102 protein-coding genes (2 of these 102 only partly in view) are annotated in these 115,343 nt (G+C 45.1%); 33 read left to right on the top strand and 69 right to left on the bottom strand.

Annotated elements, in window-relative coordinates:
- The 10 genes from L3V32_RS06925 to L3V32_RS06880 all read right to left on the bottom strand — a co-directional run.
- Nucleotides 1-165 carry the beginning of a hypothetical protein gene (locus tag L3V32_RS06925; protein WP_136976915.1) on the bottom strand. It extends 954 nt beyond the left edge of the window, so the window shows 165 of its 1,119 coding nt (coding positions 1-165); its start codon is at nt 163-165; its stop codon lies beyond the left edge, outside the window.
- 71 nt (nt 166-236) lie between these two features.
- On the bottom strand, nt 237-1,496 hold the full coding sequence (locus L3V32_RS06920; RefSeq protein WP_140203103.1) for a hypothetical protein: 1,260 nt from the start codon (nt 1,494-1,496) through the stop codon (nt 237-239).
- Nucleotides 1,496-1,957, bottom strand: a complete 462-nt coding sequence (locus L3V32_RS06915; RefSeq protein ID WP_033905433.1) for a hypothetical protein — start codon at nt 1,955-1,957, stop codon at nt 1,496-1,498. The genes L3V32_RS06920 and L3V32_RS06915 overlap by 1 nt, the downstream gene beginning before the upstream one ends.
- Before the next feature lie 56 nt (nt 1,958-2,013).
- On the bottom strand, nt 2,014-2,853 hold the full coding sequence (locus L3V32_RS06910; protein WP_054579128.1) for a hypothetical protein: 840 nt from the start codon (nt 2,851-2,853) through the stop codon (nt 2,014-2,016).
- Between the two features lie 115 nt (nt 2,854-2,968).
- On the bottom strand, nt 2,969-4,366 hold the full coding sequence (locus L3V32_RS06905; protein ID WP_213868166.1) for a hypothetical protein: 1,398 nt from the start codon (nt 4,364-4,366) through the stop codon (nt 2,969-2,971).
- A complete protein-coding gene (locus tag L3V32_RS06900; protein WP_213868167.1) occupies nt 4,363-4,710 on the bottom strand; it encodes a hypothetical protein in 348 nt (115 codons plus the stop codon). Before L3V32_RS06900 ends, L3V32_RS06905 begins: the two co-directional genes overlap by 4 nt.
- A gap of 3 nt (nt 4,711-4,713) precedes the next feature.
- The gene (locus tag L3V32_RS06895) at nt 4,714-7,401 is read right to left on the bottom strand and encodes a hypothetical protein (protein WP_213868168.1); all 2,688 of its coding nucleotides are present in this window, start codon (nt 7,399-7,401) and stop codon (nt 4,714-4,716) included.
- Nucleotides 7,402-7,529: 128 nt separating this feature from the next.
- Nucleotides 7,530-8,342, bottom strand: coding sequence for a hypothetical protein (locus L3V32_RS06890; RefSeq protein ID WP_104968940.1), 813 nt, complete (start codon nt 8,340-8,342; stop codon nt 7,530-7,532).
- On the bottom strand, nt 8,342-8,857 hold the full coding sequence (locus tag L3V32_RS06885; RefSeq protein WP_054866402.1) for a hypothetical protein: 516 nt from the start codon (nt 8,855-8,857) through the stop codon (nt 8,342-8,344). Before L3V32_RS06885 ends, L3V32_RS06890 begins: the two co-directional genes overlap by 1 nt.
- A gap of 11 nt (nt 8,858-8,868) precedes the next feature.
- Nucleotides 8,869-9,429, bottom strand: coding sequence for a hypothetical protein (locus L3V32_RS06880; protein ID WP_213868169.1), 561 nt, complete (start codon nt 9,427-9,429; stop codon nt 8,869-8,871).
- A gap of 391 nt (nt 9,430-9,820) precedes the next feature.
- Between L3V32_RS06880 and L3V32_RS06875 the strand changes: the two genes are divergently transcribed.
- Both L3V32_RS06875 and L3V32_RS06870 read left to right on the top strand, forming a co-directional pair.
- Nucleotides 9,821-11,527, top strand: coding sequence for an ATP-dependent endonuclease (locus L3V32_RS06875; protein ID WP_139059583.1), 1,707 nt, complete (start codon nt 9,821-9,823; stop codon nt 11,525-11,527).
- Nucleotides 11,528-11,535: 8 nt separating this feature from the next.
- Entirely contained in the window at nt 11,536-13,164 is a 1,629-nt protein-coding gene (locus L3V32_RS06870; RefSeq protein WP_213868170.1) for a UvrD-helicase domain-containing protein, read from the top strand.
- A 315-nt stretch (nt 13,165-13,479) separates the two neighbouring features.
- On the opposite strand, the gene L3V32_RS06865 is transcribed toward L3V32_RS06870, so the two are convergent.
- The 16 genes from L3V32_RS06865 to bolA all read right to left on the bottom strand — a co-directional run bounded on the left by L3V32_RS06865 (nt 13,480) and on the right by bolA (nt 30,674).
- A complete protein-coding gene (locus tag L3V32_RS06865) occupies nt 13,480-13,902 on the bottom strand; it encodes a hypothetical protein (protein WP_025816239.1) in 423 nt (140 codons plus the stop codon).
- Nucleotides 13,903-13,904: 2 nt separating this feature from the next.
- On the bottom strand, nt 13,905-14,816 hold the full coding sequence (locus L3V32_RS06860) for a hypothetical protein (protein WP_025816241.1): 912 nt from the start codon (nt 14,814-14,816) through the stop codon (nt 13,905-13,907).
- Nucleotides 14,817-15,126: 310 nt separating this feature from the next.
- Nucleotides 15,127-15,678 (bottom strand): hypothetical protein, encoded by a 552-nt coding sequence (locus L3V32_RS06855; protein WP_054390486.1) that lies wholly within the window; start codon nt 15,676-15,678, stop codon nt 15,127-15,129.
- Nucleotides 15,671-18,448, bottom strand: a complete 2,778-nt coding sequence (locus L3V32_RS06850; protein ID WP_237284021.1) for a hypothetical protein — start codon at nt 18,446-18,448, stop codon at nt 15,671-15,673. The genes L3V32_RS06855 and L3V32_RS06850 overlap by 8 nt, the downstream gene beginning before the upstream one ends.
- Nucleotides 18,449-18,457: 9 nt before the next feature.
- Nucleotides 18,458-20,725, bottom strand: coding sequence for a hypothetical protein (locus L3V32_RS06845; protein WP_237284020.1), 2,268 nt, complete (start codon nt 20,723-20,725; stop codon nt 18,458-18,460).
- Entirely contained in the window at nt 20,718-21,950 is a 1,233-nt protein-coding gene (locus L3V32_RS06840; RefSeq protein WP_237284019.1) for a site-specific integrase, read from the bottom strand. The genes L3V32_RS06845 and L3V32_RS06840 overlap by 8 nt, the downstream gene beginning before the upstream one ends.
- 217 nt (nt 21,951-22,167) lie before the next feature.
- Nucleotides 22,168-22,401 carry a DUF2789 domain-containing protein gene (locus L3V32_RS06835; RefSeq protein WP_012841486.1) on the bottom strand — a complete coding sequence of 78 codons (234 nt, stop codon included), beginning with the start codon at nt 22,399-22,401 and terminating at the stop codon, nt 22,168-22,170.
- A 231-nt stretch (nt 22,402-22,632) separates the two neighbouring features.
- Nucleotides 22,633-22,866, bottom strand: a complete 234-nt coding sequence (gene nqrM, locus L3V32_RS06830; RefSeq protein ID WP_005436655.1) for a (Na+)-NQR maturation NqrM — start codon at nt 22,864-22,866, stop codon at nt 22,633-22,635.
- Nucleotides 22,867-22,888: 22 nt separating this feature from the next.
- A complete protein-coding gene (locus L3V32_RS06825) occupies nt 22,889-23,893 on the bottom strand; it encodes an FAD:protein FMN transferase (RefSeq protein ID WP_047008896.1) in 1,005 nt (334 codons plus the stop codon).
- Nucleotides 23,894-24,048: 155 nt separating this feature from the next.
- Nucleotides 24,049-25,272 (bottom strand): NADH:ubiquinone reductase (Na(+)-transporting) subunit F, encoded by a 1,224-nt coding sequence (gene nqrF, locus L3V32_RS06820; protein WP_005380271.1) that lies wholly within the window; start codon nt 25,270-25,272, stop codon nt 24,049-24,051.
- A gap of 33 nt (nt 25,273-25,305) precedes the next feature.
- Complete coding sequence (nqrE, locus tag L3V32_RS06815; protein ID WP_005380270.1) at nt 25,306-25,902, bottom strand: NADH:ubiquinone reductase (Na(+)-transporting) subunit E; 597 nt, start codon at nt 25,900-25,902, stop codon at nt 25,306-25,308.
- A 7-nt stretch (nt 25,903-25,909) separates the two neighbouring features.
- Nucleotides 25,910-26,542 (bottom strand): NADH:ubiquinone reductase (Na(+)-transporting) subunit D, encoded by a 633-nt coding sequence (locus L3V32_RS06810; protein ID WP_005380269.1) that lies wholly within the window; start codon nt 26,540-26,542, stop codon nt 25,910-25,912.
- Nucleotides 26,542-27,312 (bottom strand): Na(+)-translocating NADH-quinone reductase subunit C, encoded by a 771-nt coding sequence (locus L3V32_RS06805; protein ID WP_006742550.1) that lies wholly within the window; start codon nt 27,310-27,312, stop codon nt 26,542-26,544. The genes L3V32_RS06810 and L3V32_RS06805 overlap by 1 nt, the downstream gene beginning before the upstream one ends.
- Nucleotides 27,302-28,546, bottom strand: coding sequence for an NADH:ubiquinone reductase (Na(+)-transporting) subunit B (locus tag L3V32_RS06800; protein WP_237284018.1), 1,245 nt, complete (start codon nt 28,544-28,546; stop codon nt 27,302-27,304). Before L3V32_RS06800 ends, L3V32_RS06805 begins: the two co-directional genes overlap by 11 nt.
- Before the next feature lie 5 nt (nt 28,547-28,551).
- Complete coding sequence (locus L3V32_RS06795; protein ID WP_041853022.1) at nt 28,552-29,892, bottom strand: Na(+)-translocating NADH-quinone reductase subunit A; 1,341 nt, start codon at nt 29,890-29,892, stop codon at nt 28,552-28,554.
- A 473-nt stretch (nt 29,893-30,365) separates the two neighbouring features.
- The gene (bolA, locus tag L3V32_RS06790; RefSeq protein ID WP_237284017.1) at nt 30,366-30,674 is read right to left on the bottom strand and encodes a transcriptional regulator BolA; all 309 of its coding nucleotides are present in this window, start codon (nt 30,672-30,674) and stop codon (nt 30,366-30,368) included.
- 243 nt (nt 30,675-30,917) lie between these two features.
- Between bolA and L3V32_RS06785 the strand changes: the two genes are divergently transcribed.
- The 4 genes from L3V32_RS06785 to L3V32_RS06770 all read left to right on the top strand — a co-directional run bounded on the left by L3V32_RS06785 (nt 30,918) and on the right by L3V32_RS06770 (nt 34,643).
- Nucleotides 30,918-32,072: a methyltransferase gene (locus tag L3V32_RS06785; protein ID WP_109169588.1), complete on the top strand. Its 1,155-nt coding sequence runs from the start codon at nt 30,918-30,920 to the stop codon at nt 32,070-32,072.
- 32 nt (nt 32,073-32,104) lie between these two features.
- Entirely contained in the window at nt 32,105-32,674 is a 570-nt protein-coding gene (locus tag L3V32_RS06780; protein ID WP_012841484.1) for a YajG family lipoprotein, read from the top strand.
- Nucleotides 32,674-33,219 carry a peptidylprolyl isomerase gene (locus L3V32_RS06775; protein WP_053809811.1) on the top strand — a complete coding sequence of 182 codons (546 nt, stop codon included), beginning with the start codon at nt 32,674-32,676 and terminating at the stop codon, nt 33,217-33,219. Before L3V32_RS06780 ends, L3V32_RS06775 begins: the two co-directional genes overlap by 1 nt.
- Nucleotides 33,220-33,290: 71 nt before the next feature.
- Entirely contained in the window at nt 33,291-34,643 is a 1,353-nt protein-coding gene (locus L3V32_RS06770) for an MFS transporter (RefSeq protein WP_006742554.1), read from the top strand.
- Between the two features lie 63 nt (nt 34,644-34,706).
- Here the strand turns inward: L3V32_RS06770 and L3V32_RS06765 are convergent, their stop codons facing one another.
- Genes L3V32_RS06765 through L3V32_RS06750 form a run of 4 tightly spaced genes read right to left on the bottom strand, consistent with a single transcriptional unit; the run spans nt 34,707 to nt 37,943 of the window.
- Nucleotides 34,707-35,366, bottom strand: coding sequence for a ChrR family anti-sigma-E factor (locus tag L3V32_RS06765; RefSeq protein ID WP_114323558.1), 660 nt, complete (start codon nt 35,364-35,366; stop codon nt 34,707-34,709).
- Entirely contained in the window at nt 35,363-35,947 is a 585-nt protein-coding gene (locus tag L3V32_RS06760) for an RNA polymerase sigma factor (RefSeq protein WP_005380255.1), read from the bottom strand. The genes L3V32_RS06765 and L3V32_RS06760 overlap by 4 nt, the downstream gene beginning before the upstream one ends.
- Before the next feature lie 44 nt (nt 35,948-35,991).
- Nucleotides 35,992-37,350 carry a DUF4397 domain-containing protein gene (locus tag L3V32_RS06755; protein ID WP_237284016.1) on the bottom strand — a complete coding sequence of 453 codons (1,359 nt, stop codon included), beginning with the start codon at nt 37,348-37,350 and terminating at the stop codon, nt 35,992-35,994.
- Nucleotides 37,347-37,943 carry an LON peptidase substrate-binding domain-containing protein gene (locus tag L3V32_RS06750; RefSeq protein ID WP_005380253.1) on the bottom strand — a complete coding sequence of 199 codons (597 nt, stop codon included), beginning with the start codon at nt 37,941-37,943 and terminating at the stop codon, nt 37,347-37,349. Before L3V32_RS06750 ends, L3V32_RS06755 begins: the two co-directional genes overlap by 4 nt.
- Nucleotides 37,944-38,266: 323 nt before the next feature.
- Between L3V32_RS06750 and L3V32_RS06745 the strand changes: the two genes are divergently transcribed.
- The 4 genes from L3V32_RS06745 to csdA all read left to right on the top strand — a co-directional run bounded on the left by L3V32_RS06745 (nt 38,267) and on the right by csdA (nt 41,908).
- A complete protein-coding gene (locus L3V32_RS06745; protein WP_065645495.1) occupies nt 38,267-39,103 on the top strand; it encodes an outer membrane protein OmpK in 837 nt (278 codons plus the stop codon).
- 107 nt (nt 39,104-39,210) lie between these two features.
- On the top strand, nt 39,211-40,101 hold the full coding sequence (panE, locus tag L3V32_RS06740) for a 2-dehydropantoate 2-reductase (RefSeq protein ID WP_237284015.1): 891 nt from the start codon (nt 39,211-39,213) through the stop codon (nt 40,099-40,101).
- Nucleotides 40,098-40,697, top strand: coding sequence for a DJ-1 family glyoxalase III (locus L3V32_RS06735; protein ID WP_006742560.1), 600 nt, complete (start codon nt 40,098-40,100; stop codon nt 40,695-40,697). Before panE ends, L3V32_RS06735 begins: the two co-directional genes overlap by 4 nt.
- Nucleotides 40,697-41,908, top strand: a complete 1,212-nt coding sequence (gene csdA / locus L3V32_RS06730; protein WP_203343356.1) for a cysteine desulfurase CsdA — start codon at nt 40,697-40,699, stop codon at nt 41,906-41,908. Before L3V32_RS06735 ends, csdA begins: the two co-directional genes overlap by 1 nt.
- Nucleotides 41,909-41,941: 33 nt before the next feature.
- Here the strand turns inward: csdA and L3V32_RS06725 are convergent, their stop codons facing one another.
- The 5 genes from L3V32_RS06725 to L3V32_RS06705 form a co-directional block, all read right to left on the bottom strand.
- Complete coding sequence (locus tag L3V32_RS06725; protein ID WP_046874992.1) at nt 41,942-42,862, bottom strand: GGDEF domain-containing protein; 921 nt, start codon at nt 42,860-42,862, stop codon at nt 41,942-41,944.
- Between the two features lie 309 nt (nt 42,863-43,171).
- Nucleotides 43,172-43,600: a cysteine desulfurase sulfur acceptor subunit CsdE gene (gene csdE / locus L3V32_RS06720; RefSeq protein ID WP_053809816.1), complete on the bottom strand. Its 429-nt coding sequence runs from the start codon at nt 43,598-43,600 to the stop codon at nt 43,172-43,174.
- Between the two features lie 19 nt (nt 43,601-43,619).
- On the bottom strand, nt 43,620-44,429 hold the full coding sequence (tcdA, locus tag L3V32_RS06715; protein WP_005380241.1) for a tRNA cyclic N6-threonylcarbamoyladenosine(37) synthase TcdA: 810 nt from the start codon (nt 44,427-44,429) through the stop codon (nt 43,620-43,622).
- A gap of 99 nt (nt 44,430-44,528) precedes the next feature.
- Nucleotides 44,529-45,632, bottom strand: a complete 1,104-nt coding sequence (gene mltA, locus L3V32_RS06710) for a murein transglycosylase A (RefSeq protein WP_237284014.1) — start codon at nt 45,630-45,632, stop codon at nt 44,529-44,531.
- Between the two features lie 273 nt (nt 45,633-45,905).
- The gene (locus L3V32_RS06705) at nt 45,906-46,361 is read right to left on the bottom strand and encodes a DUF2850 domain-containing protein (protein WP_005380234.1); all 456 of its coding nucleotides are present in this window, start codon (nt 46,359-46,361) and stop codon (nt 45,906-45,908) included.
- A 162-nt stretch (nt 46,362-46,523) separates the two neighbouring features.
- Here L3V32_RS06705 and argA point away from each other — a divergent pair, with 162 nt between their 5' ends.
- Both argA and L3V32_RS06695 read left to right on the top strand, forming a co-directional pair.
- Complete coding sequence (gene argA / locus L3V32_RS06700; protein WP_012841478.1) at nt 46,524-47,861, top strand: amino-acid N-acetyltransferase; 1,338 nt, start codon at nt 46,524-46,526, stop codon at nt 47,859-47,861.
- A 400-nt stretch (nt 47,862-48,261) separates the two neighbouring features.
- Complete coding sequence (locus L3V32_RS06695; protein ID WP_005380230.1) at nt 48,262-48,450, top strand: hypothetical protein; 189 nt, start codon at nt 48,262-48,264, stop codon at nt 48,448-48,450.
- 48 nt (nt 48,451-48,498) lie between these two features.
- On the opposite strand, the gene L3V32_RS06690 is transcribed toward L3V32_RS06695, so the two are convergent.
- The 6 genes from L3V32_RS06690 to recC all read right to left on the bottom strand — a co-directional run bounded on the left by L3V32_RS06690 (nt 48,499) and on the right by recC (nt 60,075).
- On the bottom strand, nt 48,499-48,870 hold the full coding sequence (locus L3V32_RS06690; RefSeq protein ID WP_046874995.1) for a hypothetical protein: 372 nt from the start codon (nt 48,868-48,870) through the stop codon (nt 48,499-48,501).
- A gap of 26 nt (nt 48,871-48,896) precedes the next feature.
- On the bottom strand, nt 48,897-49,271 hold the full coding sequence (locus tag L3V32_RS06685; RefSeq protein ID WP_033905548.1) for a hypothetical protein: 375 nt from the start codon (nt 49,269-49,271) through the stop codon (nt 48,897-48,899).
- Nucleotides 49,259-50,269 (bottom strand): LysM domain-containing protein, encoded by a 1,011-nt coding sequence (locus tag L3V32_RS06680; protein WP_164666293.1) that lies wholly within the window; start codon nt 50,267-50,269, stop codon nt 49,259-49,261. Before L3V32_RS06680 ends, L3V32_RS06685 begins: the two co-directional genes overlap by 13 nt.
- 165 nt (nt 50,270-50,434) lie before the next feature.
- On the bottom strand, nt 50,435-52,582 hold the full coding sequence (gene recD, locus L3V32_RS06675) for an exodeoxyribonuclease V subunit alpha (protein WP_237284013.1): 2,148 nt from the start codon (nt 52,580-52,582) through the stop codon (nt 50,435-50,437).
- Nucleotides 52,582-56,256: an exodeoxyribonuclease V subunit beta gene (gene recB, locus L3V32_RS06670; RefSeq protein ID WP_237284223.1), complete on the bottom strand. Its 3,675-nt coding sequence runs from the start codon at nt 56,254-56,256 to the stop codon at nt 52,582-52,584. Before recB ends, recD begins: the two co-directional genes overlap by 1 nt.
- A gap of 327 nt (nt 56,257-56,583) precedes the next feature.
- Nucleotides 56,584-60,075 carry an exodeoxyribonuclease V subunit gamma gene (gene recC, locus L3V32_RS06665; RefSeq protein WP_237284012.1) on the bottom strand — a complete coding sequence of 1,164 codons (3,492 nt, stop codon included), beginning with the start codon at nt 60,073-60,075 and terminating at the stop codon, nt 56,584-56,586.
- Between the two features lie 252 nt (nt 60,076-60,327).
- Here recC and L3V32_RS06660 point away from each other — a divergent pair, with 252 nt between their 5' ends.
- Nucleotides 60,328-62,151 (top strand): DUF3413 domain-containing protein, encoded by a 1,824-nt coding sequence (locus L3V32_RS06660; RefSeq protein ID WP_237284011.1) that lies wholly within the window; start codon nt 60,328-60,330, stop codon nt 62,149-62,151.
- Nucleotides 62,152-62,226: 75 nt separating this feature from the next.
- On the opposite strand, the gene L3V32_RS06655 is transcribed toward L3V32_RS06660, so the two are convergent.
- Entirely contained in the window at nt 62,227-63,201 is a 975-nt protein-coding gene (locus L3V32_RS06655; protein WP_031853663.1) for a TDT family transporter, read from the bottom strand.
- Nucleotides 63,202-63,310: 109 nt separating this feature from the next.
- Here L3V32_RS06655 and L3V32_RS06650 point away from each other — a divergent pair, with 109 nt between their 5' ends.
- The 3 genes from L3V32_RS06650 to dapD all read left to right on the top strand — a co-directional run bounded on the left by L3V32_RS06650 (nt 63,311) and on the right by dapD (nt 66,023).
- Nucleotides 63,311-64,237, top strand: a complete 927-nt coding sequence (locus L3V32_RS06650; protein WP_237284010.1) for a LysR family transcriptional regulator — start codon at nt 63,311-63,313, stop codon at nt 64,235-64,237.
- Between the two features lie 128 nt (nt 64,238-64,365).
- Nucleotides 64,366-64,662, top strand: coding sequence for a YebG family protein (locus L3V32_RS06645; protein ID WP_041852896.1), 297 nt, complete (start codon nt 64,366-64,368; stop codon nt 64,660-64,662).
- Between the two features lie 329 nt (nt 64,663-64,991).
- Complete coding sequence (gene dapD / locus L3V32_RS06640) at nt 64,992-66,023, top strand: 2,3,4,5-tetrahydropyridine-2,6-dicarboxylate N-succinyltransferase (RefSeq protein WP_237284009.1); 1,032 nt, start codon at nt 64,992-64,994, stop codon at nt 66,021-66,023.
- Between the two features lie 70 nt (nt 66,024-66,093).
- Here the strand turns inward: dapD and glpQ are convergent, their stop codons facing one another.
- Nucleotides 66,094-67,149 carry a glycerophosphodiester phosphodiesterase gene (gene glpQ / locus L3V32_RS06635; RefSeq protein ID WP_085342700.1) on the bottom strand — a complete coding sequence of 352 codons (1,056 nt, stop codon included), beginning with the start codon at nt 67,147-67,149 and terminating at the stop codon, nt 66,094-66,096.
- A gap of 56 nt (nt 67,150-67,205) precedes the next feature.
- A complete protein-coding gene (gene glpT / locus L3V32_RS06630; protein ID WP_006742417.1) occupies nt 67,206-68,570 on the bottom strand; it encodes a glycerol-3-phosphate transporter in 1,365 nt (454 codons plus the stop codon).
- 896 nt (nt 68,571-69,466) lie between these two features.
- On the opposite strand from glpT, the gene L3V32_RS06625 reads away from it, so the two are divergent.
- From L3V32_RS06625 to L3V32_RS06605, 5 genes are all read left to right on the top strand, one after another.
- Nucleotides 69,467-70,321, top strand: a complete 855-nt coding sequence (locus tag L3V32_RS06625; RefSeq protein ID WP_046875005.1) for an MIP/aquaporin family protein — start codon at nt 69,467-69,469, stop codon at nt 70,319-70,321.
- Between the two features lie 59 nt (nt 70,322-70,380).
- Nucleotides 70,381-71,898, top strand: a complete 1,518-nt coding sequence (gene glpK, locus L3V32_RS06620) for a glycerol kinase GlpK (protein WP_006742415.1) — start codon at nt 70,381-70,383, stop codon at nt 71,896-71,898.
- Nucleotides 71,899-72,057: 159 nt separating this feature from the next.
- A complete protein-coding gene (locus L3V32_RS06615) occupies nt 72,058-72,849 on the top strand; it encodes a DeoR/GlpR family transcriptional regulator (RefSeq protein ID WP_006742414.1) in 792 nt (263 codons plus the stop codon).
- Between the two features lie 177 nt (nt 72,850-73,026).
- Nucleotides 73,027-74,586: a glycerol-3-phosphate dehydrogenase gene (glpD, locus tag L3V32_RS06610; protein ID WP_006742413.1), complete on the top strand. Its 1,560-nt coding sequence runs from the start codon at nt 73,027-73,029 to the stop codon at nt 74,584-74,586.
- 282 nt (nt 74,587-74,868) lie between these two features.
- Nucleotides 74,869-75,822 (top strand): CorA family divalent cation transporter, encoded by a 954-nt coding sequence (locus L3V32_RS06605; protein ID WP_237284008.1) that lies wholly within the window; start codon nt 74,869-74,871, stop codon nt 75,820-75,822.
- Between the two features lie 72 nt (nt 75,823-75,894).
- Here L3V32_RS06605 and L3V32_RS06600 read toward each other — a convergent pair whose 3' ends face one another.
- The gene (locus L3V32_RS06600; RefSeq protein ID WP_237284007.1) at nt 75,895-77,079 is read right to left on the bottom strand and encodes an NnrS family protein; all 1,185 of its coding nucleotides are present in this window, start codon (nt 77,077-77,079) and stop codon (nt 75,895-75,897) included.
- A gap of 186 nt (nt 77,080-77,265) precedes the next feature.
- On the opposite strand from L3V32_RS06600, the gene L3V32_RS06595 reads away from it, so the two are divergent.
- Nucleotides 77,266-77,817: a gamma-glutamylcyclotransferase family protein gene (locus L3V32_RS06595; protein WP_237284006.1), complete on the top strand. Its 552-nt coding sequence runs from the start codon at nt 77,266-77,268 to the stop codon at nt 77,815-77,817.
- 38 nt (nt 77,818-77,855) lie between these two features.
- Here L3V32_RS06595 and L3V32_RS06590 read toward each other — a convergent pair whose 3' ends face one another.
- On the bottom strand, nt 77,856-78,452 hold the full coding sequence (locus L3V32_RS06590) for an outer membrane beta-barrel protein (protein ID WP_012841470.1): 597 nt from the start codon (nt 78,450-78,452) through the stop codon (nt 77,856-77,858).
- A 141-nt stretch (nt 78,453-78,593) separates the two neighbouring features.
- Complete coding sequence (locus L3V32_RS06585; RefSeq protein ID WP_005494151.1) at nt 78,594-78,926, bottom strand: tRNA-binding protein; 333 nt, start codon at nt 78,924-78,926, stop codon at nt 78,594-78,596.
- A 176-nt stretch (nt 78,927-79,102) separates the two neighbouring features.
- Here L3V32_RS06585 and L3V32_RS06580 point away from each other — a divergent pair, with 176 nt between their 5' ends.
- Nucleotides 79,103-80,101 (top strand): substrate-binding domain-containing protein, encoded by a 999-nt coding sequence (locus L3V32_RS06580; protein WP_020835443.1) that lies wholly within the window; start codon nt 79,103-79,105, stop codon nt 80,099-80,101.
- Between the two features lie 90 nt (nt 80,102-80,191).
- Here L3V32_RS06580 and L3V32_RS06575 read toward each other — a convergent pair whose 3' ends face one another.
- On the bottom strand, nt 80,192-81,580 hold the full coding sequence (locus L3V32_RS06575; RefSeq protein ID WP_237284005.1) for an MFS transporter: 1,389 nt from the start codon (nt 81,578-81,580) through the stop codon (nt 80,192-80,194).
- 70 nt (nt 81,581-81,650) lie between these two features.
- The gene (locus tag L3V32_RS06570) at nt 81,651-82,721 is read right to left on the bottom strand and encodes a cellulase family glycosylhydrolase (protein ID WP_053312902.1); all 1,071 of its coding nucleotides are present in this window, start codon (nt 82,719-82,721) and stop codon (nt 81,651-81,653) included.
- 212 nt (nt 82,722-82,933) lie between these two features.
- Here L3V32_RS06570 and L3V32_RS06565 point away from each other — a divergent pair, with 212 nt between their 5' ends.
- The gene (locus L3V32_RS06565; RefSeq protein WP_237284004.1) at nt 82,934-83,959 is read left to right on the top strand and encodes a LacI family DNA-binding transcriptional regulator; all 1,026 of its coding nucleotides are present in this window, start codon (nt 82,934-82,936) and stop codon (nt 83,957-83,959) included.
- 73 nt (nt 83,960-84,032) lie between these two features.
- Here the strand turns inward: L3V32_RS06565 and galM are convergent, their stop codons facing one another.
- The 4 genes from galM to galE all read right to left on the bottom strand — a co-directional run bounded on the left by galM (nt 84,033) and on the right by galE (nt 88,532).
- Nucleotides 84,033-85,097, bottom strand: coding sequence for a galactose-1-epimerase (galM, locus tag L3V32_RS06560; RefSeq protein WP_237284003.1), 1,065 nt, complete (start codon nt 85,095-85,097; stop codon nt 84,033-84,035).
- Nucleotides 85,098-85,106: 9 nt separating this feature from the next.
- A complete protein-coding gene (gene galK, locus L3V32_RS06555) occupies nt 85,107-86,267 on the bottom strand; it encodes a galactokinase (protein WP_237284002.1) in 1,161 nt (386 codons plus the stop codon).
- 109 nt (nt 86,268-86,376) lie between these two features.
- Complete coding sequence (locus tag L3V32_RS06550; protein ID WP_237284001.1) at nt 86,377-87,429, bottom strand: UDP-glucose--hexose-1-phosphate uridylyltransferase; 1,053 nt, start codon at nt 87,427-87,429, stop codon at nt 86,377-86,379.
- A gap of 83 nt (nt 87,430-87,512) precedes the next feature.
- The gene (gene galE / locus L3V32_RS06545; RefSeq protein ID WP_237284222.1) at nt 87,513-88,532 is read right to left on the bottom strand and encodes a UDP-glucose 4-epimerase GalE; all 1,020 of its coding nucleotides are present in this window, start codon (nt 88,530-88,532) and stop codon (nt 87,513-87,515) included.
- A 380-nt stretch (nt 88,533-88,912) separates the two neighbouring features.
- Between galE and ebgR the strand changes: the two genes are divergently transcribed.
- From ebgR to L3V32_RS06525, 4 genes are all read left to right on the top strand, one after another.
- Nucleotides 88,913-89,899, top strand: coding sequence for a transcriptional regulator EbgR (gene ebgR, locus L3V32_RS06540; RefSeq protein WP_140375218.1), 987 nt, complete (start codon nt 88,913-88,915; stop codon nt 89,897-89,899).
- A gap of 347 nt (nt 89,900-90,246) precedes the next feature.
- A complete protein-coding gene (ebgA, locus tag L3V32_RS06535; protein WP_237284000.1) occupies nt 90,247-93,345 on the top strand; it encodes a beta-galactosidase subunit alpha in 3,099 nt (1,032 codons plus the stop codon).
- Nucleotides 93,346-93,348: 3 nt separating this feature from the next.
- A complete protein-coding gene (locus tag L3V32_RS06530; RefSeq protein WP_005484991.1) occupies nt 93,349-93,801 on the top strand; it encodes a beta-galactosidase subunit beta in 453 nt (150 codons plus the stop codon).
- Between the two features lie 78 nt (nt 93,802-93,879).
- A complete protein-coding gene (locus L3V32_RS06525; protein WP_047008923.1) occupies nt 93,880-95,313 on the top strand; it encodes an amino acid permease in 1,434 nt (477 codons plus the stop codon).
- Nucleotides 95,314-95,361: 48 nt separating this feature from the next.
- On the opposite strand, the gene L3V32_RS06520 is transcribed toward L3V32_RS06525, so the two are convergent.
- Nucleotides 95,362-96,282, bottom strand: a complete 921-nt coding sequence (locus L3V32_RS06520) for a LysR family transcriptional regulator (protein ID WP_374268956.1) — start codon at nt 96,280-96,282, stop codon at nt 95,362-95,364.
- A 112-nt stretch (nt 96,283-96,394) separates the two neighbouring features.
- On the opposite strand from L3V32_RS06520, the gene chrA reads away from it, so the two are divergent.
- Together chrA and L3V32_RS06510 are read left to right on the top strand one after the other, a co-directional pair.
- The gene (gene chrA / locus L3V32_RS06515) at nt 96,395-97,534 is read left to right on the top strand and encodes a chromate efflux transporter (RefSeq protein WP_237283998.1); all 1,140 of its coding nucleotides are present in this window, start codon (nt 96,395-96,397) and stop codon (nt 97,532-97,534) included.
- A gap of 100 nt (nt 97,535-97,634) precedes the next feature.
- Nucleotides 97,635-98,750 (top strand): phosphatase PAP2 family protein, encoded by a 1,116-nt coding sequence (locus L3V32_RS06510; RefSeq protein ID WP_237283997.1) that lies wholly within the window; start codon nt 97,635-97,637, stop codon nt 98,748-98,750.
- 117 nt (nt 98,751-98,867) lie between these two features.
- Here L3V32_RS06510 and L3V32_RS06505 read toward each other — a convergent pair whose 3' ends face one another.
- The 14 genes from L3V32_RS06505 to L3V32_RS06440 form a co-directional block, all read right to left on the bottom strand.
- A complete protein-coding gene (locus tag L3V32_RS06505; protein ID WP_006742396.1) occupies nt 98,868-99,881 on the bottom strand; it encodes a lipopolysaccharide assembly protein LapB in 1,014 nt (337 codons plus the stop codon).
- A 20-nt stretch (nt 99,882-99,901) separates the two neighbouring features.
- Nucleotides 99,902-100,843: a type II secretion system F family protein gene (locus L3V32_RS06500; RefSeq protein ID WP_047008928.1), complete on the bottom strand. Its 942-nt coding sequence runs from the start codon at nt 100,841-100,843 to the stop codon at nt 99,902-99,904.
- A 2-nt stretch (nt 100,844-100,845) separates the two neighbouring features.
- A complete protein-coding gene (locus L3V32_RS06495) occupies nt 100,846-101,814 on the bottom strand; it encodes a type II secretion system F family protein (protein ID WP_006742394.1) in 969 nt (322 codons plus the stop codon).
- A 9-nt stretch (nt 101,815-101,823) separates the two neighbouring features.
- A complete protein-coding gene (locus L3V32_RS06490; RefSeq protein ID WP_006742393.1) occupies nt 101,824-103,269 on the bottom strand; it encodes a CpaF family protein in 1,446 nt (481 codons plus the stop codon).
- Nucleotides 103,270-103,281: 12 nt separating this feature from the next.
- The gene (locus L3V32_RS06485) at nt 103,282-104,490 is read right to left on the bottom strand and encodes an AAA family ATPase (RefSeq protein WP_006742392.1); all 1,209 of its coding nucleotides are present in this window, start codon (nt 104,488-104,490) and stop codon (nt 103,282-103,284) included.
- 12 nt (nt 104,491-104,502) lie between these two features.
- Nucleotides 104,503-105,021: a TadE/TadG family type IV pilus assembly protein gene (locus L3V32_RS06480; RefSeq protein ID WP_041852895.1), complete on the bottom strand. Its 519-nt coding sequence runs from the start codon at nt 105,019-105,021 to the stop codon at nt 104,503-104,505.
- Complete coding sequence (locus L3V32_RS06475; RefSeq protein WP_012841464.1) at nt 105,018-105,482, bottom strand: TadE/TadG family type IV pilus assembly protein; 465 nt, start codon at nt 105,480-105,482, stop codon at nt 105,018-105,020. Before L3V32_RS06475 ends, L3V32_RS06480 begins: the two co-directional genes overlap by 4 nt.
- Nucleotide 105,483: 1 nt before the next feature.
- Complete coding sequence (locus tag L3V32_RS06470; RefSeq protein WP_109169524.1) at nt 105,484-106,752, bottom strand: pilus assembly protein TadG-related protein; 1,269 nt, start codon at nt 106,750-106,752, stop codon at nt 105,484-105,486.
- 25 nt (nt 106,753-106,777) lie between these two features.
- Entirely contained in the window at nt 106,778-107,002 is a 225-nt protein-coding gene (locus L3V32_RS06465) for a hypothetical protein (protein ID WP_012841463.1), read from the bottom strand.
- Nucleotides 107,003-107,015: 13 nt separating this feature from the next.
- Entirely contained in the window at nt 107,016-108,479 is a 1,464-nt protein-coding gene (locus L3V32_RS06460; protein WP_006742390.1) for a type II and III secretion system protein family protein, read from the bottom strand.
- 7 nt (nt 108,480-108,486) lie between these two features.
- Nucleotides 108,487-109,242, bottom strand: coding sequence for a Flp pilus assembly protein CpaB (gene cpaB, locus L3V32_RS06455; protein WP_006742389.1), 756 nt, complete (start codon nt 109,240-109,242; stop codon nt 108,487-108,489).
- Nucleotides 109,243-109,255: 13 nt separating this feature from the next.
- Nucleotides 109,256-110,569 (bottom strand): hypothetical protein, encoded by a 1,314-nt coding sequence (locus L3V32_RS06450; RefSeq protein WP_006742388.1) that lies wholly within the window; start codon nt 110,567-110,569, stop codon nt 109,256-109,258.
- 61 nt (nt 110,570-110,630) lie between these two features.
- Nucleotides 110,631-111,119 carry a prepilin peptidase gene (locus L3V32_RS06445; protein ID WP_041852894.1) on the bottom strand — a complete coding sequence of 163 codons (489 nt, stop codon included), beginning with the start codon at nt 111,117-111,119 and terminating at the stop codon, nt 110,631-110,633.
- Nucleotides 111,119-111,292 (bottom strand): Flp family type IVb pilin, encoded by a 174-nt coding sequence (locus L3V32_RS06440; RefSeq protein WP_031781043.1) that lies wholly within the window; start codon nt 111,290-111,292, stop codon nt 111,119-111,121. The genes L3V32_RS06445 and L3V32_RS06440 overlap by 1 nt, the downstream gene beginning before the upstream one ends.
- Before the next feature lie 330 nt (nt 111,293-111,622).
- Here L3V32_RS06440 and L3V32_RS06435 point away from each other — a divergent pair, with 330 nt between their 5' ends.
- Both L3V32_RS06435 and L3V32_RS06430 read left to right on the top strand, forming a co-directional pair.
- Nucleotides 111,623-112,348, top strand: coding sequence for an AraC family transcriptional regulator (locus L3V32_RS06435; protein ID WP_237283996.1), 726 nt, complete (start codon nt 111,623-111,625; stop codon nt 112,346-112,348).
- A 148-nt stretch (nt 112,349-112,496) separates the two neighbouring features.
- On the top strand, nt 112,497-114,188 hold the full coding sequence (locus L3V32_RS06430; protein WP_237283995.1) for an AMP-binding protein: 1,692 nt from the start codon (nt 112,497-112,499) through the stop codon (nt 114,186-114,188).
- 68 nt (nt 114,189-114,256) lie between these two features.
- Here the strand turns inward: L3V32_RS06430 and L3V32_RS06425 are convergent, their stop codons facing one another.
- Entirely contained in the window at nt 114,257-114,466 is a 210-nt protein-coding gene (locus L3V32_RS06425; RefSeq protein WP_041852893.1) for a DUF1127 domain-containing protein, read from the bottom strand.
- A 98-nt stretch (nt 114,467-114,564) separates the two neighbouring features.
- Here L3V32_RS06425 and L3V32_RS06420 point away from each other — a divergent pair, with 98 nt between their 5' ends.
- Nucleotides 114,565-115,343, top strand: the 5' portion of a protein-coding gene (locus L3V32_RS06420) for a LysR substrate-binding domain-containing protein (protein ID WP_237283994.1). The gene runs 172 nt beyond the window's last position; the window shows 779 of its 951 coding nt (coding positions 1-779); the start codon lies at nt 114,565-114,567; the stop codon falls past the right edge of the window.

Here is a 115,343-nt window from a genome sequence, read left to right as displayed (position 1 = left end):
TGGGACAAGATTGGAGCGCGCTTCACTGACAACTTGTGCCTTGGTTTTCCCCTCTAGTTTTGATGAGTCTGTTGCGCGAGCGCCCGCTGGTAATGCACCAACGTCTTGCGCTGAAAGATCAGAAACAAGACGGTTGATGCGAGTTAATTTGTTTTGTGTAGCCATAAAAAATCCAATTTCGTTGTTAGTAAAAAGGGCATTTATGGGGAATAGGGCTAGGGGAATTTGAAAACTGATTAGCCGACCAAGGTGATCTCCGTTCCTGCTGCAATTTCGTCAACAAACTGGATAACATCACCGTCCGGTGAGATGGTGTAAGCAATATCTCTTGATTGCTGCACACCCTGTAGGAACACCAGCTTAATCGCGCGTTCTTCAAAGACTGGTGGAACAGTGAAAGTATTCGACGTACTAGCGAAGTGGCTATGGAATACTTCCATAGGCGCGCCAGCGATACCGCTGTTTATGATGGCTTCAAGGTTATCGATATGCTCTTGAAGCTCGGCAATGATAGAGCTTGAGCTTAGTGATGGGACACCTAGAGTAATCACCACTTCATCACCCGTTTCAAGTGGTTCGGCTACTTCAACCTCATTAGTGTCTTTCAAGAATTGCCAAGCACTGTCTTTGGTCTGCACGATACCTTGGATAGACAATGAATCTACTTCCGGCACTTCGTAAGGCAATGCGATTTTTGTTTCGCCACCAGACGCAATGTACGGCCAATGTTCAACCGACTTGTTGTATGCAGCAGCAGCTTTGTCGTGAACCAACTTGATGGCTCTCGCAGTGGCATAAAGCTGATCGTTATCTACGTTTATCTGACTGGTTGCGTCCCAGTTGTTTACCAAGCTAAGGCCAACTTGCGCTTTGGTTACATGGTGCGGGTTTTCACGGTCTGCGTAGTGCGCATTGGCTTCGGCGCGCATCGCATATTGCTTATGTGGATCGGGATGTGAAACGTGACCTTGTAGGTCATAACCGCCTTGTTCACGATCATCAAAGTTAAGGTGTTCACTTTTGAGTTGGGTAACGCCATCTGGCACGGTAGCGCGACACAATATCAAATGATGTTCTTCAACCGCTTCCTGCGGAAGCACCTTAATTTCGGACGCTTCAATGTCTGACGCTAAATCGACTTGTTTTGTCTTTACGCCAAACTTATAGAACGCTTCGAGCACCACATAAGAAGTGGCACCAGCCGGAATCTCCACATCAACATCGTGTTGTTGTCGAACGGTTAACACATAGTCGTCGCGCTCAACTAACGCCACGCCAAATTGTTCACCACTGCTCACACGCAGTTTCATTCCACCAGCCGGAGCACATTCAAAACCACGGAAAATACCAGCGCGAACGATGCCGTAAAACTTACGGTTTAGGCTGTTACTGGCCAGTGGTTCTAGGTACTGCGTATCGGTGATAAGCGGTAGCGCTTGCCAGTCCGTTAGCAGTGGCGGGATGATGATCGTTTCTTCGAAGTTTGGGCGACTCATTAGGCACCTACCTGCGCCAATTGAGCGCTATCCGTGCGAGCCGTGTTAATCACGATTTCTATCGATAGACCACGGTCAGAGTAGATCCAAACTGGTTGAGTGACAGCCACTAGAATTAGACCGCCGCTCGCATCTTTCACGCCGACGCAAGAGAACTGGTATTGTTCATCTTCTGCTAGCGTACCCGCTGGCAAGTTTGCCGTGATGACGATATTGCCGTTCACATAGGCGTAGTTCGCCTTAGAACGGTAAAACACGTTTTCAACGGTTGTCTTATCCAGTGGGATAGGCATGCAGCTAGGCTTGCCCTCAATTTCTTGGATAAGGTCAAAACCCCATTCAAGATCGCCAAATTGGAAATAAGGCTCAGTACCATTGGTAGGCAACGACGACAAGGCGCGTTCGTCGTAATAACGGTTAAGCAGTTCACACTGCGATAGGACTACTTTTTGTGTAAGCACCTTTACGACCTCGTATAAGTCGTGGCGCTTTAATGGGACGGGGAATAGGAATAGGGTTAATAGTACCGTCTATCAATGGAGATCGCATCTAAGGGGATCGCATCCATTCTAGGTGTACCATACATAGGGCTAACAGGGCGTTCTTCCTGTGTCGTCGTTCCAGTCTGAACGAAATCCTGTTTATAGCTCGGTGTTGATTCTATATCGGTCGTGGTCTGTTTTCCAACCGTAACATGGTCAGAATAGTTAGGTATTTCCACCATATCCATGACTTCAAATTCAATAGAATACAATTGGCCATCTAAAACAATTCGTAATGGGATAAGAGGATGCACCACTCGCTTAATCTTCGCTTCGAATGCTCGAATGGCTTCCTCGGTAATGCCGTCCTCACCTGCAATATCGTTCAAAGGGATGCGAATAGCACCGCGACTGGTCAGGAAAAAGTCGCTCGGATTTAGTCCGTTTTGCAGCTCCAACTCTGACTCGGGAACTAAGAACGTGCCGTATGGAAATCGCTCTTGGTCTACTGGCGCGTAGATTCGTTCCCACTTAACACGTAACCCTTTAAATTCACGCGCGAGCGTTGAGATAAGTGGATAAATGGTCTTTTTAAAGTGAATTTCGTCCTTACGCTGCATCACAACGTGTGGCAAGTCCTCATCGGCCACTTCGCCTAGTGGGAAGATTTTTCGCAGCTCTTTAATGTCTTCTAGCAGCGATTCTTTGTCCATTTCGTACAGTGAAGAACGCGCTTTAAGCTTTTCAATGTATGACTCTACGTGAGTTTCAATTGACTCTGCGATCGCGCTTGCTAAATCTACCCAAGCGGTTTCCTTTTGACGCGCCTTGGTTAGCTGGCCAGATAGCCATTTTCTGAAGTCTCCAAATGCCATGTTTTTCGCCTTGTTGGTGTAAAAGTTTTCGCATGCGAAAACTATACGGGATGATGTTTCTTAAAGTTCTCGCATGCGAAAACATCCGTGTCTTTCTTGCTCCGTGCGAAAACTTCTATGAGTAATCGAAGTTCAGTTGAATGGTTGACGCATTCACATCTAAATAGTGGTAAGTATCAATCGGGATGCGGTCAAGAATCCCAATAACTTCGACCTCAAACTCTTTAATGCCCAAAGTCACGTTGAGCTCTTGGATGACATCCCAAATTTGGTTTTTGGTAATGCGCTCATTGCGACTTGTCTGTTTGCCAAATTTCTCATCTAACGCATCGGCCAGTACCTTTGTCGCCCATTCTGGATTTGAACTTGGGTAAAGCTTACCTTTGACCGTCACGGTAAATGGCACGTCCTTACGCTCCACCAGCTTATAGCGCTCGTTATAGCCCTCTCGGCCAGCGAATAGAACTTGGACTTCCTGATTCAAAATCTCGTCGGTTTTATCGGCAGAGTAAGCACAAATAAAGATCGTATTGATGTTGCGAACGTCCGGCGTTCCTGTGAGTTTTTCCTGCTCCGCTTCACCCCAAATCGACAACCAAGTAACACCCGAAATATTGCGCTTAACAAAGGTCATGTAATCCGAGTCCCACGCTATCTGCTCGTCATAGATTGGCGAGTAAAGGGCGTTGTTTCGGATTGATTCAATGTCTTCCGGCTCTGCACCGCCGATGATGCTGGTGGACGTTTTGATTGAGAGTTGGTCTTTATAGGCGCTTTGAATCCCCATATCGATAAGCTCTAAAGGCTGCGCATCGAGTAGGGTAGTCACACCATTAGTCAGCCATAGCTCAAACTCAATTACATCACCTGTCGCTGGCGCGCGACCGTTATTGTTGTTACCAAAACGAACGCCTAGCTGGTCGGTTGGCTTGTAATACTCCATGTAGGCTTTGGATTTGCCGTCCGTATTACGAAACTTAAAGACGTGCGTCCATTCTTCTCCGTTCACGCGCACGATGATGTTATGAATACGCTTAGTCAGCTCTTGAGGGAACGCCACGGCCAACCAGTTTTTTCCTTCATCGACCGTGTAGGTCATCTTGGACACTTCGAACTGTTGCACCTCTACTGCGGCGCTTTCTTGCGGCATAAGATCAATGGCTTCCATTAGCGTATAGCGCAATTGATTGTCAGCCACGCATTGGCTGTATTTCGGCAAGGTAACGCGCTTTGTTCCGGTATTGGTCACTAGCGCACGGCCTTTCGATGGCGCTGCTTTTCGCCCTACATAGCCCTCAGTTTCAGCACCCGCCAAAATGGAGGTGCGTTTAGTGGCTAGCGTTAGGTAGGATTCTTGCAATGCACGGCTACTGATTGCTGCCATGCGTTCAACAATCTTGGCCACAAATAAGCAAAGGTAGTCAACGAACTGCGAACCAATATGACGCGACCACCAGCTTGAACCAGCAATCGCCTCGTTAAAGGTCTTTTTGACTTCTTCTAACTTGCTCAAAACGTAATACCTCTCTCCAACGTTTGACCGTTCACAACGATCGTCAATTTGTAGGCATCGATACCGTTCACGCTTGGCTCTACGGCAATGCCTTGAACCACCGCGTCTTTCACGTCAATTGGGAGGGTTAATAGGATTGAGTTTTCGATAGCTGCTGCTGTGGTTTCGTTTATTGGTTCATGCTTGTATGCCCCTAATCTGTTGCCCCATTTTGGAGCGCCCCAAACTTGGCCTTGAGGTGTATCGAGCCATTCAGAGACGCGCGCAACGTTCGCGTGTTTCTCATCGGCAACCTTTACACCGTCAATATCGACCCGTAGTAAGTAATCAATTTCTTGGCTCATCTATTACTCCATATCAGCGCTTTGACGCTGTAACGAACGGTCATCAAAGTTGAGAGGAATAGAGCCGCTAGCCTTAGTGGCTGACGCTGGCTTGTCTTTGCTTGAGCTGCCGCTAGGCGCTGCAAAGATAGTGGTCGGTTTGTTGTTATCACTGCCGCTAACCGCGCGCCCAATGGCATCCAGTGAATGTTTGCTAAGTTCCACGGTTTGAGGCTTGCCGCTCTCTTTGAGGTCTTTCATTGCTGCCTGTGCTTGCAGCTCGCTAACTCGCTCATTGCGTTGAATGGATGATTGAGTCGCAACCGTCTTATTCGAGGTGTTTTCGGTGTCCACTTTCACCACGGATTGAGTGTCCGTTTTCTGGTTACTTAGCTCGGTATTGATGGATGATTCATGGCTGGCTGTGGTCACGCTGTTGGTTTGCGTGTTGTTTGCAGCCTTGGTTAGTGCGGCTACGGCCTCAGCCTCTTTACGGCGTTTGATCTCCGCATCGACGGCGGCCACTTGTTCAGCTTTCTTATCTGGCGAGTAAACTTGGCCAAGCTCGGGATGCTCGACCATGCCGGACATATCCATGCCTGTTTCATTAGCCACTTGCACACGTTTGTCCTGGCTAATACGTTTTTCTCTTTCTACAGCTAAGTAAGCTTCTTTGTAGCTAATCCCTTGCTCGCTGGCCTTTTGCGATGCCTCTTGAGAGGTCACTTGAATTGAGTTTTTCGCATCAAGTTCGCGCATGGCTTGGCTATCATTGGATGTTTTAGCCGTGTGGTAGGCTTCGGCGTTCTTAAGGTGTTCTTCTTTCTCCGGTTGAGCTTTCTCAGCCTTAGAATCCTTAGCCTCTTTGTCGTCCTCAATCTCACCGCCAAATAGCTTGTAAATGCCTTTGGCCATATCGCCAGAATCAAAGGTCAACGCTTCCTTAGCGCCATCAAAACCGAACGCCCCAAGCGCCGAACCAAGCAAACCAGCACCGCCACTGACTAGGCCACCCAAATCGAGCGCGTTTGCCAATGCCATTGAGCTTTTCTGGCCAGTTGTCGCTTCTTGGCCATCTTTGAGATTGAACGTCTCTTTTTGTTTGTCTTGGTCAGTGAATCCGCTAAACGCATCGTAGGCCATTAAGGCCGGAGCAAGGAAAGGGATCGCCTTGCCAGCAACAGAGCCGATTTTAGACATACCTTTAAAGGCGGCACCCGCCATCGATACGCCCTTGTTGGCCACGTTTGAGGCTTTGCTGCCAATGCCTGACATTACCGATTTGATTCGGCCACGTTTGCCACCCGCTTTACGGCCAGCACGTCCACCAGCACGGCGGCGTTCAAACATATCGCCAGCTAGGTCTAATAGGCCACCTTGGCCATCGTTCGCCACTGCTTTGGTTGCCGAAATCAGATCATCGAGCTTATCTAGTACATCATCGAATTGGCGTTCACGATCAGCACTCGATTCATGGAGCACTTCAAGCATGTTTGCTCGGTAGCTCTGTTCTTTGGTGCTTTTGATCTCACTAGCTGTGCTTATCCGGCTAGAATCACTCCCAACAAGATTGACAGGCACGTTACCCCTAGCATCATCACGGCTAGGTCGATCACTAGGCGCAACTTGAGTTGATTGGTTCGTCTCGAACGAATCTTTTGTCGCTGATAGTTGTTCATGGCTCACTGTCCCTATGGCTGTTACGGCCTGACTGTCTGCCTCTGGCGCTTGCTTGCCTCGGGTAAAGAGTCGACCTAGTTTCGATTCTTTTAGCTTGTCCTTGGTTGAGGTGGCTTTTTCAGTCACATCATCCAATGCTTCTTTAGCGTCTTGCCCCAAGTGATAAAGCTCTTTAGCGGAGTAGAAGAACGAACCACCAGCCGCAGCGCCAGCCGCATCGGTCGCGTCGTTTTCTTCCTGTAGGAACTCTTTCACGTTATTGATGGCCAGTTGCTTAAGGCTGGTGGCCACCTTGGCAAAAACGTTCTGGCTTTCCTTTTCCGTGTCGGTTTGCTTTTCAATTTGGCGCTCTAATGCGGTTTGCTGTGCGTTCTTGTAAGCCGATTGCTCTTGCTTACTCGCATAGCGACCATCGGAGCGTCGAAGCTTGCCGTTAGCGTCTTCCCAATAGCCCTCAAACTCTGCCAGTGCGTCAGAGACAGCCTTTTCTAACTTCTCTGGCACATCATCAAGGATTGAGGTATCCAAATGTTCAGAATTGGATTCTGGCGCTTCTACATTCACGACAACAGGCGCTTGTTTTACTGGCTCGCGCGCGTCCTCGCTTTTCAGCGTGTCAGCAATCGACTTTACGCCACTTACAGAGCTGCTTTGCTCGATCGCTTTGGCGTCCGGCTTGGCTTGTGTTTCTGCTGACTGACTAGGCGCAAATGACAACTCAATTTCACCTGTACGCTTGGTCTTGGTTGCACTTGGTTTAGGTGTGCCGCTTGATTGTTGTTTTAATCCTTTTTGTGGATTAACGCTCGGAATGGTAGAGACATTAAGAGAGGCATTGGAAACGCTCTTAGTTACCGCCTTTTCGATGCCCTTTGTATCCACTGCAAGGACGGCCTTTTGTTGGCTCGTTGGTAGAGTCTTGCCATCGAGTTTGCGACTAATCTCAGATAGCACGGTCAGCTCTTTGTCACTGGCTCGCTTCACTGCATCAACAACCAGTGAAAGATCAACCTCTTGTTGGTTTCTGTCCATTTTTCACCTTGTCTTGGAGCGCTTTATCTAGGCTTATGGCCATCGTTTGAGGTGTTTTGAATACCGCATCGATAGGCTGGCCACCGTAGATCGTTAAGTTCTCAATCAGTACGTTCCAACCAACGTAATCAAAACGTTGTAATGAAGTCGTTATGCCGAAAGGGTAAGAGCAACGTTCGAGTTGCTTCACCTCCTTGCTCGATAACTTTCTGGCACTGCGGAATGGTGGCGACTAGGTAGTAACGCCCCTCGTCGTACTTGGTGAGCAATCCGTGACGCGCATTGCGTAGGCACTTTTCAACCTTGGCAAAGGCCACACGAAATTCCGTGTTGAGGTACATCGATTTCAATAGGTCGATTTTCCACACTAGGGCATCGTCTTGGTCTTTGGGTTGATCTTCGAACGTTAGGCAGTAGGCCAGCTCAGTGAGCGCCATGTGATTCGCTTGCTGCTTCCATTCAGCGCTGTCCGGTTCGTACTGGTCGCGCTCATTGCGAATGTTCTCAAGTTGCTCCGCTTCGTAACCGGTTAGTGGTTTCACGTTCGCTAGGTATGACTTGCCTTTCACGCTTAAGGTGATCTCTTGTTTTGGCAATCCATTGAGAGCTTTGGCCGATTCCATTAGCTCGCCCATATTGAGATCGAGATAGTGAGTTTTTTTGCAGTGCTCGCACTCATAGCTAAAGGGAATAGTGCCTAGCTCGCTGGTGGACATAAAAATCCACCACAATGCTGCGCGGCGATCTTCACCAGTCCATAGGCCGCTATCACTCATAGGGCGCTTACTGGTGTCTTGCATGTGGTTCAGATAGCGAGTTGTGTTGGCTTCCTCTTGGTACTCGTTGAGGTCGCAGAACAATAGAGCGTCTTCCACGGTTGGGACTCGAAACTCAATCACTTCTGAAATGTTACTTGGTAGTGGAAATGATGGAATGTGCATTACAGTACCTTGTTACCTACAGACATAAATTTTTGGAGAATGAGCGGGAATGACTGGATCTGGTTGCCGTTTTCGCGTGAAAACATCACGTTGCCAATCTTGGTAGGAAAGACTTGATAGCTCTTATAGAGTGACTTTTTCCCGTCCTCATTGAGCGTGAATATGTTGATTTTGAACACGTACTCTTTGGGGATGTTGAGTGTGCCGTCTTGATTTCTGACTTTCTTGATTCGGCTTTCAAACCATTTAGAAACAGTCAGGTTTTGGTCATCACGAACCGTTAGCGTGATTTCGCCAACGCTGCTGTATGTAGGCAGCGCAATCGAGCCAGAACCGACTTGGAATGAATCCGCATCGATAGAGCCAGCACCAAAATCAATATCCTTTACGTAAATATCAAAGTCCGTTGGCGCGTCCGGCGAGTCGATTTCTACCGCCCATTGCCAGCCTTGCAGCCACGGCTTATTCATAAAGTTATTGGTCGCGCGTTTGGCGAGCTGCATGTATGGATTCATGGCCGCCTCGCTTAGAGCAACGATACTGGTGGAACAATGGCACGGTTCGCGCGCATTGAGTTTTCGATCTCGGCTTTACGTGCGGCTAAGTCAGGTTCGGCAGCAATATCGGTCACATCCAACTTGCCAGCTATGGCAATACGGCGTTGACGCTCTGCGTTCGGGATAGTGATCAGCAATTCCAGATAGTCGCCAAGCAAGCTAATGCACGGCGTTGGAAGTTGGAACGAATCAAACGGCTCATTGAGTACGTTTTGCATGTACATCAATGTCAGTGGGAATGTTTCTGCGCCCGTTAATTTCAGTTCAAGAACGTTGCCCCAAACCTCGCTACGCACATAACGGCCACGGTCATCTTTGACCACCAGCCTTGCAGCAAAGTCGGACGGTAATTCAAACTGATTGCTATCGGCTAAGTCGCTTTGTTGGATGCGGGTTTTAGTGGTAAACCCGGCAACCTCTTGGTACTTGGCCAGCGCTTTACGCAGTAGGCTTAACAGCGCCTTTTCGTCGTCGTGCAGCAAGATAGGGAATCTCGCTTTCACGTCTTCGAGTAGTTCAATCGGTGTCATGGCCGCTCCGGTAGTGGCGGCGCATTTTGAGATAGGGGATAGGCTTGGTGAATCTTAACTCAAACTAATAGGGCACGCGATTTAAACTTTGTTATTGTCGATGGACAAAAAAGACCGAAACTCACTTTTGGACAGAAACGTGCCAGGGACTTTGCTAATTTAGTAATGTACGAATAACTCTAGTTATTGCAAACGTCCAATCAAGTGGTCAAATTAACTCGCCCACTACAGCCGACGTTTGGCGCGAACTGCCACAGAAGAGGGTAAAGCTCTGACACATTGCAAGTTATGTGGCTTGCCTCCCCGTTTATCGCTCTGAAAACTAGTAGCATTCCATTATTAAACAGAATGTATATTATCACTGTTGATAGATGTGAGGTTAAGTCGCTAGATGAAAATAGAACAAGTCCATGTTGTGAACTATCGAAATTTCTCTGACGCGGTAGTCAATTTTTCCGCAAGTACACTGATTATTGGAGCGAATGATGTAGGTAAAACAAATCTAGTTCATGGTATCAGACTTCTTTTAGACAAATCATTTTCAGAGCGAGACATAGAGCCGTCGGAGACTGACTTCCATATTCGCGATGACGGTACACAAGCTGATGATTTTAGTATCTCTATACGTTTCGATGAAGTGAAAGAAGACGCTGTTCTTTCAATTTTAAAAGGTCATGTTAGTGATGACGCAAAAACCGTTTTCAAGATTGTCGGATTCCGGAAAAGTCTAGATTACAAGATATTCGTCGGCGAAAGTGAATCAGAATTAGAAGAAGTTACAGGCAGATATTATCTGAAGTACATAAACTTAAGATACGTTAATGCGCAACGCAACTTACATAAGTTCATTGAGACAGAAAAGAAACACCTACTAAAAATCTCCCAAAATGAAATAGCAGGAGCTGAGCGTGAAGCGGACTTGAAACAGCTATCAAAGATAGGAAGAAGCTTAAATATCGTTAATGATAGAGTAAGAAAACTAAACTATGTGAAAGATTCTACAAGTCTAGTAAATAGTGAGTTGAAGAAACTTGCTCATACCTATCATGACTATGAGGTTCATCTAGATTCTGGCTCTATACAAGTACAGCAGTTTATCGATGGTTTGAAGTTGAACGCCTCAACTAATGGTTCGAAAATGCTTTTGGGGGGTGATGGCCGAAATAACCAGATTCTTTTAGCTCTATGGAAAGCTAAGAGCCAAAGAGAGTTCGACCCAGACCATGAGGTGGTTATATATTGCATTGAGGAGCCAGAGGCACACTTGCACCCTCATCAACAGAGAAAGCTTGCAAACTATTTGATTAATGAGTTGCAAGGCCAGACGATTCTTACTTCACACTCTCCTCAAATTACTGAACAGTACACGCCGGATTCAATCATTAACATCATTAAACGTGGTAACTCTAGTTATGCCGCTAGCAATGGCTGCTCTGATTGTATTAGTGAATCTTGGGATAGTCTCGGTTACCGAATGAGTATCCTTCCTGCCGAAGCATTCTTCGCAAAGGCAGTCTTATTGGTGGAAGGTCCATCTGAAAAGCTGTTCTACACTGAGTTAGCTAAGTCATTGAATATCAACTTGGATTACTACAACATTTCGATTCTGTCTGTTGATGGTGTTCAATTTGAAGTATATGTGAATGTCTTAAAAGCATTAGAAGTTCCTTGGGTAATCAGAACAGACAATGACGTATTCAAAATCACAGAGAAAAAAGAAGAAAAAAGGAACTTAGCAGGCATAAATCGCTGCTTGAGCTTAACTGGTTTTAAGAAGCTTGAGCATCGAGACATAACAACGACATCTGTTTCTTTGGTGGAAGATGATACTTGGGCCACTATTTCTAAGCATATAAACCCTCGCGGAGCATACTTAGCCAAAGTTGATTTGGAAACTGACCTATCCTATGAATTACCAAATGAGTTACTAGCATACACAGGTAAAGAAGAACTGGCTGAAGCGATATCCTACCTAGCAGAGAAAAAAGCTATAAGAATGCGAGAGTTCTTAGTCTCTTCTAAAGACAGCTTGAAACAAATAGCTGAGGGTGAGCTCGCCCGCCCGCTATTTGATTGTGTAAAAAAAGCTAAGTTATAGAGGGTGATATGAACAATTCATTTAGCCCAACCAAAGAGCAAGCTGATGCCATTTCAGCTGACGGCAACATGGTAATTACAGCATGTCCAGGAAGCGGAAAAACAACTGTAATTGTAGAGAAAATACGCAATGAAATAGATGGATTGAACGAATTTCAAGGCGTCATTGGCATAACGTTTACTGTGAAAGCAAGCAAGGAACTGCGTAAGCGTTGTAAAGCGGGTGCATTTAATACTAAATCTAGCTTTTTTGGCACTATTGATCATTTCTGCTTGAGTGAAATAATCTTTCCATTCGCGAACAGAATTTTTGAGAAAACTGACCTCGAAGTCGAATGCATATCATACAAAGATTTAGATGCTGCGTACAAACAGAGTTTGCCAGATCTTTCCGAACCAAAGGTTGTCTTACGTACAACAGACTATCATGTTCTAGAACTTGAGTTTCAACGACATTACAGCGAAGGCTTTGTTTTGTTGGAAGCCATAGGTGTGATTGCAAATATGATATTGCAAAACTCAGAGGCATGTAGACGATACATTCGCTCGAAATACACATCTATTTACATTGACGAATATCAAGACTCATCTGAACCACAACACAAATTGTTTCTTAACATGTTAGGCCTGGGGTTGAAAGCAATCGCGGTAGGAGACGTAAATCAATCTATATATGAATGGAGAGGAAGTGACTCTAAATACATCAATGAATTGATCGAAAAAACAGATACATTTCAGCACCTCAGAATTGATGTAAATCACAGGTGTCATCCTTCTATTACGAACTACGCAAATAGGTTATTTGATCAAAACGCGACACTGTTACCTACCAATCAAATCCGAGTGTTTCAGCGTCAATTCAACGGGATCCAAACGGATTTAGCGCAACAGTTAAATGATTATATTCCCCAGACTGCACAATCTTTTGGGGTCGAACTTTCTGAAGTTGCTGTTTTGGTAAGAAGAAATTCTGGTCTAGAAGGCTTGATTGAGCATTTAACCATTCCTTTCAGGGTGTACACAGATGACTCTCTGTCATCTGTGAACTCAAAGATCACCAAACTGTATCAAGATCTTTTGAAGTATCGTTTCAATCTAGATTTCTTAGTTAGCGATGTTTCTGAATTTGAAGCAAAAGCGAATAGCTTAACTTTGGTTTCTAGGGCTGAAGTTATTAACTCTATAAAGCGAGTTAGAAGCGTGACCCACGATGAGTTAGAGTCAGCGCTACATCATACCTGTAGAATGCTTTTTGGTCACACTGGGAAAGACGTTGAACATTTGGCGCTACAAAGTGTTTTGGAAAACCCAAACCATCTAAAGCAGTATAAGCCTAATGAAAACGAAGTTCAGGTGATGACTTTACACAAGTCAAAAGGACTTGAGTTTGAAATTGTATTTCATTTGGATTTATATGAATGGGTGTTTCCATTCAGACAATACACAGGAGATTTCAATGAGTACATTTTCCCTGACTGGGAGCAAGACTTGAATTTGCATTATGTTGGTATAACTCGGGCTAAACAAGCGTGTATATTAGCGTATAGCACTCGAAGGCTTAACGGAAATGGTGAGAACAGGCAAGGTCAGCCATCCCAATTTTTGAATATGCCCGGCTTGAACGGATTATACGCGTAGTTAGAAGTAGGTACTTAAATGGCTGATTTTTAAATCACTTCCTTAAAGGGTAGCTATTAACTCTTTAATCATTATTAGCCTTTTTAATACATAAATGAGTATCAATACGCTGTTGTTTTTTCGAGTTACATTTTGGGGCACTTTTGCGTTAGAAAGTGCCCAATGTGACGTTTCTGGACAAAAGCTTGCTAGTGACTTTGTTAGATTAGCAAACTATCAATAACTACAGGTATGGTAAGTTTACTTATGAAGTCCTGATGCGATGAATAACATCGCACCAGAAAAAGTATTGGCTGGGTTCGCAGTAAAAAGTCTTTAAGTTAAATCATCGCACTTTGCAGGTGGAAGAACATAAATACGGCTTGAGTGCTTCAATGTAAGTTCTCGCTTAGATGTACATTCGATGTAGTTTGACGTTTCTATACCTTTTCTTAACGAGGTATCGAAATAGTGTCCGATTAAAGCAAAGATTAATGCTCCGAATAGCATTAATCTCAGAGTTAACTTTGGTAGTTGAATGCCATTGGCAATGTTGAGTAATGCCATTGGGATAGAAGGAAGAAAAAAACCAAACAATACAAATGACGACGTATTGTTAAGGTATCCCGATACTCTGATTACGGGGTTAATTCCTACATTTTCTACAGTATGAATTAAATTATAAGCTCCCAACCCGCACCATAACGCAAATCCTGTAAAAAATATTAAAAATGTAAGTTTCTTTAAAAAATCTAACATGATCAGTCAATTAATGCCTCTACAGTTTCTTTCATTGGCTTAGTGAATTTGTACTTATTATCTAATTCCGATACATATCCACCGATCTTAAATGCTGAATAAACAAACAAACCTAACCCAACTGCGGCAGGTAAAGAAAACCCAAACAAAATCCCAGCACCAGCACGAGCAACCAAAAGCACTCCCTGAGCGGCCACGCCAGCAACTACACCTTTAGCAACATCCGCCGTAAGTTGGCCTACGACTTCGCTTAGCGTCTTCTCATCGTGCAGCATGTAATCAACCGCATTAACCGCACTACTAAACACAAACTCTAAATAGATGTTGCCTCTCAAAAAACGGACATTACCTTGGACAGTATTCAATGCGTGACCAATCTTAAGCATTTTAGGCGTTGCTTGTTGCCAACGGATACCGAGATCTAAATATCGAGGCTTGTAGTTCTCAACCACAATATTCATTACACCATTGATATTGACGGCTTTGGCGGTTGCTCCCCATCCACCAAGCTCTTTAGCGACTTCATAAGCCCCTTTGAGTCCTACGCCAACGCCAGTGTAGTCCTTACCTGTAGAAAGCTGACCGTGTGTGTCTTTGATGAGCAAATCTAAATACTCGTTGGCTTCTTCAACTGTTAGTACGGCAATACTGACGTTCTCTTGCTGTGAGGTGTCCCACTGGTATTCTTTCGCTTGATCCTGTAAGTCCTTATTCCATTCTTCTTTCGTAAGGTCATACGCTTGTTGAGCAGGTTTTCGTTCAGCAAGAACGCGCTCTCTATTTTCAGCCCATCGTTTTTCATCGCTCGCGGTATATCTCAGCTCTTCCTGACGCTCTCGGCGTTGGTGAGCGGCTCTTTCTCTAGTGGTTTTTGGCCTTTCTACAGGGGTTACAGGAGCGGATTCATATCTCATAGAAGTCGTTTTACTGATGAATAAGAAGGATAATAACAATATTTTCAGTAATTTATTATCCTCAACAAGATAACCTGACGATTTAACCAATTAAATAGGAAGTTTGACAGATTAAACAAACACAATGAAGGCTCAATAGTGTTGGGTTACATTCTATCGGATAACTTTTCGTAGGGTAAAACGCAAGCACCAAATTTTGTAGAGTATTTATTCCAGCTTATTTTGGGGCACAAACGTTTTAGCGCTTTTCCTGAATTAGCATTTACAGGATTACCTTTAGTATCACTAAACGGATAGCTTTTTGGACGTTTTATATAAGCCCTAGCTTTCTCTTTAAGTCGATAGGTAGGCTAGCTGAGGCTAAATCCAATGTTTCTTTAGTGCTGCGGCTTTTGAGTTCATTGTACTTCTTTTCTAAAGATTGGTGACTTTGAACAATGACTTCTTTTTTCTTAACTCTGATTCCCGTTTTCTTTCTACTTAATTGCTTCTTTTGCTCAAGCTCATGCATCTCTAAGAGTTCTTGATTAACATCATCAAAGAAGGCTTCAATGTCTTTACTGAATGAGGACGCATTAAAAATACTTTGTGCTGACCGACCAACGACTTTGGCGACGTTAGACTTTTTAATTTGGTAGAACTTCTTAGTCTTATTTGTTACTACCTCGCCAAAGCTTGAAATCGCTTCTTCAGCTTCCTTCTTCAAATCAAGAATGGCATGGTAAGCTTTATGGGTTGTATGCTCTGGATCATCAATAAGCCATGCTGGTTGTTCATTCGGAACTGATTCGGTAGAGGTATCATCTAACGAGTCCAGAAACTCATCCGACATAAGTTCATCTAAATCAACATCATTATGCATAGAGTGCTTCCTCTTCCTTAACCTTACTTTCTATCGCATTCATTGCTTTGCTAATTGCAGCTAAAATCTTGTCAACACTGTCAGCATTCTTTTCATTTCTAAGCTCTCTAATGCGCTTCCAACTTGATTTGAGTGTTGGTAGGTGAGCCTCTAACAAGAAACCCAAAGCGTGCTCCTGGAACGCCTCTTTCACCATTGGTTGAATCACTTGCCATATCCCTTTGATGTTGCCCTCAGTGATGAGTGCATTGGTACAGTTCAAGCAAAACTCAGGCTTGGCATCTTGTGGGTTTAACGACCCCATTTTCCAACATTTTGCTCTACAGTCCGCACCATCACGAGGAATGCAAGTCGCGAAAGGATTCACCTGAACATCAATGATACGACCACTTACCGCCTCTCTTAGCGCAAGCATTCCATTATCATCTGTCACTTGCGTTAATGATGTCGCTTTTTTCACGAACTGTGCCAGGCCGCCTACGTATTTTTCACCAACCTGCTCTGACTCTATAATCAGCAACTCGACCAATGAGTTTAGGTAACGTTGCTTCGCTGATTGCATTATCCCTCTAGCATCTTTATCCCTTAGATACGCCATGAAGAACGAATTATCTAGGTGAGCAAACTGGTGGCGTATGACCGCCCCCACATCACCCTGATAGCGTGTGAGAACTGACTCAGCCCATATATGACGAAAAGCGTGAGGAGAAGGATAGCGCACACCGTCTAATAACTCAGAGCTAATATCCAACATGGTTTTCGTATCATTTAAATCCACGGTGCCACTGGTTAGCAGTGCTTTCGTTTCATCGGAAAGATAAGTTTCGATGACTTCTTGATGCTTTGTATTTTCAAGAGCCTCACCGTTAGAAAATAAAATAAGAGAGACTTTCAGTGCATAATTGGAGTTAAACGTTGTGCAGGACAGTCGCAACCAATCTTTTTTCACCTTTTGAGCGCAAGAAAGCAAGTTCTTATAACGAGCACTGCCAATACTGTATTTGGCTGACAGCAATTCTAATTCTTTTTGCTCATCAATCGTCAATTGCGTAGTGTGCTTACTATTTAAGGCATCGAGCTTAATCACATCATTAAAAGGCTGGTACGCTCTGACAAAGCCTTCCCAGTTCGCTTTCACTCTATGCTGAATGTATTTTCCAGATTGATTGATATTTTCTTTTTTAGTGGCATTTCCTTCGTAAGGATACAGGCACGGCTCATCCCCTTCATGCCCAAACACCGCATTTAATTGCGCAGCAACTTGATAGCACTGAGAGGTGATTTCTCGATTAATTTTGGTCGAGCCGCCCGTTTTAGGGACAAACCAATTAAGCTTGAAGCGAAATGGAACGTGAGCATTGTCGAGAATATCCAAATTCGGCTCAGACTGTATCGCACTCAATGGAAAACCAAATTCAGATTGTCGGTAGCCTGTCCAGGCCACAATAAGGTTAGTCATCGCATAAAGCGGAGTATCTAAAGCTCCCTTAAAGTTTCGATACGTTTTAACCTCGTGATTAGACAGTTGTTTATTTGCCCAAGCGCCAATATCAGCAAGAAACGACTCTCTCCCCAGTCTTTGTTTAGAGACAATGGTTAGCATTTTTTCGTACACATCATCTGCGGATAATTGGCTTAACGATTCCGCCTCTAAAAAGGTTTTGTCTAAGGAAAGCAAGTAGCCTTGCCATACCTCATGCGATGTCTTATGCCCCTCCAAACCTAAGTACTTTTGCAGCATCAATACTCGGATTAATTCCACTGCATCACTTCGAGCGGATAAGCCTAACTCAATGACTAACGCTTCAATGGATTGGTCTTTTAAAGACGTTACCAACTCAAATCGCTTCGAGTATTCCTCAAAAAGCGCACCTTTCACTTCCACTGCAAGCGCATTAAAATTAATCCCCTTCCTGTGGGCAGCAGGCTTGTACTCTACATTCTCCAATATTGCTGTAAGCATGACTTCTCGAAGGGGATTAGCTGAACCACTACCTAAACTCTTCATCCCATATTTCGTGTCGATACTCTCAAATACCAATCGACATACGGAGGCATACAGAAAGTCGCTTTGATAAACCTGATTAAGATAGTCAACGTAATACTGCCCCAACTCAAGCCCAAGAAAGTTAAAGCTACCGCCTTTTTTAAACTCAGCAAGTGTGGTGCTGTATTGTGATTGGCAGACGTCATCTAAACTCTTTTCAATTTTCTTTTTTGTTAGAGAGGGGTCAATAACACCAACCACACCAAGCGCTTTGAGTTTGTTTCTTATTGTATGAAACCGAACTGACTCAATTGCCCCTCTGTAAGCAGGCGTTGATATACGGTTTACAAATCCATACTGGTTAACCGTTCTTCCCATGAACGAGGTCCAAAAAGACTCCAATAACGATACAGCAAGACTTGCGGCACTGCTTTCTTTAAAGAAAGCAAAAAGGTGCAACATCATTTGATAAGCAAAAAGAGCGTTTACAACACTCGTAGGGCTGATAACACTCAGACAAACTACCTTTGCATATTCCTTCGCATTTAAAGGGAAGTCATACCCATCCTTTAAGTAAGTCGCTATGGCTTCATGGTTAAACACAGGCAAATCAAACCATGAAAAATCCAATGGTCTGACGCTGCCATCTCTTTTATCTCTAAAGCGCCAAATATCAGAATAAACATCACCTTGCTCACTCATGAAATAGGGGTTAGCGGTCAGCTTTAAATTCTGCTCATGCCAAAAACTATCAATTGGACTTTTTAATACGGTTAGCGCCATGGCTCCCCCTTACATTGAATGAAAGACGCTCATTACCACGCCATTTTTTATCATTAAGTCAAACTGCTCCCGACCTTTACGTTGTGACGCTTTGCTCAACTTAGGTAGGGTATCTTCTAGCCATTCCACTGTCGGTATCACGGTTTTAAACAAGTGTTCAGGATTATGAGAAAGGAGCTTCTTATAATTCTTTTTGAATTCATGGAGGTAATTGTGCATTTTTAAAACCGTGATAGGGCTATCTGAAACATAGATTGGCGATAACGCTTCATTTTCTTTTTGGTTACTCAACGCCATCACGCCCACCTCATTAACACGTCCCTTTTCTTGCCCTGTGACGACTCTAAGCCTCGCATTCATTTCCTCATGTTTGTAGGCAATCGAATCTGTGACTGCCATGAATTCACTGTTAAATGCGGCGACTTGTTCTTCATTGTCTTGTTCTTCATTGTCTTGGTCAAAATTCAAGTTAAAAACATTCTGAATTAAATCCAGCATCACCTCACGAGTGATTCGACCAGAGCTATTCATCCACTCTTCATTCTCTTCGGTTAAGTAGCTGACTTTCTCGGTTTGGTTTGAGTGAGAGTTTCGATTGATCAGGTAATGCAATGTGTATGGGTCACTAAATGCATGAACCGCACTATTTTTAATAGCCTGAAGACCAAAAATGTATCTCTGACAAGGCGATGGCGATTGAACGACTAATTTACGCCTCTCTTCTGTCGCTATTCTTTTAGGGTACTTATTAACCACATTTTCAGGATGGATACCGTGAGAAATCAGGGCGCACATTGCTTGAGGCATTAAATTGGGTAGCTGCTGTTTTTCGTGTGCAACTTTAATTTTTTCAGACAAATCGCTTGTTTGAAGTAGCGCATTAAAAGCACCAAAAAATGAGCGAATTTGGTTACTCATCACCAACTCTTGCTTAGTAAAGAAAGGCAAGCCTTCATCTTGCTGCTCTAGTAGTATTAAAAGCGCCTTACCTTCTGGTGTTCGAGCGGATAAAGAGCGGGTTGTATGAAACACTTTGGCCCGACCTTTAAAATACTCACACTCAATATTGGTGACTCTCCCGCCAACTTTCATCAATCTAAAATCAGAGTGCCTTAGTTTAGGTATGTCAGTTGGTTGTACTGTTAAGCTTGCCATTAACCAAGCAAACATCAGCCCTTCGACATCAGTCAGTGCTTTTGATGAATCACCCTTTAACACACCCTTAATCCACTCGATAGAGAAAAGAGTACCATTTAATAATGTGGTACAATGGTAGTGAGTGAACACCACATTAACTTTCGTTTTGTCACGCTCTTTATTCAGAAAAAGGCTATCGCACTCATCCTGACTCTTTAATGCAGAAGAAATGATGCTGTAGGCAGCTAAACTCCTTGAATTAGAAAGAATCAACGCTTCTAGCGCTGCTTTAAGGGTATTCGATGGATTATCTTGCTTATGGTAAGCAGACAACATCAAATAAATGAGATTACCGACTGCTTTACACTTCTCATTCCTAATGCCCTTTGACTCAATAACTAACCAAGGACTTAGCTGAGGCTCCATACTCTTAATCAGCGTATGCAGTTCATCTTTATAGGTTTTCAATTCAAGAATAATAGTGGCTGCGGTTAGGCTTAATGAATTCACCGCCAGCTTTGGGGAAGCGAGAGCAGAGTAAAGCTCACTTCCAATACCAATATCGTCTCTTCTCAACCAATCTACCGCACCGAAATAACTGGCTATGGATTTTTGGGTTTTATTCAGGTTAGGGGTGGGTTTTGTTTCACGCAGTTCAATAAGATACGCATACTCATCACTACTTAACTCTTTCCCTAATGATTCAGACTCAATGGCATAACCCAACACAGGCTTTAATCTGTTTAATGGACTATCCCCACCATGATTCTCTAACTCATCCATACGGTCGGTTTCGTAAAGCTTTAGTATTTCGTAGCGATTTTCAATTTTGTGGGCATTAAGCCATGAAATGAATGGTTTGGCTGCCGACGAAAATAGATTTTTTGCAGAAAGCGCAGCGCTTTTATCAAAAAAGGTGTAGTTATAAGCCGCAATCATTGCCTTGTAGATGATTGTCTTATCGGAGTCCTTGGTGTCGGTCATGGATAGAGTATAAGCAGCATTCTGTGCAGTCCTAGGGATAGATATAGACCGAACAGAGAAAGGCAACTCTAGTGATGTAATAGGTTGCTTTTTCTTAAATTCACTGGATAGCGCCTTTTCTATCTCAGCGCTTGAAAATTCCGCTAAATTATCCATGAACCACCTCCTTTAGTAACTGCTCTCTCTGACCACAAGCATGAATGTACACTTTGGTGGTTTGGTTTGAATACTTGCTATCTACTTTGTGTCCTAAGCGTCTTGCGGTTTCAATATACACCGCAGATTCCGTGGTAATCGATTCGTATGATTTCTTTGCTTTTTGGCAACCTTCATAAAAAATATCAGTGCCAAATGAGTGTCTTAAGTGGTGGTAACTCAGCGTTTTATCCAACTCTTGGTAGCCTGAGTAAGCTTCTGGATTCTCTTGCATTAATTTGCGAACTTTCTTTAATACATCGGCAAAAACATCGCTTCCAAATCGCTCAGATACAACTTTACCTCGACTAGCATTGACTGAATTTGATACCAAAAGCTGATTACACTCAGTTTTTGGTCGCTCCAAATTATAATATCTCTTCATTAATGCAAGGTGATTGCGCTTAATATAAAGCTTTCTCTTTGAGCCATATTTTGCATGAAAAGAAGCTAGATGATACTCAAATTCCTCTTTATCAGGGTTATCCGCCATATCTTTAAAAAGACTCAATAAGCCTTTTTGAGTAGAACCATCAGCCCTAAAGTCCTTCAAGTAAAATCCTTGGTTTTCACGAGTTCGACAGCCAAGTTCCCCACCATTTCGGAGTGTAATTTCACTTAATAAGGTGCTGCAATTTCTATAAAGCAGTTCTCTTGTCGCTGGAAGGAGGTACTTTATAATGAGTTTCGACTTGTTATTTGAACGAACAATTTCTCTATTTTCTGAATAAATAAAGATTTTCTTATATGGTGCATCAAAAAAGTAAGAGAGCCAGTTGTAATAACTACTTAGTGACATCACCGCTCGATTAACTACAACTTCACTAGCTTCCATCGTCTGAATTAGATGGTCATTAATGAATGTATTCATATATTCAGCAGGAAGAGTAGTATGGTTATCGAGTATAAGTAGGGGGTGAGCTGATCCTTTGGCGTAATCTTCTAACCACTCAAGGAAAACGCCCAATTTCTCACCCCTGACATATTGAGCATCTTCACCAATTTCAACCTCCTTGAATTGGAAGTCATATTGTTCGGTATCAGGGTTCTTTACTTTCTCATGGACAACAGAAAGCCCATTCAAGGTGGTGTAACGATTATAAAGGCAAGGCAACAGAAGTGGCACATCGTTATCATCAAGATAAATCCAGTGCTTGTTATAGGTTTTATCATTTATTCTTTGCATACATTTTTTCCATTGCATTGCTACCTTTAAGTAAAAGGTAGCAAGCAATAAAAATACTTACAAATTTTTTCTTAAGTTAATACCCTCAAGTTTAAAAACAATCCATATCGACGTGAATGATTTTTCTGATTCGGTCTGACATAGCCATTAAACACTGTTCAAAAACACAGTATAAATTAAATCTGCCTTGATAGAAATGAGAGTTTGTAAACGTGCTTTAATCTCGTAACATCACATCAAGCTGATCGACCAACTCTGCCCAGTCTGCGTCTTCTTCAATGGCTTGTTTGAGAAATGTGGCCTGCGAACTTGTCCAAAAGCTGGCTTCATGCAAAGGGGCTGAAGCTCTTTTGTGTCGATGTTCGTTAATAAAGTCCTTTATCTCTTGAGGAGAGCTGCCGAGGCCTAATTGTTGAAACAATTCAGCCATACCGTGTTGATGCATTTCCATATTTCCTCCTAAGTTAACGCGCTTTAGTTTGAGTATATAACCAAATAACAGTTAAGTACGGTGATTAAAGGGAAATGACGTGGCTGTGAAGTCTGCACCGACTTAAGCCTCCGGTCATCCTAGATTAAACGTAGCAAGCAAAGTATAAACTCTCAGAGAAGTAGAGCGAGAAATATAAAAAAACCCAGCTTTAGCTGGGTTATTTTGTATTACTCTTTGGACGATCGATACTTAAGCAATTCGATCTTTTTCCCATGCAGCCAATTTCTCAGCTCGCGCCGCTTCACGTGCTTCACGTTTCTTACGCGCGTCACATGGTTCTGGACAGTTACATACCTTCTCAATACCTACTGCACCAAGACCGCCACAGCTACCCTTCACTACTTTCTTCTGGAAGATGTAGCCAACAGCCATCGCTGCGATTACCGCAACAAAAACTGCAAACGTAATTAGAAATGTACTCATAAGAACATGCTCACTTCTGTTGTTATTTCTTCATGAACGGCTTGTATGCTTCCGAAGCCAGTTCTTTAAAACCATTTTCCGTCTTCACAATCATGAAAACAGGAATATTATTTTCGTTCGCAATTGCCATGCCTTTGTCTTCACCTAGCACCATAAGACCAGTTGCAAGACCATCAGCAGTCATCGACGATTTATCTAATACCGTTACAGACACCACTTTATGATGAATAGGTTTGCCTGTTCTTGGATTAATAATATGAGAGTATCTCACACCATTACTCTCAAAGTAATTACGATAGTCACCACTTGTTGCAATTGCCATGTCCCCTGGCTCAATAATTTCTTGAATTGAGCGCTCATCAATAGTCGGCTTTTCAATCGCAATGCGCCACGGCACGCCTTCACGATTCACGCCTTTGAGACGCATTTCGCCGCCCACTTCTACCATGAAGTTATGAACCCCTTCAGATTGAAGGTAGTCAGCAACCACGTCAACCCCCCAACCTTTAGCAATAGTTGATAAATCGACATACAAGTTAGGAATATCTTTGGACAATTTATTGCCATCAACAGATAGATGATGAATGCCAGTATTGGCTTTGCGTGCCGCTAGCTCTTCATCTGTAGGAACGACATCAGGGCGAGCTTCTGGGCCAAAGCCCCAAAGGTTAACTAAAGGACCGACTGTCACATCCAATGCGCCTAAAGTAAGACCGTTGAGACGAATCGCTTCTTTGACTACGGTTGCTGTTTGTGTCGATACAGTAAATGGCTCACTCGTTTGATGCTGGTTAAAGCGACTTAATTCTGAATCATCACGGTAAGTCGACATTTGGTCATTAACCTCTTCCAGTAAGCGATCAATTTCCGTCTGCATCGCTTTTGGCGTAGGAATACCATCTTGCTCGATATATTTGATGTTATAAGAAGTCCCCATGGTAGGGCCACTTAGATGAATTTGATCTGCTGGCTGCTCACAGCCAGCCAAAATCAATAGAGAAGCGAATGCAACAAGCCACGTTTTCACTTGTTAACTCCCAATGTTGTTGAATTGATATGGGGAATGGGACCGATTACTTAAATCCAATTACCTATATCAACTGTTGAATATTATTTTTACTTCTACAAAAAATAATGGCTAGCTCTTAGAGAGCTAGCCATAGATTCAATCACTTGAAGGGATTAACCACCGAAGTCATCTAGTAGGATGTTTTCATCCTCTACACCTAGATCTTTTAGCATGCCGATAACAGCCGCATTCATCATAGGTGGACCACACATGTAGTATTCACAGTCTTCTGGCGCTTCGTGATCACGTAGGTAGTTCTCGTAAAGAACGTTGTGAATAAAGCCAGTGTAACCATCCCAGTTATCTTCTGGAAGTGGATCAGACAGTGCACAGTGCCATACGAAGTTGTCATTCTCAGCTTGTAGCATATCGAAGTCTTCTACGTAGAACATTTCACGCTTAGAACGTGCGCCGTACCAGAAAGACATCTTACGCTTAGAGTGTAGACGCTTAAGTTGGTCGAAGATGTGTGAGCGCATCGGAGCCATACCAGCACCACCACCAACGAATACCATTTCTGCATCTGTATCTTTCGCAAAGAACTCACCAAATGGACCAGAAATAGTACACTTGTCGCCTTCTTTTAGAGACCAGATGTACGAAGACATGATACCTGGTGGTACGTCTGGGTTGTTCGGCGGCGGAGTTGCGATACGAACGTTAAGCATGATGATACCGTGCTCTTCTGGGTAGTTAGCCATTGAGTATGCACGGATTGTCTCTTCGTTAACTTTAGACTCGTAACGGAAAAGGTTGAACTTCTCCCAGTCTTCACGGTATTCCTCAGGAATATCGTAGTCTGCGTATTTCACGTGGTGAGCAGGTGCTTCAATCTGGATGTAACCACCAGCACGGAAAGGTACTGATTCGCCATCTGGAATTTGTAGCTTAAGCTCTTTGATGAATGTCGCTTTGTTATCGTTAGAGATAACGGTACATTCCCACTTCTTAACGCCAAAGATTTCTTCAGGAAGCTCGATGTCCATGTCAGTTTTCATTGCAACCTGACACGCTAGACGCTCACCTTCACGAGCTTCACCTTTAGTAATATGGTCAAGCTCGGTTGGTAGGATGTCGCCACCACCTGATTTAACTTTTACGCGACACTGACCACATGAGCCACCGCCACCACAAGCAGAAGATACGAATACGCCAGCACCGGCTAGAGCACTCAGTAGCTTACCACCTGGTTGTGTAACGATCGCCAGAGAAGGGTCATCGTTCACAGAAATTGTAATGTCACCTGTTGGTACAAGCTTAGACTTAGCGAAAAGAATCACTAGTACTAGTGCAAGTACGATCAGAGTAAACATCACTACACCAAGAATAATGTCCATTGACTATTCCTTAATTGTTGCGGTTTACCCGACTTACAGTTGAACACCAGAGAAAGACATAAAGCCTAACGCCATAAGACCTACAGTGATAAATGTGATACCAAGACCACGTAGACCTGGAGGTACGTCAGAGTACTTCATCTTCTCACGGATACCTGCAAGAGCAACGATTGCCAGCATCCAGCCCACACCAGAGCCGAAACCGTAAACGATAGATTCAGCAAAGTTGTAGTCACGTTGTACCATGAAAGATACACCACCGAAGATTGCACAGTTTACTGTGATCAGCGGTAGGAAGATGCCTAGCGCGTTGTACAAAGGTGGGAAGAAACGGTCTAGAACCATCTCTAGAATCTGTACAAGTGCTGCAATTACACCGATAAAGGTGATGAAGTTTAGGAAGCTAAGGTCCACGCCCTCAACTAACGCGTTCTCTCTCAGAACTAGGTTGTATACTAGGTTGTTCACAGGAACAGCGATAGTCAGTACTACCACAACTGCAACACCTAGGCCGAAAGAGGTCTTAACCTTCTTCGATACGGCAAGGAAAGTACACATACCTAGGAAGAAAGACAGAGCCATGTTTTCGATGAAAATCGATTTAACTAACAGACTAATGTAATGTTCCATGACGTCCTTACTCCTTCGCTTCTACTTGTTCTGGTTTCAGAATACGGATTACCCAGATAAGGAAGCCGATTAGGAAGAATGCTGATGGTGCTAGTAGCATTAGGCCGTTAGGCTGGTACCAACCACCGTTGCTCACTAGAGGTAGAACTTCTAGGCCAAATAGTTTGCCTGAGCCAAATAGCTCACGGAAGAAACCTACAGTGATAAGAACGAAACCGTAACCTAGACCGTTACCAATACCGTCAATAAGAGATGGTACTGGCGCAGACTTCATTGCGAATGCTTCAGCACGACCCATTACGATACAGTTAGTGATAATCAGACCAACGAATACAGATAGCTGTTTAGAGATATCGTATAGGTAAGCTTTTAGCACCTGGTCTACCACGATTACTAGCGATGCGATAATTGCCATCTGAACGATGATACGCACACTGTTAGGAATGTGGTTACGGATCAATGAAACAGAGAAGTTAGACAACGCAGTTACAAATGTTACCGCTAGCGTCATTACAAAAGCTGTTTCTAGTTTAGTTGTTACTGCAAGAGCAGAACATACACCAAGAACTTGTAGCGCGATTGGGTTGTTATCCAATACTGGCGCTAGAATGCTCTTTTTAACGTTTTGTGCACTAGACATTAGTTAAGTTCTCCGTCACGAACTTTTGCTAGGAAAGGACCAAAGCCCTTGTCACCTAACCAGAAGTCAAATGTGTGTTGAACACCATTACTAGTGAGCGTTGCTCCTGATAGGCCATCAACACCGTGCTCAGAACCTTGCGGTGCGCCGCCTTTCACGACCTTAATCGCTGGCTGATGATCTTCATTGTACAATTTCTTGCCAATGAATTGATCGCGCCATGAAGGGTTCTCTACTTCACCACCAAGTCCAGGAGTTTCACCTTGCTCGTAGTAAGTAATAGCAGACACAGTGTTACCATCAGTTTCAACGGCTACAAAGGCATACATCATCGACCATAGTCCTTTACCGTGCATAGGCAAGATAACTTTTTGGACTTCATCTTGGTCTTTTACTAAGTACACCACTGCTGTATTCGCACGACGACGGATATCAGCGACGTCTTCTTCTGGTGTCAATGCGATTGAACGTTCTGCATCTTTTGATGCTTCACGCTGATCGTACGTAGATGCATTACCCTCAGTAAAGTTACCTGTTTCAAGGTCTACCAGACGAGGTTCGATGTACTCAGCAAATAGCTCTGGTACTTTCTTACCGTTCGCGTCAATGCCTGCAACTTCAACGATCTTTGATTGCTTATCTAGGACAGCGTTAGCTTTTTGCTTATCACGCAGACCTACTGCTGCTGTTGATACGATGATTGAACAAACAAGGCTCAACCCGATAACAACACCCAGCGTCTTTTTAATGCTGTCGTTATTACTTGCCATAGCGTGCTAGTCTCCGCTTGATGTTCTTCTCAATCACTACATGGTCGAACAGAGGTGCGAATAGGTTCGCGAATAGAATCGCCAGCATCATACCTTCTGGGTACGCCGGGTTAACTACACGGATCATCACACACATTGCACCAATCAGGATGCCGTACCACCATTTACCTTTGTTAGTAAATGACGCTGATACTGGGTCCGTTGCCATGAAGAACATACCGAATGCAAAACCACCTAGAACTAGGTGCCAGTGCCATGGCATGTTGAACATTGGGTTAGTGTCAGAACCGATCACGTTAAACAGAGTCGATACTGCAATCATACCGATCATTACGCCCGCAATGATGCGCCATGAAGCGATTCGCATGTAAACGATCATCGCTGCACCGATCATTAGAGCTAGAGTCGATACTTCACCAATAGAGCCAGGGATGTTACCGATGAAAGCGTCCATCCAAGTGATAGGAGAACCAGTTACAGTGTTAACTAGAGCACCGTTACCACCTTGAGCCCATTGGCTAAGAGCAGTTGCACCAGAGAAGCCGTCAGCTGCAGTCCATACTACGTCACCCGAGATTTGCGCTGGGTAAGCGAAGAATAGGAATGCACGACCTGCAAGTGCAGGGTTAAGGAAGTTACGACCTGTACCACCGAAGATCTCTTTCGCAACAACAACACCAAATGTGATACCTAGTGCCGCTTGCCATAGAGGTAGCGTTGGTGGAACGATAAGTGCGAACAAGATAGAAGTAACAAAGAAGCCTTCGTTTACTTCGTGCTTACGCACCATACAGAAAAGCACTTCCCAGAAACCACCAACAAGGAATACTGTTGCGTAGATAGGTAGGAAGTAGGTCGCACCTAGTAGCATCTTACTGCCAACGCCCGCATCAGCAGAAATCGTTCCGCCTAGCATTTCCGTTAGCCAGTAGTGCCAGTTACCCGCAACTACAGACGCTAAGTCAGCACCAGCGTGCATGTGAGTAAGTGCAGCGATAGCTTGGCCACCCGCGTTGTACATACCCCAGAACATTGCTGGGAATACCGCGAACCAAACCATGATCATGATACGTTTTAGGTCAACGCTATCACGAACGTGCGAGCTTTTATTTGTTACGATACCTGGCGTGTAAAAAACTGTTGCTACAGCTTCGTACAGGGCAAACCATTTTTCGTGTTTACCACCAGGCTCAAAATGATGCTCGATGTCTTCAAGAAACTTTTTAAGAGCCATGAAAATTACCCTTCCTTCTCGATAGTATCTAGGCATTCACGAAGTAACGTACCGTACTCGTACTTACCTGGACATACAAAGGTACACAATGCTAGATCTTCTTCATCCAGTTCAAGCGCACCCAGTGCTTGAGCACTGTCTGTATCACCTGCACATAGATCACGAAGCAGCAGAGTAGGCTCCATATCTAGAGGCATTACGCGTTCGTAGTTGCCAATTGGAACCATTGAACGATCACTACCATTGGTCGTCGTTGTCATATTGAACAACTGACCTTTGAATACGTGACCAAGGAAAGAGCGAGTTACCGAGAACTTATTCTTACCAGGCATTGCCCAGCCAAATAGTTCTTTTTCACGGCCTTCACGTAATACAGAAACCTGTTGATGGTAACGGCCAAGGTATGCGTGTGGACCAGTTGCATGTGTACCTGTCAGTACAGAACCAGAAATCACACGAACTTCGCCAGGCATCAGCTCGTTATCTGTTAGGTCATCCAAGCTTGCACCGATTACGGTACGAACTAGACGAGGGTTATTCACAACTGGACCAGCTAGAGACACAACACGATCTGTGTATAGCTCACCAGTTAGGAACAGCTTACCGAACGCGATAACGTCTTGGTAGTTGATACTCCATGCCACATTTTCTGCATTCACTGGGTATAGGAAATGCATGTGGGTGCCAGCAAGACCTGCTGGGTGAGGGCCATCGAAGACGTGTTCTTCTACGTTAGACTGTGAAGAGCGTGGCAAACTAGTGCCAGATTTACATACGTAAACCTTGCCTTCTGTCAGGGCTGAAAGAATGTCTAGACCAGCAATGAATGCTTCTTGTTGCTCATTAATGATCAACTCAGGCTTAGCTGCTAATGGATTAGTATCCATTGCAGTTACGAAAATAGCCTTAGTAGAAGACTCGATTGCAGGAACCTTGCTAAACGGACGAGTACGTAAAGCGGTCCATAGGCCAGAGTCAACCAACTGAGTCTTGATCACTTCACGATCTAGACCTGAAAGTTGAGCGGCTTCGAACTTATCAAATGTCACCTGCTCTTCACCTGCCACTTCAATCACTACAGATTGAAGGACACGTTTAGCGCCACGGTTAACTTCGATCACTTTACCGGCTGCTGGTGCAGTAAATTTCACGCCAGGGTTCTTTTTATCTTCAAAAAGAACTTGCGCTTTTTTCACTTCATCACCAACGCGGACATGCATTGTAGGACGCATGCCAACGTACTCTTCGCCAAGCAAGGCGACTTTTTTGATGGTCTTACCATCATTAATCACCTGGGATGGAGTTCCTGCGATAGGAAGATCCAAGCCCTTCTTTATTGTAATCATACGCACTTGCACTACTTTTATCGGGAAAAAGATTCTTTTGATTGCGTAACTTTTAGACACGACATCAGTGTCCGGTTTTGATGTTGTTTTAAACATCAAAATCGCAACATCCTATTAAAAATCTCGTCACAAGGAATACGCGAGATTTATCAGGTGCCGTAGTCTAGCATTTTTTAGGAACTTGATGCCATGACCAATCATTAGAATAGAGGGGTTATTTCGGTAGAATCAGGTCTAAAAGGTCAAAGAATAGTCATAACTTTGACCGATCGCACAAATGCCATATTCCATACATATCTTATGGAAAAGTCATATTCATCGCCTGAAATATCCTGCAATTTCCATTCATTTGTTGAAACACTGTTAACACATTTTTTAACCAGAATTTGTGCCACATCAATGCCCCTAAAGAATGTAAAACGAAAAAAGATGGCCTTAGCCACCTTTTCTCTGCACCTTTATATTTTGCGTCTTTAGTGACCGCCACCCATACACATAGGGCTATCAGGAGCGCCATCTTGTTCACGCTTCCACTCTTCATCAGTGTATGTATGAATAGCTAGTGCATGAATGTGGTTATCTAACTCATCTGACAAAATTTGATGAACTTGGCGATGGCGTCCAATCAAACGCTGTCCCGCGAACGAATCACTCACAACAATCACTTTGAAGTGACTCTCCGAGCCTGGTGGCACATTATGCATGTAGCTCTCATTAATCACTTTGAGATAGCTTGGTTGCAGCTCACTGTGTAGTTTCTTCTCTATGATTTCTTGGATCATATTCGTTCCTCATTGATGCGAATTCCATAAGTATATACCTAAGTAAAGCAGACGTGTATCACTCAAACATCACTCTCATTATTGATGCATTTTACGTTCAACTGATTTCAAAGCGCTTGACGCCATGAACATGCCTAGAGAGCGACCACCACTGAACACGTAAAATTTGACAGCTTTTTGTATCTCGACACGTCATCATTTGCGACAATAACACTTAATTTCTAAATCAACTTACATTTAGCTATGAAAACCGAACTGAATCTTCACGAGCGAAGCTTAACACTTCATCGTTTCCCAAAACGCAGCAATGAAACTCTACAAGCGTGGGATGCCGGTGATGAGTATCTTATTAATCATGTTGAAGAACTTGCTTTGCCAAACAATCAAAACATCCTCGTGATTAATGACAGCTTTGGTGCCCTCTCCTGCTGGTTTTCAGAAAAGCACCATGTAACGCTAATGAGTGATTCATTCATTTCTCATAAAGGTGTGCAGCAGAACCTTGAGCAAAACCAGTGCAATAAGGTAGCGTTTGCAACCACGATGGACCCCGTACCTTCCAATACTGAACTCGTATTGCTGCAACTGCCAAAAAGTAACCGTCACCTCGTTTGGATACTCAGTCAGTTAAGAAAAGCATTGCCTGCATCCTGCCCCGTCATTGCAGTTAATAAAGCGAAAGACATTCATACTTCAACGCTAAAACTGTTTGAAAAATATTTGGGTGAGACAAAAACATCTCTGGCCTGGAAAAAGCACCGATTGGTATTTGCTCAAGCAACGGTTGAACCAACAATTGAAGTAAGTCCTTTCACGACTTGGCGCGTTGATGGCGAAGATATCGAACTCAAGAACATGCCAAATGTCTATTCAGGAGAAAGCTTAGATTTAGGTGCGCGTTTTATGCTGCAGCACCTACCTCAAGACCCATTGATAGATAATGTTATCGATCTCGGTTGCGGTAATGGCGTTCTGTCTGTGAAGTTTGGTCAGCTGAATCCGAATGCTCGATTAACATGTGTTGATGAAAGCTTTATGGCGCTTGAGTCCGCGAAGCAGAACCTGCTAGATAACCTTGGTGAAAATAGAGACATACAGTGTGTTGCAAACAATTGTTTGGACGGTTTTAAACACAACAGCTGCTCTATGATTATGTGTAACCCACCCTTTCATCAACAGCAGGCCATCACCGATCATATTGCTTGGCAAATGTTCTGTGATGCAAAGCAAGTATTAAGTGAAGGTGGTAAGTTACTGGTGATTGGAAATCGTCATCTTGGTTACGACGCAAAACTAAAACGGCTGTTTGGCGATAAGAATGTGAAACTTATCGCTTCCAACAATAAGTTTGTGATTTTACAGGCCACAAAAAATCCTGCTAAATTAAGCGCAAAATAAGCTTTAGCAAAATAGTTAAAAGGAATAATAAAATGAGAAAATTGGTACTTGCGGCTTCGGTTGCGTTGCTTGCTGCGTGTTCAGCGCCTCAACAGCCTCAGCTGAATTTGATGCCAGAAAGCACACTGAGCACCAATCCAATTGTTCAAGGCAAGACTTACAGTTTGACCAGCAAAGATGTACGTGCAGCGCAGTACGTGGCGTTGGTGGATAACGGCCGTTCGAACATTCTTCCTCTTCATGCTAAACAGAATTTACGTATTGCGTTAGAAGAAGCATTAGAGAAGCAGTTTTCATCTCAAGGCTTCCATGCCGATCTAAACAGCAACAATGCAATTGAATTAAACGTTCAAGAAGCATTAGTTAACGTAAAACATTCGGTGATGGAAAATGAGATGGATGCGAAAGTCGTGCTTGAAATCACCGCAGAAACACCAGAAGGTAAACTGGTCAAAACTTACACAGGCACTGCGAAGCGTTCTGGCACATTGAGTGCGTCTGATGCCGACATTGAGCAAACACTGAATGATGTAGTGACATTAACACTTAAAGAAATTGCCAATGATCCTGAGCTTCGTCAATACATGCAGGAGCGTTTCTAATGTTACGCAAGGCAATTCTTTCTCTCGCGCTACTCAGCTGCAGCGTTTGGGCTGGACCAAAAGTGGCGTTTGAAACAACGTTAGGTTCATTTACTGTCGAACTGAATGAAGATAAAGCGCCGATTACGGTAGCGAACTTCCTGAAATATGTAGAAGACGGTAGCTATGAAGGCACTATTTTTCACCGCGTTATTCCAGGCTTTATGGCGCAAGGTGGTGGCTTTAACCAAGATATGCAAATGGTGAAGACTTACGCTCCAATCAAAAACGAGGGTAATAACGGTTTAAATAACGACCGTGCGACGATTGCAATGGCACGCACCAACGCGCCTGACTCTGCTACTCGTCAGTTTTTTATCAATTTAGTCGACAATGATTTTCTAAACTACGGCGCTCGTCCACCGGGTTATGCGGTATTTGGCGAGGTCACGGAAGGATTCGACATTATCCAAAAAATGGCAAAACAGCCAACTACGACGACTCGCGGTATGCGTGATGTTCCCGAGACTCAAATCGTCATCACTAAAGCAACACTACTTAAATAGCCAAAACGATAAGCCCTTTGAATAATCGAAGGGCTTTCTCTTTCAACGGCTTCATTTTATTGGATTGATTTATGTCTTCATTACCTTCCATCACTTGGTTGGAAACGGTAAAAAGTTACCTCGATAAACGACTCATGTGGGTTTTCATGTTGGGCTGCTCTAGCGGCTTTCCGTGGGTACTTATCGGTTCAAATATGTCTGGCTGGCTAAAAGACGCTGGTTTGACCCTATCCGCAATAGGCTACTTTGGTAGTGTCTTTGCGGTTTATGCAATTAACTTTCTCTGGGCGCCACTCGTAGACCGGGTGAAGCTACCAGTGCTCTATCGACTACTTGGACAAAGGCGTAGCTGGATTTTCTTCTGTCAAAGTATAGTACTCGTCGCGACGGTATTTATTGCGGGCGTGAATCCAGCAGAGAACTTGGTGTTTGCGTCTCTACTCGCCTTGTGTATTGCAACAGCATCAGCCACACAAGACATCGCGATAGATGCTTTTCGTATTGATACTTTCCCAAAATCAGAAGAATCTAAGCTGCCACAAGCTTCTGCAATGGCGGTCATTGGCTGGTGGACAGGTTATTCACTACCGGGTTATTTAGCGTTTGTTAATGCTGATAGCGTCGGTTGGAATGGCGTGTATTACGGGATGGCGGTGATAGTCGGCATTCTAATGGTCTTTACGATTTTAGTCGGTGAACCGAAGACTCAACGCGAACAACTTCAGTCTGCCGCTGAACAACGCCACAAAGAAGTGGTTGGTTCAAAAGTCGTGGCTTGGTTTACTGTGACTGTTGTAGAACCTTTCCTTGACTTCTTTAATCGCAATGGCGTCCGTGTCGCGATTACTCTTTTGCTGTTCGTTTTCCTATTCAAAATTGGCGAAGCGTTTTTGGGCAGGATGTCGATCGCGTTCTATAAAGATATTGGTTTTAGTAACGAACAAATTGGTTATTACTCCAAACTGATCGGATGGGGAGCCACTATCTTCTTTACCTTTGTCGGAAGCATGTTCAACGTCAGGTTTGGTATTGTACGTGGATTAATGATCGGCGGTATTGCTATGTCTGCCAGCAACTTGATGTTTGCTTGGATTGCATCGGTAGGCCCAAATGAGCACCTGTATTTAGCAACCATTATTGTCGATAACTTTACAACTGCTTTCTCAACCGTCGCTTTTGTTTCATTTTTGACGATTCTAACCGGACAAGCATTCTCGGCAACTCAGTATGCGTTGCTTGCCTCTTTGGGGAACTTCGGACGAACGACTCTTGCTTCTTTCAGTGGAGAACTGGTTGACTACCTCAATGACTGGAGCACGTTCTTTGTGCTTACCGCTGTTATGGTCGTGCCAAGCTTGATTATGTTGTACTCGCTACGACATTACTTTGATGCTTTATTAGAAAAAGCACGTCACAAGCACTAAGAAGCGCATCAAAAAACCACCGAATTCGGTGGTTTTTGTTTTGCGAGATATGAGATAAGAGGTCTATGGGTATAGCCCTTTGCCAAACATATTAAATATACGTGCCACACCTTGAGTAAAGATCATCGGCTCAGTCAGTACAGTTAAACACAAGCAATCTTCTCCGGCCTTGGTGTAAGGGCTGTGCTTCACTGACGCGTCTCTAATCATCAAATCGCCCTCTTCATATTGGCCATCCTCGTCACTAAACCCACCATGTAGGATCAATGTAGATTCTAAGCCTTTGTGCGTATGTTGAGGAATTTGCACATCTTCTCCGATGTACATTAAGCTAACACGAGCATCTTCCCCTAGATCAATCTGAGCACTGAAAACCTTGCCTCCGTAACTTCTCCATGACCCTACAAGGTCAGAGAAACGCGCTAAGGTTTTGGGAAGCTCAAAGCTCTTTCCTGCAACATTCACTGCGGCAGGATCTCGGATAACGATGCTATCTGTCGCTGGCTCCGCATTGATAATATCATTGAACATATCGTCGAATTCAGGGACATATTCAGAGGGGATGTCGCTCACGATATTCGCTTGGCTGGCTTCGACATGGTTCACATAAGCTCGGCACTTGGTGCATGTTTCTAAATGGGTTGCGACCACAAGACCAGAAACTGCATCAATGCTTCCCGAAGCGTATGCTTCTAACAAGCTGTTATCTGGGTGTTTGTTCATAGTTGCTCCGTATGCATTGAATGCCTTAGCTTTTCTACTGCAAGCCTCAGCCTGGATTTTACGGTACCGAGGGGTATATCAAATAATTCAGCGACCTGCTGATGAGGTAGCTCTTCAAGATACACCGCTTGTAAAACGTCTCTCTGATTTTTCGGTAAAATATCTAAAAATTTAACCACCTGTTCTTTCAACATGTCTTGCTCTGGTGAATAGTGATCAACAAGATCTGGTGGATAATATTCTGACGGCCAAATGTCATCAGAATGAATGTGTAACTCCTTACCTTTCTGCTTTCTCAACAGATCAAAGCATAGGTTTCGGATTATGGTGTATATCCAAGTCGATAACGCGCTCTTTTCCCCATCATAGAGGTGCGCTTTCTGCCAAACTGTCGCCATGGTCTCTTGCACCATCTCCATAGCAACTTGCTCATTACCAACATGTTTGTAAGCGAATTGCTTCAGCTTGGGTGCGTAAAAACGGAATACAAAAGCGAACGCGTCTTTATCTCGAGCTTTCACTTTGTCCATGTAATCGTTCCAATCACTGCGCCCCAGTTTTTTTGGGCTATCACTCATCATAATCGGCCTTAATTTTAGGGAGGAGTCATCTCCTCCCATTCGTCCTAATCGGTAACGTCATCAACCAACAAGTTGAAGCCACCGTTGTTCCCATCATCAATGGCAACCACTTGATACACAACACCATTCATCACATTGACTGGTGCTGAATCAATAGCAACCGTACTTGGATCGCCTGCCACTGTCACGGTTACATAATAGGTACCTTCAGCGACATATAATCCCTGAACGCTATCTTTGTACGCAAAATTAGCAATAGTTGGATCACTTCCATCTATTCCAGCACTTGTAGTGAGATAAATATCCACCATTTCCGCTACGGGATTCGCCGCCGCATGTGTCACATTCAGCGTCGCGCTAGTTGCCACTGCACGTCTCATGTCTTTAACAACTAGAGGTTCGATATCAATCGCTGGGCTAACAACACCGACTGCGTAAACACTGTAATCCATTCCGCCCGCAACCATTAATCCGTCAACATCGATAATAGGATTGGTTGTTGTGCCATCCACGTAAACGTCAATATCGTAAGCGCCAGCATCGAGATCCAAATAACCACGAATCTCTTTGAACGCTAAGTCGGCAAGAGGACCGAAGGCCGCCCCGTTAACGTTGACATCGACGATTGGCGCTCCATCAACAAGATGTCCAACTCTTACTTCAGCTTGGCTGCCCATATCCTCGATTATAGAAGATCCTGAACCATCCAATACCAACAGCTTAACCGGTGACGTGCTATTTGAATCTCCGGTACTGATAGCGGCAATCGTCAAGTTTGAATTAGCAGCAAGAGATACTGTGCCCGAGTCAAAAGCAACGCTATCCCCAACAGCAAGTCGAACTTGGTACTCACCAGCGGGGATGTTCAATACGTCTGTAGATGCTTTGTATGCAAGATTCATAAGCGGTGTCGCGCTAGCAAGATCAGCCCCGGGCTCGGTGACGTAGAGATCAACGGCAGGAACGCCAGACGCTGCATGAACAACTTGAACATCTAAACTATTGGCATCAGCCATTGAATCGGCGCTGCGAGTCACAACTAAAGGTTCTACTGGGTTTGGCGAACCATCGGCATCACCAACAACGAACACGTTGTAATTGAGGTCTGAATCGAGATCTAATTCTGTTTTAGGTATTACAGTCGCGGTTTCATCGCCTGGAAGTTGAACATCAACTTGAATTGAGTTCATACCCTCACGTAACTTCATGTAACCAGAACCCATACCATAATCAACACCTGTCAATGATGATTTATCGTTTATCCACACATTTGCAAGCGGCGCATCAGAAGACGCATGTACTGCTTGCAAATTGGAATACTCAATGGTGTCGCTGTCGGAGCCACACGCCGCCAGTCCTAATGCCGCCACCATAGTTAGCGCAGCTCTGCTAAATCCTTTCATATCCTTGCCTCTTTGTTAGTCGGGGCTTCTATGGCTTCTGTCAGAAATTGCAACGCAGGAATGCAGTTCTCTGCGCCAACGAGCTGTTCGAACAGATTGCAGTCTAAAGGAAGTAATTCAAGCCAGCGCTGGGTCACCCAAGCTGAGTCATCGTAAAAACGATGCTGGTAGAGGTTTCCAAGTTGAGGAAACTCTTCATAAACATGGGATAACTGCTGACTTAAATAGAAGAAATCTGGTGAGTTGTCTGGATGTTGCCAATTGTCTAACCATTCGACCTCTGCATGGCGTAAGCCGTCCGCATCTGCACGAACTCGTTTGACAACAAAGCGTTTCTCACCAGCGACTGTAATACCAAGAAGACCATCACTGAGTGTTTCAAAATCAACGATCCTGACCAAAGTTCCGATAGATGAAACATTTCCCACGTCTTTAGGGTCACCTTCACTACCTACTAGGCAAACTCCAAAACCCACATTTTGTAGGCTGCATTCCTTTACCATTCGCTTATATCGTGGCTCAAAAATGCGCAGATTCATTTTACCTTCAGGGAGTACAACTGAAGTGAGTGGGAATAACATGACTTCTTTCATTCAAACGTCCTCTTTGATTCACCGATACATACGAATCCCTTATCACTCCGATCACTAACGATTTATGTTGGTTAATCGACTGGCTTAAAAAGTCATAAAATAGCTTACGCAAACGATCCAAATCACATATTTATTGCAATCAAATGCAACAAACAAAAAGTTCCGTAAATAAAGATAATTTCGTGACGCAACTCACCAAAAACGTTCAATTTTGCACCCTTTATCACTTTCATTTGGGATTTTTATCGCTATTATTCCCGCCAATTGGAAAGCGCAGCACAGATTGCGTGTTCTGAATCATTACAAACATAGAGAGTCCCCTTATGCGTAAATCACTTTTAGCTCTTAGCCTTCTAGCGGCTACTTCAGCTCCAGTTATGGCGGCAGATTACTCTGACGGCGATATCCACAAAAACGATTACAAGTGGATGCAATTTAACCTAATGGGTGCATTTGACGAACTTCCAGGTGAGTCTTCACACGACTACCTAGAAATGGAATTCGGCGGCCGCTCTGGTATCTTCGACCTTTACGGCTACGTTGATGTATTCAACCTAACTTCTGATCCAGGTAGCGACAAAGCTGGCGCAGAGAAGATCTTTATGAAATTCGCTCCACGTATGTCTCTAGATGCTGTAACTGGTAAAGACTTGTCTTTCGGCCCAGTTCAAGAGCTTTACGTAGCGTCTCTTATGGAATGGGGCGGCGGCGGTGCTACTAACTGTAGTGATGATGGCTCTATCTGTATTGAAAGCGACACTGTAAACACACAGAAAATCGGTCTTGGTTCTGATGTAATGGTTCCTTGGTTCGGCAAAATTGGCCTAAACCTTTATGGTACATACGACTCAAACATGAAAGATTGGAACGGCTTCCAAATCTCGACAAACTGGTTTAAGCCATTCTACTTCTTCGAGAACGGCTCATTCATTTCTTACCAAGGTTACATCGATTACCAGTTTGGTATGAAAGATGATATCAAACAGCTGCAGACATCCAACGGTGGTGCAATGTTTAACGGTATCTACTGGCACTCTGACCGCTTCGCTGTAGGTTACGGCCTAAAAGGTTACAAAGACGTATACGGTCTTAAAGATGGCGGTTGGGCAGGTAAAACAACTGGCTTCGGTCACTACGTAGCTGTAACTTACAAGTTCTAATAGAACCGATAAGTTCCCCAAAAATGGCGCCTCTTGGCGCCATTTTTATTTGCTTTCCTTTTTTCCCTCATTATCCTTGCAGCAAACCTTTTTAATGAGAGCGTTTGGTGAATATCCTTATCCTCGGTCCAGGTGCGGTGGGCTCACTCTGGGCAACAAAATTTAAGCTTGCCGGGCACAATGTTTCATTGTGGGGAAGAAGCTCTGAAAGCCAACAATCACTTCAGTTGGATGACACACCCGCAATCGTATTCAGTAATCAAGATATTTCCTCCGTAAATCAAGCGGATCTCATTTTGATCACGGTAAAAGTTTGGCAAGTGGAAGACGCCATTCAGCCTTTACTGCCTCATATCAACGCTGACACGATTATCATGCTGATGCACAATGGTATGGGTACCGCCTCTGGCGTGGAGAAGGCTCTGCCAAACAATCCGATAGTGCTCGCCACAACGACGCACGGTGCATACAAACCAGATAACCAACACGTACTGCATACCGGTCACGGAACAACGCAAGTGGGTGGTTATAATGACAAAGGAATGCAGTGCGCTTTTCTGCAAGATGTTATGCATCATGCCCTTCCAGAGGCCATTTGGAATCCACACATCCAATCTGCGTTATGGACTAAGTTAGCAATTAACTGCGCGATTAACCCACTGACTGCGATTCACCAGTGTAAGAATGGTGAGCTTGCGCAGCCCGAGTTTAAGATACAACTCGAAAGCATCACTCAAGAACTGGTTGAAGTAATGAGTAAAGAAGGTATTGCTATCGAGTATCGCTCTCTTTTCGATACGGTAATGCAAGTGGTGAACGCCACAGCTGAGAACTATTCTTCAATGAGACAAGACGTATTCCATCAGCGTCGAACGGAAATTGATTTTATAACCGGATACTTGTTGAAGGCTGCCGAGAAACATCGCATCAATACGCCTGAGAATTTAAAACTTTACCAACGCATCAAACAAATAGAACAAAGCTGGACAGAACAATGAGTAAGAAAATCTTAGTGCCAATCGCTCCGGGCACCGAAGAAATGGAAGCCGTCACCGTTATCGACATGATGGTTCGCGCGGGTTATGACGTTACGGTAGCGAGTGCTGCTTTTGATGGCTCATTGACGATGAAAGCTTCTCGCGGAGTCACATTAACAGCCGATTGTAAGCTGGTCGATATCGCTGATGATGAGTTTGACGCCATAGCACTTTCTGGTGGTGTTGGTGGTGCAGAAATTTTTCGTGATAGCACGGTGATGATAGAAATCCTTAAGCAGCACATCTACGAGGGAAAGTTGGTCGCTGCTATCTGCGCAGCACCGGCGTTGGTATTGCAACACCATGATCTTTTCCCACAATCACTGATGACCTGTCACCCGAGCTTTCAGTCACATATCCCGGAAGAGAAGTGGCGCAGCAAACGCGTGACCTTTGATATCAACCACAACCTGATCACCAGTCAAGGTCCGGGCACTGCTTTAGAGTTCGCAATGGAAGTAATCATTCAACTCTCAGGTAAAAAACACGCATGGTCAGTTGCTGAACCAATGATCCCTCTGCCTACTCTGCATTACCATAAGCTTGGTGAAGAATAATGTTTGACGTAAATGCTGTACGTGAGCAATTTCCCGCTCTAAATCAATCCGTCAACGATACGCCCTTAGTGTATCTAGATAGCGCAGCGACAACGCAAAAACCGCAATGTGTGATTGATGTCATCAGTCATTACTACAGTGCGCAAAATGCCAATGTTCACCGTGGTAGTCATAGTTTAACGGCTAATGCCACCAGCCAATTTGAAGCGGCACGAGAACGAGTGGCAAACTTTATTGGTGCAAACAGCTCTAAAGAGATCATTTGGACACGGGGCGCAACCGAAGCACTGAACTTAATTGCTCAGACTTACGCCCGCAGCACGTTACAACCGGGTGATGAGATCTTGATTAGCGAGATGGAGCACCACGCTAACATCGTGCCTTGGCAAATCGTGGCAGAGCAAACGGGCGCCAAAGTCATAAAAGTTCCAATGACATCAGATTGCCAGTTCGACATCAGTGCATTTGAGGCGCTTCTGTCTGACCGCTGTAAAATTGTTGCTTGTGCGCAAATCACCAACGTCACGGGCACACGCCAACCTATCGAAAAAATCACTGAACTAGCGCACAGCGTTGGCGCGGTTGTTGTGATTGATGGCGCGCAAGGCATCGTCCATGAGCAGCTTGATTTATCGGTATCAGATATCGATTTTTACGTTTTCTCAGGTCACAAACTTTATGCGCCAGCAGGTATTGGCGTTTTATACGGCAAGCTTGAACTTTTGGAAGCCATGCCACCATGGCACGGCGGTGGTAAAATGGTTGAACGCGTTTCGTTCGAGAAAACGACGTTTTCTGCACTTCCTGGTAAATTTGAAGCGGGCACACCAAACGTTGCGGGCGCGATTGCTCTAGCGAAAGCCATTGAGTGGTACCAAGGTTTTGACCATCACGAAGTAGAGGATCATCTCCATGCGCTTCAGGATAAGGCCTACCAAGCACTAAGCGCGTTGGATGACATCCATATTCTAGGCTATCAACCGAATGCCTCTGTACTGACGTTCGTCATGGACGGCGTTCATCACCAAGATATTGCGACGCTGCTCGATCAACAAGGCATTGCGGTACGAGCAGGACACCACTGCGCTCACCCATTGATGGATGCGCTAAACGTTAAAGGCACGGTACGCGTTTCTTTTGGTATTTATAACACGGCTGAAGATGTGGATAGACTCATCGCCGCCGTAGAAAAAGCCGTCGACATGCTATAACGCCAACGGTTTGATTTGGAGTAACCAACAAGGTTACTCCATCTGCCTATCCAGAGTCGCCACGCAATTTCTGCCATTTCTTTTCGCAGCATAAAGCGCTTTATCTGCATGCGCATACAAACGTTTGGTGGTTTCATTTCTGCCTATTTCCACCACGCCTACACTCACCGTGACCGGAATTTCAATCTTTTCAAATTCGAACTGACAATTTTGAATATGGGAACGTACTTCCTCTCCTACCTCTTTCGCCGCCGACAGAGAAGTTTCTGGCAAAATAATCGCAAACTCCTCCCCTCCGACTCTTGCAAAAATTTCGTCTTTGACGAGTAAGTGAGAAACCAAATCAGCTAACGTCTCTAAGACATAATCCCCCGCATCATGACCACGTTTATCATTGATGACTTTAAAAAAATCCAAATCAAATAATAACAACGCGGAGTGATAATCCGGAGCTTGGGATTTAATAACTTCTTCTGTGAGCTTTTCGAAAAAGACACGTCGATTGTAGATGTTGGTAAGAGCATCAATTTGGCTTTGATGGCGAAGAAGAGTTTCAACTCGGTGGCGATTGGAGATGTTACGTGTAAGAATAAGGACAACGCGACGACCTCGGTATTTTATAGCGAGTGGGCAGATCTTGCCTTCGTAGTATAGGTCGCCTCTTGGCCCACTGTTAGCATCTATTCCCTGAATGCTGTCGGCGCACATCTTGTACTCGATCGTCACAATACTGTCTTGTTTCAGTGACCGATTTATCTGTTCGATAAACCAGTCAGCTTTATCTTTCTCAAGTACGCTGTGCAGCGTCTCACCTATCAAATTACTTCCATCGTGATAGGCTTTTTTGTCTGTTCCTCCAAAAACATCAATATAGATACCATCTTCACTCAGAATAAAAGTGGGGTCTGGCATTCCGGATAATACGTCTTGCGCATGTTCCAAGGTGAATTGCATATAGGGAGGTTCCTAGCATTTGTATCTAAGTAACCCAATCGCTTCCAAGTGTGTTTCCACATTGGGGAATAGGAGTGAATGGGGCATATGTCTATTATCTAATATAGACAAATTTTAAATACAATTGAGTTTATAAAAACCAAGTGGGCAATATAATGAACCAGGATCAATAGAATGGTTAATTAACGCTAAAATAGTCGACCATTTGCATACTTTTTATCCACATACAAAAAATATCTCAACTCAGATACAAAAAACGCCAAACAGCTAGGCTATTCGGCGTTTTTTAAGAATTGGGAAAATGACTCGTTACACGGCGGTTTGCTTAATCTGCTCTACAATAGCTTTCAAGCCATTACCACGTGACGGGCTTAAATGGGAGACAAGCCCCAGTTGATCAAAATAAGCATCAATATCAAATGCTTGAATTTGATCGGCCGTTTTTCCGTCATAAGCCGCCATCACCAAGGCAATCAATCCACGGACGATACGCGCATCGGAGTCCGCACAAAAATGCCAAACGCCATCTTGCTCTTGGCTCACTAACCACACCAAGCTTTCACAACCCGAAACGGTAACTTGTTCTGATTTCAGCTCTTCTGGCATTTGTGGCAGCTTTTTACCCCACTGAATAACCTGACGGTAACGATCTTCCCAGCCTTTAAATTGCTGCATAGTCGCTACAATGTCTTCGCTGGTGATATCTGTACCAAATGGAGAAACGGGAAAATCTGTCATGATGCGCTCTTCTTCTAGTTTACTTCTTATATTTTGAAATCAACTTCTCAACGATTCGCGATACCGCGACAAAGCCAAACGTTGCAGTTACGACAGTCGCCGCACCAAAACCGCTAGCGCAATCCATACGTTTTGGACCTTCCGCTGTCGACTTCACACCACACACTGAACCGTCTGCTTGAGGGTACTTCAGCTGCTCGGTTGAAAACACGCAATCAATACCAAACTTACGAGCCGGATTCTTAGGGAAGTTATGATGACGACGCAAGGTGTCTTTGATTTTCTTCGCTAGAGGATCTTGGATCGTTTTCGTTAAATCAGCGACCATGATCTGCGTTGGGTCAACCTGACCACCAGCACCACCCGTGGTGATCACTTTGATCTTGTTGCTGCGGCAATACGCCAACAAAGACGCTTTCGCTTTTACGCTGTCAATGGCATCCAACACGTAATCAAACTCTTTGCTTAAGTACTCATGTTGATTGTCTGGCGTGATGAAATCATCAATCAGATTGACTTTGCACTCTGGGTTGATCAATTTGACACGCTCGGCCATCACTTCAATTTTGCTTTGGCCAACGGTGCCCGTCATCGCATGAATTTGGCGGTTAATGTTCGTGACACAAACATCGTCCATATCAATCAGAGTCAACTCACCGATCCCAGTACGAGCCAGCGCTTCCACCGCCCATGAACCTACGCCACCAATACCAATCACACAAACGTGTGCAGCGCGAAGAATGTCCACTTCGCTGTTACCATAAAGACGACGAGTGCCGCCAAAGCGTTGATTGTAGCTGTCAGATGCTGGGGTATCGAGTTCACGCATATTGAAGTCCAGATGATCGATAGAAAAACAAAGAGTGCGATTTATACGCACTCTTTGATGAAATGTCTAGATAAGAGAGTGTTCCTCTCTCTTGGGTCGCTATTGTAGCTTTTCTGGCGGTAAAGCCCAAGGCGCTTGAGTTGGTGAGTTTTCTAACCCAAGTTTCCACACTCGACCAAAATGCTTGTAGTGCCCTGCTTCCGTTCCTGCTCTCGCACCAATGCCATGATACAGATCCAAATGGTTCTGTTTTACCGCACCACCAGTGTCTAAAACGATCAGCATTCGCAGTTGATGCGCACCACTCCACGTACCATCAGCATTCAACAGTGGCACTTCCGCCAAGATTGGCGTACCCATTGGTAAGATAGAACGGTCACCCGCGACAGCGGCCATTGGCAACAACGGAATACCAGCCGAGCCTGTTACTGGCGCTTCTGCTTTTGGCGCAAAGAAAACGTAAGAAGGATTTTGCTCCAACAACTCGCGTACTGTTGCATCATCGTTGTCCATCACCCACTCTTTAATCGCTTTGAGAGACATTTTTTCACGCGGCACTTCACCACGTTCAATCAAAATGCGGCCAATACTGACATAAGCTTTATTGTTTTTACCCGCGTACGCAAAGTACTCCAACGTATCATCATCTTCAAAATGCACATAGCCACTGCCCTGCACTTCCATCATAAATGGGTCGATACGATTAGGCGCGTAACCTAGCACCAAACCTTGTCCATCTAGTGCTCCATTATAGATCTCCGCGCGAGTCGGACAATCTGATGAGCATTTTGGCTTGCCATAAACTGGGTACTTAAAAATGTCGTTTGGTGTATGACGCAGTTCCATCACGGGAGAAAAGTATCCGGTAAACAGCACATTACCTTTTTTATCACCACCACCCAATTGCGCGGCTTGAATGCCAAACGCACTCAACGCACTGGTATCTCCGCTCTGTTGCGCCCACTCACTTAATCGTTGATATAGCGGTTGGTACATCTTCGCCATGGATGGTGACTTTATCACCACTTGCTCTGCTTGCTTGTTAAATTCAGTAAAATCGCGTGGTTTGTTAGACTCAACCACATCCACTTGATTGAGGATCTGAGGAAACTCACCATCAAGATATTGCTGAGCACGATCATTTTGTTGAGCACAGCCAAAGAGTAGGCTCAAAGAGATAATAGGAAGGAGTTTTTTTAACACGTGTCTTTTCCGTAAAAGAGAATAGCAAAAGGATGGCAAACAAATGCATACGGTGCAATTGAAAAGCAACGACAAAATGTTTCAACGCTAAGCCAATCCGTTTACTCGTTGTGAATTCATTCAGTTAATGCAACATGATAGCAGCGGAAGAATTACGGAATTGTCCGGATTATGTTTGAAAGTAAGATTTACTGATTGAGAGATGAAATTGTGATCATCCATGTGACTCACAGACGCAAGAGATCTCTGCTTAACAGACAATGATAAAAACGACTATCTTACCGCAATCCTTGCACGCCCCTCTAGACGGAATACAGGTAGATAATGCGCATTGGCATCCAGCTTCATTTCTGCATGCTGCTTACCCACAAAATTGAAGTGCCGCTCATTTGAACCCACTCGATACGAAAACGAATCCCCATCGAATTCAAAACTGGTCGCCACTGTAGAACCATTTACGGTAACACCGCGCTCACTCAACACAAATTCTTCACGAGCATAAGGCGCAACATCTTGCTCAACCCAGCGACCATAAATTGTCGATTTAGGAATGGGCGGATTAATGGTTCGAGTAATCAAATCACTATACAGCATGCACACGACAACGGTTCCAACTATCGCTATAAGCATGAGAGAACGCTCTAGCCACTTACGAAGCATTGATTTAGATGACGTTTTTGACAGATTTGAAGCAGTGATCGCAGCATTCTTATTAACAGCAGAAGACATGAGGTTCACGTATTGAGAAAAGACGCGCTCATTGTAACTCTCCCCTTCAACGGGACCAAGAACCTACCTCAATATGTTTGTGCTTTATTCCAAAATTTCACCTTGCCACCAAGTGAATAAAAAGGCATTATTTTGACATAATTAAACAAAGGAATGGCTGTAGTGAAAATTCGTAGTACTGCTCTCGTAAAAGGATTCCGTCAATCAACACCTTATGTCAATGCTCACCGCGGAAAAACCATGGTGATCATGCTGGGCGGAGAAGCCGTCGCACACAAAAATTTTGGCAATATTATTAATGATATCGCACTCATGCACAGCCTCGGAATCAAAGTCGTGGTGGTGTATGGTGCACGTCCTCAAATTAATCAGCTGCTAGAAAAACAAGACCTCACTACGCCTTACCACAAAAATATCCGCATTACGGATGAATCGGCTTTATCTGTTGTTATGCAAGCTGCCGGACAACTTCAACTTGCGATTACTGCGCGCCTATCAATGAGCCTCAACAACACTCCGATGGCAGGCACCCAGCTCAATGTCGTAAGCGGAAACTACATCATTGCTCAGCCACTCGGCGTTGATGACGGGGTGGATTATTGCCATAGTGGACGTATTCGCCGCATTGACACCGATGCTATCAACCGCACTCTTGATCAAGGCTCTATTGTGCTACTTGGCCCCATTGCGAGCTCTGTGACTGGCGAGTGTTTTAACTTACTTTCTGAAGAAGTCGCGACACAACTGGCGATCAAATTAGGCGCAGACAAACTGATTGGTTTCTGTTCAGAACAAGGTGTCATTGATGACAACGGTAATGCTGTCGCCGAGTTGCTGCCAATTGAGGCGGAGCATGTCATCAAAACGCTCTCTGAAAATACGTCTCCTGACCTAGATTACAACACTGGGACACTGCGCTTTCTTAAAGGGTCTATTGCCGCTTGCCGTGCCGGAGTACCTCGTAGCCACTTGATCAGTTATAAAGTAGATGGAGCCCTAATTCAGGAGTTGTTCTCTTTCGACGGCATCGGAACCCAAGTTGTTATGGCGAGCGCTGAACAAGTGAGGCAAGCTAATATTGATGATATTGGCGGTATCTTAGACCTCATTCGTCCTCTAGAAGAACAAGGCGTACTCGTTCGTCGCTCTCGAGAGCAGCTAGAGCAAGAGATTGGAAAATTTACCATCATCGAGAAAGACGGCTTGATTATTGGCTGTGCTGCCCTTTATCCATACCCAGAAGAGCGCAAAGCAGAGATGGCTTGCGTAGCGATTCACCCTGACTATCGTGATGGGAACCGAGGTTTGTTACTGCTCAACTACATGAAACATCGTTCTAAATCCGAGACCATTGATCAAATCTTTGTCCTCACGACACACAGTCTGCATTGGTTCAGAGAGCAAGGTTTTTACGAAGTCAGTGTCGACTATTTGCCCGGAGCCAAACAAGGGCTATATAACTTCCAGCGTAAGTCAAAAATCTTAGCGCTAGATTTGTAGCTTAACCTTAAATCACGAAGCAAAATTTAACGTTCTGCTATACCAACACCTCAAGGTGCGGGATTCTGCTCATTGACGCTCAATCCTGCACATCAAGTTTGTTTTGGAGTAAGGCCTCACATAAATCCTGCTTCGAGCTAGCGAGTCATCATGTAAACACCAACTTAGAAATGCGCAAACCATTGCTTAATTTTCGTTCCAATTTTATCTTTTAAATATACATTTGGTTGGCTATACTCTGCTCGATAGTGATTGGTTTTTAACCAACACGAATGGATCTAGGTGATGTAATGTAGCCTTCACCCTAAAATACTGGGCAATTGAAAAACTAGTTAGCTCCGTATTGCGTACCAAGGACAGTTGTTAATCTGACTTTAAATAAGCCGAGACGAGCACTGTTATGAGAACAATCATTTGTAATTCGCTTCAAAGCTTCTGGGATATGGCTGACAATCAGTTTTTAGAAGGCCTAGACGTCCACTGTGTTTTCCCCGTAAATGACGCTATCCGAGATTTTATTCTTGCTTATCAACAGCAATACAAAATACGCAGCGTGTCTTTTACCAATGCGTTTGCAAAACATGCGTAAAAGAAGACCGAGCCATAAGCTCGGTCTTCTTTTACGTACGTAATCAATTCAAAACAAAATCATAGCCAACAAAGATGCAAAAATAGTGACTACAATAAAGATTAAAATAGTCCAGTACACTACCCCAATACTTATGAACCACTTTGGGCAAACTCTACGAATATCTGTTAGCTTTCTTTTTTTGGCCAACTTAGGAAATGCAACTGCGGCAACAAGGGCTAATCCATGTATTAAGGCCCCAAAGTGACATCCAGAAACTAAAGCAAGCTCAATATCTGTATAATGCTCACTAGTGTACGCATAGCGCTTTACTTTTTGCGGCGTGATAACAATAAGCAAAATACCTACTATCAGGTACCAAAAAACTAACAAAGCACCTGCAACAAAAAATGTAATAAAAGAAACTTCTAATAACTGCAAACTTCACCGACCTTCTATTCCAGCTCTCAAGTAATAGACATCCAAACCACCATTGAGCCTAAAGTGATCATAGCTAGAAGCAATAAAACGCTTATATAAATACGGCAAATTCCGATGAATAGACCGGAGCAAACTTGATGAATATCAGCAAAGCCCCTTCTCCTCGCTAAAGTTGGTAAAGCGACCGCCGCAACTAAGCCTACACCATGTACTAAAGCACCAAAGTGAAAACCCGAGACTAAGGCTAACTCTACTTCTGAATAATGTTTCGGATTAAAAGCAAACCGCTTCACCTTTGGCGGTATAAAAAATATAAAAATTGCTCCGATAATAACGAACCATAAAAACGCGACTCCTCCGGCGATAAAGAAGGTTAGAAAGGACCAATCTAATAACTGCATATATTACCTACACCTGTCGATTTAACTACGTCTAAGTGAGAATAGTGCTCTTTATATACCGCTGCAGCTTGTTTTCCTGAATAATAACTTCCGACAGATGAAGCAACTCCCAATACCAGAGCTCCCACCCAACCAACGGGTGTAGCAACAACAAATAATGATATTGCAATACCAGACATAGTACCTACAACTGTACTTGCTGCAGTTTCCACCAATATTTCGTTTTTCTTTGCCTTAGAGTCTGCTCTAGCTATCTGATCGCAGGCAATACCAATATTAACTGCAGTCAATACAGTGCCACCTTTAGCTGCTACTTTTGATAACTTTGCTAACCTATCAGTATTCTTCTGAAGCGCCGCGGTAGTCATAACCCCGCCGTTTCGAGATATCCTCATAGCCTCTCGAGCTTTCTTACCATTAAAGAGAAGCTTCTCAGTTGGTCCAAGGTTTTTTGCTACATTCTCTAATAGTTTTTTCCTGCGGTAATCATACTGCCCTTTCGAAAACTTTCCTGATTTATAATCTCTATATAAACCATCAAGCTTTTTTAGCTCTGCGACATTTCCTTTTTCACTATCTCCTAATAAAGCCCCCATGGACGCAAAAGTAGCACCGATACCTGCGCTCGCAGGCCCCCAATTGTCATCAAGCCAAGAAAGAGCCCAAAATGCTTCCTTTTCGTTTTGCGACATAGATTTCATCGTTGATTCAAATTGCGCTTGATCATGATCTGAAATGGCAATTTTAGAAGAAAACTCAGATTGCTTGGTGTTTGAAACGTTCAACTTTCTCAAGTAAATAGATTGACCAGATTTAATCGAATTAGGGTCTGAAATTTTTGGGTTGTCTTTTTTTATTTGAGCAACAGCAAAATTATAGCCATCTGTTCCAAACTTAAAATGATAAAACTTCCATATAATTCTCGTAAGAGTATCACCAGGCTTAACACTATATATGTAGCTATACCTATTAACGCTGTTAAAATAAGTTGTATTCATTCCATTCAAATCCTTATGCTCACAATTGCGCATAATGTTAACGTTTCAGATTCAAAAACATCAATTGAAATGACTTTTCTTTCAGAAAGATAATTGTTAAAACACAACTCATCACCAAGTTTGACATGTAACAAAGGTAAAACTGACTGTAAACTAAGTCCATAATCAGTTAGTAAGCCGCTGTACTAACCCACTCGCGCGAGTCGTTTTCACCTTAATACCTCGCTTCAGAACGTTGAGTTCGGCGTAAAGAGCTAAACGCTTTTTCGCGCGGGTAATGCCTGTGTAAATCAACTCACGAGTTAATATCGGGCTAAAGTCTGGTGGCAAAATCATCAGGGTGTAATCAAATTCACTGCCTTGCGATTTATGGATGGTCATGGCGTAAGCCGTTTCATGTTCAGGCACTCGGCTTGGCAAGACCGATTTCACACTGCCGTCAGGTAACTCGAAAAAGACTTTCAAACGCGGTTCATCTTCACTGTCATCGAGCATGCAAATACCGATATCACCGTTATACAAACCTAGACCATGATCATTACGCGTAACCATGACAGGTCTGCCGTGATACCAAATTTCATCCTGAACCTGAATTAACTTGCGCGCCGCGAGCGCTTTCTCGATGCGCTGGTTTAGCCCAGCAACACCAAAGTCACCTTCACGGATCGCGCACAGCAGTCGGCATTGGTTGAAGGTATCTAACACCGCTTTGGCTTTGTGCGTTAGCGACTCTGGCTCTCCGGTTTTAGGATCGGTTTCCTGTTGTCCAATGCGTTTGAGGTAACGACCGTATTCCTGCACCAACGTCTGCATCATTTGGTTGTAATGTTGGCTACTTAGCGCGAAATGTTCGATGTCAGAAAAATCTTTCGCCCAGACATTATCTACGCTCGCAGCAGAACCTGAGTTAACCGCTTTTGCCAACTGACCAATGCCTGAGCGAGCATCAAATCGGTAGCTCTTTTGCAGCATACATAAACTATCGGCAATGCTAGATGCACTGTTACCCGTATGGGCTAAAGTATCGAAACCCGTCAGTTTTGCGATGGCTGATGCCTGCTCTTTGCCATAGCCCAATGCATGGAACGAACAGATATCACCCAACACAGCCCCAGCTTCAACTGAAGCAAGTTGGTCTTTATCACCTAGCAAAATCAGCCGCGCATGTTTCGGTAAGGCATCGACCACTTTGTACATCATTGGCAAATCGACCATCGACGCTTCGTCGATAACTAAAATATCCAAATGAAGTGGATTTTGCTTGTTGTGACGGAATTCTGCGCTATTAGGAATCGCGCCCAGCAACCGATGTAAGGTGCTTGATTCAGTCGGAATTTTGGCTTTTAGCTCCGGAGAAACTGGCAGCTCTTGCACCGCTTTACCAATGGACTCGGTTAATCGCGCCGCCGCTTTCCCCGTCGGGGCCACCAGCTTGATGGTTGGGTTTTTCTCGTGCGTCGCCTGTTCAATCAAAGCGGCAAGCAATTTGGTTACTGTCGTCGTTTTACCCGTGCCTGGACCACCAGAAATCACAGCAAATCGACGGGTTAACGCAACTGCCGCCGCGACTTTTTGCCAGTTCACGCAAGCCGAGAGTGGTACGAGTTCATCCAGTATTTGCAAATCTTGAACCTTGCGCGCATTGCTAAGCACGGAATCAATGGCGTGCCAATCCAACGATTCGCTTGCGACCACATCAAGGTGGTCACACACCAATTGCTGACGCAACACTTGGTTGCTGCTTCCCGCTTCTACTGCTTTGCCTAACGCGTTAAACAGAAAATGGTATTGGCGTGCAAACAGATGGTTGAGCAAGTCCGATAATCGCGCTAACTCTTGCGACTGCAAGTTCACTACAGCGCCCAACTGATTGAGCTTTTCCGCCAGTGTCATTTCATAATGCCAATAGCGGTGCAGATACAGACGCTCACCATCGAACATCAGCGGCAAGGCTTCTCCTTGCGCGCCAACCACGGTGGAATTTTTTAATACTTCAATCCAGTCTATGCCTTGCAACTGTGTGTTGAGCGCCAATGCCGACTCACCAAACAGCCCTAGCTTACTGGCTAAATCCGTAGATTGCCCTTGTGCATCGAACAGAGACAGACAGATATGTCCTTTGCCAAGCTCACTACTGACAACACCAGCGATAAACGCCAGTGCTTGGCTATCCGACTGTTCATCATGCGTTTGAGAATCAATAAAACAGGCAAATTGATAGTCGAGCTGACGAATAGCACCTTTGTGCGCCAAGCGTTCTAGCACTACCAATAGGCTATCTTGGTCAGAATGAAGATTGTGATTTGTCGTCATTAAAGTAGCTCCATCTGCCCGGCTTGAGTTGAGCGTGTTTCAAGTGCTTGACCATCAATCAAACGATCCATCTCTTGTAAGAACTCTAAGGTTGGTTTCGCGGCAAAAATGCCGTGGTCACTCTGCCCATCCATGCCGCGCAAGAACAAGTAATACACGCCACCGAAGTGATGATCATATTGATAATTCGCCAATCGGCTGCGTAGGAAACGATGCAGTGCTAACGCATAAATCTGATACTGCAAATCGTAGCGGTGATCTGCCATCGCCGATTTCAGAGCTTCACCATGGTAGTGCATCACATCGTCGCCAAGATGATTCGATTTCCAGTCAAGCACGTAGTATTTACCTTGATGTTCAAACACCAAGTCGATAAAACCTTTGAGCATGCCTTGCACGGTTTGGAAACCTAAATCCCCCGCTTTCGCCGACAACGGATCGTGACGTTGAATGACTCGGTTTAACGCCGGTGCAGACAAAACTTCAATCGGCAACAAAAATTCCATCTCCACCAAACGTTGCGACGGTGCTTTTTGATTCAGCAGCAAAGATTTACCATCCAAGGGCGTAGCGAGTACGGTATCAATCAATTGCTGTAAAATGGGCAACCACTCTTCATCGAGCTGTTCGCTTTCCATCAAGCCAAGGATGATTTGTGTATTCTCTTCCGTCGTGGCTGGCTGAGTAAATTCAATTTCCTCAAACAGGCTGTGCAGGAACGTACCCGGACGCGCACCACGAGGGAAGGTAAAAATAGAACGCTCTGGCTCCACCAAATCCGCTTCGTCTTGCTCTTCAGATGAGTCGATATCAAAACCCGTAATCTCAATCGTGGCATCATGCTCAGCGTGATGAGAGCCCTGTTTGACCAAACCAGAATAACTGGTGATGCGCCAGTTTCTGTCGATAGGATTTTGCAGCTCTTTCGCGCTAAGATCGTGTATTTCTTCTTGTGGCGCTATGTACTTCTCTTCGAGTTTCTGCGGCGGATCGGCCACAACGACACAATCAAGCTCGTCTTGTTGCTTTGTTAAACCTTGGTGCAAATCGTTAATGCCACCTTCTTGACCATTCTGAATCAAATAGCCAATCGCACTGCGGTGTACGCCAGTTGGCTCTTTGGTCGAACGACCATTACGCAAAGGCGAGGCTCCAATAAAACACGCATACACAGCACGCGTTAGTGCCACGTATATCAAGCGTAAGTCTTCCGCCAAACGCTCTTTATCCGCTTGCTTCATAGACGCATCGTTGCCGGTGATATCCAGTACCGTGCGGTCATTGGCTGCATCGTAATATTTGGCTTCACTGGCTTCTCGATAGTTGAACACAAACGGCAGAAATACGAGGTCATACTCCAAGCCTTTTGATTTGTGAATAGTTACGATCTGCACTAAGTTACGTTCCGATTCTAAACGTTGGATTTGGTCATCACTGCCACCCAAACCGTTTTCCGCATCACTGATAGACTGAGCGAGCCAACGCAGCAGACCGTGGTCGCTATCCAGTTCATTACTGGCTTGTTGCAGCAGTTCACCGATGTGCATTAAATCGGTAAGCACTCGCTCACCATTTTCACCCTGTGAACTCGCGCCTTCTTCTAGTAATCGCTCAGCAATATGGCGTTTACTGATCACCGCGCGCAACATCGGCAGCACACCACGTTGAACCCAAAGTTTGCGATATTCTTTGAATTCGTTTACGGCGTTTTCCCACACAATTTCATCGTTATTAAGTGCATCCAAACTTGCTGCGTCGAGGGCAAACAGCTCAGAAGCAAGACTTGCACGCAGCGCACGGTCATTTTCTGGAGTCAGCACCGCTTGCAGCAGACGCTGTAAATCCTGCGCCACTGAACTGGTAAACACACTGTCTCGGTTAGACAGGTACACGCTGGCAATACCTTGGTCTGCTAGCGCTTGTTTGATCATTCGACCTTCGCTACCTGTTCGAACCAACACCGCAATATCGCCCGCTTGAACCGCTTTCTGTTTTTCGCCATTCACCAGACACGCTTGCCCCTGTAGAGCCTGCGTCAAAATGGTTTGGATTTGGCTTGCGGTCGCCTCCGCCATTCGAGTCAAATACTCGCCTTTGGGTAGCGGTTTATCGTCCGCTTCTTGCAACCAATAAGTCAGCGCGGGTTGCTTTTGGCCACCCATAGTCCAAATGCGTTTTTCGGCATTGGGACTGTACTTTACGGGTAAGAACGGGATGTCCGAGTCATAGATAAATGGACTATCAGGCAAGGCAAACACTTGGTTTACCGCCTGCACCATATCGGCACTAGAACGCCAGTTGGTTCCTAACGTGTAGTGGGCACTTACTTGGTTACGTGCTTTGATATAAGTGAAAATGTCTGCGCCACGAAAGCCATAAATCGCCTGCTTCGGGTCACCGATCATAAACAAACCACATTCCGGATTATTCAGATAAATACGGCTGAAAATACTGTATTGAAGCGGGTCGGTATCTTGGAACTCGTCAATCATTGCGACAGGATACAAAGTACGAATACGCGCAGCTAAAATCTCGCTTTCATCCGTATCGATAGAAGCAGAAAGTTGCGTCAGCAAATCATCGAAAGAGAGCCACTGTTTTTGATTTTTCGCGTTAGCCAGCATCACACGACAATGTTCAATCGCATGAGCAAGCAGTGGCGCTTTTAAGCTGATTGGGTTGGCAAGAAATGTTTCAATGGCTTCAAATACCGCATGCTGCGGCGCACTGCCTTTCGGTGTTTTTTCCAACAAGACGTTTTGCGCGAATTTCTCCAACTTGTCTGGATAATCGTAACCAGTGGTTTCCGTTGCCGCCCAAGCATTCACCGCCTCCAACCACGTCGGCAGAGACTTTTTGGTGTAGCTGCGTTTGTTAATATCTGAATCTGAAATCAGCGTTAAGAAGTCATCTTGGCTTTCTCGCCACTGTGCTTTTAACTCATCAATTTTTTTCAAATTTTCAGTATGAAGATCAGCCAAACTGCCTTTCATTGCAGGAACAGAAAGGCTTAACGGCGCGCCGGTTAAGTAATTGCTGATGTCAGACAACAACGCAGATGGAGAGCTCCATAGCTGGCGAATTTCCCCAGCCAAGGTAAATGGCAACGGGTAGAAATTGCGACGCCAGTAATCGGCTACAACTTGCGCTTTTAGGTGGCTTTCATCGGTCACAAACTCGTTATTAAATCGACTGCCAGATTCAAACGCATTTTGCGTTAGCATGCGTTGGCAAAAACCGTGAATGGTGTAGACCGCCGCCTCGTCCATCTGACGTTCTGCCTGCAATAAAATTTCTGCGGCTTGCTTGTGATCGTCAAACTCATTAAGCAAAGGTTGGATCACCGGATCGGAACTCTGTCCACGCGCAAACGCGATTCGCGCATCGTGTATTCTTGCCCTGATACGATCGCGCAATTCCGCAGTTGCCGCTTCGGTAAAGGTTACGACCAGAATTTGGTCGACCGTAAGCGGTACGCGATGTCGAGTTTCCGCACTACCATGACCAAGCAAAAGGCGCAGATATAAACCTGCAATAGTGAAGGTTTTACCTGTACCTGCTGATGCCTCGATTAACCTCGCACCATGCAGAGGAAACGTCATCGGTTCTAGTGGCGTTGGTTGAGGTTGCTCTGTGCGGTCTAACGTATGTAGAGGACACTCTGCACCTGACATTTGATCCATAACGCTGAATCTCTCCGGATTATTTACTAGGACGTATCACCTAATAAATGTGATCTATAGTTAAAAATTCTATTAATATGTTTAACAAGTTGGATAATTTAGAGCTTTGTGAGATCTTTCTCACGGTTATCCATAAGACGTACCGTTAGTATGCGCCCCACGAGATAAGCCAAACCCTTTTGGCGGCACAACTCAAATGAATTAAACAAAAGTATCATGGTCCCTCTGACCTTGTGGCCGTACAGCGAACGCCCTACAAAAAATAATGATTTTCTGGCGGCCACCCTACTCTTCCTTATCTTTATCCAACTATCTTTATTACGCTTTTACGTCATCGGCGTCTTGAACCGCTAAGCGCGCACCTTGCAGAACTAATGCTGTCAGCAAGCGAACCTCTGAGGCCAACTCATCATTCCAAGCAGGCCAAATTCGAGAGATGTACGCGTTATTGCCTTCGCCCGGGCTCATGAAGCCATCATTGAATGCGTCAGCCATTTTCTTCAAAGATTTCTCTTCGTCATCGACCCACTGACCGCGGCTAAAGCCCGCTTCAACACAAGCCAACGCCGTTTTCGGGAAATAAGGCAAAGGCTTAGTCATACCCTCGAAGAACAAGCGAACTAATTCAGTCAGTAGCTGTTTGGCATACTGCGCATCGGCAATTTCTGGGTAGATCAAATGCAGCGCGCCTTCTTTACGATCGTAGCCAATCAGATGAGTTTTCTTGGCATGACCCGACGCCGACATGGCAAGGTGATCGATCCACGCTGCAAGGTAATCCTGCGCTCGAATCTTACCGCTTCGATAGCGAATCAACCCAGATTGGTAACACTGGGTTAGCCAACCTGTTAGGCGAACGTTTTTCTCTTCGCCTTCATTTCGCTCAAACAAGGAATCAAACGTCAGGTCGATTTCCAAATCGTCTTGAGGCGCACCAGATAAAAACGCCAGTTTATCCACTAGCTCTTCCGCCTGAACTCGGTTGGTTTCAAATTCGATATCACCAAACGCTCCCACCGGAAGTTTGCCTTGAGCGCGCTGTTGACTCATAAAGTGTTTAAGCACTTCTGCTTTTTTCTCTGGCTGTATCAATGTCGTTTCAAGCAAGGTTTCTAGCAGCTCATCACGCATTTGATAGCTTTCCAAACCACCTAAAACAAAGGGTTCGTCGTCTTCCATCACCGGCAGTGGCGGTTCAAAGATTACTTTTAAACGACGATTGAAAAAATACTGCACAGGTAAGCGCCAGAAACGTTGCAACTCGACTAAGTCGAGCTCAAGTGGGAACGTCGCTCCTAACAGATAGTCGTCTAATGCCCGATTAAAATCACGACGAACATAGCCTTGCGATTGACTACTTTGAGTTAATGCCGCTGGAATCCACTCTTTCGCGTAGCTGGCGTGCGTGCCTTGGAACGCACTTGGGCTAAACGGCACCATGGCGTGGGTATTCACCAACGCATTTAATAAGTTGTCGCCAGACTCATCAACGGGCAACGATTCATCACCACTTAAACAATAGTTTTGGTGGCAGTATTCCATCAGCTCAGAAACCAGAACCGAAGGCACTCGCTCGGTGTTGTCTTGGATTGAACGGCCAACATAACTGATGTAGAGCGTTTGCTGTGCAGACAACATCGCTTCGAGGAATAGGTAACGGTCATCATCTCGGCGCGAACGATCGCCCGGTTTGGTTCTTCCGGTCATCAAGTCAAAGCCTTCCGGCGGCATGGAGCGTGGGTACACGCCGTCATTCATCCCCAGTAGACAAACGGTTCTAAACGGAATAGAGCGCATCGGCATCAGAGTACAAAAGTTCACTTGACCAGCCAGGAAGCGCTGGCTGACTCGTGTGCCAGATAATTTGTTTTGAAGGTATTGGCTGATGATCGACGGCGATAACGCATCATCAAATGCGGCATCAGCTAATTGCTCTTTGAGTTGGCTGAGCGTATCGCGAATGGATTTGAGCGCCATTTCGCCTTCTAACTCAACTGAGAAGAAGTCATCCAGCAGTAAAACTAAAGTCTCTCGCCAACCATCAATAGTCTGAACATGAGAAAGTTTGCTGCGATAAGTGCTAATTTGTTGGATAAAGTGTGCCAACTTGCCCGCAAGCTCTGCGCCCATGCCTTGCACTTCGTTGTACGGAGACAAACTGCCTTGCTCGGTTTCAAACAAACCTGCGGATTCTGGCATCGCGTAGCCAAGCAACATGCGTTGAATACCAAATTGCCATGTGTTTTGACGGGTTTCCGGCAGTTCAAATTCGCGTCCGGTATTGGCATCCAACCCCCAGCGAATTCCCGATTCTTCAACCCATTGTTTGGCTTGTAAGAAATCATCTTCGCTGAGTTCAAAACGCTTTAATATCGCCGGAGTTTCCAGAAGTTCGAGTAGTTCTGATGCCAAACAGCGCGTATTGGGTAAGTTCACCAACTGCATAAATGCGGCCAGAATTGGGCTCTCTTGATCGGCGGTTCGGTCAGAAATCGAATAGGGAATAAAACGCTCACCCGGTGCGTTACCAAAGACCGCCTGAATCGCAGGGCTGTAAGCGTTGATGTCCGCGACCATCACGATAATATCGCGCGGTTTTAACGTTGGGTCAGCATCGAACATCGCCAATAGTTGATCATGCAGCACTTCCACTTCACGCATCGGGCTGTGGCAAGCGTGCAGGCTGAGTGATTTATCACCCAAGCGAACCACTTGTTTGTGATGACTGTTTTCAATCTGTTGGTCATCTTGATGTTCTTCAAGATTGAGAATATCCGCTTGCAATTGATGGAGCAGACTGTCGCGCTCAACATCAACAAACGCTTCAATTTCATGAGACTCCAGCTGAGACAACAGATACATATTGTCACGCCCGAGTTTACCCATGGACGCCAACAGACTGTTTCCGACCACATCGGTGTGCAGCTCATCGATCACATTATCTTCCAGTGATCCTTTCAGTTGCTCAGTTTCACCTTGCACTTCCGAGTGATCGTCATGCCACACAACGTGCTGACGATGTTTCGCCGCCAAACGAGCCAGATATTTGCGATCTCGAACTTCACCCCAGTAATAACGACACGGGTTGGTGAACATCAGATGCACGTCGATGTGTTCACCAATTGCTTTTAGCGCATCCATATAGCGAGGCGGCAACGAAGAAATGCCAAAAACAAACAAACGCTTGGGTAAATGGTCAAAATTGCCGTTAAAACTCTCTAACGTGTCGATAAAGTGCTCATAAAGGTTGGCACGGTGATATGGAGACTGTCCTAATGACACAGTGTGATCATACAACGCTTGCCATAAGATCGGCTGCCACGGATGCTCATCTTCCAGCTCTGGCACACTATGCCCAGCTTCCCAACTTGCGATCCACTCCGGACGATACACCAAGTAACCATCGAAAATATCGGCAATTTTCTCAGCCAGCTGATACAGCTTAGAGTGATCACTGTCATCTTTGAGGTACTGCGCTAACGGCGAAAACACGTCTTGGTTGAGAAGCCCCGGCAGCAGATGCATCAACTTCCACGTCATCGCTTCTTTGTTAAACGCACTGCGTTTTGGCACGTCTGGCAACACCTGCGTAAACATTTCCCAAATGAAGGTAGCAGGAAGCGGAAAATCAATGTTCGCGGCAACACCAAACTCTTTGGCCAATTCCATTTTTAGCCACTGGGACATGCCCGGACTTTGAACCAGAATTTGTTCTTTTTCGAACGGGTTTTCCAGCGGACTGATTCGAATCAGTTCGACAAGGAGTGATTTGAGAACGTCAACTTGGTTGGAATGATAAACAGTAAACAAATTGGGAATACCGAGCGCCGATTGAAACTGTTAGCTAGCTTAGCACAGCCCCATTTAAACCCGCAGTGATCTCGCGTTCGGAAAAAACAAAAGGTTATATATCACTCAAATAGAGTATGAATCTTCTTAATTTTCACATGTCAATCAAGTCTGACACTCCCATACAAAATGTGACATTCGTCGCAACCATTCCATAATAAAAAACACTGTTTTATACTCCCACTACCCATAATTTATAAACAAACAAAAAGTATGTTTCGCAAACTGTCTTCCAACAGCGCTTGGCTGATTGCTTTTTTTGCTTGCTTTGCAGTGTATCTGTCGATCGCTTGTTATCCTTTTGTGTTGTCTAACAATCAGAACGAACCACTAACCTTGTTGCAAGGTTACTATTTAGTTTCGACTCAATATGGCTGGCTGGGCTTGATCGCTCTTCCATTTATGTTGTTGAGTTTATTGCTCTCTTTTCTACCGAATCGAGCATTCAAAGGCATCGTGATCGCTATCGCGATCTGTCTATTGGTCATGTTTAAAGTCGATATCCTCGTTTTTCAGCAATACAAACTTCACATCAACGCCCTATTAATCCGTATGTTTTTCGAAGGTGGCGGTGATGTCTTCGATATTTCTTGGATGAGTTGGCTTATCTTCGTCAGTGAAGTTGCCGTTCTGGTGATCGGGCTCGCCTGTACCGTTTGGGTAAGTAATAAACTGGCACAAAGCCGAGCTAAGTTCGTTTTGATCGGCGTCTGGTTTGTTGTATTGCTCAGTACACAGATGATTCATGCGTACAAAAATGCGCTTTACGACGATAAAGTCAGTCAGTTTTCGAATAACTGGCCACTTTACTACCCGCTGACGGCCCGTAAATTTATTTACAAACACGACCTAGTGGATGAGAACATTGCATCGAAGAACCGCGTAGAGTTAACCAACATTGAACGTAGCTCACTCAACTATCCGCTTGCGCCCATTCAAGTGCAAAGCAAAGAGAAGCAGCCCAATGTTTTGTTTATCTTGGTTGATGCGTGGCGCTACAGTGATGCGACGCCGGAAGTCATGCCAAATGTCATTAAGTTCGCTGAAAAGACAGTGAATTTCACACAACATATGAGCGGCGGCAACTCAACTCAAGCGGGTATTTTCAGCCTGTTTTACAGCTTGCCCGCAACCTACTGGGAAAGCTTTTACGCAAGCCAACGCTCTCCTGTTTTTATGGATACGCTGCAAGCAGAAGGCTACCGCATGGGCATTTTTGGCTCGGCACCGCTCACCAGCCCGCCACTTTCTCGCACAGTATTCAAAAAAGTGTCGGACTTGACCTTGAAACAAACAGGGGAAACAGCAGTCGAGCGCGATCAGCAGATCACAGACAAGTTCATCGAATTCCAAAAGCAAGACAGCGACAAACCGTACTTTGGGTTTCTGTTCTACGATGCCGCCCACGGCACGGTGTTTCCTGAACCTGAATTTGCGAAATTCAAACCATACTGGGAACGCGTTGACCACATTTTGCTCAACAACGACTTTGACGCTTCGCTTTACCACAATCGATACAAGAACTCGTTGTACTACATCGACAGCTTGATTGGCGATGTGCTGAAAAACGTCGACTTAGACAACACCATTGTGGTGATTTCATCTGATCATGGTGAAGAGTTTAATGACCATAAGATGAACTATTGGGGCCACACGGGTAACTACAGTGACGTTCAAGTACATGTGCCTCTTTACGTGTACATGCCAAATCGTCAGCCAGAGCAAGTTGATTACCGCACGACCCATTTTGACGTCGTGCCAACCATGATGAATACGCTGTTTGACGTTCAAGGCACAACGAGTTCATACAGCGTTGGTCATAACTTGTTTGATAGCTCTGCCCCTCGCGATTGGTATATTGCTGGCAGCTACTACAACTATGCATTGGTCGGCAAAGAACTGATGCTTGTGGTCAATCCTGGCGGGCACTCTCAGCAACTGAATAGCCAGTTAAAAGTAGAGAAAGAACAAAAAGTTCCTGTCGATATCATTCGTCATTCTCTGGATGAGATGTCGCGATTTTACAAAAAAGGCTAGCGTCCAACATCGACGGCTATTGAGATAAAAAAGCCTCTTGGCTGTAAGACCAAGAGGCTTTTCCCTATCTGCTATTTAAGCGTGATGAGCGTGCATCAAGCGTGGCTGAATCAATAAGTTGTTGATGTATTGTAAAGCCACATAAGAGACAACAAATGTTGCCACAATCAACTCAAGACCAGCTAAGCCTCGCACTTGTTGAACATAGTGCGCAGCCAATCCTTGCAACTCCATCCAATTCGCCATTTTAAACAGCGCCGTCGCACCGATCACCATCGGGAAAGTGAACGCCGCATAGCCTGGGCTAAATGGCAGTCTAAGCAATTTAAAGAATGCGAGGTAAATGATGGCTGTCATCAATACCGCGATACCAAATAGCATAGCGATGATCACTGGTGATGGTGTCGCAGTGACCGTTAAGTACCCTGCCAATGATAGACTTGCTGGCGCTGCCATGATTGCCATTGTTGGTTTCGCTGCATCCGGAATTTCATGGGTAAACATGAAACGGTAAATCATCATCGGCAACATGATCGCGTACGCCACCATACCAAACATTAATGCACCTTGTGCCACTGGCGCTAACATCGGGTTGCCAGAGAAAGACACATCCGCAACGATGATACCCACCGGCGGTACAAACCAACTAGGAACCATGTGGTGCAATTCAAAATCTTTGGCGCGATGGTAAACAAAGCTCACCAAGAACACGATGTGCAGAACCACCGCAATCAGCCAAAGCACATCACCAGCCAATGGGTAAAAATGGCCGAGAGAGTTCGATACCACCATAGTGCCCATCGCAAATGTCGGAACCACGCTACCCACAACCGGATGAGCAAGATCTTCTCTCAATAGATGGTTATGTAGCAAAAACTTGGTTGCCAATATAGCCAACAATACGCTCGCAATACCCGCACTAATCCACTGTCCGTAGCCATGTAATTCGGCGAAGTTCTCCCAACTCCAGCCCAAGCTTGCAATACCAAGAGCCAAACCCGCCATTGGAGTTGGGGCTCCCATTACTTTTGCTTTTGTTCTTTGAATCATGATGACCTCAACCAGACTCACTCTTGATGGAGCGTATAATACGCTTGCACTTCGTTCTGATATATCTAATTATTTAAAACAAACGTTCAAAATTATTTAACGGTGGGGTATGGCAAGTCACATTTCTCTTAAACAACTGAAAGTGTTTACGACGATCACGCAGCACAAAACGCTCACAGCAGCTTCTGATAGTCTCTTTTTATCGAAAGCGGCAGTGAGCATGGCACTCTCAGAATTAGAAAAGCAGATCGGCCATCACTTGTTTGATCGTGTTAATAACCGACTAATTTTGAACCAAGAAGGTCAAAAACTGCTGCCACTGGCGGATGAATTACTCAACCGAGCCAAAGACATCGAGAGCATTTTCGATGGTGACCAAGCGCTATCGGGCCAACTTCGCATTGGTGCCAGCGACACCATTGGCAACCAAGTCGCGCCCTATTTGCTTAGCGAATTTCGTCAGCAAACGAACCATCGTTCTCAAAGTCTGTTCATTTCTAACTCCGCACAAATCTGCGACATGCTGACCGATTACGAGTTAGATATAGCCCTCATTGAGGGCAAAACACTTCACCCTGAATTGCAGTCCACCCAGTTTAGCGAAGATGAAATGTGCGTGATTTGCGCGCCCGATTACCCAGCCGCGAACAAAGGGCCAGTAAACTTAACCGAGCTAGAAAACAGCGAATGGATATTACGAGAGGCGGGGTCTGGTTCACGCGAATTTTTTATGCGCGTTGTCGCGCCGCGCTTGGAACATTGGCATGAAGCTTTTCAGCTCAATACCACCGAAGCGTTGATCAACTCAGTATCTGCTGGGCTAGGCTTAGGTTGCTTGTCACGTTTGTCTGCTGAACCTGCTATTCGTGACGGTCGCGTGCAACTGCTCGACATGCCTTTAGATATGAAACGTCGCTTCTGGCTACTGGTTCACAAAGAGAAATACCAAAGCCCACTACTCAGAACGTTTATCGAATTTTGCCAAGATTGGGAACGACCAAATAACCTTTATCTAGAGAATACGCCCTCCAAGTAAAACGGAGATAGTTTAAATGCTGGTCAGTTAGTTGTACGTGTCTCTCATTCTTAGGCTTGTCGCTAGACTTAACTGGTCAAAAACTGTATAAAAAGCCAGTATCAATACACCAAGTTAGGGGACCAACCATGGCTGTAATCGTCAAGTACGTGGTAGAACGCAATGGAGAAGAGAAAATGACTTTTACCTCTAAAGCGGAAGCTGACGCATACGATAAAATGCTAGACATGGCAGACGAACTATTCACGCTGCTAGGTAAAAGTGAACTTCTAGAAGACGAAGGTAAGCAAGAAGATCTTGCGATGTACCTCGCTCAAAACAAAGAAGAAGTGCTTTACGCACTGGGTGCAAAACGCAAACCGGCACCAAAGAAAGCAAAAAAGCTTGAATCTGTAGAAGAAGACAAGCAAGAAGACGCTGCATAAGCCTCTCATTTGTTAAAGAAACGCCGCATCATGTGGCGTTTTTTGTATCTGAAGGCACACATCATCATGGAAAGATCGCCCTTTCTTTCGAGCACAGATACGACAAATCGCCTTCTTTCATTTCAACAAACACCCGCTAATTGACCACCTCACAACCACATTTCTCATCAGACAGACATATCTCCCAAAAGACAAAAGGTATCCATCTACGGACTTTCTCCATTTCCCCTCTTTAAACTCCCTAGCACTCTCATTATGATGACTGACAACTTAATTATTTCTTGTCAGTGAACAGACGAGACACAAGACTCAACACATGGAGATCAACTATGGCTTTCTTTTCTCTAGCCTTTGGTACAGCGACTAAAAACCGCGATGGCAAAATCATTGAAGCGTTTTTTCCAAACCCAGTTCTTAACCCAAGCGACGCACTTGTTAACGCACTAGCAGCAGTAGCAGGTTACGAACAAGGCAACCAAGCTATCGAGATCTCTGCTGCACAAAGCGCAGAACTTGCGGCGGCTTTCGAAGCAAACGGCGATGCAGCAAACGCATCTTTCGCAACCAAAGCAGCAGAATCAGCACAGCCGCTTGTACTGGTTATTCTAGCTACGGATGAACAGCCACAATCTGTTGCTGAAGGCTTCCTAAAACTTCAACTTATCTCTAACCGTCTAGTTAAGCCACACGGCACAGTACTGGATGGCATCTTCGGTCTACTACACAACATCGCATGGACTAACGAAGGCCCAATCGACCTACCTGAGCTGGCTGAGCGTCAAATCGAAGCTCGCCTAGCTGGCCGTACGCTAAGCGTAGATTGCGTAGACAAGTTCCCTAAAATGGTGGACTACGTGGTACCAACTGGTGTTCGTATCGCAGACACTTCTCGCGTACGTCTTGGCGCACACGTTGGCGAAGGCACAACTGTTATGCACGAAGGCTTCATCAACTTCAACGCGGGTACTACTGGCGTGAGCATGGTTGAAGGCCGTATCTCTGCGGGTGTGGTTGTTGGTAACGGTTCAGACATCGGTGGCGGTGCATCTATCATGGGTACACTATCTGGCGGCGGTAAAGTGGTGGTTTCCATCGGTGAAAACTCTCTACTAGGCGCAAACGCAGGTCTTGGGTTCCCAATGGGTGACCGTTGTACTATCGAATCAGGTCTGTACGTAACCGCTGGCTCTAAAGTACTCATGCTAGATTCTGAAGGTCAAGAAGTCGAAGTGGTTAAGGCTCGCGATCTTGCTGGTGTTTCTGACCTACTGTTCCGTCGTAACTCTGTAACAGGTCAAATCGAGTGTCTTGCAAACAAGAGCGCAGTTGAACTGAACAGCGAATTGCATAAAAACAACTAATAAATAGTTAAGAAAAATCCCCCAGCAGGAAACTGTTGGGGGATTTTTTAGCTTACAGCAAAATGCGTGATTACTGATTTAAAAAGCTGACTGCTTTATCTGGGAAATCAGTAAACAAACCATCCACTTTCACTTGGTTGTAGTACACATCCATCATGCCTTCAAAGCTGTCAGTGTACGCTGGAATGCGTCCTGGATCGGCACGGAACGTGTATGGATGCACTTGCAAGCCAGCGTCTTTTGCAGCCTTCATCAACGGCTTAATGATGATGTTGTCTTTGGTTGACTTATCATCCACCAGCATCGGCTTCCAAGGTCCAATACCTTCGGCGTAACTCGCCACTTTCTTCATGCCGTCGGCTTCGAACATCCAGTCATAACTGTATGGTGTTGCTGTATCGCCTTTGTACACCATAGTTTCGTTCCAGTCCGTGTAAGCCATAAGCTGAACGAGCTTTAAGTCCATGTCCATTGCAGGCATGAGCTCACTGTTGATGCGTTGAAGTTCATTCGCATCGAAACACTGCAGGTAGACTTTGTCGTCTTGCGAGCCGTAACCGTAATGCTTTAATACTTTAAGTACCGCTTTAGAGATGTCCTTACCTTCATGACGATGGAACCAAGGCGCTTTAATTTCTGGGTAAATACCGATGTCGTAACCCAACGTCTTGTTAAGTCCTTGGATCAGCTCAATCTCTTCAGCAAACGTCGGCACGGTAAAATCCGATTTCCACATTGGGAATCGTGTCGGATAACCAGCGACCTTATTACCTTTGTCATCGATATTAAAGCCTTCAGTTACTCGCAAGGATTTGATTTCCGCCAGTGTGAAATCAATTGCGTAGTAGCGACCGTCTTTACGTGCACGATCAGGAAAACGCTCCGCAACATCCGTTACACGATCGAGATAATGGTCATGCAACACGACCAACTGGTCGTCTTTCGTCATTACTACATCTTGCTCTATGTAGTCAGGTTTCATTGCGTAAGCAAGCGCTTTTGCCTCTAGCGTGTGCTCAGGCAAGTAACCCGATGCGCCACGGTGTGCAATTACAAGCGGTTTCGCAATCGCACCAGCGGAGAGGCTAAGTGCTAAAAAAGTAAGACATACTGACTTTGTTTTCATTGTTATTTCCTTGATAAAGCGAAGAGGCAGTATTCCACTGCCTCTTTAAATAAATATTACGCTAGCGCTTCCTTTTCGCGCTCTTTTTGCTCGTGGTGCGCACGCTCACCTAAGAAGGCGTACATCAAACACACAATAGAAGTAATACAAGAACCCACTAAGATGATAAAGCCACCATCCCAGCCAAAGTGGTCTACCGTGTAGCCCAGAATCGCGTTTGCGGCAACTGCCCCACCTAAGTATCCAAATAAACCAGTAAGACCAGCAGCAGTACCAGCGGCTTTCTTCGGAGCGAGTTCAAGTGCGTACAAGCCAATCAGCATAACCGGACCATAGATTAGGAAGCCAATTGCAATCAGTGCCATCATGTCCACCATTGGGTTACCAGCAGGGTTAAACCAGTAAACCATCACTGCAACGGTCACTAGCACCATAAATAAGATGCCAGCAGGTGCACGACGACCTTTGAACAATTTGTCTGAAATCCAACCACACAATAATGTGCCTGGAATGCCGGCCCATTCGTATAAGAAGTAAGCCCATGACGATTTATCTACCGAGAAATCCTTCGCTTCTTTTAGGTAAACAGGTGCCCAGTCCAGTACGCCGTAGCGAATTAGGTAAACAAATGCGTTTGCAATTGCAATCGACCAAAGCAGCTTGTTGTTGAATACATACTTAAAGAAGATTTCCTTGGCTGTCATTTCTTGTTCGTGCGACTTGTCATAGTCATCAGGATAATCGTCTTTATACTCTTCGATCGGTGGCAAACCACAAGATTGAGGCGTATCGCGAACCGTCATCCAAACAAACACAGCAACCAACGTGGCGAAAAATGCAGGAACATAAAATGCAGTGCGCCAATCATCGTTAAATGCCCACAGGCCAAGAATGAATAGTGGACCAATCAAACCGCCACCCACGTTGTGTGCCACGTTCCAAACCGAAACGATCTCACCACGCTCTTTACGTGACCACCAGTGCACCATGGTTCGTCCACATGCGGGCCACCCCATGCCTTGGAACCAACCGTTCAAGAAAAGCAAAATGAACATCGCAGTGACGCTGCCAGTCGCCCATGGCATAAAGCCAAAGCAAAACATCACTAATGCAGACATCAACAGGCCGCCACTTAGGAAGTAGCGAGGGTTGGAACGGTCAGATACGCTGCCCATTAGAAATTTAGAGAGACCATATGCAATGGAAACAGCTGCCAGCGCGACACCTAAGTCACCGCGGCTAAAGCCTTGCTCGATAAGATAAGGCATCGCCAAACTGAAGTTTTTACGAACCAAATAGTAACCGGCGTAGCCAACAAATATACCGATAAAGAGTTGCCAACGGAGGCGAGAGTAGGTGCTATCGATACTGCCTGGGGACAGACGATCAATGTGCGCCTTAGGTTTGAATATTCCAAACATAGGAACCTCATTATTTTGTATGCGATGGTAAAAAACACAAAAGGAGCGAACGAAACAAAAAAATCTTCGTTCGAAAGTTCATGAATTGTATTGAGTTAGGATTTTATTTCTGTGACAAATGTTGCACATGAATTAAATATAAGTAAATACAGTAAATTAGAGCGCATTAATTAGACCATCGTTCAACTTTACTCATAATTAGTTAATATGAAACTGATGTTTCAACCTCTCATTTGAGCATTCCAATTCGAAACCAATGAAAAAAAGGCTCGAATAAGAACACAAATTAACCGTAAAAAGGGTGTTTCACATCCATCCTTGTTACGCGACACCACTAAATAACTAAAAAGATGAAAAATGTTCGCGCTTAGTATCAAACGAAATAACAAAACTAATGTTATCTGAACTCAAACCTAGACAGTGATTCACGAACACAAGACATAAACCGCGTTTATTTTCCTCTCCATTTTCATAATTAACACTAATTTGGATAACAAGTTCCTCTCGAGATATAAACATAGCAACGCATTTTCTTATATCACCGCTAGTCCTTGATGTACTTGACCTCACCTTACCTCTTTAGGGTTAATTACTACGCAAAATCTGAGTAATAAATCCCCAAGCACGTAGCAGCTTCACAAAACTCCTCTTACCAGTTGTGCATTCTTTTTCACATCGGTAATTTGAGCGCTTCCAAAACACACTTCGTAGTAAAGAAATTCTTTTCGTTGTTTTCTTTTTCGATTAAAAGATGCGCCATTTAACAAAAACGAAGACTTTGATTAACAATTTTATGCTCAAACGCTCATTTTTAACGCGCGTTTGTTTTCGCAAACGTTTATATGTGCACAATAGTATCGTGCTAGACAGGCAAAAATGATCAAAGGACTTTTAACATGACAACGAACAAACACCCCTCTCTGCTCGGAGAATGTTTGGCCGAGTTTATCGGTACAGGACTACTTATCTTCTTCGGCGTAGGCTGTGTCGCAGCCTTAGTTCTAACAGGCGCATCATTTGGACAATGGGAAATCAGTATTGTATGGGGCCTAGGTGTCGCCATCGCTATTTACTGTACTGCCGGCGTTTCAGGCGCGCACATCAACCCAGCGGTAACCATCGCACTCGCTATGTTCCATGGTTTTGATAAGGCGAAAGTGGTGCCATACATCATCGCCCAAATGCTTGGCGCATTCTGCTCTGCTGCGTTGGTTTACAGCTTATACAGCAACCTTTTCACCGACTACGAAATCGCACATAACTTCGTCCGCAGTAGCCAAGATGCACTAGCAACCGCTGGTATCTTCTCAACCTATCCACATGCTTCCCTCTCTTTCTTTGGCGCTTTTGCTGTGGAATTCGTTATCACTGCCGTGCTGATGTTTGCGATTTTGGCTTTGGGCGATGAAAATAACGGCGCTGCACGAGGTGCAATGAACCCGCTGTTAATCGGTATTTTGATTGCCGTGATCGGTGGTTCTCTTGGTCCACTAACTGGCTTCGCGATGAACCCTGCGCGCGACTTTGGACCGAAACTGTTCGCTTACTTCGCAGGCTGGGATTACGCTCTGACAGGTGCTAAAGACATTCCTTACTTTATCGTGCCTTTACTTGCTCCGATTGCAGGTGCGTGTTTTGGTGGTTGGTTGTATCCAAAAGCGATTGCGGCTTACCTTCCACAACAAGGCCACGGCTGTACAATTCCAAACCAATGTGAGACGGAAGAAGAAACAGAAGAAGCTAGAGCTTAAAACTGACGCAACTCGAACATTTACTAAAATATAAATAACGAAACAAAAGGATTCTTACCATGACTGAGCAAAAATACATTGTTGCCCTAGACCAAGGTACGACAAGCTCTCGCGCAGTAATTCTTGATCATGACGCGAACATCGTAAGCGTCGCACAGCGCGAATTTACTCAGATTTATCCAGAGGCAGGTTGGGTAGAACATGACCCAATGGAAATCTGGGCAACACAAAGCTCTACGTTGGTAGAAGCTCTAGCTAAGTCTGGCATCCGTAGCGACCAATTGGCGGCTATCGGTATTACTAACCAGCGTGAAACCACCATCGTCTGGAATAAAGAAACAGGCAAACCCGTTTACAATGCGATCGTATGGCAATGTCGCCGTACTGCTGACATCTGTGAAGATTTAAAAGCGCGTGGTCTAGAAAACTACGTACGTGACAACACAGGTTTGGTGCTTGACCCTTACTTCTCAGGTACCAAAGTGAAATGGATTCTGGACAACGTTGAAGGCGCGCGCGAAGACGCAGAAGCAGGCAAGCTGTTGTTCGGTACCGTCGATACTTGGTTAGTTTGGAAGATGACTCAAGGCCGCGTTCACGTGACCGACTACACTAACGCATCGCGTACAATGCTATTTAACATCAACGATCTATGTTGGGATCAGAAAATGTTAGATGAGCTTGGTATCCCAGCATCTATGATGCCAGAAGTAAAACGTTCATCGGAAGTTTACGGTAAGACCAACATTGGTGGTAAAGGCGGTACTCGTATTCCTATTTCTGGTATTGCTGGTGACCAACAAGCTGCGCTTTACGGCCAAATGTGTGTTGAAGCGGGTCAGGCGAAAAACACTTACGGCACGGGTTGTTTCTTGCTAATGAATACGGGCCAAGAAAAAGTCACTTCGACGCACGGCCTACTGACAACTTTGGCTTGTGGTCCTAAAGGCGAGCCTGCTTATGCACTTGAAGGTGCCGTATTCATGGGTGGTGCTTCTATCCAATGGCTACGCGATGAATTAAAAATCCTAAACGGTGCAGAAGACTCTGAATACTTCGCAACCAAAGTGGATACCTCAAACGGCGTTTATGTCGTGCCTGCCTTTACTGGTTTAGGCGCACCATACTGGGATGCCTACGCACGTGGCACGATTGTCGGCCTTACTCGCGGCGTGAACTCAAACCACATTATCCGTGCGACTTTGGAAGGCATCGCTTACCAAACTCGTGACGTACTGGATGCGATGCAAGCCGACTCAGGTATTAAACTTGCGAATCTTCGCGTCGATGGCGGTGCGGTAGCGAACAACTTCCTAATGCAGTTCCAATCCGATGTATTGAATACAGAAGTACACCGCCCTCAAGTAACAGAGGTTACCGCTCTTGGTGCAGCCTACCTTGCAGGTCTTGCCGTGGGTTACTGGGACAGCATTGACGAGTTGCAGAATAAAGCGGTGCTTGATCGCACGTTTGAGCCGCACGATGATGAAGAAAAGCGCAATCGTCGTTACAAGGGTTGGAAACGCGCAGTGAAATGTGCGCAAACCTGGTCTGAGCTTCACGACGAAGAAGATTAATCTCACCTCCATACGAAAAAAGAGCGCCATTTGTGCGCTCTTTTTTGCGCTTTGCCCCTGATTCCTGAACTCGCTTACTTCTCACAACGCGCAAATTCGAGCACAATAGAGCTTCGAATTTGAAGCATTGGCCGTTACCAATGCACAAGGGAGTGGTAAGTGAAGCAAATACCTCGACACCAACAGATTGTTGAGTTGGTGAAAAAACAAGGCTATGTCAGCACGGATGAGTTGGTAGAAAGATTCAATGTCAGCCCACAAACCATCCGACGCGATCTCAATGAACTCGCCGACGACAACAAAATTCGTCGTTATCACGGTGGTGCAACCATCCCTCTCAGTTCTGAAAACACATCTTACAACACGCGTAAAGCGCTCAACTTCAATGAAAAAGATGTCATTGCAGACGAGGTGGTCAAGCACATTCCTGATGGCGCGACTCTATTTATTGATATCGGCACCACACCAGAAGCGGTTGCGCGAGCGCTCAATAAAAACCATAAACAGCTACGCGTGGTTACCAACAATATCAACGTGGCAACCATTCTCTTCCCCAACCCAGAGATCAAAGTCATCTTAGCTGGCGGTGAAGTTCGAAGTCGCGATGGCGGCATTGTTGGAGAAGCCACTCTCGACTTCGTTAAACAGTTCCGTCTCGACTTTGGCATTCTTGGCATCAGTGGTATCGACTTTGATGGTTCACTGCTGGATTTTGATTATCACGAAGTAAGAGTCAAACAAGCGATCATCGACAACAGCCGCAGTGTATTTCTTGCCGTCGACCATACCAAGTTCGGGCGCAATGCCATGGTGAAGCTAGGCAATATCGCTCAGCTCAACATGATCTTTACCAACAAGCAGCCACCAGAAGAAATCTTGTCGATTTTAAAAGAAGCTTCAATTCCACTTGAAGTCGTTGAAGCGAACGAGACAAACTTCGAAAACGAGTAGTTTCAATCATTAATTTGCCTCTCAAATGACCTCTGTCTTAATTAGGCAGAGGTTTTTTTTGTGCCTAAATCACACAAAACGCTCACAAACGAAAATAATAGATGATCAAAAACGAAACCTAAGCTAGGATTAGATTATGTTCTAAAATGCTCGTTCGCTCACCAAGAGGTCAAATTTATGAGTATACAAAAAAATGCTTCCACTACTAGCTCATCCACTACCTTAGACTTGATCGTAATTGGTGGCGGCATTAACGGGGCTGGTATTGCGGCAGACGCAGCTGGCCGCGGTTTGAGTGTTGGCTTATACGAAGCAAGTGACTTCGCGTCCGCTACTTCTTCGGCAAGTTCTAAACTGATCCACGGCGGTTTACGCTACCTTGAACACTACGAGTTTCGTTTGGTTTCGGAAGCGCTCGCAGAACGTGAAGTTATTCTTCGCAAAGCGCCTCACGTTGCCCTACCAATGCGTTTCCGTTTGCCTCATCGCCCATTCCTACGCCCAGCTTGGATGATTCGCTGTGGTCTGTTCCTTTACGATAACTTGGGTAAACGTACGACTCTGCCAGGCAGCAAAACCGTCAACTTAGCGAAATCGGGCTTGCTAAAACCAGAAATGAAAACCGGTTTCGAATACTCTGACTGTTGGGTTGATGACGCGCGTTTAGTATTACTTAACGTTCTGGCTGCTCGTGAAAACCATGCAGAAGTACGTAACTACTGCCGCGTAGAAAAAGCACACCGTGAAGGTGGTATCTGGCATGTCACAATTCATGACGTGATGACAGACCAACGTTTCGAACGCAAAGCAAAAGCACTAGTAAACGCAGCTGGCCCTTGGGTAAAACAGTTCTTTGATGATGGATTAGAGCAAGCCTCTCCTCGTAACATTCGCTTAATCAAAGGCTCGCACATCGTTGTTCCTCGTATCCACAACGAACCGCAAGCCTACATTCTTCAAAACAAAGACAACCGCATCGTATTTATGATTCCTTACTTAGATAAGTTCTCAATCATTGGTACAACAGATGTGGAATACAAAGGTGACCCACGCGAAGTGGCAATCTCAGATGACGAAGTCGATTACCTCATCGACATCGTAAACCAACACTTTGTCCACCAGCTGACTCGCGAAGATGTGGTTTGGACATACAGCGGTGTTCGTCCTTTATGTGACGATGAATCTGACTCTCCGCAAGCGATCACACGAGACTACACGCTAGAACTCGATGCGGAATACGACCATGCACCTCTGCTTTCTGTCTTTGGTGGTAAGCTGACGACCTACCGTAAGCTGGGTGAAGCGGCAATGAAAAAGCTGGCTCCTTTCCTACCAGAGATGGGAAGCGACTGGACGGCAAATCAAACCCTACCTGGTGGTAACTTCAGCTGTAGTCGTGAACAATTAGCTAAACAAATTCATGCTAAATACGCTTGGGCGCCAGAAGCATTGATTCTTCGTTACGTGACACAATTTGGTACCCAAACGTGGAACTTAATGGAAGGCACAGCAAGCGAAGCTGACCTTGGACACGCGTTCTCATCGCAAGCTGGCGGTGTTTACCAACGTGAGATCGACTACTTAATGAACCATGAAATGGCAATGACCGATGAAGACATTTTGTGGCGTCGTACCAAGCTTGGTCTGTACATGAACGACGAAGAAAAGCTGGCTTTATCGGACTATTTAAAAGAAAAGCTACAGCAGAAAGTGGTTAATCTTTCTCAAGTTGGCTAGCTGCTCCTCCCCTCCCCACTAGAAAGCCTGCCTCGCTGCAGGCTTTTTTATTTTGCTGTTTTTACACCACACTTTGGCTTGCTTCACTTGATTACAAATAAGAGCAACTATTCATAGACATTTAGCGTTAAATGCAATCATACTCATTTAAATAATTATCCCTGAATAACTTCATGGCGCTGGGTTCAGAACGTTATCACTGATGCACTTCCCGGAAAAATGCAGTGGAAGAACAGGCTCTTTCCGAGTTATTTGGGGAAAGGCTCAGACAAGGAAAAGAAAATGGGTTTTATGATTGAACATTGGGATTTTTCAACCCCAGAAGCAACTCAGCAATCCACAACGGCGGAGCAGATTCAAGCCAAACATTGGTACCATTGTGAACGGCTGCATCCCGATATTCGTGGCTGGCTAGAGCAAAACCAAGTACCACGTGCCACTGTTGATCACCTGTTAGCCGACGAGAGCCGACCGTCTTTCCACCCTTTGGATGACGAGAACTTCATGTTGATTTTACGAGGCGTCAATATGAATGGCGATGCTTCACCAGAAGACATGCTCAGTATTCGAATTCTCTATTTTCAAGGGGCACTGATTTCAACACGTAAGATCCCATCGCGTGCCATCATGGAAATTCGTCAAGCATTGGCGGAACATAAAGGTCCGAAAAGCCTTGCTGGTTTACTTCATCAGGTTATTGAAGGATTGAATAGCAAAATAGACGTTTACCTCGATACGATTGAAGAGACGTTAAACCAGTTTGATGTGAATGATGAATCGACGTACAAGCATATGGCGACTCAAAAAGCGCTTATCTCCATCAAACGTTTTATTCGCCCTCAGCAATATGCTATTCGTGATCTCGTTGAATCAGAGTCCGAGTTGGTGGCTTTAAGGCCCCATCAATATCGCTTCGCCCACAATAATATTACGCGCATAAATGAAACACTTGAGTTTTATCTTGGAGAAGTCGCACTCTTTCAAGAAGAAATCAAACATCATCGTGACGAGAAAACTAATAAAAACAGTTATCTATTTACCTTGGTGGCGACTATTTTCTTGCCAACCAGCTTCCTTACAGGTTTGCTTGGCATCAACATTGGCGGTATGCCAGGCGTGGAATCTGCCATGGCGTTCACCTGGTTCTGTATCGCTTTAATTGTCATCTTTGCTCTAGAGTGGTGGCTATTCAAACGTTTGGGGTTTACGAATAAAACGGACGACGAAGACGAATAAGCACTAATCCTATAAAGAACAAAAATCAAAAGAGGAGCGCGCGGCTCCTCTTTCTCTACTCACATTAGAGCCCTATCCGGGATGACCATCAACGCGAGGTGTAATAAGCATCACGCCAAAGCGCCACACAAACAGGCCAAATGCGACAATCCACAATCCGCCACTGATATCAATCCACAGCATCATATTGGCAGGATCAAATATCACGGCAAAACTGCGAACCAAAGCTGCCGCGGTAATCGCCGCAAACGCAAGGCTCATGTTCGGACCTTTGTAGATCATGCGACCAGTGTGCCCCATCGTCACGCGCGCGATCATCGCCAAAATCAAGCCGCCTAATGCACCTATCGCAAACAGGTGAATCAGGTTATGGCTGGCAAATGCATCTCCCCAAGTGCCTCGCAAAATTAAGCTTAGTGGCAAACACAAATACGCAGCATGCAGCGACCACACTAAAGGCTCGCTCAGGGTTAACCAAGGTTTCCAGCGAACAAAACGCACCAGCTGAGCAACTCCTGCAAACAGCATCAACGGATTGCCTAATTCTGCAAACGTCACAGGGAAAAAGCTCAGCACAAATAGCATTACCAACGGCAAGTTCGCGAACCATTCTAACCAAGCCAGTGGTTGCGCTTTTTCGAAATTAAATCGACGCGCAGTAAAGAATGGAATCACACGTCCGCCCATGACCGACAATAACAGCGTAAACCACCACAACATCGCCTGCCATACAGCAGAAGAGCTAAACGGCGGCATGCCTTTTATTGTTGCGTAGCTTGCAAAGTTCGCAAAAATGGCCAAAAGAAACAGCGGTACAAAAAACAGATTACGCCAACCTTTGGCTCGATAAACACGAATGCCTACCTCATAGGCAACAAACAACAAAAATACCGCTTCAATGCTGCTGGTTAACCATAACGGCGCTGACGTCCAAAGCAATATTCGGGGCGCGAGCCATAAGCCAAATAAGACCAAAAGCGTGTAATGCTTGGTGCCATTAATGCCAGTCCAGTTTTGTACCGCGGTCAGTACAAAACCAACCACAATCGCCATCGAAAAGCCGAACAACATTTCATGTACGTGCCACCATAATGCCGGTACAGCTAATGCGTTTGGCTGTCCGCTCTGGAATATCCACACCCACAACGCGATCGCAACAATGGCGTAAATCGACCCAAACAGAAAAAACGGCCGAAAGCCTAGTCGCAGCCATGCAGGGATTTTTTCTTCCACTTTTTTATCGGTGATATTCAGCATTATCTTGCCCTCAAGCGTCTCTCGATGCTGGTTAACTCAACTACGATGTTGATGCTATCATAAACATGCATAGAAAATACATGTTAAAAAATAAGATTATACTTAAGGGGTAAAGTTTGTGCTTCATGGGCTGGTTAGGTATAAACAGTCCAAGACACAAAAAATGAGTTAAGGGATGCAACGAAGATGTACATATTTGGCTATGGCAGTTTGATTAATTCTGCGTCACGTAAGTTAACCGGACAAACGGGAGAAGCCATTCCCGTCATTGCTCATGGACTGGTGCGCTACTGGGGAAAGATTGATGACAGCTATACTCTGTCTCCTCTGGTTGTGAACCAAGGCGATGGGCAGGTCAACGGCGTTTTACTCGAAGTGAATGAAGAAGCTCTCGCAGAATTCGATCGCCGTGAGCGTGGTTATCATCGTATTCAAATTCAGCCAGATCAAATCGAATCGGACGCGAACTTTAACCAAGAACATAGCATCTGGGTTTACGTAAAAGACGAGCCATTACCACCGTGCGTAAAAAGCCCAATCATGCAAAGCTATGTCGATACCGTGCTAGCAGGTTGCTTAGAAGTATCTCATGCGTTTGCAGAGCATTTTGTGCGTCACACCATTGGCTGGCAACACGCAAGAGAAAATGACCGCCACCAACCTAAATATGGCAACCTTGCAGGCGTGCAAAAGCATCATTACGAGTTGATTGACAATCTAATCAAAAAAGGAGCCTAACGGCTCCTTTTTAGTATCTATGTTTTGCTTATGCGAGCTTAAAACTTGTAATCAACGCCAACGTACAGGCTGTCAAAATCAAATTCAAGATCGCCACCACCTTCAACATCGATGGTTACTGTAGAAGCACGGTAGCCACCAGAAACAACCAGACCTGAAGCAAATTCATAACCCACTTCAGCACCATAGTTAAAGCCAGCATCGCTACCATCAGTCTTACCAGTGAAACCAGAAAGGTTTGATTTTGCCTCTAAATCAACCCCAGTTACACCTAGACCAACAACAGCACCAACATAAAAACCAGTGCCAGAGAATTGGTACTTAGGTTTAGCATTAAGGTTGAATGAATAACCTTCAACAGTAGCTTCTAACCAATTACCCGCGCCCGATGCTTTTTCTTCGAAGCTACCGTAGTAAATGTACTCACCTTCTAAAGCCAATTTGAAGTTTTCTGAATATTGCAGCTCTTTACCTACCGCAATACCCAAACCTGTAGCTGAAGAGCTGTAAGAGTGACCTTCAACTTCAAGATCAGAGTTAAGAATATCTGCGCCAACATACCAGTTACCTTTTGCTTGAACTGACGCTGAAGCAACCACTGCACCTAAAGCCAATAATGGCAATACTTTTTTTATTATAATTTCCTATGTTTTTCATACTGTTAAACAGTTTTTAAAAGCACGGAGATTATAAATAGAGTTGAATATATTCCTATTGATTTATTTATGAGACACAAAACATAAACACGAACAATAAAACGTTTGCTTGATTAAACTCTAAACAATTCTCACCCCAGTCGGCATCGCTCTTTCTGGCGTAAGCAACACACTTTCGGACTCATCATCCGTTTCTGCGCACAACAACATACATTCGGAGGTTTCGCCGCGCATTTTGGCTTTGGCAAGATTACACAACACGACCACTTGTTTGCCCATCAACTCTTCCTCGGTGTAATAAGGTACTAAGCTGGTTACGGTTTGCAGTGTTTTTTCACCAATATCAATTTGCACAATGTACAGCTTGTCTGCATTTTGATGACGAGCCACTTCAATGATTTTTCCGGTACGAATTTCCAGTTTGGCAAAATCAGAGTAAGCAATAGTTTCCATAATTAAAACCTCAGTAAAGTTTTACTAAAAAGATAACGTTTACACTATCAGTAAGCTTAATAAATACAAGTGGTAAAGATCTCATTTCCGAAAGCAAATTCCCTATCAAATTGCACTTATTACACAATGGGTGTTTAATACTTCCAGTCAAAATTTTTAGCCACTAAAGGTTCTATATGGCAACGATCAAGGATGTCGCGAAAGAAGCCGGTGTTTCGGTCGCAACGGTTTCTCGCGTGATCAACAAGTCCCCAAAAGCCAGTCAATCATCGGTAGAGTCGGTCACCAAAGCAATGAGCAAATTGGGTTACAGACCCAATGCCGCAGCTCGCGCACTGGTGAGTCAAAGCACAAATACCATGGGTGTGTTGGTGAGTGATGTGTCCGATCCTTTCTTCGGCACGCTGGTCAAATCCGTCGATAATGTCGCGCGCGAAAATGGCAAACATATCTTGATTGGCAACGGTTACCATAATCCAGAAGATGAGCGTCAAGCCCTAGAATTGCTGATCAACAGCCGTTGCGATGCAATAGTCATCCACTCGAAAGGCTTATCTGATGAGGAGCTAATTGGCTATGCCCAAGAAGTGAAAGGTATGGTGCTTATCAATCGTCATATCCCAGAACTGGCCGAACGTTGTATTTCCCTTGATAACCGCAAAGGAGCATTCCTCGCGACAGAATATTTAATTCGTCACGGGCATCGCAAAATCGCTTGTATTGCCTCATCCCACGATATCGAAGATACCGATGAGCGATTGCAAGGTTACCAAGCCGCATTGAAAGAACATGGTATTGAGCTCTCCAAAAGCTACATCGAATACGGTGAGCCCAACAGTGATGGTGGCGAAGTTGCGATGACCAACCTGTTAACCAAATCTTTGGAGATTACTGGAGTGGTGGCCTACAACGACTACATGGCCGCTGGCGCACTCGCAGCGTTAGATCAAAATGGCATTGACGTACCAAGTAAGGTTTCTATGGTCGGGTTCGATGATGGCTTGATCGCCCGCTTTGTTCACCCTAGCTTGACTACTATTCGCTACCCAATCGAGATGATGGCAGAACGCGCCGCCCGTTTGGCTTTGGCGCTGTCTCGTGACGAAAAAGTTGAAGATGAAACCATTATTTTTAGCCCAACGTTAGTACGAAGAAATTCTGTCGAGCGTTGTTGATGGTGGATAATCTGTAATTTGAAAACGAAAAACCCGCTCAGGTTATTGAGCGGGCTTTTTATTTGAGCACTTGTCGAGACGATATGGATTCTAGCTCAAGGCTTCGTGCGGTTTTACAGACTTAACGTCAACGCCTTGCGCAAACTCACCACGCTGTAATTTTTCTCGTAAAATCGCATGTTGGTCTTCGGTAAATGTGTAGCGAGACATAATGAAGATGCGCACTAGAGCTCCCAATGCGGGTAGCAACGCAATACAGAAGAACATGCCATTGAGCGCGGTTTCCGTTTGCGCCGCATTTGGTACATAGCCAATCATCGTCAAGATTACCCCCGTTAAGCCGCCCGCTACCGCAACAGAAAGTTTGCCTGTAAAGGTTTGTCCTGAGAACGTGATCGCCGCGGTACGTTTGCCACTGTGGTAGTACGAGTACTCTACTGTGTCTGCAATCATGGCCGAGATAAGAGGGTTGGTCATCATAAAGATGCCAGTAATCACCGCTAACCACGCCATCACGACCGTTGGATTATCATAGCCAGTAAAATAGAACCCAATGCGAGCGATGATCTCTAAAACACACAGCGCAATAAAGATGTCACGTTTTTTGAAACGCTTTGTCAGCACAGGCGTAGCCAAACACGCAATCGCACTTACCAAAGTGATGGTACCAATCAGAGAGACTAACCCTGCGTCCCCCATGTTGTATGTGAAGAAGAAAATGTACAGGCCATTCACTAGATTGAAAAACACATTCATGAAAAACGCTGCCAGAATAAAAAATAACGGCTTGTTTCTACGAACGGCTTGAAAGGTTTGTTTTAGCGTGACTTTTTCGCAGCTCTTCGTCGAGATACGTTCTTTGGTGTTGTAAAAACCGTTCAGCATGAAGAACAAACCCGCAATCATCAACACAATCACAGCTGGTAAGTAACCCTGATCTGCGCGGCCATCAGCGAAGTAAGCGCTCAGTTTCGGGAACACAACCAAAGTCGCACCAATACCCGCATTCACCCCTAACATGGCACAAGTTGCCGCTTTTGCTCGCTCTTGTGGTTCATCCGTCATAACAGAAGACATAGACCAAAACGGCACATCAGAAATGGTGTAAAGCGTACCCCAAAGAATGTAAGTGATACCGGCATACATCACTTTTGTCGATGTATCAGCATCGATGTTATAGAAAGCGGCCACCGTGACCAGAACAATCAGAACCGGCGTAAACAGCATGTAAGGGCGGAATTTACCAAAGCGAGAATCTAACGTGTCCATGTATCCGGCAATGAGCGGATCGTTCACCGCATCCCACACACGAGCAATCAAAAAAATCGTACTCGCCGCAATTGGAGAAATGCCCAAAATATCGGTATAGAAATAAAGAATAAAAGAGCCGACTAGACCAAAGCTAAAGCACTGGCCTACCCCATAGCCGAAGTAAGACATCAGCTCCTTATTAGTGAGTTTGTTTTGTAGAGTAGTCATTGTTCACGTCTCAATTGATTTTATTGTAAAAAAGAAACCGACCCATTTCTCAGAGTCGGCTCACAGGCAATTAATCCACTTCTGCGAGTGTTTTGATCAATTGCACTTCGCTTGCGTCATACGGCTGTCCTTGCTCATCAAGCAGATCGTGGAACCATTGACTCGCATAGTTTGCATCGCTACGTTTTATCTCTGGCCAAGGCAGATGCGTTTGTGTTTTTCCTTTCACTAATCCCCACTGGTAGCAGCCAATGTTTTTCTGTTTAAAGACCGGAAGCTGTTCGTGCATGTACGATTGCGCATGACGAGCAAGCCACTCAGTACACATCATTGGTCGGTTGTAGCTTTCTACAATTTCAACGGCTTTATGGAACAGATCGAGTGGTAAGTAAGCGTGGAAAGTAATGATGTCCGATAGCTCCATCGCTTTGCGATCGGTTGGGTGTTCATAAATCGGCAGGCTTCGGTCAAGAATGCTTGGCGCATGCCAAGCGCCGACGGTAAGAGGCTGAGTTGGGTTTTCTTCACGTGCCCACTCAAACGCTTGTTCCATCAGCTCATGACTAAAGGTTTCCATTTCTTCGTCGTAAGCGATCTCACCCGTAGTGGTGAAAATCATACGGTTGGTTGGCTCGTTATAGAGATCCCAAATAACGATTCGAGGGTCATTTTTGTAGGTAGAGATGATGTCGCGAATATACGCTTCGACCTCACCCCACATAGATTTGTCCATCACCAGATTGCGACCAGGACTTGCTGCTGCTTGGCTGTTGTGCAAATCCGGTACTGGCGCTTTTTGTTCACCAAGATAAGGATGGTCGCCCGAAAAACCGCAGTCATCCATCGGCGTGAGCATCACTTTGATTTGATTGCGTTCGCAAATATCCAGAAAGCGCTCAATTCGCGCATGTAAACCATCGCGATCCGCTTGCCAAACTATAAATGGTAAGTTGGTACGTAAAGTGTTGTAACCCACATCATGCGCCCAAGCTAACTCTTGTTCCATCACCTCAGGTGCAAAAGATTCCGCTTGCCACATCTCATTCCAGTTAACCGCTGTGCGCGGTAAATAGTTAAAGCCACGTAGCCAGCCATGCTCTTTTTGCCATTGCCACGCTTTCTCTTCCGACCATCTTTTCATCTTACTCACCTTAAAACTAAATTATTAACTAATAATATTAGCTAATATATTAATTAATAATTTAATGACTAGGTGCTCAAAGAATAAACGTGGTGAAAATCACAGCTTTTAAGTTGCTCTGACTTACTTTTGTGATCTTTATCTTTAAAGGATGATCCGAACTTAATCTTTAGCTAATATCTTTAGCTAACGAAATTACGTAAAAGAGCAGAATGGCTAAAAAAATCACCATGAGTGACATTGCGGCGGCGGCTGGCGTCTCTCAGTCGACCGTATCGCTGGTATTGAATGGCTCAACTTCCGTAAAAATCGCGGAAGCGACCAAACGTAAAGTGCTCGAAACCGCAGAATCACTTGGCTACAAAAACAAAAAGGTTGCCCATGCTTTGGGACGCCCTAAAAAGATCGCATTGGTGATCAACGGCTTAACCAGTTATGACCCATTTATCGATGCCATAAATGCAGCGAGAGAAGAAGCGTGGTCAAACGACTACATTTTGGTGACGTTCAATTACAGCCATGATGAAGTGTTGGCAAGCAAGATTGAGTCGGAGATCAACGGCGGTGATTACGCAGGCTTGGTTTACGCATCCAGTATGACGCGAGAGTTGGAGCAGCAACGCGTCACAACTTCCTTACCGACTGTGCTGCTGAACTGCACCAACGAAGAACACACCGAAACGCCAAGTATTTTGCCGGCCGATATGATTGGAGCTTACAAAGCAGTTTCACACCTCACAGCGCAAGGTTATCGTCGCATTGCCATGCTGTCTGGTGAAAGTTGGATGCTAGCCAGTAAGCAACGTGCCGATGGTTATCGTCAGGCTCTCATTGATGCAGACATCATTCCTAACTCAGAGTATTTAGTCGATGCAAACTGGTCGCTAAAAGAAGCGCACCAGCAAACACTGTCTCTACTGAATATGGAGCAGCCGCCGGAAGCGATTTTCTGTGGCAGCGACTATATGGCAATGGGGTGCTACCAAGCGATAGCGGAATTGGGGTTGAAGATTCCTCAGGATGTTGCCGTTGTCGGTTACGATAATCAGCAAATCGCCTCTGAAAGCTTTCCAGCATTAACGTCGGTTGAACTGCCCTACTCAGACATGGGTAAACTCGCAATCGAATCGTTGATGGCACTGATTGAAGGGCAACCGTTGCTTTCTAACAAACGCAAAGTAGAGGGTGAGCTCATCGTTCGAACCTCTTCGATAAAAACAAAAAAGGTGGGTATGTAGCCCACCATAACACCCAAAGTCGTTGGAGTTGCAGCATCGCTGCCGCTGCAAGTTCAAAGGGCAGAAGTGCTATCTAAAATTCAAACTGATAAGTAGTTTGATGCTGATAGCAATCCCCAGAGCTCAACACCCCATTGTTGAGTCCCCATTCTGGTTTGTTTGGCCCGTCTGGAAAGTACTGCGTTTCCAACGCAAGGCCGTCATAGCGTTCGTAAGTTTTACTTGCACCTGGCGTACCGGCTAAGAAATTACCTGAATAAAACTGGATGGCAGGCTTGGTGGTTTTCACCTTCATCACCACATCTTCTTTTGGTGCAATTAAAACCGCAGCGACAGATACGCCATCGGTCACTTCAGGCATGAATACAAAGGCGTGATCGTAGCCACCAGCAGTTTTCTGATCTTGCTCAGCAAGAAATTCTTGGCCAATCGATTTTGGCTCGGTGAAGTCGAAACTGGTACCCGAAACTGTTTTTTGTTCACCGGTAGGAATTAACCCCGCATCCGTTGGCAAGTAATGCCCAGCATTGAGCTGTAAAGTATGATCCAAACTTTTCGCGCGGCTCGCCTCACCAGCCAAGTTAAAGTAGGCGTGATTGGTTAAATTCACTGGTGATGTTTTGTCGGTCGTAGCATCATAGGCGATAGCTAGTTCATTCTCGTCAGTGAGCGTGTACGTCACCTTCACATCGAGATTTCCCGGATAGCCTTGGTCACCGTCCGGGGAGCGAAGTGAAAAAGTGACCTGTTGATCATTTTGCTCTTCAACCTTCCAGCGGCGTTTATCAAACCCTTCTAGGCCACCGTGCAGTGAGTTTTCACCGTTATTGATACCAAGTTGATACTTCTCTCCGTCGATCTCAAACTGCCCTTTCGCAATTCGGTTAGCAAAGCGGCCAACAATGGAACCGAAGTAAGCGTCTTGCTTCATGTGTTCAGCCATATTTGGTGAGCGCAACAACACTTCACGGTTTTCACCATTTACCGGTAATGTGCAACTCAACCACGTCGCACCGATATCCATAAACGACGCTGTCATACCATTCGCGTTGGTCAAATGAATCAGATTCACAGTTTGGCCATCAAACGACGGCGTTTGCGCCATCGCTTGTTCTAGTTGTTGAAAATAGGCTTTCATCATCATTCCTTACAGCACTTCAACCAAACCCGCACCATTTTTGGCTTGGCAAACATAAATCGACTCTTTTAAGCCCGTAGCTGCTTGGTACTTCACTTCAACTGCCGCTTTCACATCATCAACCAGTGCTGGCGGTACAAGTGCCACGATGCAACCACCAAAGCCACCGCCAGTCATGCGCACGCCGCCTTGATCGCCAATCACCTCTTTGGCTATCTCCACCAGCGTATCGATTTCTTTTACCGTGATTTCGAAATCATCGCGCATCGAGGCATGAGACTCGGCCATCAGCTCACCCATGCGCTTCATGTCGTGTGCTCGTAGCGCTTGCGCCGCTTCCACAGTACGATCATTTTCTGTGATGACGTGACGAGCACGCTTGGCCACCATTTCATCCAGCTCAGCGACTTTCTCGTTGAACTGCTCAATCGTCACATCACGCAAAGCTTTCACACCGAAAATGCGTGCCGCTTCTTCACATTGTTGACGACGAGTGTTGTATTCACTGTCGACCAAACCACGTTTTTTATTCGAGTTGATGATCATGACGGCCATCTCTTCTGGCATAGAGACCGCTTCAGTTTCAAGGCTACGGCAATCTAATAGCATCGCATGATTTTCACGCCCTTCCGCTGAAATCATTTGATCCATGATGCCGCAGTTGCAACCGACGAATTCGTTCTCGGCTTGCTGACCGTTTAAAGCAATTTCGGCTTGGCTGATTTCAAGGTTAAACAGCACTTTAAACGTTTGACCGATCACCACTTCCAATGCCGCCGATGAGCTCAAACCCGCGCCTTGAGGTACGTTGCCGCTGACTGAAATATCCGCCCCAGTAAACTGGTAGCCGCGCGCCAGAAGACACTTCACCACGCCGCGAATGTAGTTCGCCCACATTTTGTCTTGCTGGAAGGTAATGGCTTGCGTGATATCGAATTCGTCAACTACGTTACCGTAATCGACCGACACCACACGCACGATATTGTCTTCACGCTTTGCCGCCGCCACGACCGTTTGGTAGTTAATGGCACACGGTAGGACAAAACCATCGTTGTAATCGGTGTGCTCACCAATCAAGTTCACACGACCAGGCGCTTGGATAATATGGCTAGGTGCGTAGCCCAACACTTGCTCAAATGACGCTTTCACATTTTGGATAAGTTCAGACATAGGGACGTTCTCTTAAAATAGTAATTTGTGTGGGATAGCGCGTTGAGCCTAACTTTCTATCTGTAAAGTCGCGCCATCCCGTTATTCGTAATCAGTCCAATTTAAAGACTTAGCATTCTTTGTAGTGGACATCACTTACATCACGCAGACGCTGCGCCGCTTGCTCTGCGGTGAGGTCACGTTGGCTTTCTGCCAGCATTTCGTAGCCCACCATGAACTTACGAACCGTGGCACTACGCAGTAGTGGCGGATAAAAAAGCGCATGAAGCTGCCAATGGTCGATGTCTGTGCCTTGGTCAAAAAACGGCGCGTAGTGCCAGCCCATCGAGTAAGGGAAAGAGCATTGGAATAAATTGTCGTAACGGCTGGTCAGCTTCTTAATCGCTAGCGCTAAATCGTCTCGTTGCTCATCGCTGAGTTCGCTCATGCGACGAATGTGCATTTTCGGCAACAACATGGTTTCGAACGGCCAAGCAGCCCAGTAAGGCACCACCGCCAGCCAGTGTTCGGTTTCCACCACAATGCGTGAACCGTCTTTGAGTTCCGCTTGCACGTAATCCACCAGCAAGTTGCTGCCATGTTCTTGGTAGTAGGCTTTTAGGTTGTGCTCTTTGCGCTCGATTTCATTTGGTAAGAAGCTGTTCGCCCAGATTTGACCGTGCGGATGAGGCTGAGAACAGCCCATGGTTTCGCCTTTGTTTTCGAACGCCTGAACCCAAACGTACTCTTTGCCGAGCTCTTCAATTTGCTCATTCCATGTATCAATCACGCCACGAATTTTATCCACTGGCAGCTCTGGTAAGGTTTTGCTGTGATCTGGCGAGAAGCAAATCACTCGGCTCAAACCACGCACGCCTTGCGTTTTGAATAGCGGGTTGTTTGACTCCGGTGCATCTGGTGAATCCACCATCAGCGCAGCAAAATCGTTATTGAACACATAGGTGCCTTGGTAGTCTGGATTAACATCGCCAGAGATACGTTCGTTGGTTGGACAAAGGAAACATTTACCGTCATAGCTTGGTAGCTCATCCAATGCGGGCTTTTCATCTGCGCCGCTCCAAGGGCGTTTTGCACGGTGAGGTGAAACCAAAATCCATTGCCCAGTCAGAGGGTTGTAACGGCGGTGTGGATGATCCACTGGGTTAAATTCGACATTCGACATGTTACTTACTCAACTCTTTAAAATTCTTCAAACTCAGCTTCCCAAAACCGTGAGAAGCGCAGATGGCAACGCGGCGACTGTAATTACTCCGGGGAATAGCCATTAGGGTTGTTTGACTGCCAGTTCCACGTATCAGCGGTCATTTCAGCTACCGTGCGTGTTGCTTTCCAGCCTAGCTCACGCTCAGCTTTTTCCGTGCTTGCCCAACATTCAGCAATATCCCCAGGACGACGCGGGCATAACTCGTAAGGCACAGGTTTACCGCAAGCGGCCGCGAACGCATCCACCATCTCAAGTACGCTCGAGCCTTTACCTGTACCTAAGTTGTAAATGTGCAAACCCGATTTCTCACCCACCGATTTCAATGCGGCGATGTGGCCGTCGGCCAAATCCATCACATGGATGTAATCACGCACGCCAGTGCCGTCAGGGGTTGGATAGTCGTTACCAAATACCGCGAGTTTTTCTCGGCGACCAACAGCGACTTGAGCGATAAATGGCATCAGGTTATTGGGAATGCCTTGTGGGTCTTCCCCCATGCAGCCCGATGGGTGCGCGCCAACTGGGTTGAAGTAACGCAGTAAGGTGATGCTCCAGTCGTTTTCAGCATGGAACAGATCGCTTAAGCACTGCTCCACCATATATTTGCTGCGTCCGTATGGGTTGGTGGTTGCGCCTGTTGGTGAATCTTCCGTAATCGGCACTATTTCAGGGTCACCGTAAACCGTTGCCGATGAACTGAATACGATGCTTTTCACGCCCGCTTTACGCATGCTGCGCGCCAACACCAATGAGCCATTGACGTTGTTGTCGTAGTACTCAAGTGGTTTTGCCACCGATTCGCCAACCGCTTTGAGGCCAGCAAAGTGGATCACGGCTTGGATGTCGTGCTGCGCGAATACCGTATCCAAAAAGGCTTCGTCACGGATGTCACCTTGGTGGAAAGCAGGCGGTTTGCCAGTCAGCGCTTCAATACGGTTTAACACTTCCAGTTTGGCGTTACACAAGTTATCAACGATGATAGGTTCCATTCCCGCTTCAATCATCTGAACGCAAGTGTGACTACCGATGTATCCCATACCGCCTGTGACAAGAACTTTCACTTTTTGCTTCTCCACGTTTGCTGCTTTCTGTTCATACCTCACTCTGATGCGCTAAAAGCCAATCGCCATTGCATCGAATCGGAACGCCCATTTCTTAACTGGCTAAAAGTCTAGCAACCAATCTCGATCCAGATCCGTGATCGAATTCAAATTGTGTAAACGTTTCCACAAAATTACACAAAAGCTTTATTTTAGATGCTAACTTTAGTTAAATTAAACCAAGAAGATGATGAGCTGTGAAGATGAGTCGAGCAGATACCGCTCTCTTTCGTGGATCTCACGATTTTACTAAAAGTTTGTGCATCCCTAAGTAGCTGTTTACAATAGCCAGATTATTGAGTTCTCACTTGGACTGTGAGCAATGCCAACGGGAAATGTACATGGCAACACTAAAAGATATCGCCACTGAAGCGGGCGTCTCACTTGCAACCGTATCGCGAGTTTTGAATGACGATCCGACGTTGAGCGTTAAAGAAGAAACCAAACGCCGCATTTTAGAAATCGCAGAAAAGCTGGAGTACCGCACCAGCAGCTCGAAGAAAGCCACCAAAGAAGCCAAGCAAAAACATCACTTTTTGGCCTTGTACAATTACAAACAAGAAGCAGAAGTGAACGACCCGTACTACTTGTCGATTCGTCATGGGATTGAAACTCAGTGCGACAAACTCGGCATTACGCTAACCAATTGCTACAACAGCGAAATTGATGTTGAAACGCAAAAGATTACGGGTGTCCTTTTAGTCGGGAAAGTCGACCAAAAGGTGGTCAATAAGTTACCTAAACGCTTAGCCGATAGCATCTGTTACATCGACTTTTCAGATCCAACTAGCCCTTACGATTGCGTTGATATCGACCTTGTAAGAATCAGCAAGCAAGTGGTTGATTTCTTTGTACAACAAGGCTACGAGCGCATCGGCTTTATTGGTGGACAAGACGAGCCCAACACCGCAGACATTCGTGAAAATGCGTTTGTGGACTACGGCAGTCTAAAAGGTGTGGTTTCTGAAGACGACATTTATCGTGGCGATTTCTCTAGCTTGTCCGGTTATGACTTAGCGAAAGAGATGCTGGCCAAAGGCGATTTCCCAAAAGCGATGTTCATTGCTTCGGACTCCATTGCGATTGGTGTGTTACGAGCAGTGCATGAGTTTGGTTTAAACATTCCTGATGATATTGCGCTGATCAGCGTGAACGACATCCCTACCGCGCGCTTTACCTTCCCACCTCTATCTACCGTTCGTATTCATTCTGAAATGATGGGTATTCAAGGCGTGAACTTGTTAGTAGAAAAATACCGTGACGGACGCGCACTGCCCCTTCAAGTGCACGTTCCAAGCAAGCTCAAGCTACGCGGCACAACTCGATAAAAACACCCTCAAAACTGCTCAAATAAGGCACTGAATTTTCAGTGCTTTTTTATTTCTTCTTTTATTTTCTACCGAATTTTTACTGTTTTTACTTTCCAAAACAATCTAGAACGCATTCCTTTACGCTGATCACATCTTGCTCAACATTGGTCATTTAAAACGTGACCAAGTTAAAGTAAAACGTTTTCACTAATTTATTTTAGTAAAACTTTTACTAATATCTTTCTCAGATTATTCATAAGCATTTTTCACAATACATCGGCCGTTGTTTTTGCACTGATGTTGAGCCGCGATGAAACCAATCCGCACTCCAACATAAGCGCACCAAGCCGAGGGGAGATCAAAACGTGAACAATTGGGAAAACTTCCAACACTTACACGAGAATCGTATGGCACCACGTGCGTACTTTTTCTCCTACGACTCTGTTCAGAGCGCACAAACCTTTCAACGTGAACGGAGTCGCCGCTTTATGTTGCTCAGCGGCCAATGGACATTCCGTTATTTCACCAACCCAATGTTGGTACCTGATGAGTTTTACTCACAAACAATGAACGACTGGGGACGCATTACCGTCCCAAACATGTGGCAAATGGAAGGCCACGGCGATCTGCAATACACCGATGAAGGCTTCCCATTCCCGATCGATGTCCCGTTTGTGCCAACCGACAACCCAACGGGCGCTTATCAACGCACATTTACACTTGGTCCACAGTGGGATAACCAACAAACCATCATCAAGTTCGACGGCGTGGAAACCTACTTTGAAGTGTACGTAAACGGCGAGTACGTCGGCTTTAGTAAAGGCAGCCGACTCACAGCGGAATTCGACATTTCCAAGTTCGTCCAACAAGGCGAAAACTTACTCTCTGTACGAGTGATGCAGTGGGCCGATTCCACTTACATTGAAGACCAAGACATGTGGTGGACGGCGGGGATCTTCCGCGATGTTTATCTTATGGGCAAAGAGCAGATTCACGTCCAAGATCTCACCATTCGCACCGATTTCGCCGACGATTACCAAAGTGCGACGCTCAGTGCTCAAGTCGAATTAGAAAACCTTTCCACCGCTATCGCGTCAGGCTATACGCTGGAATACGCGCTGCATGACAAAGGCACTGTCGTAGCCAGTGGTCAATGCGATTCAATGACTATCCAAAACCACCACTCAACAAGCTTTGCGATTGATATGGTGAATCCAACGCATTGGACGGCTGAAAACCCTTACCTTTACCACTTGTTCATCACCTTAAAAGATCACCAAGGCAACGTAGTGGAAGTGATCCCACAACGCGTGGGTTTCCGTGATATCAAGGTGCGTGATGGCCTGTTTTACATCAACAATCAATACGTGATGCTGCATGGTGTCAACCGTCATGACAACGACCACCTAAAAGGTCGCGCAGTGGGCATGGACCGAGTGGAAAAAGATCTGATTTTGATGAAGCAACACAACATCAACTCAGTTCGCACCGCACACTACCCGAACGACCCACGCTTCTACGAGTTGTGTGATATTTACGGCCTGTTTGTGATGGCAGAAACCGATGTGGAAACCCACGGCTTTGCCAACGTTGGCGACCTGAGCCGTATCACCAATGATCCTGCTTGGGAAGCGGTGTTTGTCGATCGCGCAGTGCGTCATGTTCATGCGCAAAAGAACCACCCTTCGATCATCATGTGGTCACTCGGTAACGAATCGGGTTATGGCTGTAACATCCGCGCCATGTACGCCGCAACCAAAGCCCTTGATGACACCCGTTTGGTTCACTACGAAGAAGACCGCGATGCTGAAGTGGTGGATGTGATTTCCACTATGTACTCGCGCGCACAACTGATGAATTACTTTGGCGAGCACCCACACGAGAAGCCACGCATCATCTGCGAATACGCCCACGCGATGGGTAACGGACCGGGTGGTTTAACCGAATATCAAAATGTGTTCTATGCGCACGACCACATTCAAGGTCACTACGTTTGGGAATGGTGTGATCACGGCATTCTAGCGCGCGATGAACACGGCCAAGAGTTCTACAAATATGGCGGCGATTACGGCGACTACCCAAACAACTACAACTTCTGCATGGATGGTCTGATTTACCCAGATCAAACCCCAGGCCCAGGTCTCAAAGAATACAAACAAGTCATTGCACCGGTGAAAATCCGCGCCGTTGAAGGTTGCCATGACCGCTTTATCGTTGAGAACAAATTGTGGTTCACCAGCCTCGATGATTACACCATTATTGCTGACGTGCGTGCCGAAGGTGAAACCCTGCGTAGCGTGCAATTCAAAGTCGAAGCTTTGGTCGCCAACAGCGAACGTGAAGTGACCATCGACTTGCCAGAATTGGATGAGCGCGAAGCCTTTGTTAACTTCACCGTACGCAAAGACAGTCGCACGCTTTACAGCGAAGCCAACCATGAAATTGCGGTGTATCAGTTCCAACTGAAAGAAAACACCGCGACGTTGCCTGCGCTGGTCAACCACAATATTCAACCCTTGGCGCTTGAAGAAAGCCGCCTAGAGCACGTGATCACAGGTCATAACTTCGCGCTTACTTTCTCGAAAGTAAACGGCAAGCTGACTTCTTGGCGCGTAAATGGCGAAGAGATCATTCAATCAGAGCCTAGACTGAACTTCTTCAAACCGATGATTGATAACCACAAACAAGAGTATGAAGGTTTGTGGCATCCAGCGCATCTGCAAATCATGCAGGAGCACTTCCGCACACTTGCTGTGGAAGCAACCAATGATTCCGTCTTGATTACGACCACCAGCATCATTGCGCCGCCGGTCTTTGATTTTGGCATGCGTTGTACCTATCGCTATCAAATCAATGCTCAAGGCCATTTGAACGTGGAACTGAGTGGCGAACGCTACGGCGACTACCCTCACGTGATTCCGGTCATCGGCTTGGATTTGGGCATCAACGGCAGCTTTGATCAAGTGAGTTACTACGGTCGTGGCCCAGAAGAAAACTACCAAGACAGTTGCCAAGCCAACCTCATTGATGTTTACCACAGCACCGTCGAGGACATGTTCGAGAACTACCCGTTCCCGCAAAACAATGGCAACCGCCAACACGTGCGCTGGGCCTCACTCACCAACCGTCATGGCACAGGGTTATTGGTGAAACCTCAACAAGAAATCAACTTCAGCGCGTGGTTCTACACCAACCAAAATCTGCATGAAGCGCAACATACGATCGAGCTAGAAAAGAGTGGCTACATCACCCTTAACCTTGACCATCAAGTGATGGGGTTAGGCTCGAACTCATGGGGCAGCGAAGTGCTCGACTCTTACCGCGTGTACATGGACGAGTTCCGTTACGGTTTGACGCTGATGCCACTGCAAGCAGGCGATTGCAACGCACACGTGATGGCAAACCATGATTTCGACAACGCGTTTTTCACTCAAACCAATACTCAATCAGTCAACGAGGCGTAACTCATGATCGTGTTAGACAGCTTAGAGCAATTCAAACAGGTATATCGCAACGGTCGTAAATGGAACCGCTGTGTGGAAGCCATTGGCAACATCGGCAACATCAAAGATGGCGTGATGCACTCGATTGGCGATTCACTGGTTTACATGGTTGAAGATGGCATCGCGAAACAAACCGAAATGTTCATCGGTAACCGTCGTTACTTCGATGTGCATTACTACCTCGAAGGCCGAGAAACCGTTGAGTTCGCGGATAAAACCGCGTTGACACTAGAACAAGCTTATCGTGATGAAACCGACCGCGAATTTTTTTCTGGTCAGGGTGAAACACGTGAGCTTTGCGAAGGCCAAGTGGCGATTTTTGAAAACAGTGAAGCGTACCGCTTCCATGGAGACAACCGCGTAAGAAAAGTGGTGCTCAAAGTGACCATCGAAGATGGCTACTTCCTAAATAAATAAAACAAGAGAAGGGCTGTGGTCACAGCATTACAAGCCCTTCCTCCCTACAATTCCAACGTGATTCACCGGAGATAGAACATGTCTGAATCCAAACGTAATACGATAGGCAAATTCGGGTTGTTGTCCCTCACCTTTGCCGCAGTATTTAGCTTTAATAACGTAATCAATAACAATATCGAGATCGGTCTAGCTTCTGCGCCAATGTTCTTTCTGGCGACCATTTTTTATTTCATCCCTTTCTGTTTGATCATCGCAGAATTCGTATCTCTGAATAAAGATTCTGAAGCGGGGGTCTACGCATGGGTAAAAAGCTCACTCGGCGGTCGCTGGGCGTTTATCTCTGCCTACACTTACTGGTTCGTTAACCTATTCTTTTTCACGTCCTTGCTACCGCGCGTTATCGCTTATGCGTCTTACGCGTTCTTGGGCTATGAATACATTCTGACGCCATTCACCACTACCGTGCTCAGTATGATTTTGTTTGCGTTTGCGACCTACGTATCGACAAACGGCGCGAAAATGTTGGGGCCAATTACGTCGGTGACCTCCTCCCTCATGCTGCTACTGACAATGTCGTATATTTTACTGGCCGGCGCTGCGTTGATCGGCGGCGTAGAACCAGCTGACCCAATTACTGTAGAAGCGATGATCCCTGATTTCAGCTGGGCATTTTTAGGCATTACTACATGGATCTTTATGGCGGCAGGCGGTGCGGAATCGGTCGCGGTTTACGTAAACGATGTGAAAGGCGGCTCGAAATCGTTCGTTAAAGTCATCATCATCGCAGGTATCTTTATCGGTGTACTTTACTCAGTCGCGTCTGTGTTGATTAACGTGTTTGTTCCTAGCGAAACCCTAAAATACACGGGTGGCTCGGTACAAGTATTTGAAGGTTTGGCTGCGTACTTTAGTTTGCCAGAAGTATTGATGAACCGCTTTGTAGGCTTGGTATCCTTCACCGCTATGTTTGGCTCTCTACTGATGTGGACAGCAACGCCAGTGAAAATCTTCTTCTCTGAGATTCCAGAAGGCATTTTTGGTAAGAAAACCGTAGAGCTGAACGAAAACGGCGTACCAGCTCGCGCAGCTTGGTATCAGTTCCTTATCGTTATCCCACTGATGATCATCCCAACATTAGGTTCTAACACCGCTCAAGATCTGATGAACACCGTGATCAACATGACCGCAGCGGCATCCATGCTCCCACCATTGTTCATCATGTTGGCGTACCTGAATCTGCGCTTGAAACTGGATCACGTAGAGCGTGATTTCAAAATGGGCTCACGCAAAATGGGCATCGCTACCGTATCGGTACTGATCGCTATCTTTACGGTTGGTTTCTTAGCATCGACCTTCCCTACAGGGGCCGACATCATGACCATCATTTTCTACAACGTTGGCGGTATCGTGATTTTCCTTGGCTTTGCTTGGTGGAAGTACAGCCAATACGAAAAATCATTGAATCAGGAAGAGCGTATAAAAGAAGCCGCGCCAGCTTCGCAAGCGGTATAACACAGACTTTCAATGACAAACATTCTGGGCACCCTTTGGTGCCCTTTTTTATATGTGAGAGGTGATGGTCGAAGAAACCAACTCACGTAGCCAGATGCCTTTGTCTTCATTGTTTCGGCTGGAATGCCACAGCATGGAAATATCAAAATCCGCAACGGCGATCGGCGGCTTAACAGTAATGAGATCGTCCGAAAAGCCCTCCGCCAACGCCATTTTTTCTGGCACGATGGCAATGAGATCGCGCTTTTTCAATAAATGCCGAATGGTGAGAAAGTTGCGCGACGCCACGGTGACTTTACGGCTCAAGCCATGTTCTGCGAGCTTTTGGTCTACTTGTGTCTTTAAGCTCCCATCGGGACTTACCAGAGCTTGCTCTATGTTCGCGAACGCTTCCAGAGACAGCTGTGTTTCCCCTTTCAACACCTGTTTATCACACATACACACATGTTTTTCCGTGTACAAGTACAAGCTCTCAAAGTTGTCATCCAACACCGGCATGCTGCCAATCATGACATCGAGCTTTTCGTGCTCAGTTAATGCCACGTAGTTGCTACGATTGACGTTAATAAAACTGATCTGCGCCTCTGGTGCGCGCTGGCGTATTTCGTCATAAAGCCGAGGAGCAAAAATAAACTCGGCATAATCCGTTAACCCGATGCGACATACACCCGCGTAATTTTCAGGTTGGAAGGCAGACTTAGTGAGCAAGTCTTTGGCGATAGAATCCAACAAGTGATGCACAGTTGGCGCGATGTGGTGAGCGTGCTCGGTGGGCTCCATCTTGTGCCCTTTTCGCTCAAAAAGCGGGTCATCAAACAACAACCTTAAACGAGACAAACTATGGCTCATCGCCGACTGGCTAACGTAACTTTTCTCTGCCGCGACGCTAACGCTTCGATGGCGATACAAGTAGGAAAACGTCACCAATAAGTTCAAGTCAATGTTGCGCCACTGAATGTCCTCTTTCACTCCAACATCCTCATCCCGTTTCATTCATAGATGAAATTAAAATCATCAATTTGAGTCATTTTAGAGCATTCGATAAATTAGCAACAATGCTTTTTAGACAAACGGGCTCGACATGTTCACCATATTCAAAACTTTTTTCTGGCTGGGTTGGTTCAGCTTCGGCGGCCCTGCGGCTCATATTGGTTATTTTCGCCAAACCTTTGTTGAGAAACTGAAATGGCTTGATGACAGCGAGTACGCACAAATCGTCGCACTCAGTCAGTTTTTGCCGGGACCCGGCTCAAGCCAAGTCGGCTTTGCTTTAGGTTATAAACGCGGCGGTTTAGGTGGCGCATGCGCAGCATTTGTCGGATTCACGCTTCCTTCGGTGATCATCATGTTGGCGCTGGCAATGGTGAGCAGCCAAATCACCGACACCGCAGTGTTCCAAAACATCGTTCACGGCCTAAAACTGCTCGCAGTCGTCGTCGTGGCGGATGCGACTTGGGGCATGTACAAAAACTTCTGCCAAAGTAAACTGACCACGGTTTTGTGCGTCGCGACTGCGATTGCGTTGCTGGTGGCACCAAGCATCATGACGCAAATGTTCGTGTTGCTCGTAGCAGGTTTTGTCGGTATGCGATATCTGAAGAAAGACTCCGCGCCCTCAGCCGAGCCGTTTAAACCGTCTATCGTGCCATTGGCTCTATTTGCGGTGCTTTTACTCGGCTTGCCGTTAGTAGCTCATACGTTGCCTTTGCTTGGGCTGTTTAGTGATTTTTTCCAAGCTGGTAGCTTAGTGTTTGGTGGCGGCCATGTGGTGCTGCCGCTTCTGCAAAACATTGTTGGTGACCAACTTAGCCAAGATGCATTTTTAACAGGCTACGCCGCTGCACAAGCTGTGCCGGGGCCAATGTTCACCTTTGCGACTTTTATCGGCTATGAGCTTTCGGATACGCCAATTTTAGGCGCGCTGATCGCAACGCTTGGCGTATTCCTCCCAGGTTTTCTTTTACTGCTTGGCGTTCTTAAAAACTGGCAAGCACTGGCAGGCAAACCGCTGGTCTCCGGCGCCATCAACGGTGTAAATGCCTCGGTAGTAGGGTTGCTACTCGCGGCACTTTACCAGCCAGTATTTAGCAGCGCAGTTGTTGCTCCCATCGACATGGCGTTAGTGATTGCGGGTTTCTATCTACACAAAAAGGTCAACCTATCGGTGCTATGGATGATCGTGTTTTTTGTGGCAGCAGGCCTTGTCACGGACATGATGTAAAAATCTTAAACGACAAACTCTTAGCGGGCACTTAAATACAAGTGCCCGTTTTCTCAACTAAGCTTAATGACATTGGAAGGATAGAGATGACGGATCGTCGATGGAACAAGACAACAATTACCAGATCAACGTAAGTTGGCAGCAAAAAGCAGCGACTTGGCTCCAGTCTATGAAGAACGAGTTATTGATCGATAAGATTTTCTACACCTATTGCTTTATCTCGACTGCTGTCATTTATCTTTGTTCTTTATATCTCGATTTCCCTATTGATTACTCTTTTACCACTTACCTTGAAACGCTCATGCAAGCTTTGTATGTCACAGGTTTAAGCTGGTGTATCTATTATTATTTCTATCTCATACTGCGCAAAGAAAAACAGCCAGCAAAGCGCTTCATACGAAAACTGAAACATCTTATTTTTCCACTGCACCGCCCTGTATCAGTGTTTGTTTCGATGATGGCACTTAACCTGATTTTCTCTAACCACACGTTTTTGAAATCGCTTATTCCAATCATCAATCCTTTTAAATGGGATCTAACCTTTGCGAATATTGATACGCTGTTGCACTTCGGCGTTGCACCTTGGGAATTGACCCATGCATTATTCTCCAATGCTTGGTCCTCACTGGCGCTAAACGTTGCCTACAACGCATGGTTTTTTTGTATGTGGGGGATACTCATCTTTTTCCTTATCTACAAAAAATACCCGTTGGTAAGGCAACAATTTTTACTCACGTTCGCATTGTCTTGGATGATTCTTGGTGTCTTCTTCGCCACGTTACTCTCTTCAGCAGGTCCTTGCTACGTGGAGCTTATCACTGGAGATGAACAGTTTGCTCCTCTGATGAAAACGCTCGAAGCCCAAAGCCAATATCTTACCAATGTGGACGCTGGGCAATTATGGGCATTGCCTACACAGCAATATCTTTGGGATGAGTACATCGCGAATGCCAATGGTATTGGCTCTGGCATTTCGGCAATGCCGAGTTTGCACGTTTCCATTGCTGTTTTGATGGCGCTATCAATTTATAGACTCAACAAAACCATCGGCTACTTTGCTTACGCTTTCGTCGTCATCATTCAAATCGGTTCGGTACATTTAGCCTGGCATTATGCGATTGATGGTTACCTAGCAACACTCTTAACGGTGATGTTATGGAAGATAGTTGGTTGGGCTTTGCGGCGCTATGCTTCTTACCCTGAAAGAAGAGAATGAACGGCTAGTTGAACAAACACCTTTGCAACGGACTACTCTCCATAAATGAAAAAGTCCCCAAAATGAAAAAGCCACTCCATCTTACAGAGTGGCTTTCTTTTAAAAGAGTCTTCGAATTTATTGGAGAAGCGCGGTAGAGGTATCTCCTCGCTCTCTGACCATTGCTAATGCTCGCTCTAAGTTTTTATTTGCCAGTTCATAGTAGGCAGGGTTCTTATCAATAGCCTGTTGTAGATAAGGAATCGCCTCACCTGGTTTGCCTTGAAGGATCAAGAAGTAACCAACATTGTTGAGTGCTTCCGGCTCTGTCATGTGTCGACTAAAAATACTCAGCGCTTGTCGTGGTTGATCTTTTGCCAGTGCAATGAGCCCCAAGTTATTGATTCCCTTTTCATCCCCCGGCTTAATGCTCAGCGCAGCTTGAGTAAAGTGCGCCGCTTTTGAATAAGCTTTTTCCATGTAGTAGGAATAGCCTAGGCTGACTAAAGCATTGACGTTTCTTGAATCAATATCCAACGCTTTTCGAATTAATGCCTGCGCAATATCGTGGTCGCCACGAATGTCGTAAAGTACACCTAGACCAGAGTAAGCAGAAACCGGTGATTTATCATCATAGCGATACGTTGCAACGCTCTCAGCTGTAATGTTGTCTTTGGTGATAATAGGATCGCCATCCATACGAATTTGGTCAGCATTCAAAGCGCGGATGTAGTAACTCTTCCCGACGTCCTTTTCGCCACGTTTCGTATACAGAGTGCCAAGTTCTGTGAGGGAACCAATGTGATCAGGGTTCTCTGCTAAAGATGCTCGAAATGATTTATCCGCAAGTTCTGAATTCTCTCTTGCCAAATGGATACGCCCCACGGTGTATAAGGTTTTGTCTTTATGGACCGCATTCGGGAAAGAGAGCGAGCGAATGTATTCATACAACGCTAAGTCGACATTTTTATTGCTTAATGCAATATCCCCTCGAGAGATTGCCTCCTCCTCTGTTTTTGGAGGTTCATCATTGGTGAGTGACTCAACGGGCTTACCTGAGTACAGCGTTGAATCGAAGTCTGATGACTGTTCAGTTGTTGAACATGCGGTAAGCACCAACAACGAGATGATGACGTATTTCTTAATCCACATAACGATCCCTATTTTGCTTTTTAATTAGAAAATGCCTCAGCCAATGAAATTAACGCAGGTCCAATAGCCACGATGAAAAAACATGGCCAAATAAACAGCACCATTGGAAACATCATTTTGACTGGGATTTTTGCAGCAATTTCTTCTGCTGCTTGTTGACGCTTATCCCTATAGTCTTCGGTATACTCACGCAAGGAGTTGACTAAGCTCCCACCTATTCGAGAGGCGTGGCTAAGCATGCTCACCAGCCCCATCAATTCTTCTAACCCTGTCCTTAATACTAGCTCTCTTAAGGCTTCAGGCATTGGTTTACCCGCTTTAATTTTGTTGCACACCGTGTCGATTTCATCGGCAAGCTCTGGGTGAGAGATAACCAACTCGTCTGCAACGCGGCGCAAAGCCGCATTAAAGCCAAGCCCTGACTCGGTACAAACCACCAGCAAATCGAGCATGTCGGGCACACCTGCACGAATCGCTTGCTGACGCTTGTTGACCATTCGGCGCAAAATAAAATCAGGAATCAGAAGCCCAATAAATACGGATAACGCCATGTAGGTGTACAGATATTTAGATTCCGGAATAGAGAAATACACCAGTGCCGCCACCATCACACCTAGTATTGTTGTGACCGATTTAATGGCATAAAACATCGACAATGCATTGCTTTCATGAAACCCAGCATGCATCAGTTTATTGCGTGTCGTTTGGCGCTCTTTTTCACTGGTTGGCGAAGTTAAAGGCGCTAACGACTCCAATGTGTCAGCCATTTTTTTGTTGTGGTGAGAGACTTCCTTTTTATCACCAGACAGTTCGGCTAACTTTCTTTTAATTGGCGAGTTGACCCCGATAATTATCGAGCCCAGCGTCATCACCACTAACACGGTGGTGATGAGGATCAACCCCATGAGTAACGTCTCTTGGCCGACAGCAAAACCGTTTAACCATCCTTGAATGCTTTCCATAGCTACACCTCAATATTGACGATTTTACGAATCCACAGCGTGCCGATAAATAAGGCCACCATCCCACCAATCACCATTTTGATCCCCATTGGGTGCGTATGAAGCAGCTCAATATACTCAGGCCGAACGAGTGAAATGATGACGTACAACCCAAAAGGCGCTAATACTAATACCCATGCCGACATTCGAGATTCCGCAGAAATGGTTTTGATTTTTCGAGCGAGTTTGAAACGAGCACGTAGGATATGAGAGAGCTTTTCAATGTTTTCGACTAAGTTACCACCCGTTTCTTTTTGCAGTAACACCGCACTCGAGAAAGCAAGCATGGATACCGTAGGGGTTCTTTCCGACATTTGCATAATCGCCAAGCGGAGGTCATAACCATAGTTGAGCAAGTTAAAGGTATTCATGAACTCAGGGCCAAGCGGCGCACTGACCTCTCTGCCTACTTCCCCAAACGCTTGTGTAATTGGCTGACCGGCCTGTAGGACTCGTTTAATGATATCGAGCGCCTCTGGTAGTTGCTCTTCGAACTTCATTAAACGATCTGCAATTCTTTTCTGTAGGTAGAAGTAAACCGACACCCAACAAGCGACAGCAACACCGGCACAGAGGTACCAAACTTGCCCGAATAAGAACAGAAATAGCCCAACCGCAACCCCACCGAGGAAGGTGAGAAAAATAAACCGACTGAACCCCATGTGTATCCCAGCCAATTCCAACTTCTTCTTAAAGTTATCGAATAGGCTGAACCTCACAAGCCATCGCTCTAATGGAGAAAGGTTTTTGAGCGAGTTTTCCCTTAGTAGGGAAATACTCTCTTGATCGATGTGTTTATGACTTTCGTGTATCCGCTTAATTAACTGCTTATGCTTAACCTTTTTACCCGCAGAAGGCAGAATTAATGCCTGGCTAATAAAGAATACGGACAAAAAAAGCAGCACAAGAAAAAGGGGGAATTGACTATCCATAGCAATCTCCTAACGGGCTTTTTCATTGAATATTTCAAATGGTACGTCTAAGCCTCGTTTTACTAATTGGTCATGACAGCTTGGTACAATTCCTGTTGCCATGTAATCACCTAACACATTACCTTCTTGATCGACCCCTCTCCTTTGGAAGGTGAAGATCTCCGACATGGTGATAACGTCGCCTTCCATGCCATTGATTTCTTGTACGCTGACCATGCGGCGTTTACCGTCTTCTTGGCGATCCATTTGCACGACAATATTGATGGCGGAGGCAATCTGCGCTCTCAAGTTTTTGGTCGACACATTCCAACCCGCCATCGAGAACATATTCTCAATACGGCTCAACGCATCCCTTGGTGTGTTAGCGTGAATGGTGGCCAGCGACCCATCATGACCCGTGTTCATTGCCGATAACATATCCACCGCTTCTGAGCCACGAACCTCACCAACAACTATCCGGTCAGGACGCATACGTAGCGAGTTTTTCACTAAATCGCGCTGAGATATTTCACCTTTACCCTCGATATTAGAAGGACGTGTTTCTAAGCGGATAATATGTGGCTGTTGGAGTTGTAACTCTGCCGAATCCTCAATGGTCACAATACGTTGATCACTTGGAATGAAGCCCGACAAAATATTCAGCGTGGTTGTTTTACCAGAGCCTGTACCACCAGAAATCAGGATATTCATTTCCCCCACAACCGCAGCATTGAGAAACTTCGCCATCTCTGGAGATAACGAACCAAGCTCTAATAGGTTATCCATATTCAAACGTTCAACCGCAAAACGTCGAATAGAAACGGAAGGGCCATCAATGGCAAGAGGAGGAATAATCGCATTGAAACGCGAACCGTCTTTGAGTCGAGCATCCACCATTGGTGATGCTTCATCGATTCTTCGTCCAACCTGGCTAACAATGCGATCAATGATGTTGCGCAGATGGCGCTCATCTAAGAAGGTATGTGGCGTTTTCTCGAGCTTACCAAAACGTTCGACAAAGATATTTTTCGGACCATTGACCAAGATATCTGAAATCGTTGGGTCTTCAAGCAGCGGTTCCAGCGGCCCTAGACCAAACACTTCATCTTCAATTTGATGTATCACACGATTGCGAGCTTCAGAGCTCAACGGGTGTGTTTGATCTTCAGCAATGAGCTGAACGACCGCTTCGCGTAACTCCTCTTTCGCACGATCTTCTTGCAAGTGCGATAGAAGCCCGAGATCCAAGGTATCCAGTAGCTTTTTGTGATAGTAGTGTTTGATCGAGAGATCTTGTTCTAGCTGTTTTTTCTGCTCCTCGATCGCTTTCATCTTGGCTTCAACAGGCGATAAAGCCCTTTGCTCATCTGACGTATCTTCGTCAGATTTTGCCAACTCGACATTCACAACTTTGGATTCTTTTGTTTCATCTACGGAATTGAAAGAACTCCCGACGCCTTTCCGTTTGAAAAACATAACTCCCCCTTACTAAGAAAATAGTTTTTTGATCCAACTTTGATTCTCTTTGGTCGGACTTTCTAATAAGTGCGATATTTCAGCCAAAGAAGCTTTCAGCGCACTATTTTTCTTAGATTGAACAATTGGGTTACCCAAATTAGCGCTCTCGATAGCAATAGCAAAATTATTAGGTACTAAATGTATCGCATGTCCACTAACTGCATTTTCAATGTCTTTCAAAGATATTGTTGATTTCTTTTCAAAACGATTAACAATCAGTTCAACCTGATGACTACTTAAACCATAGTCTAATTCTAAAGAACGTATATAGCTGACAGCATGCTTAACCGAAGTAACATTCTGCTGCATAATTAAAAAGATATGCGTAGCCGGAGAAACAATTTGTTGATAAACATGCTCAACACCATGAGACAAATCCACAATAATATGTGAGTAAAACTGTCTCAGAATAGGTAATAACTTACTGACTTGAACTGCGTGTTTATGATTATCCTTGGTATCATTTTGGTTAAAACATAAATAATTCAAACCTGAAGGATGTTGATATACGAGACCTTCTAGTGATAACTCATCCAAATCATTAACAGAATCAATCACATCATTAATATTGTATTTTGGCTTACAGTTTAAATAATCGGCCGCATCACTAAACTGCATATCTAAGTCAATGAGCAATACTTTACTCTTCGCGTAACTTGACAGTTCTATCGCGGTGTTGATCGCCAGTGTTGTTGCACCCGAACCACCTTTTGTATTGATAAATAAAGTTAAATCGCCCATTTGTTTATTGGCAATCTTTTCATCCGCGGTCGATTTTAATAGCGGATAAAGCTCACCAAGATCAACAGAACGCGACAAATAGTCTGTTGCGCCAAGCCTCAACGCCATTTTGAGAGATGCAGTATCGTTTTCATCACCAAATACAATCAAAGCGGTGTGATTATGCTGTAAGCTACTGTCACTAGAGTACACATGAGCCACTTTCTGCGCCCAACTTTCACCGGTTTCAATATAAATAAGATCGGGAATTTGCTTATTTTTCACAAAGTCCAAATTAAAAGACTCTAGCTCTATCCAATCAATATTTAGATTGACACATTCGGATAATTCATCAGCAATATGAATTTTAAAGTTTGACGTAGAATAAACTATCCAAACAATCAAGTTAGTTTTTAAACTTTTATATGTTTCTTCATTTATTTTAACTGGTTTCAACATAAAGCTACTCCATTAGCAATCCGTAATGACATTGGTCCCTTCGGGTCTAAGTATTCCTAAACTCTCTGCAGGCAATATAGTTTCAAAAGCTGGAGTACTCCCTACTGCATTAATTAAAGCAGCTAAAACAAAAAACTGAAAAGTATAATTTACCGCTCTTGCTCGAACATATTTAATTTGAGAAAACTGCGCATTTAATACGTCATTAGACGCTGGAGGGGTAGAAAGAAAGCCTGATACATCAACACTTGCACCAGCTTCATCAAGATAATCTATCTGTAAATTACTCGCAGAAAAGCCTGATGGATAGAGATCTGATACAGCTGGTAAGTTAGGAATGTCATCCCTATCAGCGATATAGCACACGGTAGCAAGCCTCGCAGCTCTTCGTGTTACCTCATTGACCATTTGCACCGAAAAGAAATAGATCGCAAACTCGATGATCAAAAACAGGACTAATATAACGGCCAAAGCGATTACCGAGAACTCAAGCTGAGTCACTCCTTTTTGTTTCGTTATCAATCGTTTCATGGGCCTGTCCTCATAGACGTGGTCGCCCCAATGCTAAATTGCAAAGAAGTGCTCGAAAAAGGTAAAGTCGAGAATATCGGCACGTAATTGTAAGTCGCCGATAGAGTGACCACCTTATTGGTACTCGTTGGTTGGGTAATGACAATATCGTCCACACTGATATGGTCTATCACAGGTGTAGTAGAGGCAATTGGGCTTCCATACACAACGACATTCTTGATACTGGTTTCGTCAGCAATTGACTCAAAGTTCAACGTGCCGTACGTATCAACGACCGCATACCTTGCCCCATTCTGCAGCGCTTTATTGACCTCGGTATACTGAATAAAAGCTCGGCTCACATCGATCACTAAAACGGTGAGCATCAATAGCACTGGCAAGGCGAGAATAAACTCTATGATTGCCAGCCCTTGTTGACTGCAAATATTTGGCCTTTGATGCTTTCTATTTGAATACAACATATCAAGAGGCCCCGCTAAACGGATCTTTGTATAGCTGGATACGGTAGAAGCCTTTATCTGTCGGATCCGTGCCAGTCGAACCGTTATTAATTAAACAATCATAAAGAAATTGCCCAAATACTGATGATTGACCTGAGTTACTGACTTTTTGTAGTAAAAAGAAGCAACCAAAGCCCAAAACATCAAAATCAGACTTACCAGTAGAAGCCGTACAATCTACGATAGGGATACGTAAAATCCGGCGTCCGTTCAGACCACCATCACCTGTATAACTACTGCCATCACAAGCTCCTCCGCTTTCACAAGAGCTTAGCTCCTGACGATAGTTGGCGTAATACAGATCGCCTGCGTACTCCGCATCGGTCTCAGCCAAAACATCGGGCTCTCTCACGTATTTGTCTGGTAAAACCGTTCCGTCATTTTTAATCGGTCCCGAAAAGTCGTTGAGCCTCACATTCAGTCCCTGTGCAACTGGACCTGCACTATTACCTGGTTTAGTCGTAACGGTATCGCCAATTGAGGCGCAACCGTTGTAAGCACCAGACAATGCATCACGAACTAAGGCTGCACCACTATTACCCGTTCCTTGCCCAAAATCGAGTAACTGAAAGTTCCCGGGCCCCATATCGGTGTTATTCTGATCCCCGACTTTCAGCTCATGCACTAGAGAAGGATCCATATCTACATTAGGGTCGTAACCCGGCGGACGATACCCCCATGCATCACTCACATCACCAGCAGGATCACCACACATGGCGATTGGCGTTAAATTACACGTATATGCAATAGCCGCACTCCGCCCTGCAACCGCACTCGCAGAGACCTCTTTATCAATCCCAAACAAACCACTCAAATACTGCGTTAGGCTAATATCGGTGACCGCTACGCGGACATAAATATCGTACTCCCCCAATGGCGGGGTAAAACTTGCTGCACTTACAAACGTCTGCATATCATGCGAGAATGTCACTGCTGTATTACTGTCACTAAACGTCAGCTCAGAATTTCCAGGCTCGGTTGATATTCCACTAAGCGTTGTTCTCACTGCGGTTTCAGCCTGATTCACATCCTCTGTCTTATCGGCAACGACAGCACCTGCAAGGGCCGCAGTATCGACCGCATTCTGTAAACGTGTTTTATTAAGAACTTGGTGGTTTAAATCAATACCAAACGCCGCAACGCCTAGCAGAATCAACAAAACCAAGCTTATCAACACTAAGGTAATCCCTTTCTGGGTTCGCCTTGGTGCTATATGCATATTCCTTCGCATAGCCCCTCCTAAGTGAACATATCACTTACTCATCTTTGGCTACCCCGTTGTTGTTATATACCTCTAAGCTAACTTGTGTACGCTCACCACTACCTTCCGGTAAATAACCCAAATTCTCATACCACGCTTCTGGATTAAGAGTTTGTTCAGCGCGCAACTGGCTAACCGAGATACCAAGCTCGGGGTCATTCGCACAGCCAAACAAGCCGAATGATGTGAAACAAATGGTCATTATCATTATGCTTTTCATCTTGCTCTCCCACTTATAGACTGTGCCCAAACTTGCCCTCAGAGCCACCTTCTGACGAACCGTATTGAATAAAGTTGTTGTTAGTATCTTCTTCGCTGATGTCGTTTAGCTGGTATCTATCGAAATCCAACTCAGCACCTTTACCAAGCAAATAGAACTCCACATCGTTCGGAGCCACAAAGCCATCCGTTGGCAGTGTGATTCGACGTCGGTCGATTGGGGTTGCTAATCGAGGGGTGACCAGAATGACAAGTTCTGTTTCCCCTGAGGTAAACTCTTCACTCTTGAACAAGCGTCCCAAAACAGGTAAATCACTCGCTCCAGGTATGCCATCCGCGACATTACGTGCGTTTTCACTCAATAAGCCTGCAATACCAATGGTTTGGCCATCAGCCAGCTCAATCGTGGTGCCAGCACTTCGTTTAGTGATTGGCGGAATAAAGAACGTGGCATTCACTTCGTTTGGATTAAACGTCAGCACACCTGAGTTGGATATTTCACTCACATTGACGTTCAATTTGAGGTTGATTCTCTTATCACTCAAAATAAACGGAACGAAGTCGAGTTGAACACCGTACTCTTTATAATCGATGGTAATACCATCTTCATTTGGTACTGGAATTGGGAATTCACCACCAGCGACAAACTCGGCTTGCGTACCACTTAATGCGGTAAGGCTAGGCTCTGCCAACACTTTCGCCACGCCATTTTGTTTCGCCACATCAAGCGCGAAGGTAAACAAGGTATTGCTATCGATAAACGACCCTAGAAAACCGAAATCTTCGACTGTTGGGACGTTCAAAATCGGTCCAATGCCATCAATACCACCACCAGCAGTCGTACCACCCCAGGTAAAGTCTCCACTTCTTTGGAAAAAGTGGAAGTTTGAGTCAAAACGTCTTACCAGTGTGCGCTGCACTTCAGCAACGGTCACTTCTAGCGTCACCTGTTGAGCCCCGCCAATAGAAAGTAGATTGATCACCATGCTGTCATCATCTTTAGAGCTGTCATCTTCTTCATCTGCCGCTTCACCCAAAGCGAAGGTTTCAGCAATTTTGACCGCAGTGTCCATGTTTTGCTGACTGCTGACCAAGCCTCTAAGTACCACTTTTTCTTGCGCACTGTGCACTTCGATATTTTCATCCGGCAAGAACTGATAAAGCTTCGACTTAAGCGTGTTTAGATCATGCGTGACTTCCACGTTAAACTGCTCAATTAACCGGCCTCGGCGATCCCACACCGACACATTCGTGGTACCTAACTTCTTACCAATAAGAAACAGCTCGTTCGATCTGAGCACTAAAATATCCAAGACTTCTGGATCCCCTAACGTCACTTTCTTCGCTTGGCCGGATATCATCAATTGGGTTGATTGGTGATGCGCAACGGTCACGACTTTTCCTGACTGCACCGTGGCTGCGTTAACAGACAAGCTGACAAAAAGTAACTGGCTAACGAGTAATATTATTGTTTTCATAATTCACCTAATTGCTGACTCGGACACTGGATGCCTGAGATCCCTTAATAATGGTCACACTAGGTCGTGGCGTGTATTTTCTTGCTACAACAGGTTTATCCACTTCATGAGGGTTGCGTAGAGCAAGTTGAATGTCGCCTTTGCTGTTCGCCGATAAGAGCTTTTCTGCCTCTTTCGGTGTTACTTCTAAAGTCACCGCACGCACAATAACGGGTTTGTTATCATTGGTTTTGGCTGTTTGGTCGACCGCAAGAACGTTGATGTTTTTAAGCACCGTTTTTGTTGTGGCGTTTTTACCTTGTCCATAACTCACGGTATTCAATACATCGACCTTATTGCCCGGTAACAAGAACCCAGCCACACCGATAACGTCATTAACACGAATGGTGATTGCTCGTTTGTTTTCAGGGATTAAAGCAGCAAGTGTCGCGCCCTCACCGGGCAATGCAAGACGATTCGAGTTAACCAGCTCGCCCGCATAAATGGTATTGGCAACAATTCTTCCCAATGCCTGTTCTTGTACTTTTAGCGTTTCATCGTCTATCCAATCCACTTCCATGAGCTTAGTAGACAAATGTTTCTCAGATAGAATGGTCCCTGGCTCTAGTTCCATGGCGGCAACTAAAACTGGGTGTCTTTCGACCTCTTCTAACTCGACAGTTGGTTGGTTTCTGCCATCCATCCATTGTTTAGCGATCAACACGGCGGCAAGGCCGAAAACAATGGAGAGCAACAGCAACATGATGACTTGAGTCCGACTCATAATTTAGATCTCCCTATTCATCCACTGTGAAGTACAGTCCCCAGGCACGGGTTAAAATGTCTGATGAGACGACCTTCTCTTTCCCTTCGAACACCAAAATATCGCGGCTAATACCGAGTAAGTCTTTTGGTAAACAAGGGTAGTTGGCGACATCATTGTCGCGATGTAACTGACTTAACGTATCGAAAAACTCAGGCACAAGCGTCATTTGGTAATCTTTAGCAAGCGAAACCCAAAGCGCTTGATAATCTGTCAAACCAAGCGGTGTAAACTCGATCTTGTAACCCAAACGACGTAAAAAAGCGGGGTCTGCAATTTTGCTTGGTGCAAAGTTGGAGGAGAATGCCAGAGTGAGCATAAACGGCACCGTGACTTGTTGACCATTTGGCAAAGCCAAGTGGTCAAATAAGTATTCCATTGGAACGATCCATCTATTTAGCAGGGCATCAACTGGCATTGACTGACGACCAAGGTCATCAATCACCAAGATTCCGTTGTTAGCCATCATTTGCAGTGGCGCAATCCATACACGATTATGCTCGCTGTGGTTTACCTCAAGCATATCCAATGTCAGCTCACCGCCCACTTGAATGTTTGGTCTTTCACAAAGAACCCAGCGTTTGTCGTAATGCGTTTCCAACTTAACGAAAACCTGAGAATGGGAGTTGTCTAAACGACGGTGATGATGCTCTGAGAACACTTTGATGATGTTGCCATCGGCATATACGGCATAAGGAATGAATACCGAAGTGTTCATTGCATTGAGCACTCTTGATGCGACGTAACTTTTACCGGTACCCGCATGACCATACAGCAACAAAGCACGACCCGAGTTAATGGCCGGCCCTAAAACGGGTATCAAATGATCCGAACCAAACACGTCAGACAGCGCTCGCTCAACATCATTGCGATTAATAGGATGCTTGCGAAGATCTTGTCCCTCAACAACCGTCCAATATTCTTCCAAAGAGACGGGAACAGGACCGATATACGGATCTTTTCTATACGCAATGTCTGCTTCTGCAAGCCCAAGCTCAGTTAAACTGTAGCGTACGTTGGAATACGATGTACTCAACTTGTCTGATGCTGGCTGATAAACTTCTACCCAACTTCGCTTTCTTAACTGCGCCAAAGCAAGCTCGACAATATTCGAAACAATACAAAGCCGTTGCGTTAATTCGATTAAGTCACATTTGGGATAGGCAGACAGATGTTTCAACACTAGGTTTTCAACAACTGAAGACGGCACGCCAAGTCCCTCGACAGACGAAGGCACCTTTGGTGGATTTATTTGTGGCACGAGTTTTTCCCAATACACAGAGCCCATCACACTTCCCCTCTTGAAGTTGCCTAGTCAACTGATGCTGCATGCCATTTTTTATTATTATTTAATGGGTGTAGGAGAAATAAGCTAATCCAATTACGATTATCGGCGCGAAAGGAATGACTAACGGCTTATTAGACCTAAAGCCTGGTGTTACTTTTTCTAAGCAATACCCTTTTATCTGGTGTGATAGAGCAACACTAGTCGATGACACGTGTAACATTAGATAAAAAATGCCCACGATGCCTCCAGCAAGTATTATTCCAGTAGACGCTTCCCCAAGGTTACTCAGACCCAGCCATGCCCCTATGACGGCGAGCAACTTAACGTCTCCTCCAGCCATTACTTTGAACAGATACAGCGCGAAACACACTGCAAACGCAACCAACCCACCATATAAATGATCCAAGCCACTTGTTGCTGGGTTGTAAATTACGTTTGCAGTAACAGCAACCAAAAGCATAAGCACCGCTTTGTTTGGTATTCTGTGTTTCTGAGCGTCTGATACTCCAATCGCAATAAGCAATGACCAAATAACTAACTCGCTAACCATTACGAGCTGCTGATACGACCAGCTACTGAAGTAAACTTGTTAGACAAAGTCGTCCAGAAGCCTGAAGTCAAGAACGCTGTAACAATTAACGCCGCACCTAGAATGTACTCTAAAAGTGTTAGCCCCTCTTCATCTTCCATGAAGTCCTTGATTAGATTGCGAAAGTTATCCATAAGATTATCCCCTTTAACGTATCTCGCTATTAATGATACAGGTCTCATGTGCACCTGAATCATGCTTAAACATTAGTCACCGAGAATTAGGGGGGTTAGGACTTTTTTGCCAAAGGTTGGTACTTTCTTGCCTACCTGCGCTTCAGAATCAAAATGTATCAATAACGAGACACATCATCACCAACTATGTGACACCTTTCACACTTGCAGTATGACTATATAAGCCTAAGCTTAATAAACGAAAGGGTGAGGTCTGAAGCTCAAGGAATGAGGCTCGACTGACCTCAATACATACTAACGTTGGTGTAGTACGTACTGAGCGGGATTCATATGGATAGACTGACCAAAGCTTATTGGATTGGAGAGACTCTTTGCTCGCTGCCGGAATCACTTCGCTGTGAGTTTGATAAGAGCTTTGAGATTATGGACTGTAGCAACGATATCTCTGTGCTTAGCGATAAAGAACACAGCTATTTCTTCTACTACATGACTTGCGATCATCGAGAGCACCTGAAAGGCGTCATCACGCTCTGTGAAAATCTCGACAAAAAACTGATCGTTATACATCCAACCGATATCGAGCCTCACTTACCGCCAAAGCATATTTGTGCGGAATATTATACGTTGAATGAAATCACCCTCCCGATTTGGCTATCACAGATAAAATTGAAATACTTTTTGCACAGCAAGGTCGACGAAGAACAAATTTCGGTCGATAAACTCTTTTCTCGAAGCGGAAAGTCGAATTTTTCTGACGTGGTTCATTACATCGCCAATAACGTCCATAAAGACCTAAGAGAAGAGGAAGCTGCTGCGCTTTGTCACTACTCACCGAACTACTTTTCCAAAGTATTTCATCGCAAAGTTGGTATGTGCTTTCGTGATTATGTCACTGCGAAACGCATTTCATTAGCAAAGAAAATGCTCGTTGAAAATGAATCCATGAAAATTGCCTATATTGCTTATCAATGTGGATACCGAGATGTCTCTTACTTTTCTCGAATTTTTAAGAAAAAAACAGGCCTGTCCCCAGCGAATTATCGGCAACAGTTTTAGGCGCTATTAGTACCGACTTTAGGGGTAACTAACGCTATCCTCCCCACATATTTCATCAAAATGCATTCCCGTGTCGTTATTTAACATGCTAAAGTTAACAATGCGTTAACAATTATAAATACAACGAGAAGACATGGAGTCACTAAAAATGAATCAGCCGAATCTAAACAGCGCTGCTGGTTGCGCTCTCCCACCACCAAATGAAATGATTCTCAAATGGGCTCAAGAGCGTCCAAATGAGGTCTATCTAAAACAAATTATTAACCGACAATTTGTTGAATACACGTTCGCTGATGTTGCCGATCAAGCCTTAAAACTCGTCAGTGCACTACGCAACCTTGGAGTACAACCTGGTGACAAAGTAGCATTAGTATCTAAAAACTGTGCAGAGTGGTTTATTTGCGATCTTGCGATGATGCTTGGCGATTATGTCAGTGTGCCAATCTTTCCTACCGCCGGCGCGGACACCATCGAATACTGTGTGACTCATAGTGAAAGTAAAGCGCTCATTGGCGGAAAACTCGATGATCCTAAAGCAACCCAGCAAGTCATTGATGCAATGCCGGAGCTCATTAGTATCTCGCTCCCCTACGATACTGCACCAAAATGTCAGTATGAATACCAAGCACTCATTGCCGATGCAATGCCAAGTGAAGAGCGTCCACAGCACTACGACGATAAGCTAATGTCTTTGGTGTATACCTCAGGTACGTCAGGATTACCGAAAGGTGCAATGCTGACCTACGGAGCGTTTAACTGGTCAGTACAACAACTGATAAACCATATCGGTATTCAAGAAAATGATCGTCTATTTTCTTACTTACCTTTGGCTCATATTACAGAGCGCGTCTACATTTTTGGCTCATCTATCATGGGTGGTGTACCAACAGCATTTCCAGAATCATTGGATACCTTTATCGAAGATGTAAAAATGCACCGCCCGACTCTGTTTATCTCAGTCCCGCGATTATGGACGCTATTCCAACAACGTATTCAAGACAAACTTCCACAGAAGAAGCTCAACATTCTATTGAAAATCCCATTCGTCAACTCTCTGATCAAGAAAAAGCTCGCAGAAGGATTGGGGTTGGATCAAGCTCGAGTATTAGGCTGTGGCTCTGCCCCGGTATCACCAGCACTGCTGGAATGGTACCACTCTGTAGGACTCAATATTACTGAAGCTTGGGGCATGACAGAATCATTTGCTTATAGCACGCTCAACTACCCATTTAGAGCTGACAAAATTGGTAGTGTCGGTAATGCTGGACCAGGTATTGAGTTAAAAATCGCTGACGATGATGAAATCATGGTGCGTGGCAAAGGGCTATTTTCTGGCTACTACAAAAATGACATTGCCACCCAAGAGTCTTTTGATTCAGAGGGCTGGCTACACACAGGCGATATCGGCTCTATCGACTCAGATGGTTACCTAACCATTCAAGGCCGTAAAAAAGATAACTTTAAAACCGCCAAAGGTAAGTTTGTCTCTCCAGTTCCTATCGAGAAAAAACTTTTCGAATACAGTCGCGTAGAGATGATGTGCCTCATCGGTTTAGGGCTACCAGCCCCGATTCTTTTGGTTGTTCCACATGATTTTCCTAACTTTGATCGGGAGCGGTACGCACGAACCACCCGCAAAGTCATTGCAAAAATGAATCAAGAACTCGTCTCTCATGAGCAAATCAAAGGCGTATTAATGATTAAAGAGCCTTGGAGCATTGAAAATGGCGTATTGACGCCAACACTCAAAATTAAACGTCATGTGCTTGAGCAAAAGTATCATGAAATTGGTCACAACTGGCCGAAAGGTGAATTGGTTGTGTGGGAAGAAGACTTATAGCCTTGTCTGCACTCCTCAATATCATTGGGGAGTGCAGTTTAATTCTGAGCTTGAATCAGACTCATAAACTACTCTCTCCAAAAAGGCTTCCTCACTTCACTATTAATCTCCTTTTCATCTAATCCTATATCGTCCCAAAGATGTTCTGGTAACTCTCTCAAGTGACGACGTGTCTTGTAGTTTCTTCTCCAACTAGCAAGTTTAGAATAAATTAACTGTAATCCGGTCTGATGGTCAGCTGGTAAAGTGCGCTCACAAGTGTGTGTCATGTTTTCCATGTAACCAACTCCTATAACAATGTTGACCACTTAATAATCAGCGACTACGCTGATATCCTCAAACGATAGAATCTGCCATTGAGTTAAGGAAAACTAATGTGAAAGATCGAATGCCTCCCTTACAGGGCTTGTATTACTTCTTCGTTGCAGCAAAGGAAGGTAGCTTTAAAACAGCGGCAAAAGAATTGTTTGTTACGCCAGCTGCCATCAGTCAGCAAATTCGTCATCTTGAAGAGTTTTTAGGAACGGACTTATTTGTTCGTCAGCACAGAAAAATCGTGCTCACACCTGAGGGAGGGCTGCTGTTTACTCAGGCTGAAAGAGGGTTTGCTCATTTGCAGCAAGGGGTTAGATTGGTTAATCAAGATCCTAATCCTAACCACCTTTCGATATCAACACTCCCCTCTTTCGCTCACCATTGGTTAGTCCCGAAAATTACGGCTTTTCGTCAGCGTCACCCTGATATCACCTTACTATTAGAACCAACCAATGATTTGGTGTCTTTTCAAGATAGTCAGATCGATTTGTTTGTCCGTTACGGTTTAGGAAAATACCCAAATTTAGAATCACAATGGCTAATGGATGAAGCTTTTTATCCTGCCTGTCATCCGGTTTATCAGAAAGAGCACGGCATCTATCGCATTGAAGATTTAAGCAAAGCAGAGCTCATCGAAGACGTTTGGCCAGATCTGGACTGGAACATGTGGTTAGCGAGACTTGGTCATTCAGCGGCAAAGCCTGCTTTAAAATACAGTGGCTCACACTTAGTGTTAGAAGCGGCGTTATCACTACAAGGCGTAGCGCTCGTCAAACACAGTTTAGCTCATCAATATTTTCGTTCAGGCAAACTGGTCCGAATTGGTGATATAGCCATTAA

The organism is Vibrio sp. J2-4 (genome assembly GCF_021728155.1).
Lineage (GTDB): Bacteria > Pseudomonadota > Gammaproteobacteria > Enterobacterales > Vibrionaceae > Vibrio > Vibrio diabolicus.
Note: the sequence above shows the minus strand (reverse complement) of the source record. Positions and strands in the feature narration are given on the sequence as shown.

What these genes read in the sequence shown, in the direction of transcription:
- L3V32_RS06920 (WP_140203103.1), bottom strand. Translation starts at nt 1,496, where the DNA reads ATGAGTCGCCCAAACTTCGAAGAAACGATCATCATCCCGCCACTGCTA.
- L3V32_RS06910 (WP_054579128.1), bottom strand. Translation starts at nt 2,853, where the DNA reads ATGGCATTTGGAGACTTCAGAAAATGGCTATCTGGCCAGCTAACCAAG.
- L3V32_RS06900 (WP_213868167.1), bottom strand. Translation starts at nt 4,710, where the DNA reads ATGAGCCAAGAAATTGATTACTTACTACGGGTCGATATTGACGGTGTA.
- L3V32_RS06895 (WP_213868168.1), bottom strand. Translation starts at nt 7,401, where the DNA reads ATGGACAGAAACCAACAAGAGGTTGATCTTTCACTGGTTGTTGATGCA.
- L3V32_RS06890 (WP_104968940.1), bottom strand. Translation starts at nt 8,342, where the DNA reads ATGCACATTCCATCATTTCCACTACCAAGTAACATTTCAGAAGTGATT.
- L3V32_RS06885 (WP_054866402.1), bottom strand. Translation starts at nt 8,857, where the DNA reads ATGAATCCATACATGCAGCTCGCCAAACGCGCGACCAATAACTTTATG.
- L3V32_RS06880 (WP_213868169.1), bottom strand. Translation starts at nt 9,429, where the DNA reads ATGACACCGATTGAACTACTCGAAGACGTGAAAGCGAGATTCCCTATC.
- L3V32_RS06875 (WP_139059583.1), top strand. Translation starts at nt 9,821, where the DNA reads ATGAAAATAGAACAAGTCCATGTTGTGAACTATCGAAATTTCTCTGAC.
- L3V32_RS06870 (WP_213868170.1), top strand. Translation starts at nt 11,536, where the DNA reads ATGAACAATTCATTTAGCCCAACCAAAGAGCAAGCTGATGCCATTTCA.
- L3V32_RS06865 (WP_025816239.1), bottom strand. Translation starts at nt 13,902, where the DNA reads ATGTTAGATTTTTTAAAGAAACTTACATTTTTAATATTTTTTACAGGA.
- L3V32_RS06860 (WP_025816241.1), bottom strand. Translation starts at nt 14,816, where the DNA reads ATGAGATATGAATCCGCTCCTGTAACCCCTGTAGAAAGGCCAAAAACC.
- L3V32_RS06855 (WP_054390486.1), bottom strand. Translation starts at nt 15,678, where the DNA reads ATGCATAATGATGTTGATTTAGATGAACTTATGTCGGATGAGTTTCTG.
- L3V32_RS06850 (WP_237284021.1), bottom strand. Translation starts at nt 18,448, where the DNA reads ATGGCGCTAACCGTATTAAAAAGTCCAATTGATAGTTTTTGGCATGAG.
- L3V32_RS06845 (WP_237284020.1), bottom strand. Translation starts at nt 20,725, where the DNA reads ATGGATAATTTAGCGGAATTTTCAAGCGCTGAGATAGAAAAGGCGCTA.
- L3V32_RS06840 (WP_237284019.1), bottom strand. Translation starts at nt 21,950, where the DNA reads ATGCAAAGAATAAATGATAAAACCTATAACAAGCACTGGATTTATCTT.
- L3V32_RS06835 (WP_012841486.1), bottom strand. Translation starts at nt 22,401, where the DNA reads ATGGAAATGCATCAACACGGTATGGCTGAATTGTTTCAACAATTAGGC.
- nqrM (WP_005436655.1), bottom strand. Translation starts at nt 22,866, where the DNA reads ATGAGTACATTTCTAATTACGTTTGCAGTTTTTGTTGCGGTAATCGCA.
- nqrF (WP_005380271.1), bottom strand. Translation starts at nt 25,272, where the DNA reads ATGGACATTATTCTTGGTGTAGTGATGTTTACTCTGATCGTACTTGCA.
- nqrE (WP_005380270.1), bottom strand. Translation starts at nt 25,902, where the DNA reads ATGGAACATTACATTAGTCTGTTAGTTAAATCGATTTTCATCGAAAAC.
- L3V32_RS06810 (WP_005380269.1), bottom strand. Translation starts at nt 26,542, where the DNA reads ATGTCTAGTGCACAAAACGTTAAAAAGAGCATTCTAGCGCCAGTATTG.
- L3V32_RS06805 (WP_006742550.1), bottom strand. Translation starts at nt 27,312, where the DNA reads ATGGCAAGTAATAACGACAGCATTAAAAAGACGCTGGGTGTTGTTATC.
- L3V32_RS06800 (WP_237284018.1), bottom strand. Translation starts at nt 28,546, where the DNA reads ATGGCTCTTAAAAAGTTTCTTGAAGACATCGAGCATCATTTTGAGCCT.
- L3V32_RS06795 (WP_041853022.1), bottom strand. Translation starts at nt 29,892, where the DNA reads ATGATTACAATAAAGAAGGGCTTGGATCTTCCTATCGCAGGAACTCCA.
- bolA (WP_237284017.1), bottom strand. Translation starts at nt 30,674, where the DNA reads ATGATCCAAGAAATCATAGAGAAGAAACTACACAGTGAGCTGCAACCA.
- L3V32_RS06785 (WP_109169588.1), top strand. Translation starts at nt 30,918, where the DNA reads ATGAAAACCGAACTGAATCTTCACGAGCGAAGCTTAACACTTCATCGT.
- L3V32_RS06780 (WP_012841484.1), top strand. Translation starts at nt 32,105, where the DNA reads ATGAGAAAATTGGTACTTGCGGCTTCGGTTGCGTTGCTTGCTGCGTGT.
- L3V32_RS06775 (WP_053809811.1), top strand. Translation starts at nt 32,674, where the DNA reads ATGTTACGCAAGGCAATTCTTTCTCTCGCGCTACTCAGCTGCAGCGTT.
- L3V32_RS06770 (WP_006742554.1), top strand. Translation starts at nt 33,291, where the DNA reads ATGTCTTCATTACCTTCCATCACTTGGTTGGAAACGGTAAAAAGTTAC.
- L3V32_RS06765 (WP_114323558.1), bottom strand. Translation starts at nt 35,366, where the DNA reads ATGAACAAACACCCAGATAACAGCTTGTTAGAAGCATACGCTTCGGGA.
- L3V32_RS06760 (WP_005380255.1), bottom strand. Translation starts at nt 35,947, where the DNA reads ATGATGAGTGATAGCCCAAAAAAACTGGGGCGCAGTGATTGGAACGAT.
- L3V32_RS06755 (WP_237284016.1), bottom strand. Translation starts at nt 37,350, where the DNA reads ATGAAAGGATTTAGCAGAGCTGCGCTAACTATGGTGGCGGCATTAGGA.
- L3V32_RS06750 (WP_005380253.1), bottom strand. Translation starts at nt 37,943, where the DNA reads ATGAAAGAAGTCATGTTATTCCCACTCACTTCAGTTGTACTCCCTGAA.
- L3V32_RS06745 (WP_065645495.1), top strand. Translation starts at nt 38,267, where the DNA reads ATGCGTAAATCACTTTTAGCTCTTAGCCTTCTAGCGGCTACTTCAGCT.
- L3V32_RS06735 (WP_006742560.1), top strand. Translation starts at nt 40,098, where the DNA reads ATGAGTAAGAAAATCTTAGTGCCAATCGCTCCGGGCACCGAAGAAATG.
- csdA (WP_203343356.1), top strand. Translation starts at nt 40,697, where the DNA reads ATGTTTGACGTAAATGCTGTACGTGAGCAATTTCCCGCTCTAAATCAA.
- L3V32_RS06725 (WP_046874992.1), bottom strand. Translation starts at nt 42,862, where the DNA reads ATGCAATTCACCTTGGAACATGCGCAAGACGTATTATCCGGAATGCCA.
- csdE (WP_053809816.1), bottom strand. Translation starts at nt 43,600, where the DNA reads ATGACAGATTTTCCCGTTTCTCCATTTGGTACAGATATCACCAGCGAA.
- tcdA (WP_005380241.1), bottom strand. Translation starts at nt 44,429, where the DNA reads ATGCGTGAACTCGATACCCCAGCATCTGACAGCTACAATCAACGCTTT.
- L3V32_RS06705 (WP_005380234.1), bottom strand. Translation starts at nt 46,361, where the DNA reads ATGTCTTCTGCTGTTAATAAGAATGCTGCGATCACTGCTTCAAATCTG.
- L3V32_RS06695 (WP_005380230.1), top strand. Translation starts at nt 48,262, where the DNA reads ATGAGAACAATCATTTGTAATTCGCTTCAAAGCTTCTGGGATATGGCT.
- L3V32_RS06685 (WP_033905548.1), bottom strand. Translation starts at nt 49,271, where the DNA reads ATGCAGTTATTAGATTGGTCCTTTCTAACCTTCTTTATCGCCGGAGGA.
- L3V32_RS06680 (WP_164666293.1), bottom strand. Translation starts at nt 50,269, where the DNA reads ATGAATACAACTTATTTTAACAGCGTTAATAGGTATAGCTACATATAT.
- recD (WP_237284013.1), bottom strand. Translation starts at nt 52,582, where the DNA reads ATGACGACAAATCACAATCTTCATTCTGACCAAGATAGCCTATTGGTA.
- recB (WP_237284223.1), bottom strand. Translation starts at nt 56,256, where the DNA reads ATGTCAGGTGCAGAGTGTCCTCTACATACGTTAGACCGCACAGAGCAA.
- L3V32_RS06660 (WP_237284011.1), top strand. Translation starts at nt 60,328, where the DNA reads ATGTTTCGCAAACTGTCTTCCAACAGCGCTTGGCTGATTGCTTTTTTT.
- L3V32_RS06655 (WP_031853663.1), bottom strand. Translation starts at nt 63,201, where the DNA reads ATGATTCAAAGAACAAAAGCAAAAGTAATGGGAGCCCCAACTCCAATG.
- L3V32_RS06650 (WP_237284010.1), top strand. Translation starts at nt 63,311, where the DNA reads ATGGCAAGTCACATTTCTCTTAAACAACTGAAAGTGTTTACGACGATC.
- L3V32_RS06645 (WP_041852896.1), top strand. Translation starts at nt 64,366, where the DNA reads ATGGCTGTAATCGTCAAGTACGTGGTAGAACGCAATGGAGAAGAGAAA.
- dapD (WP_237284009.1), top strand. Translation starts at nt 64,992, where the DNA reads ATGGCTTTCTTTTCTCTAGCCTTTGGTACAGCGACTAAAAACCGCGAT.
- glpQ (WP_085342700.1), bottom strand. Translation starts at nt 67,149, where the DNA reads ATGAAAACAAAGTCAGTATGTCTTACTTTTTTAGCACTTAGCCTCTCC.
- glpT (WP_006742417.1), bottom strand. Translation starts at nt 68,570, where the DNA reads ATGTTTGGAATATTCAAACCTAAGGCGCACATTGATCGTCTGTCCCCA.
- L3V32_RS06625 (WP_046875005.1), top strand. Translation starts at nt 69,467, where the DNA reads ATGACAACGAACAAACACCCCTCTCTGCTCGGAGAATGTTTGGCCGAG.
- glpK (WP_006742415.1), top strand. Translation starts at nt 70,381, where the DNA reads ATGACTGAGCAAAAATACATTGTTGCCCTAGACCAAGGTACGACAAGC.
- glpD (WP_006742413.1), top strand. Translation starts at nt 73,027, where the DNA reads ATGAGTATACAAAAAAATGCTTCCACTACTAGCTCATCCACTACCTTA.
- L3V32_RS06605 (WP_237284008.1), top strand. Translation starts at nt 74,869, where the DNA reads ATGGGTTTTATGATTGAACATTGGGATTTTTCAACCCCAGAAGCAACT.
- L3V32_RS06600 (WP_237284007.1), bottom strand. Translation starts at nt 77,079, where the DNA reads ATGCTGAATATCACCGATAAAAAAGTGGAAGAAAAAATCCCTGCATGG.
- L3V32_RS06595 (WP_237284006.1), top strand. Translation starts at nt 77,266, where the DNA reads ATGTACATATTTGGCTATGGCAGTTTGATTAATTCTGCGTCACGTAAG.
- L3V32_RS06585 (WP_005494151.1), bottom strand. Translation starts at nt 78,926, where the DNA reads ATGGAAACTATTGCTTACTCTGATTTTGCCAAACTGGAAATTCGTACC.
- L3V32_RS06580 (WP_020835443.1), top strand. Translation starts at nt 79,103, where the DNA reads ATGGCAACGATCAAGGATGTCGCGAAAGAAGCCGGTGTTTCGGTCGCA.
- L3V32_RS06575 (WP_237284005.1), bottom strand. Translation starts at nt 81,580, where the DNA reads ATGACTACTCTACAAAACAAACTCACTAATAAGGAGCTGATGTCTTAC.
- L3V32_RS06570 (WP_053312902.1), bottom strand. Translation starts at nt 82,721, where the DNA reads ATGAAAAGATGGTCGGAAGAGAAAGCGTGGCAATGGCAAAAAGAGCAT.
- L3V32_RS06565 (WP_237284004.1), top strand. Translation starts at nt 82,934, where the DNA reads ATGGCTAAAAAAATCACCATGAGTGACATTGCGGCGGCGGCTGGCGTC.
- galM (WP_237284003.1), bottom strand. Translation starts at nt 85,097, where the DNA reads ATGAAAGCCTATTTTCAACAACTAGAACAAGCGATGGCGCAAACGCCG.
- galK (WP_237284002.1), bottom strand. Translation starts at nt 86,267, where the DNA reads ATGTCTGAACTTATCCAAAATGTGAAAGCGTCATTTGAGCAAGTGTTG.
- L3V32_RS06550 (WP_237284001.1), bottom strand. Translation starts at nt 87,429, where the DNA reads ATGTCGAATGTCGAATTTAACCCAGTGGATCATCCACACCGCCGTTAC.
- ebgR (WP_140375218.1), top strand. Translation starts at nt 88,913, where the DNA reads ATGGCAACACTAAAAGATATCGCCACTGAAGCGGGCGTCTCACTTGCA.
- L3V32_RS06530 (WP_005484991.1), top strand. Translation starts at nt 93,349, where the DNA reads ATGATCGTGTTAGACAGCTTAGAGCAATTCAAACAGGTATATCGCAAC.
- L3V32_RS06525 (WP_047008923.1), top strand. Translation starts at nt 93,880, where the DNA reads ATGTCTGAATCCAAACGTAATACGATAGGCAAATTCGGGTTGTTGTCC.
- chrA (WP_237283998.1), top strand. Translation starts at nt 96,395, where the DNA reads ATGTTCACCATATTCAAAACTTTTTTCTGGCTGGGTTGGTTCAGCTTC.
- L3V32_RS06510 (WP_237283997.1), top strand. Translation starts at nt 97,635, where the DNA reads ATGGAACAAGACAACAATTACCAGATCAACGTAAGTTGGCAGCAAAAA.
- L3V32_RS06505 (WP_006742396.1), bottom strand. Translation starts at nt 99,881, where the DNA reads ATGTGGATTAAGAAATACGTCATCATCTCGTTGTTGGTGCTTACCGCA.
- L3V32_RS06500 (WP_047008928.1), bottom strand. Translation starts at nt 100,843, where the DNA reads ATGGAAAGCATTCAAGGATGGTTAAACGGTTTTGCTGTCGGCCAAGAG.
- L3V32_RS06495 (WP_006742394.1), bottom strand. Translation starts at nt 101,814, where the DNA reads ATGGATAGTCAATTCCCCCTTTTTCTTGTGCTGCTTTTTTTGTCCGTA.
- L3V32_RS06490 (WP_006742393.1), bottom strand. Translation starts at nt 103,269, where the DNA reads ATGTTTTTCAAACGGAAAGGCGTCGGGAGTTCTTTCAATTCCGTAGAT.
- L3V32_RS06485 (WP_006742392.1), bottom strand. Translation starts at nt 104,490, where the DNA reads ATGTTGAAACCAGTTAAAATAAATGAAGAAACATATAAAAGTTTAAAA.
- L3V32_RS06480 (WP_041852895.1), bottom strand. Translation starts at nt 105,021, where the DNA reads ATGAAACGATTGATAACGAAACAAAAAGGAGTGACTCAGCTTGAGTTC.
- L3V32_RS06475 (WP_012841464.1), bottom strand. Translation starts at nt 105,482, where the DNA reads ATGTTGTATTCAAATAGAAAGCATCAAAGGCCAAATATTTGCAGTCAA.
- L3V32_RS06470 (WP_109169524.1), bottom strand. Translation starts at nt 106,752, where the DNA reads ATGCGAAGGAATATGCATATAGCACCAAGGCGAACCCAGAAAGGGATT.
- L3V32_RS06465 (WP_012841463.1), bottom strand. Translation starts at nt 107,002, where the DNA reads ATGAAAAGCATAATGATAATGACCATTTGTTTCACATCATTCGGCTTG.
- L3V32_RS06460 (WP_006742390.1), bottom strand. Translation starts at nt 108,479, where the DNA reads ATGAAAACAATAATATTACTCGTTAGCCAGTTACTTTTTGTCAGCTTG.
- cpaB (WP_006742389.1), bottom strand. Translation starts at nt 109,242, where the DNA reads ATGAGTCGGACTCAAGTCATCATGTTGCTGTTGCTCTCCATTGTTTTC.
- L3V32_RS06450 (WP_006742388.1), bottom strand. Translation starts at nt 110,569, where the DNA reads ATGGGCTCTGTGTATTGGGAAAAACTCGTGCCACAAATAAATCCACCA.
- L3V32_RS06445 (WP_041852894.1), bottom strand. Translation starts at nt 111,119, where the DNA reads ATGGTTAGCGAGTTAGTTATTTGGTCATTGCTTATTGCGATTGGAGTA.
- L3V32_RS06440 (WP_031781043.1), bottom strand. Translation starts at nt 111,292, where the DNA reads ATGGATAACTTTCGCAATCTAATCAAGGACTTCATGGAAGATGAAGAG.
- L3V32_RS06435 (WP_237283996.1), top strand. Translation starts at nt 111,623, where the DNA reads ATGGATAGACTGACCAAAGCTTATTGGATTGGAGAGACTCTTTGCTCG.
- L3V32_RS06430 (WP_237283995.1), top strand. Translation starts at nt 112,497, where the DNA reads ATGAATCAGCCGAATCTAAACAGCGCTGCTGGTTGCGCTCTCCCACCA.
- L3V32_RS06425 (WP_041852893.1), bottom strand. Translation starts at nt 114,466, where the DNA reads ATGGAAAACATGACACACACTTGTGAGCGCACTTTACCAGCTGACCAT.